The organism is Providencia sp. PROV122, assembly GCF_028482365.1.
In the GTDB taxonomy this organism is placed as follows: Bacteria; Pseudomonadota; Gammaproteobacteria; order Enterobacterales; family Enterobacteriaceae; genus Providencia; species Providencia stuartii.
On sequence record NZ_JAMPQI010000014.1, the window covers coordinates 57672 to 152585 of the forward strand.

The window sequence follows — 94914 nt, forward strand, 5'->3', positions numbered from 1 at the left end:
TAAGAAACCTTGGTCTTATGGCTGCTCAACGTGCCGGTGAAGCGAAGAAAATCGCATTAAAATACGCATTAGGATTATAAATTTCATCCTAAATAACCTAAGTTGCGGATAGAAATTGCATTAATGCCCAAGTTGCGATTAGAAAGTTTGACGAGAACCTCAATAATCGCAAGAACTTGGGCAATGATTAATGTTGAAAAAATACACACCGACTCAAAGTCGTATGGATGATTACAGCGCAGATGATATGCGCTGTAATGACTTGAGCGGTAACCAACTTATTTGCAGTTAACAAATACGCTGTTTATTTTTTGCTAATATCCACCGGTTTTGGTTGGTCAGCTACAACATCAAAATTTTCTTCAGTAATAATTGAATCAATGCTTTCGCCTTTTGCGGCAAACGCATTGGCTAATTTTTCAGTATCTAACTCTTTTTCCCAACGAGCAACGACGATACAAGCACAAGCATTACCCACTAAGTTAGTTAGTGCACGACACTCAGACATGAAACGGTCGATACCTAGAATCAAAGCCATGCCTGCAACAGGAATGCTTGGCACCACCATTAGAGTCGCTGCCAAGGTAATAAAGCCAGCGCCTGTCACACCTGCTGCACCTTTAGAACTGATCATTGCAACCAGTAACAGTGAGATTTGTTCCCAAATAGTCAGATCAATATTTGTCGCTTGAGCAATAAATAGTGCGGCCATGGTCATGTAGATGTTGGTTCCATCAAGGTTAAATGAGTAACCTGTTGGGATAACCAAGCCAACTACGGATTTTTCACATCCAGCATGTTCCATTTTTCTCATTAAGCTAGGCAATGCGGCTTCAGATGATGAGGTACCTAATACTAGCCATAGTTCATCTTTAATGTATTTGATCAGTTGAATGATCGAAAAGCCATTATATTTAGCGACAGCACCAAGCACTATCAGAACGAACAGTAATGATGTGATATAGAAGGTCATAATCAGCATCATTAAGTTGCCGATTGAAGAAATACCGTACTTACCTATAGTAAATGCCATGGCTCCGAATGCACCAATAGGAGCAAGTTTCATCAGCATGGCAACCATCTTAAAGACAGGCTCTGAGAAGTTTTGCAGTAATTTAACGATAGGCTCGCCATGCTTACCCGTTGCAGCAAGAGCCAAACCAAAAATGACGGCAATAAACAGTACTTGCAGAATATTACCGTTAACGAGCGGGCTAATAACGGTATCAGGAATGATATTCATTAAAAAGCCAACAATAGAGGATTCATGGGCTTTTTCTACATATCCTGCCACTTTACTGCTATCGAGTGTTGCTGGGTCAATGTTAAGCCCCGCACCGGGACGAATGATATTCGCGACAATTAGGCCGATAATCAGTGCGATAGTCGAGAAAGTGATGAAATAAAGCATCGCTTTCCCTGCAACGCTACCAACCGCCTTCATATTGCTCATACCGGCTATACCAGTAACAACGGTTAAGAAAATAACAGGTGCGATGATCATCTTAACAATTTTAATGAAAGCATCACCGAGTGGTTTTAAGGATTCTCCAATATCAGGGAAAAAGTGACCAAGTGCGATACCAAATAAAATGGCAACAATAACTTGGACATAAAGGATCTTATAGAGTGGTTGTTTTATAATGTTTTGCATAAATCTTCTCTGTAAAATATTGCATCACTGCAAATTATAATTATTAGGATTTGAGAACGTTTTTATTTTGGGAATGATAGGTTGGATGAAATTTGAGTCATGGCAGAAGGCAGAGTGCTCCTGACGCCATTAACCGAGTCTAACCAAAATTCACGCGGAGATTATCACTATTATTAGTTACGATAAAATGATTAAAGTCACATATTCGATAATGAAGTTATCTAAAGGTAAATAAAATTAACTAAGTGTTACTTTTCGAAGCTAAATGATAAGTGTAGATAACTATTCGAAAGTCAAAAATAGAGAAGTAAGATGAGATGATACAAAGAGGTCAAACAGGGAGTAGCAAGCATCCAGAGCAGGCGTAGCCTAATCTTGAGATACTTTTCTGTACTGATAAGCGGAAAAGAGAAAAGATATCCATTTAGGCCATTCGGCTCGTTATTCTTTGTAGTTATTAGTTATAACAAAAAGTTCAATTCACTGAATAAAGCCATCGTCTATAAGGTCATCATAAACATAGCTTATCCAGTGAATTGAATACGTGATTATAGCAGCTCAACAATACCTTTTTGACCGTCGACTTTAACACGCTGACCATTTTTAAGCGTATTCATCACACGACGGATACCCATAACCGCCGGTAATCCTAATTCGCGAGCGGTTACTGCGCCGTGAGAAAGCGGGCCACCACTTTCGGTGATAACGCCACTTGCTCGATAAAAAAGTGCTGTCCATGCAGGATTGGTGGTACGAGCAACCAAAATCGCGCCTTGAGGGAATTGGGCAAAATCTTCAGGCCCATGAACTAAAAAGACTTCACCTTCAACGGTGCCTGCGCTGCCAGCTAACCCTTTTAGGGATGACCCATCGTCTTCGGTTTCTTCTGATATTTCGCCATAAACCCATTGCGGTGTTGTACTTCTAGCCTGTTCATAGCCTGCTTTGTTGCTGCTTATATGTTGGCGTAATTCGCTAAATGCTTGAGTAGTTTCAGCGTTAATAGCGTCTGCTAACTGCTGTTCTTTCGCAAAATAGATATCCGAGGCTTGATCAATGACACCGCGGATCACCAAGCGCTCACCTAGGGCATGTAAGCCCCGGCGCATAGGTAAAGCCAGGCGAGTGGTTTGGTAATGCTCTAAATCATCTAATGCAGTGTATACCCGCGCCAACCTAATTAACTCTTGCATAAAATAACGCAACTCTTCTGGCGTTTGCGAGATGATCTCAAATTCGGTTTTTGACTGAGCAATTTTTTTACTTAACGCATCGCTGGTTTGTCCATCATTTTCTAAATCCGCCATTGCGCTTATTTGTGTAAGAACAATATGAGGGGCATCTAGCCATGTAGGGTGGTAGGCATCAAAGTCCATTTCACGATGACCATGGTTAGTTAAAAATGCGGTAAATTCAGTGAAAAAGTCGGGATGCGCTTGCTTCAATGTATCCATAATTGAACCTGCATCGATAGCTTTTAATAGCGCAAATAATTTCGCATCATGGCGAACAAGGCGTGATAAGCTCCATAATTCGTTATTCACTTGCCCTGTTTTGGTCTCTGACATTGCAATTAGACTATCAAGTGTCTTATGAGCTAACTGTTCATCCCCTTGATAAAGCATTTTCAGTAAGGCGATTAAGGCTGCGTATAATGAGCGTTGAGTAAGTGAAATCGCAATGTTCGGTAAAAAGTAATCAGAGCCTAATTTATTGATCCTTTGTATGTAATCCCACAGTTCACTCAATTTTTTCTCTTGGAGAGGCTCTTGGTTAAGGGCGCCAATTCCAATCAAATATCGGTCGAGGTCTCGCATCCAAGTAATAGGTAGCTCTTGTACCCATGCAAATTTACGGGCAATTTCAGGCAATGAAGATAAGAGAGTGGGTAAATCATTCATCATTGATGTAGGAAGACGGTTATGGTAAAGCGCAACGGCGTTTTGGTTACCATAAATATAATAATCTTTCATCGTGAACCATTTACCATTAAAGGAAGGTAGCCCCATTAAATTTAAACTGTAGTTCAAAGAGGCATGGAAACCCGCCTCACACATATCCCATGTCAAAGGTGTGATTGGATTAGGGAAACGTTCTGCCGACTCGTCGCGTGTCCAAATTGGGGCAATTTGAGTCACATTACGTGATTGTAATAACCATAATTGTTGGTCATGAAATGCCCACTCAATATCTTGAGGGAACTGAAAATATTGCTCTGCACGAATGGCGAGCTCGGCGACTGCTTGGCACTGTTCAGAAGTTAGTGTTGTTTGATTTTTGGCTGGGCTCACTAAAGGGAGTATGTCCGTTCCCTTATCGGTCATAACAATTGCACGCTGCTTCTCGGCGATTTCTTGGTGAACGACTTGCAAGGAATCGCGATCAACTTGGTATTCATCAATAGGCTCTTCACCACCAACAACGGTTTCTCCTAATCCAAAGGCAGCGTTAATCAGTACAGATGATAAATTACCCCGTACAGGATCAATTGAGAAGGCAACCCCGGCGGCTTCATTTTCACGTACGTCTACCATACGCTGTAATACAACCGCCATCGCGGCATGTTGATGGGGTAACTGTAAATGTTGTCGATAAAGCATGACATGGGTATGCCAAAGGGAAGCATAGCATTGGCGGATCGCATCATGAAGCGACGGGAGATCGCGTACGCCTAAAATAGTATCGTGTTGGCCTGCAAATGCGGCTCCTGGCATATCCTCTAGTGTCCCTGAAGAGCGCACAGCCAGAGGAACATGAGTTAATTGACTATCATGTAAGCGGGTTGATAACAGGGTGGTCAGGCTATCAGGCAATGGCGCCGAGAGTATGAGTTGTCGGATAGATTCGCTGGCATTTTGTTCATTGTCAGGGTGTTGAGCAAGGAGTGAACTAATTTGTCCAAATAAAGGGGAAATGAATTGCTTGTAGGCTTCGCAAGAGAGGATTAAGCCGTCAGGAACAGGGAGGGCTTGGATTGTTTTTGCCAAACTAGCCCCTTTACCACCACTGATAGCAATATCTGCCGCTTGAGTATCATTTAGACTATAGATGAGTTCCATTTTCCACCTTCTTTTTCTTAAATAGGAAATGCAGTACAAGTAATGCCAACAAAGCACCAACAATGACGTCGATACCGTAGTGGTAGTGAAGATAAACCGTTGCAACAATGAGACCTGCTGCTAAAGGGGTTAGGCACCATGCGATTTTTCGGTAGCCTGTTTTGAATAAAAAACCAACGATATACAGGGTGATCCCTGTGTGTAAGCTTGGGAAAACATCCATTCCAGTGATCCCTTTTTCCACCATACCCGTCAGAAAAAGGGTCATTGCACCATTGTGGACAGGGTAAGTAAATAATGTTGGGAAAGCACCGTATGGCCCGACAGCAGGCAAAATGAAATAGCCAATAAATCCAAAAAAATACATCAACATTAAGCCCAAAAAGTAATGCTCAGAGGTGTTTTTTTTGCGTTGTAAAAAGAAAAATAGAGCACTACCAATAACTAAAAAGTAAAAGCTGAAATAACAAAAAGCAATTAACTCACTGAACCATGGGGCTTGAAGAGCGATCATATGCTCTGGAAGGCTTTTATTAAGCCAAAGATAACAGTCTATGGTGTATAAGAGATGATCCGCGCTCCATGAATAAAAATGAATTCGAATGGCTTTAAACAGTGGGAAGATGGACCAGCAAGCGATAAGTTGTAATAAACCTACCCAATAGAAACGCGGGGATTGCCATTTGGGAAGTTTGCTACAGGCGACTAATAGGATCCAAAAGATGCCGCCAGTGAGTACCGATGGCCAAAGAGTCTCTGTCAGATCTGAGCCAAAAACCCCAATGCACCCTAAAAGCCAGATAATAAATAATTGAATGGCAAATAGCCGATTAAATAAATGTAGATAGTGTGTTTTTAGCATGGAGCAGAGCCTTTGTATTGAATAATTTTATAACCAATAAAGGCACTGATAAAACTCGGAATAAGTACCGTAGGCCAGATGAAGGTAAAACAAGCAAGTAAGGGTAACCAAACTAAACTGGCTAATCCTCCTCCTAATATTTTAAAAAAAGTGATGGTGTTACGTGCATCGGCATAAGTCGCTGCAAACCGAGAGGCCAGTAAAATAGGAATAAAGATAAACATTAAAAAGAAGCCAAGCCAACGCCAAGTTGTACTGTGAGTTGAGGGGCGAGCGTCGGGAAGTAATTGGGGTGTTGGGTTGTGTTGGTAACGTAAAAATGCCTCTGCATAGGAATCGCCTTGCATGAAAGCGTGGCTAGCATACTGTTCAGCGTGTTTAAAGGTTTCTTCATCAGGGCAATTAACGGAAACATCATCCAGAGATTGTGAGATTTGAGTATGGATGCGTTTTTCCCATTCGCGATCGGACTCTTCATTTTCTTGGGCAGTAATCTGGATTGGTTTGCCAACATAGATTTCGGCATGACTCGCAAAGCGGTCGGGCATGGCATAAAACAGCCCTAATGGCACGATATTAAATTCAATCTGTTGAGAGAGTAAAGTGCGAATGATCCGTGCTGCACCACGTTGATAAGGCAATGGTCGGTGGCCCCATTCACTACTTCCCTCTGGGAAGAGAAACAGTGAGCCTCCTGCTTTGAGATGCTCAACACCCGCATCAACCGGGTTTTCGAAGCTGCTTGCACTGATCCCTAAACGTTCTTTATCTTTTTTGCGTACGACGGGAATACCCGTGAAATAAAGGCGCATGATAAAGCTATTGAGCAGTTGGATGGATGCGAGTGCTTGCCCCAGTGGAGAGACTTTTAAGGTTAAATAGCCATCAAAGGCACTGTTGCGATGACTACACAAAAAGAGAGTTGGTTTATTAGTTTGCTGTAGTGGCACATGACCGACAAGGGAACAATTTGGGTAGTATATGCGACGAATAGTTGATGAAACTATGCGGTAATAAAGGGGCAATGGCTTCCCTGCAAGAACTAAAGGTACTTCTTTATTTTGACCCATGAGACTTTTTTACCTTTGTGTATACCTGAAAAACACACATAAAATTCGAATAATCAATCTTGCCAGTGTCACATTAAATTGCGACATCATAAGTGTTTAGCTGTTTATCATTATGTATGTTTATCTACGGATAAAGTTATATATGAGCTCACTTAATACATATTTGAGATAAGTCCGAACGGAAAGCCATCTTAATCAGCACGCTTTTTGATTTAATGTCGCAATATCAAAAGCGAGCGTGCGTAAATTAGGAATATGTCCAACTAATCCTCGGTGAGTGCGAGCTTGATTAATAAACACATAATTTTCACCTAATGGCGGTGTTTCTGTTTCACATAAAATGGGGTGCTCCCATCCTTTAAGTAAACCATCGATCGGAAGGTGGTCATCGCCTTTGGTGAGCGCCTGTTCAACTAAATTAGGGTAGTGCTTTTGTATCGCTTTTGCGTTCAAAAATAGTTGCCCTTGGTCATAGACGGCGCATTTGACTGTTTGATGGTTATCACTCAAAAACCAGGTTTGAGAAACTGACTGTTCGGCGGCATGGCGTACAGACACACATTGACTAAAGGCTTTTGCACTCATTAGGTTATTTGCTAGCTCTTCACGTAGGTGTTCCGTGGAGGCAGAGATATTGGCTGTGGGTGAGCGATAAGGGCCGAGAGAGAAGCTTTTCCAGCATTCTTCATCATAAATATCAAATTCTTCGACTAGATTACCTTTTTTATCTATGACTTGAGGAGAGCTAGGGAGCAGCTGGTAGGCACTAGGGCAACTGGCAATATCATCAGCAGAAAACCCATGAAAGAGTTTCCCTGCTGGGTAATACCCCGATTGAATCAAGGCTAAAGATTGAAATGTTCCAACCCAAGGAGGACCAAAAGCATACCATTTAGCAATACTGTCGCGATTTTTTTGTGTTGCCGATTGTTGTAGATAGTAGCGGATCGCACAGTTTGATGATGAATGAGCAATCAGTAATATTTTTTGCTGCTCCCCATAACGTTGTTTTACTTGATGGATTTTGGCGTCAAGTTGAGCGGCTAAATGGCGGTGATCTGCACGCCAATCATATGCAAGGAAAAATAGGTCAATACCATCGCGATAGCCTAATGCTTTTTCTAAGAGCTGCTTTAACGGTGCGGTGATTAAATTCTCGATTAAACCAGGAATAACTGAGAAGCTGTGTAGTTGTTGGACACCAATATGAGCAGCGGAGTCCGTATATTGATAATGATTCTGTCGAATTAAGCTACGATAGTCTCCCCAAATTAAGGTTTTTTTTTGCCTATCGTATAACTGACTTCCTAAAATACCTGGTAGGTAAATAATGGGCAAATTCAGTGTATGGTTAATTAATCCAGCATGACGCAGTTGTTTTGCAATGGCTGCTATCTTAATCGCGTAATAAGCCCGATTTAACGGCATAATTCACATCTCTTATTGAAAACATGAAAATGAGAAAAGTGCTAATTAGAATGAGAGTAAAATAAAAGTTAATTGCACTTTTCCAGATTGTAATATTCGTTTTTCTCTTCTACTTGTTCGTTTACCTATGCGCGAAACTGGATTGGTATCACTAAGAAGTTGTAGAGCTGCTCGGGCATACCGTTCGAGCAATTTGAAATATCTTTTATAATATACTTTTTTCAGGTGTGATAGATATTTTGTGTCATTTCAGTAAACACATTAAAAAGGAATGATGCATGGCACAATCTTTCATTTTCGGTAAAATCCTAAAAGTATTTTAAGAGGATAGTATTTTGACTTCATTGATTAAATAACGCAATGACGCCACATTATCTGCGGAACCTGTCGAACAACAAGCCTAGTGAAGCTCATATGGGGAATGTTGGAGTAAAGACCTCATGTGACATAAGGCTGCTTTCGAATCTCAACAAGTGAGAAAGCACCAAACTAAGATATTGAATAAAATTGACTACGAGCACACTTCTTTTATTTTCAGCACAAGCCATTCAAATAGTTACTGAAAAATTGAGAATACTGATCGGCTCTTTTTTATCTTTAATGTATTACTGTGAAATATTGTCAAATGTAATACCGTAAATGTTAATCTTCTTTGTTATTAAAAAATAGGAGTGTGAAGGATAGTGTTAAGCTCATTGTTTTTTTACTCGTAAAAAAGAGCTATGATAATTACTTGGAAGTAAAAAACTAATAATATGCAGAGGGATTATGAAAAAGAAAATATTAGTTTCGATATTAAGCCTTTTATTAATATCAGTTACGGGGTGTAATGATTCTAATGAAAGCTCAAATACCACTCCATCTCAGAAAAATAAAGCAGAACAATCTGAGTCAAAACAGAAAAACACTAACTTCAATGAAGCTAAATTGGCCCAAAAGATTGAAAAAGGTAATTTATGGACATATGCCATTGAGGAGGAATTTGGCAATATAATAAGGAAAAAAACATCAGTGATATCAGGTGGTTTAAATCCTAATATTTTAAATAATACAAAAAGTGTATTAGATTCATTCAGTTCTGATAAAAATATGACACTTAACCTTCCGGCTTTTAAAGCAATTGATAACAAAACGGATCTAAAAAATAGGGCAGAAATAAGTGGAAGCTTACTGTCATTGGACATTACTTTTTCAATGCATTTCAATAATTCAGAACTAAATAATATCAAAGAAGCATTTGATTATATGGCGACGCTTTCCCCAGAGATCCCTGAATTAGACGCTGCAGGTATTGCTTATGGTAAAAGTTATGTTGATTTATATGAAAAAATGATAAAATTAGGTGATTATGCCATTATCAAAAAAACATATCGTTTAGATGATTATGCGCAAATGCAAGTGTTATACGACGATGCTAAAAAAGCCTACATCAAACTTATTGATGAAAAAGAAAAATTAGAAAATGCATATGAAAATTATTATCAAGATATGCATGTTGAAGAGCTTAAATTAGTGAAGGAAAAAGGCTTAATTATTCGTTTTCAAATTATGAACTCATTGGATCTACTGTCTAATACTATTGAGTCAATGGAGCCAGAGAAAATTGATTTGAAAGTACTTTCTGATGAAATTGCTAAAATTGAAGCTGAGTCAGTCGAGTTAGAAAAATTATTCGGCAATGAAGTGTTACTCAATAAAGAAAACATAAAAAGCTCAGATTATGCAGTTAAAGAATATTTAAGAAAATATCAACAAATTGTTATCGAATTAAAAGTGTTAGAGAAAAAAGCTAAGGAAGGCAAGAATGTGTCGAATGATATTGATACGATTTTTATAAACTATGAATCCTTGATAAAGGATTATAATTCATTAATAACAAAATAATAAATTTTTAATAGAAATGTTAATTGGGCTAACTCAGTTTTGAGCTAGCCCAACGAACTAAGTATTAATATCATCAGTGTTAATTCTTAACGGAAAATTATTAAGATAAATCAAAGATCGTGAGATATCACGGGAGAAACAATTTTGTAATGAGTCAATGATTTCTCATTAAAACGTGTCAATAATGCTACCTTGTTATTACCTGATAGGTATGCGGATAAAATATAGATATTTTTGTTTTCTGCGAAAAATGCTGACATACCAAAGGGAATGGCTACAGGGTTTTGCTGTTAGATGATTTCTCTCTGGTGTTTGATATACAGCAAAAGGCGTTAGAGTAAGTCAAAACTATTGTACCTGATAGTCTGGTGAATCAATGGCTCCCTAGTTAGCTTAGCTAGCCAATAAGCGCTGAGGGCTATCAAACAAAATTAAGCATCTTTTTGCTCTAAGAATAAGCGACTCAGCCGCGACTATCCGCGTGCGCCAAAGCAGTGGCAACAGAAGCCACAAGAAACGCTTTATACGCCCCATCCTATATAAAGTGAAAGAAGACGTCGGCGATGTGAAGAAGGCTGCTTAAATTGCTCTCGTTTCAAATTTAAAAGATAAGCAGCTCTACCTCTATGAAAGTGGAATGGTAATTTATGGCTTTCTGTGGTGATTAAACGGCAAATTCTCGGGGTAAGCGATCTCCTTATTGCTCGTGTCGATGGGCTAATGGGCTTTCTTGAAGCATCAAATAGCCTCTATCCTCAAGCAAAGCACTATGCCGCTTAAAACACTACGATGTGTTTATGGTAGGTTTGAAACCTGTTTATTGAGCTAGATGAACAGGAGAATAAATCAGGCAATAAGATTTGGTTACAGGGATGACACTGTAATGGATACACTGTCTGATTATTTTTGTTTCTCTGAAAATATCTCAAGGTCATCTATACGATAGGTGCTGTTCATTGTTTTGCCGCTGACGAACACTAAGTGGGTATACGGAACGAAAATAGTATCTGAAATGGCTGTACATTGGTCTACTTAAGGCTCAGAAAAATAGATGATGCAAACCTGTAACTGAGCTTGAGTGATAAATGAAGTTGTCTCTTTTGAGAAAGTATAAGGGATAGCCCAAAGGTATATTAGGTGAAAATTTTACTTTGAAGTGGAGTAGGGGGGAGATGGCTGGGGTACCAGGATTCGAACCTGGGAATGCCAGGATCAAAACCTGGTGCCTTACCGCTTGGCGATACCCCAATATATCAGATTTTTTATCCCTAGTTAGGGATGGTGCGGGAGGCGAGACTTGAACTCGCACACCTTGCGGCGCCAGAACCTAAATCTGGTGCGTCTACCAATTTCGCCACTCCCGCAAAACATGGTGGCTATGACGGGATTCGAACCTGTGACCCCAACATTATGAGTGTTGTGCTCTAACCAGCTGAGCTACATAGCCATGTCATACAGTAAAACTGCTTTTTTAACTTCACTGCATGGGATTCAAGACAACCTACGAAGAGGAGAATATGGCTGGGGTACCAGGATTCGAACCTGGGAATGCCAGGATCAAAACCTGGTGCCTTACCGCTTGGCGATACCCCATCCGAGGATGTCTTCTAAATTCGTTAATTTAAGATGGCTGGGGTACCAGGATTCGAACCTGGGAATGCCAGGATCAAAACCTGGTGCCTTACCGCTTGGCGATACCCCAATCTTAAATTCAATAACCGAGAAGGAAATGGTGCGGGAGGCGAGACTTGAACTCGCACACCTCGCGGCGCCAGAACCTAAATCTGGTGCGTCTACCAATTTCGCCACTCCCGCAAACATGGTGGCTATGACGGGATTCGAACCTGTGACCCCAACATTATGAGTGTTGTGCTCTAACCAGCTGAGCTACATAGCCATCTTTTTTGCATTACCTTCATCGGCGTTGCGGGGCGCATTATGCTAATTACAGCTAAGACAGTCAACTGCTTTTTTCACTATTTTTGTGAAAATGCGTCCGTTTGTTTGATGAATAATCATTTTGTCGATAAAGACAGCAAAAAACAAGTCATTCATCGAAAAAACTGTGACATGTCACGTGAGAGTAATTGTATCCATCTTAATATGTTGGGATGCCAAACTAACAGTGAAATGGTGATCCAAAAGATCTATCAACGCACGATTTGCCTGTTTTTGGCGTTAAGGAAAAAGAATCTAATCCAGAGCAAAAACCAGAAATGGAGCAACAGTTTCTGGTTTTTGCTGGTGGGATTGTGAGATCAGTTATCAAGGAGTTTTTGGAGCAATTCCCCATTGAGCATAGCGCGTTTTGTTAAGGCGAAGGCGCCGATTGCCGAGGTATGCACTAATTGTGAGGTAACTACCGGTAAGTTTTCACGGAACTCTTTGAGTGTTTGGGTATCGATACAACTTTGGATAGCTGGCAGTAGGACTTGCTCGGCTTCCGTAATATCACCTGCAATAACCACCTTTTCAGGGTTAAACAGGTTGATTGCGATAGCAATGGCTTTACCGATTTGGCGGCCGACATGCTGTATCACCTCTGTCGCCAGAGGGTCATTTTTATTTGCAGCTTGGCAGATATGCTGTATAGAGCAACGTTCTAGTGTGAGTGAGCTAGTAAAACCTTGTTCTAGGCGCTGTTGAACACGGTTTTCAATAGCTTGATTTGAGGCGATAGTTTCGAGGCAACCAAAATTACCGCAATGGCACAAATCACCTAGAGGGTCCACTTGGATATGACCGATTTCACCGAGGTTACCACGGTGATTTAGTAAGATTTCATTATCAATGACCAGTCCGGCACCTGCACCGCGGTGGATCCGAACAAGTAGTGAATCTTTGCAATCTTTTGTGGCTCCAAAGTAGCTTTCTGCTAAGGCAAGGCTACGGATGTCGTGCCCAACATAGCAGGTAATTTTGAAATGAGACTGCAAATTATCAATAAGGTGCCAGTTATCCACTTTAATGTGTGGCATATAGTGAACAATGCCGCTGTGTGGGCTAACGAGGCCGGGTAAAATGACTGAGATGGCTATAAGCTCTTTAAGACGGCGTTGATTGAGCGCAATAAAGTCTTCTATCGCTTCAATCAGTTTTTGCTCTACCGCTTGCTGAGAAGGCGCTGAGATTGGATAGTGGGCATCGACAAGTAGCTTGCCGCTTAAATCATAAAGGGCGATAGTGGCATCATAACGACCTAAGCGCACACCTATCGTATGAAAGTTTTTATGCTCTGATACGATAGATATGGCACGTCGCCCCCCTGTAGAGGCTTGCTGGTCGACTTCTTTAATGAGGCCGCGCTCAAGTAGCTGACGAGTAATTTTAGTGACACTTGCGGGGGCAAGTTGGCTCTGCTCTGCAATTTGGATGCGAGATATAGGACCATGTTGGTCAATGAGGCTATATACCACGGCACCGTTGAGTTGTTTTACCAGATCAATATTACCAATTTGCTTTAGCGAGTGACTATGGTTCATCAGCTATATACTCATTTTTTGTAGACTTCCTCTCCGTTGACATAGGTTGAAAGGATTTGGAAGTCGTGGTTAAACGCAGTTAAGTTCGCAACTTTACCCGGCGCGATAGACCCTAAGTGGGATTCGACGCCAATCGCTCTAGCGGGGTAAAGTGTTGCCATTCTTAATGTTTCATCTAATGCGATACCGACATGTTCTACCGTATTTTTAACTGCTTCAATCATGGTTAGTGACGATCCACTGAGGGTTCCGTTCTCATCAACACATAATCCATTCCGGTAGTATATGGTTTTGCCTGCAAAGATAAAATGATCCATTTCACCAGTTTGAGGATCAATACCAGCAGGCGCGGTAGCGTCCGTAACTAAAACTAATTTATCACCTTTCAACCGTTTACTGTTACGAATATTTGCCCATTGTACATGAAGACCATCTGCGATAATGCCAGCGTACACTTCTGGAGTATCATAAATTGCCCCTACTAAACCAGGTCCGCGACCTGAAATATATGGCATGGCATTAAAGAGATGGGTTGAGAAACGGATACCCGCTTTAAAGCCGAGGCGCGCTTCTTCGTAAGTTGAATTTGAATGGCCCGCAGAAACGATAATGCCAGCATTGGTCAATTGGCGAATATAAGACTCACCCACGATTTCCGGTGCTAAGGTGACCTTGGTAATCGCATCTGCATGAGCGGCTAAATAATCAATCATTTGCGCAGAAGGCTGACGAATGAATTCAGGATTATGCGTGCCTTTTTTCACGATGTTGATGTAAGGGCCTTCTAAGTGTAGGCCGAGCGCTTGATGACGATGTGTTTTTAAGTACTCCGTCATCACTTCTACACCATGCTTCATCAGTTCATCGGAACAGGTAATTAAGGTTGGTAGAAAACTTGTGCACCCAGAACGCTCATTGGCTTTTTGCATTATCTCCAGATGCTTCAATGTCACATTTTCTTTGTTATCATTGAATTGGACGCCACCACAGCCATTGACTTGTAAATCAATAAAGCCGGGAGAAAGAATAGCACCTTGTAAATCGTGCTGCTCGATATCAGAGGGAAGTTCATCTAATGGGCAGATATCTTTAATAAGAGCACCATCTATGATGACAGCATGGTTATCTAATCTTTCATGACCTGTATAAATAATACAATGGGTTAATGCGTACATGGTATTTGGCTCCTGACTTCTGGAGAGATAAAACATCGGGTCACCGACCTGCTTCCACAGGTCGGGTGATCGAATGATTATGAGTTAAATTTTTCGATAATGTCAGATTCTAGCTGAGTAAAATATTTGAGTGTTTTTACTTTTAGCTCAAGCGTTGCGGGTTCATCACAGACGATCAATGCTTTTTGGTGCATTTGCACACAACTGATAGTCCATAAATGATTGACTGAACCTTCAACCGCAGCTTGAACGGCGTTGGCTTTGTTGGCACCCGTTGCCAATACCATCAGCTCTTCCGCATCCATTAATGTTGCGACACCTACAGTAAGGGCAAACTTCGGTACTTGATTGACATCATTATCAAAGAAACGTGAGTTAGCGATGCGCGTCTCGGGGGTTAATGTTTTGATACGAGTACGAGAGCGTAATGATGAGCCGGGTTCATTAAAGGCAATATGACCATCATTACCGACACCACCCATAAATAGATTAATTTTGCCATAAGACTTAATTTTATCTTCGTAGCGTTGGCATTCAGCATCCACATCCGATGCGTTACCATTTAGCAAATTGATATTTTCTTTTTGAATATCAATATGGTTAAAGAAGTTTTCATGCATAAAAGTATGGTAACTTTGCGGATGATCTTCTGGGATACCCACATATTCGTCCATGTTGAACGTTACAACATGTTTAAAGCTCACTTTGCCTGCTTGATACAACGCGATAAGCGCTTTGTATGTCGCAAGCGGAGTTCCACCGGTCGGCAAACCTAAAACAAAAGGGCGCTCGGCTGTTGGGTTAAAAGCGTTGATTTTATCTGCAATATATTGTGCAGACCAAATCCCAACGTCGTGAGCAGTTTTTAGTGGGAGAAGCCTCATGATACTTTACCTCTAGTAACAGTCTGTTAATTCTATGAAATCTGAAAGATCGCCATACTCTTTATGGCTTAAGTTACATGACATTTGTTGCAAATCAGCGATTGTACTCAATCGCCAGCATGTAACTTTGCTATTTTGAGTTGCTATGCCCCTGACTTTTTATTAACTAACTATAGGAAATTTCAGGGAGTATCGATTCTCTATTAGCTATACAGCTAAATCCAGTAGATAAGTTATTTTTAATCATAAAATAAGTTTTCAATAATAGCCACTAATTTAGGTGGATAATGAAAATTATCATTGACATTTATCACAAATCGAACCTATTTATTTTGTATCGCGAAAAAATTCATCTAGACTATGAAATTGCTACACTCAGACACCTAAATTATTATTATGGTGTATGTACAATAAGATCCTGTGAATGGGGCAATAATAGGGCTTTAAAGGGGGAGTTCGTGAATATTCTTAGCTACTTACAGCGGATCGGCAGGGCATTGATGGTGCCTGTGGCTGTACTGCCAGCCGCCGCAATCCTTATGGGGATTGGATATTGGATTGACCCAGATGGGTGGGGCGCCAATAGTGCAATCGCAGCGTTACTTATTAAATCAGGCGCAGCTATTATTGATAATATGTCTGTGCTGTTTGCCATTGGTATTGCCTATGGTATGTCGAAAGATAAAGATGGTGCAGCGGCGCTGACAGGGTTTGTGGGGTTCTTAGTGGTGACAACGCTGTGTTCACCAGCTTCTTACTCCATGATTATGAATGTTCCGCTTGAAAACGTTCCTGCTGCCTTCAATAAGATTAATAACCAGTTTGTGGGTATTCTGGTCGGTGTGCTCTCGGCTGAGCTGTATAACCGTTATAGCGGGGTGGAATTACCTAAAGCGTTATCATTCTTTAGTGGACGTCGTCTGGTTCCAATCCTGACTTCTTTCTTAATGATTATCCTTGCTTTCATTCTAATGTACGTATGGCCAGTCGTTTATAATGCATTAGTCTCATTCGGTGAAAGTATCAAAGATTTAGGTTCAGTGGGCGCAGGTATCTATGCCTTCTTTAACCGTTTATTAATCCCAGTTGGTCTGCACCATGCCTTGAACTCTGTATTCTGGTTTGACGTTGCAGGTATTAACGATATTCCTAACTTCCTCGGTGGCGCGAAGTCAATTGAAGAAGGTTTAGCGACGCCAGGCATCACAGGACGTTATCAAGCTGGTTTCTTCCCTATTATGATGTTTGGTCTACCAGGCGCTGCTTTGGCTATCTACCATTGCGCTCGTCCTGAAAATAAAGCCAAAGTTGCAGGTATTATGCTTGCGGGTGCTTTTGCTGCCTTCTTTACAGGTATTACAGAGCCACTTGAATTCTCATTCATGTTTGTGGCGCCTGTACTGTATGTGATCCACGCCTTATTAACCGGTATTTCTATCTATATCTCTGCCACAATGGAGTGGATCTCAGGATTCGGCTTTAGTGCAGGTTTAGTGGATATGTTACTGCAATCACGTAACCCTCTTGCGCTGCAATGGTGGATGTTGATTGTTCAAGGTCTCGTTTTCTTCTGTATTTACTATGTTGTTTTCCGTTTTATGATCACCAAGTTCAAACTGTTAACGCCAGGTCGCGAAGTGAGTGCAGGTGATGAAACAATTGACGGTTATGATGAAAACTTGAGCTCAGCTGATAGCACAGATAGTGATATTCAGAAAGAAGCCCGTCAATATGTCGCAGCTGTCGGCGGAAGTGACAATATTACAGGTATCGACGCATGTATTACTCGTCTTCGCTTGAATGTGAAAGATTCCAGTATTGTTAATGATGCGATGGCTAAACGCCTTGGTGCCTCAGGGGTTATTCGTTTGAATAAACAAAGCGTGCAAGTCATTGTAGGTACACGTGCTGAACTGGTCGCATCGGCGATGAAAGAAGTGATTGCGAAAGGCCCAATTGCAGCTTCTGCTTCAGCAACAGAAACTGAAAAAGCCAAGATAGCCGAGCCTGTGAAAACAAAAGGTGAAACAATTCTTTCACTGGTAGCACCTGTCAGTGGTGAAGTGTACTCCCTTGATGATGTGCCAGATGAAGCTTTTTCTAGTCGTATCGTTGGCGATGGTATTGCCATTAAACCAACCAGTGATGAGGTGCTTGCACCAGCATCAGGAACCGTCGTGAAAATTTTCGAAACTAACCATGCGTTCTGTTTAGAAACAGAAAATGGTGTTGAGTTAATTGTTCACATGGGTATCGATACTGTTGCTCTAAAAGGTGAAGGTTGTGCGCGTTTAGTGGAAGAAGGTAGTGAAGTGAAAGCCGGTACACCAATTCTGAAGTTGGATATCGCTTTCCTAGAAGCTAACGCTAAATCGATGATCAGCCCTGTTATTATCAGCAATATCGATGATTTTGCTGGTGTTGAAATTTTAGCTAACGGAAATGTGACCGCGGGTGAAACCGTGATCTACAACGTGCTAAAATAGTGGTTTGCTAATCAGTTATTGACAGAGTCAAAGGGAGGCGTAAGCCTCCCTTTTTTATTTATATACTCAGGGCTATATAAGGGCTGCCACTATACTTCGTCGTTGCCTTACTGAAGGGGCGATACTCACCTCACCGCGCAAAGTTGCTATTATGCGTATGCGATTTCGGATTTAAAGAAAAGTTTTGATTACAGTATCGCAATAAACACAGAAGAATCGATAACAGAAGCATTGAGCTATTTTTCAATGCTCCATGCAAAACATCATCGCAAAGTGGCCTTATGGTCATTAATTCAAGATAAAATCACTAAGTTATGGATAATTAACAACTAATTTATCTATAACAATAAAGTATAGCCGAAACCATACTGCAAATTGGCGGCTTGATTTGGCATAAGAATAATATCCCAACTATTCTTATGCTCTTCACGTGACAATGAGACTACTCATGACAGTCAGCATCGCAGTGACAAACCGGAAAGAAACATTTTTCACACATAAAATAGGTATCAACCATTAAATTCCCTTACATTACCTTTCTAATTGATAACATACAACACAGCCTTGAATACGCCAGCATGGCTTCTTAAGTCCGTCTTCACTCCAGATTATTTCATTCTGTTACCTTACAATACATTTTATGTCTAGTTCAGCTAGTTAATAATGCTCACTATGCGTATTTGTGGTTACATAAGAGAAATTGATAAAAATAATTGCTGACTTAATCCTTAATTCCTATAATTTTAGCACTATATTTAGGATATGGACGTTTAGATTCAAGCGGTCCATCAATTGCATTCATCATTTGATGGGCCACGGGTTATTTTTAAGTGCCATTTTTTATTAATTTGGATTGATTTGTCAGGACAGTATTAGCGTATTTTAACCTTATGAGCCTTGGGTGACGGCTAAGGGCGGTAGCGTATCAAAACATCAGAAATGCTTTACTTTCCAAATTTGAGTGAATACATCACCTCGCCGCCGAATTGTTTCGGGAAAATGAATCATAATGCCAATTGCCTTTGCTTAAATAAAAGGCTCATCGAATGAAAATTTACCGCCCATTATGGAATGAAGGCGCATTGCTCTCTCCGCAACAATTTCAACAGCAAGCGCAATGGGAGGCTTTCACTAACCAAGGTGTTTCCAGTTTATTCTCTCCCTTTAACTGGGGAGTGGAAAAAGTTGAATTGGATGAGTTACTTTTGTCGTCAGGTCGTTTACAAGTTCATCAACTAAGGGCATGGCTGCCGGATGGGGCGTTAATAGATACCCAAGTCAGTGATATCACTCCAGAGCCCCGAGAGTTAAATTCCGCCGCGTTATCTCAAACTGACAGCATTGTGCTGGTGCTGGTGCTGGCCTTGCCACTCCTTCAACAAGGGAGCATCAATGTTCAGAAAAAAGGGGGCTTTTCTGAACGTTCCCTTCGTTATCAGGAAGAGTGGGTGAATGTGCCGGATGTGTTTGGTCAGGATGATGAATCCATGGCAGTTGCCCGTTTTAATATTGCTGTCCGTTTTCAGCATGAAAATAATGATGCGTGGCAAACGTGTCCTATTGCACGCCTAACTCGTGATGGTCAAGGTGGCTGGGCAATAGATAGAACATTTATTCCCCTCCATGACGCAATTTTCAGCAAGCCGAGAATTATAAGAGCGATTAGCCTTGCTGAATCGCCAAATACGCTCCCGTTGCCAACGACTGATGTCCATGCGCCGTGAGAGCAATGAACGTTTAGCTGATTTTGCCGTCGCTGATGTTTCCTTATTTTGGTTGTTAAACGCCTTAAACTCCCATGCTAATGTTCTCATGAATTATGAAAGCTATCCACAGCGCCACCCTGAAATCATTTGGGCTGAATTGACCCGTTTGGCGGGGAGTTTATTAACCTTTTCGTTAGAGCATGATCTCGCGACCATTCCTGCCTATGTCCATGACGACCTCGAAAATACGTTTCCACCGTTGTTTGACTTGCTCAGTACCAATACTTATGTGACACTACGATTAAGACGTGAAATAAACGCAAGTGATATAGATCGGGACTATTATATTGACGCCCAAGCCATCTGTGAGGACTGGTTGGAAAATATAAATGTAAAATATATCGAAGTGTCAAATGATAAAGCAAAGCTAAAGCTTATTTTAGGTGAAAAAAACTGTAGCTCACTATATTTCATTACTTTATCGAAAGATTTAAATGGCTGGAAAATTGACTCAGTAGAATCTTTTTAAAAGAAAATTTATATAAATAAAGTGGTGAGTTAAATGGTCGATTTAGAAAAATCAATAATCTTATTAAATAGTGAAGCGGATAGAGTCGCATCTGAAAATTTAAGAAGATTCAAAAGTGGATAAAAGTCGAAACGGACAAACAACAGCAAAAATACTATTTTTTACCCGAGCATTTAGGGTATTTTCCAAAACAGATTGATATCAGTGACACAGATAAAGATAAAATCGGCTCACTGATAAAGCGTGTTGAAGAAATTCAAGCCGATGAAACAAAACAAGCGGAATACCAAAATATTACCCAACATGCGCTTTTTCTGTCGCGTTATGATTTAGAGAAAATAGGCTTTAGGGCCTTAACCAGTGAAACAAAAACGTTTGATTATTTAAACGGGTACATTCAACCCAAAGCCACTTATATCAGTGCGATATTTGATACTATTTTGGCTGAAGCTAAAGTGTCACCACGCCCTGAAAAAGGGATTATTGCCCATAATTATCAACGTTTAATTAATAAAATCAAAGGCAGTGCAACGGAGCACTACAATCCAGAAGAATACCGTCGCGCTTTCCATAACCCCATGTTTTCCCATATCGTGAATAAAACTATTGTCAAACACCCTAGTGATTGGTATTACAAAAAAACGATAGTGTATGGCAAAATTTTCTAAACATGCTGAGTGAAGAGGCTCCCTTATGGCGTTCTTACAGCGAAGAGTTTCTCGATAGTATGGTTTGGATGCAGGATGTGACTAACGAAAAAATTGGTCCTGAAGTGTGGCATATGCATCCGCTGGTGTTTTTGGATTCATTCCATAGTAAAAAGTATGATTTTTCAACTAAAGAAGGCACGATCCATGCAATTATTAGTGAGTGTAAAAATCAGGGAATTTCTTTAAACACACAAATAGCATACATTTTAGCAACTGTAAAAAGAGAGACGGGGGATGCATTTCAGCCTGTACGAGAAGGAAATTACGGAGGAAGAACGGTTAGTGATGAATATAGAAAGAAAAAATTCAGGTATTACCCATATTATGGTAGAGGTTATGTACAGATAACATGGAAATACAATTATGAGAAATACTCACAAAAACTAAATGTCGACATGGTTAATGAACCAGATTTAGCATTAAATCCAGAGTATTCATTGTTTATTTTAATTGATGGTTTTAAATATGGTGAATTTACAGGTAAGAAAATAACCGATTATATTAATGAGTCTAAAACTGATTTTTATAATGCAAGAAAGTGTATCAATGGATTAGATCAAGCAGATCAAATAAAAGGCTTTGCAGAGGATTACTTGGAAAAACTAAATAATGGCTTATTAGCATGAAAAAAAATTATTTTATATGTCTCCTTCTATTTATACAATTTTCTGTACATGGGCAAGAAATTCGTTGTGGCTGGTTAGATAATCCTACACCAGGAAATCTTTGGCTTATCGATCGTGATGCTGAGTGGAGTATATCTCAGCAAGGAGGGCGTGAATCGGAAGGAATTGAAAAAATTATTGATAATTCTATTGACCCTTCAGAAATAATTTACACTAACGGTAACTATGGTGTCAGGTGTGCCTGTTTATCTGTAGAGGTTGATAATAAATCAAAAACAATTATAAAGATATACTCTTTTGATCTGCTTAAAATCAAACAATGCCGTGATGATAAAAAAATACAACATTTTATCAATTAAACTTAATGGTGATTATGCTTTGATATTACTGACTTAGTAGAAAACTAAGTGATAATAGTCATGAAATTTAAAAAAATGTTTCTTATGATGTTGCTGCCTTTAAGTGCTTTCTCAAATAATAAAATATTCTTTCAATGTGCAACTGAAAATGGCTCAATTAACTTGGCGTTAGTTGGTGAAAATTTAAAGTTAACAATGAAAAATAACGATTCTATTTTTATTGAGCAGTCTTCTAAATTATTGGAGAGTAAGGGCTTCTCATATAATTATTATTCTAGGTATAATACTGAGTATTACAGGGTTACTTACTCAAATAACAATATGGGTTACGCAATATATAAAAATTACGAAGATGGCCAATATAATAGCGGGTTACAAGTGACAGACTTGAGTGTTAATAAAGAATATAATTTTGATTGCAATAAAATAAAGGTCGATAAATTAGATGAATTATTCAACATTCTTGATTGTGATAAAGAAAGCGCGTTAGGCTGTATGCATTAACTCATTTATTTTGAAGGGGAACGATAAATCGAATTATTATAACCAGAGAACTAACATGAACAATGTAATTGCGCTACCATTAAAATTTTTACTAATAAAATTTATCCAAATCCTTTTTATATTAAATTTCCACTACAAGCATTTGCCAGTAATCATAATGTTGAAACAAAGCAACTTCAATCAAAGAATGCAACATTTTCATCCTATTGCCGACAGTTAGACGAAGGAAAGGAATATGACGGTACTTTAGAATATACCTATTATTTTCCTAGCCAAACCCTATCACAAGCTTATAACACATTAATAAACCTCGATGATTATCGACATGCTAGACTTAAAAATAAATTGCCCACTAAAAATCTAAGCTATCTAAATCGAGAGTAAAACGAAAGGCGATGAAACCTTTGATTATCAATGGATGACTGATAAGAGAGTTAAAATAGTTGCGGAAAAAGAGATGGAGTCATCAACCTATTTATTTGAAGAAATGAAGATACAAACGCACTTATTACTTATTGAAGAAACGGGCTATTAACCAGCTGAAATCTTAAAGGACTAAAACCATGCAACAAATTATTCGTAAAGGCGATAAAACCACCCACGGTGGCACCGTGCTGACAGGCTTTGATACCATGAAATTCGGGGGCATTGGGGTGGCACGTAAAGGCGATCAGGTTTCTTGCCCAAAAAAAGACACGGTCCGACCACCATCATTGAAGGTAATCCTAACTACCTCGATAACGGTATCCCTGTCGCTTTTCAGGGGCATAAATGCGGTTGTGGCTGTACCTTAATCAGCTCCTTTTCGCCCGCCAAGGTAGGCTGACATGCCTGTTTGGCTCAATACCATTCCGCCTGCTGCCGCAAAAGTGCCACGTCCCAATACGCGTCGCTGGTTAGTGGTGTTATTGATTATCTTGTTTATGGGGTTTGCGCTGACTTTATGGTTTTGGACAAAAGACAGAACGGGGTTTATTTTTTGATGGAGCTGGGCGAGTAAGGGTTTTCACTGAATGAAAAAGCAAATATTTATTATTTAGCTCAATATGAAATTATTGATTTAACTAACAAGCATATTGCAATAAAATTAAATATAGGAGAAAAACATGACATGGATTCAACAAAATCACGAAAGGCTACTGAGGTTCAAGTTGTATTTATTTGCATTTTTAATTGGGCTATCTGTTTTGTTTGCATCAAAGTCAAGTGCAAATGATGCATTAGATAATAAAGAGGTCGCTTTAGTTACTCATAATTGGCAAAACAGGCCCATTTCATGGTTTAGTTTAAATAACATTATGGGGGGGAATGCACCCGCTTATAAATACAATCCCTATGCCTATGGTTCAGGTGCAATGACATGCTGCGGAATAATAAAAGGAAAAATAGCTGTAATAAAGTGGCGATTAGGTGTCAAAGGTTCACAATATGACGCAGGAATGCGTTCTGAAAATTATCAAATTAAGGTACCATTACCTGAGCGTAAAGAAGGGGACGATACATTACATGTTCATTTTTTACCAGAAAATACAATTAAACTAGAATGGAATAATAAAAACTCATCTTCATATAACCCTTTTAGCTCAAGTAAAGAAATTGAGGGTACACATAATGAATAATGATAAACGAGCTAGTACTGATTCGATCATTGCAGCAACAAACAAAGCAAAGCAAGCACAAGAATGTAAATTGGGGAATTGTTCACGGACTTTACATATAGGCTTATTTTTTGATGGTGTTGGCCGGAACTTAGAAAAAGATAAATAAGATGAAAAATTGAGCAATATAGCAAAACTATATGCAATATATAAAAATAATGATTTCAATACAGAAACCGATACCTATAGTAGAATTTATATTTCCGGTCTAGGGACTCCTTATCAAGCTCTAGCGGGTAAAAAAGCCAGTCAAGTCGCATCGGAAATCTATAGTGATTTTAAAGATGAGGTATTGGATGAAATTATCAGTGCTGAGATTGATGCGTTTAAAGATATTGGCATTGATTCTTTATTTGGGGAAGGTGGTGTTAAAGATATTGAAGAATTATTGTCTCCCAAAGGTCAAATGAAATTGATGGGAGAGACTCTTATCGATTATACAGCCAAAATAAGCAAAAAAGGCATTGAGGAACACCTTTTTTAAGAGATAACGAGTTTATTGCTTATAATTTTGTGACTGGTGTTGAAACGCGGATTAATGATTTAAAAGAAGTCATTAAACAGGCTTACCAAGCAGCGAAAGAGACGGGAGACATTCCACTTCATCGCATATCAGTTTCTGTGTTTGGCTTTGATATGGGCGCGACACTAGCCCGATACTTTATCGGTGTGTTAGTTAACCAAATTTGCCAAAAAAATTATGATACCGGTCTCTATTTTTACGGGGGCGTTCACGGTGGTGCTTGGGTTGACATTCCTTTTGTGGGACTATTCGATTGCTCTTGTGACACGCCTGAAAGTGAGGATAACGGATTAGATTATGGATTAAATATACTAACACTTCCGGCAAAAAGTAATAAGGTAACGGAAGTTGCTATTGACTCATTAATTACTATGGTTGCAGGGCGTAAATATATTGACCATATGACACCGCTGCCTACAATAGTTAAAAAGTCTTTACATTTGGTAGCTGCCCATGAAAAACGCAAATGGCGTTGTCTCTATTTAACGGGCAGAAGTGGGGAACATCATCAGGAAGAGCTATTACCCGGTTGCAGTGAGGATATCGGCGGGGGATTAAGAAATAATGAACAAAAGCCCAATGAAGAACTCGCTAAAGTCGCCTTAAATAAAATGCATTTAGCCGCATTTCATGCTGGAGTTCCATTTCCTGAACTCGATGCATTGCGCGAAATGGATTTTGATACGTGGCTTTATTTCCAAGATGAACAAAAGGTGGAAGGAAAAAAGGCAACAGAGTGGGTAGATTATTATCAATCAGGCATTCCATTAAAAAAATTGACATTTACGGCCTTGAATGCTCACCTCGACAGTTATTTTGCGTGGTTAGGTCAGAAGCATTATGAATATAAAAATGAGCTACGAAAATTAGAGGAGCAAGAGAAAGCCGAATTATTATCCGCAGGTTCACATCAAGGTGGTTTTAATATTTCAGCTAAGTCTAGACAAGCTGCGTTCGGTGCTTCTGAAAAAATGGCGTTATTGAAGAAAGATTGGGGGTGGTTATCTGAAGTAGCAAAAATGGCATGGCAAGTCAAAACACGAAAGCTTAGCCCTGTTCCACCTGAAATTTTTGATAAAATATACTGGCCCGCTAAACGTCGGGCACAATACTATATCGACTGTGGCACGGCGGGATATGATAATATGCCATTTCCGATATCATATGTTCCTGTTTCAAATGAGCTCTATAGTTGGTTTGTCCACGATATACAGCGCGCAGAGGGAATAAATTATCACTATTTTTATATTCGTTTAATGGAACCACTCTCTGGGGATTTTCCGCCAGATGAACCTGAAGTAAATACACCTCCAGAGCCACCACTGTATGTTGGTAATGATTTTATATTCACTGGGTGGCCTAAATTTTAAAATTTCACACTCAATCAATATTATAAGGAAGTTATGACTGAAGGAAAAATAGGTACCGCATTTTTATATACTAAAAGAAAGTCACTTTCATTTTTTTGTTATTATATTTTAACTGCAATTTTATTGACATTATCAATTAAGGTGGTTAATTCTTTATTTGTAAGCGCTAATTATCGATACACTCATGAGGCCCTATCAAAAAGTATTGACTTGGATTTGGGGTTTTCTATTTCATTTGCCTATGGTTTGGTTATTCTGATCATTTATGGTCTCGCTTATTGTACTTTTTCATTACTGGAAATCCAGCGATTGCGCAGTATTGGCTATCGGTATCCTATCGCTATCTGTTTCATTATGTTCTTACTGAATAGAGTATCTAATTACTTTTATACACTAGTTGGATTAAATTGGATTTCGATTGTTATCGGTGTTATTTCATTCATTTATTTTATTGTATTGATTTTTCTTTCAGAAAAGGAAATGTATATAAACCAGAAAACCAATGTAACGAAGCCATAGTGTGAATAGTGTGAGTCTGAATCTAAAACCATTGAGGATTTTGGACTCACATAAAAACATTTAGAAGTATTCAAATTATTGTGAATTCTCAATTTTTGTAAATATCACAGTCAAATTTATTTCCTTTTAATGAATTAAGCGTATTCGCTACATTTGCCTGAATAAAATATTGTCCTGATATTCCGAGGTTACGCTTTACGCCAATTCCTTCTTGATAAATATATCCCAACCGCGAATAAGCTTGTGAAGTGACTTGCTTGGCATACGCAACAGGCGGCATATCGTTCAGTGAACTATGTGGGCGAACATGGTTGTAGTGTTCACGCCATAGCTCGATTTCGTATCTGGCTTCGTCTAAAGTTCTGAACCCATGAGGGTTCAGACATTTATTTCTGAATTCACCATTCAGGCTTTCCACAAAGGCGTTTTGCGTGGGGTTTTCTGGCTGGATAAAGCCCAATGTTATACCGGTTTCCTTGCTCCAAAAAAACATCGCTTTGCTGGTAAATTCGGTCCCATTATCGCAGGTAACCTTGTTGGGTTTGCTTCGTTCTTCCATCAATTGGTCCAAGGATCTGGCGACCTGCCTGCCACTGATGGCCACAGAGACTAATTGACCGACCATTTCCCGCGAATAATCATCCACGACATTCAGTACCCGAAAGCACCGACCATTGCTGAGTTGGTCTGAAACAAAGGCCATAGACCAACGTTAATTGGGAGCCGTTGGTACTTCCATGGGCTGCTTTGACTGGGTTAGCTTCTTGCGCTTCTTCGTCCTGACCTGCAAGCCTTCCTCGATGTAGAGGCGATATGTACGTTTACGGTTCTGGACTCGGCCTTCACCTCTGAGCAAACCATGCAGCATCAGATACCCATAGCGGGGATCTGGTATCCGCCATAATGTGCCATCGACAGCCATCAAAGTTAATCCGTTCCAGTGTGATAATGGCAGTTTATCAAGCCAGAGCTGGCTTGTTTTTTCAAATACTTTGCGAACGGCATCTTCCCCTAACCGTTGCCGAGCCTGAACAACGGCACTTGGTGCAACGTAAGGTCGGTTGCTCGGTAAAACAATATCGAGATGAAAAACGAGTTGAGCCATGAAAAGAGAACGAAAAAGAGACATTCGTCAATGAGTTCAGCGGAAAGGAGGTCAGAAAGGGCTGTAAATTCTTTTGGCGAGAAAGCCAGAACAGTCTCGAAAGCTTGGCTAAGTAACATAAAAAATCTGTAATCTTCGGATGATTACGTATTTTTGCAGAACTGTAGGATCATTCAATCTATTATTTAGTTCTTAACTGATCAACATTAAGGCGTAAGCCTCCCTTTTTTATTCCCTTAAATTTGGCGAAATTTCAAAACACATTGTCCGTTATGCGTAAGTTAATCACGGCTCTTCACAATAAGATAACAACGTTATCTTGAATGGAGATGTATTGGTGACTCTACTACTTTGTCTTTTTGGTTTTATTTCTGGGATCACGACGGCACTTTTTGGTTTCGGTGGGGGCTTTATTACGGTTCCTCTACTCTATGCACTCATTACCTTGGTGTGGGGGCCAGAGAGCGAAGCAAGTGCAGTTGCGATGCAAATTGCCGTCGCAACTTCAACCTGCGTGATGATTTTCTCTGCCTCACTATCAAGTAGGGCGCATTATCGGAAAGGTCATTTAAATTGGAACATTATTCGCCCGTTTATTATTCCTATCTCTTTAGGCGGTATTTTGGGGGCTTTTATTGCGCTCTCTGTTGATAGTGAATGGATCCGTTGGCTCTTTATTGGCTATCTTGTTATTACGATTTTAGATTGCCTGATAAGACCCGGGTTTATGAAAACACACACTGAGGGCATAACGCCTTCAGGCGGCGATGTTTTTGCTGATATACCTATTGGTTTAGTCATAGGGGCGGTTGCTGCATTTCTCGGTGTGGGGGGGAGTGTGATGACGGTGCCACTAATGCGACGTCGTGGGGCGACGATGATCCAAGCTGCTGCGTTTGCGAACCCACTAACATTACCGATGGCGATAACAGGAACGTTGACCTACTTTTATTTTGCGTTAACGGAACATGTTCAATTAGGTGCTGGCTTTATTGGGATGGTTTATATCAAGGGGGCATTAATTCTGATTGTGACATCATGGCTAGGAATTCGTTTTGCCAGTTTATTGATGCCATACTTGAGCGATAAGCGCCATGCTCAAAGTTATCCACTGCTCCTTCTTATTGTGTTAAGTGTTATGCTATTAACCTAATGTATTGCTTTAATATCATTGTTTCAGGTGCGAAATACAGGGCAATATGTGTTTAATCAATACATAGTTGATCAAACGGTTGTTTCTTGACAGATTATGGTAGAATATATTTTGCTATTACGCGCTTTTGGCATTGAGGAATGATGACAATGAATGAGGCAGAGACTCGCCCAACAAATTTTATCCGTCAGATCATTGATGAAGATCTGGCGAGCGGGAAACACACTTCGGTGCATACACGTTTCCCACCTGAACCGAATGGCTATTTACACATTGGTCATGCAAAATCAATTTGCCTGAATTTTGGTATAGCGCAGGATTATCAGGGTCAGTGTAACTTACGTTTTGACGACACCAACCCAGTCAAAGAAGATGTTGAATATGTCAACTCGATTCAAGAAGACGTTCAGTGGCTAGGTTTCCAATGGAGCGGTAAGGTTCACTACTCTTCTGATTATTTCGATATTCTATATCAATACGCTATTGAGCTTATCAACAAAGGCTTAGCGTATGTGGATGAACTGAGCCCAGAGCAAATTCGTGAATATCGTGGCACTCTAAAAGAGCCGGGTAAAAATAGCCCTTATCGTGACCGTAGTATTGAAGAGAACTTAGCGCTATTTGAAAAAATGCGTGCGGGTGGCTTTGAAGAAGGTAAAGCTTGCTTACGTGCAAAAATCGATATGGCATCACCTTTTATCGTTATGCGTGATCCCGTTTTGTATCGTATTAAATTTGCAGAGCACCACCAGTCAGGTAATAAATGGTGTATTTACCCAATGTATGACTTCACGCATTGTATTTCCGATGCATTAGAAGGCATTACACATTCACTGTGTACATTGGAATTCCAAGACAACCGCCGTTTATATGATTGGGTGCTTGATAACATCACGATTGACTGCCATCCACGTCAATATGAGTTTTCACGCTTAAACCTTGAATATACGGTCATGTCTAAGCGTAAGTTGAACCAATTAGTGACAGATAAATTAGTTGATGGTTGGGATGACCCGCGTATGCCGACAATTTCGGGTTTGCGTCGCCGTGGTTACACCGCTGCATCTATTCGCGAATTCTGTCAGCGTATTGGCGTGACTAAGCAAGACAATAACGTGGAAATGGCGTCGCTGGAATCATGTATTCGTGATGATCTTAACGAAAACGCGCCGCGTGCGATGGCGGTGATCGATCCTGTACGCCTAGTCATTGAAAATATGCCAGAAGGCGAAGAGATCTTGACCGCACCTAACCATCCAAATAAACCTGAGATGGGAACTCGTGAAGTGCCGTTTAGCAACGAGTTATATATTGATCGCGCAGATTTTCGCGAAGAGGCTAACCGTCAATACAAACGTTTAGTGTTAGGTAAAGAAGTTCGCCTACGTAATGCTTATATTATTAAAGCAGAGCGCGTGGAAAAAGATGCAGAAGGGAACATCACAACGATTTACTGCACCTATGATCCACAAACCCTAAATAAAGACCCTGCCGATGGTCGTAAGGTGAAAGGCGTTATTCATTGGGTTAGCGCAGCGCACGCACTACCTGCTGAAATTCGTTTATATGACCGTTTATTCACCGTACCAAACCCAGCGGCGGAAGAAGATTTCTTATCGGTCATTAACCCAGAATCATTGGTTATTCGACACGGGTTTGTTGAGCCGAGCTTGCGTGAAGCTGCAACAGATAAGCCATATCAGTTTGAACGAGAAGGCTATTTCTGTGCAGATAACCGTTTAAGCAGCGCAGATAAACTGGTGTTTAACCGTACGGTAGGCTTGCGCGATACTTGGGCGAAGATAGAGAAACAATAATTGCCCCCTTGTGTGTGTCGAGTCTATAGGGTTTTCCTATGGCTCGATGCACACGTTAGGTATAATAAAAAAGCTTCAGGGCTATATTCAGCCACTGAAGCTTTTTTTATGGGAGAATAGCCGATATCACCAAGACTAAGGCTTTTGGGTATCCACTTTTTCTTTTAGTAATTGATGTAAATATTGATTCGCGGAAGTGACTTTCCCTTCGCTGTCTTTGACCTGATACTCTTCACCTGTGATAGAGGATTTGGACGCGACGTTATCAATAAATTGTTCAGTGGTGCTCAAGCGTTTGTGTGTTTTGCTTAACTTTAAGCGTAGATGAGACTCCGCATCGGTTGCACTGTGCTCAGAGCCATTACGGGTAAAGGTTAAATTCTGCTGTTTACCTAGTTCGGTTAACAGTGCTTCTGTGCGCGTGCGTTCTTCAGGGCTTAGTGCCAGTGCTTGTGTGGCCACAAACAGACCTAATAATAAAACGAAGACAGTAGAAAAACGGCGGACTAGATAAGTCATGTTTGATTGCAAAATTTGCTCTCCTTAATTTGATATAAGGAAGATTATAGCGAGTCACTTTACAGCAGCTAGAGGAAATAATCTGAGAATAAGAGGTTATGGCATAAATCGGTAGCCAATCCCCGTTTCCGTTAATAAATGAATAGGGCGAGCGGGATCATTTTCCAGTTTTTGGCGTAAATGCCCCATATAAATACGTAAGTAATGATTATGTTCAACATAATTAGGCCCCCAAACTTGTAACAATAGGTGGCGTTGCGTTAGAACTTTGCCACTGTTTGCTACGAGTTCACTGAGCAAGCGAAACTCAATAGGGGTGAGATGTAACTCTTCATTTTGTTTGGTGACGAGACGATTGATAAAATCAATTGTGACATCACCAAATTGGAATATTGCGTTTTCTTGAGTGACTTTACCGAAGCGACGTAAAGCGACTCTGACCCTTGCAAGTAATTCGCTAACACCAAAAGGTTTAGTCAGGTAATCATCTGCTCCGGCATCTAATGCCGCGACTTTCTGTGACTCCTCTTCGCGAGCGGAGAGAACGATGATCGGGATACTACTCCATTGGCGCAGATCACGGATCAGATCTAAGCCATCACCATCCGGTAAGCCAAGATCCAGTATTAACAGATCAGGTTGGCGAGTTCCCGCTTCAATTAACCCCCGATGACGGTTTTCCGCCTCAAAAACTTTCCAGCCTTCCCCCTCCAAAGCTAATCGGACAAAGCGACGGATCTCTTTTTCATCTTCAATGATCAGTATTTGATGGGGATTCACAATAATTATCTAGCTCTTCAATATCTGGAAGTTGTTTAAAAGGTAGAACAAAGTGGAAGCTAGCTCCACCTTTTTTATTATTTTCGGCCCAAATGTTGCCATCATGCAATTGAATAATGGCTCGACAAATTGCTAACCCAAGGCCTACACCGGGAATAGCCGACTCTTTTTGGGCGCGAGAAAATTTATCGAAAATGATTTTTTCCTGCCCATCAGGGATAGCGTTGCTCGCATCCCAAACTTCAATATGTACTTGATTATCCTCTATTTGAGCACAAATTCCCATCGGGGTATCTTTATCACTGTATTTAGTCGCATTCTCCAGTAAGTTAATTAATACGCGCTCGATTAAATTGCCATCGCAATAGAGCAATAAGTTGGCAGGAATATCAATAGATAGAGGGTGGCTATGCAAGGTGTAATCAAGGGTTCTAACCGCACTGCCTGTGATCTCTTGCAGTGATTGCCACTCAAAATTAGGTTGAATACTGCCGGATTGCAGCCGTGCCATATCTAATAAATTGTTAACTAAACGTGAGGTGCTCAGTATCTGCTGGCGCATTTGATTCACTTGCTCAGTATAAGGAGAATTTTCAGCGCTCAGATTCAAGGTCAAAATTTCCGCCTGACCAAACAGCACCGTCAAGGGGGTTTTAAGATCATGAGATAATGCGGCTAATAACGAATTTCGTAACTGCTCACGCTCAATATCTAATTTTGCACTTTCCGCTTGCTTTGACAATTGCAAACGCGCTAAAGCGCTAGCAATCAGCCCTGTAAAAGTTTGCAACATGCGCTGCTGTTCAGGGATCAGCAACTGACGGAGATTGTTGGGTTCAATGGCGAGTACAGCCAGTGTTTGATCGGCGGTTGTAATGGGTTGTAATTGATAAGGTACACTTGGGAGGGTATCTGTCCCCGCACCAGCAGGTTGCCGCTTCTCGAAACTCCATTTAGCAATAGCCTGATCAATTTGCATAGGGCTATGACCTTCACATAACAAAGGGGAGAGCTGATTGTTTTCATCTGGTAACAATAAACAGGTTTTTGCTTGAAAGGCATTATTGATAAAGTGATAGCCAGTTTTACCAATATCTTGCTCTGTGAGTGCTCGGCTTAATTCTTTTGTCATTTCATATAGATGACGAGTTCGTTGCTCACGGTAGCGCGCGATCCTCGCTTGATATCGCATACCCGCAGTTAGATTCCCGACCACGACACCAACAATTAGCATGACGGTAAAGGTGACCAAGTACTGCATATCCATAATGGCGAGTGAAAAATGGGGTTGTACAAAAAAGAGGTCAAAGCTAATTACATTGATTAGCGCAGCAAAGATGGATGGGCGACGCCCATAAAAAAGCGCGACTAATACAACACCCAGTAAATACAGCGTAACAAGGTTGGCTTTATCGAGGGCCAGCAAAAAAGTACGTGAAAACAGGGTAATCACCGTACAGATAGCGATAGCCACTAAAAACCCATTAACATCACTCCGCCATTTTTCAGAAAAAGGCTTACGTTCAGGCTCCTTAACCCAATCATTTCTCTCCTCGAGTGCAACAATAACTAAATCAAGATCTGGGCCTAATGCGCCTAAACGTTCAGCAAAGTTTGTATGAGTACCAAAGTCTAGCCAGCGGCGACGCTTCGTGCGCCGACCTACCAATATTTTGCCTAGATTGTGTTCGCGCGCATAGCGTAAAACCGCTTTTTCTTCGTAAGGATCGGATAACGTTGCTGTCTCGGCTCCCAAGTCCTGAGCCAAGCGGAGCGCTTTAAGGATAGCCCTACGGTGCCCTTCAGGAAGGCGATGTAACTTTGGTGTTTCGACATAAATGGCGTGCCAAACAGAGCCTAGTTTTGCCGCTAACCTTGCTGCCGCTCGCACCAGTTTTTCGTTGCCATTATGGTGACCAATACATAACAGTAAACCATCTCGAGTATGCCAAACAGGAACGTGCCCTTTACCATCGCGAAACTCTCGCATTTGGTCATCGACTCGGTCGGCAGTACGGCGTAAAGCCAACTCTCTAAGGGCTATCAAATTACCTTTACGGAAAAAATGTTCGATCGCACGCTCGGCTTGTGCGGGGATATAGACCTTACCTTCTTTTAGGCGCTGGCGGAGATCGTCTGGGGGAAGGTCGACTAAAACGATTTCATCGGCGGCATCGAATATGTGATCGGGAACCGTTTCACGTACGTGGATCCCTGTAATGCTACCCACAATATCATTCAAACTTTCAATATGTTGCACATTGATAGTCGTTAAAACATCAATACCCGCATCAAGAAGCTCTTCAACGTCTTGCCACCGTTTCGGATGGCGGCTACCTGCTGGGTTACTAAATGCCAACTCATCCATCAAAATGATAGCAGGGTGCCTTGCAATAGCAGCATCAATATCAAAAGCACTCATACGACGGCCTCGATGGTTTAAGCGGCGCGGCGGTAACTGAGATAAACCATCAAGGAGCGCGGCGGTTTCTTCCCTTTCATGGGTTTCGACGACCCCCACTAAGACATCTAGGCCTTGCGCCCGCAGGCGCTGTGCCTCCTGTAGCATCGCATAAGTTTTTCCGACGCCTGCACAGGCGCCGAAAAATATTTTGAGTTTGCCACGACCACTTTCATTGGCTTTTGCCAGCAATTCATCTGGATTTGGACGTACAGGATCTTGATTGTCCATAACTAACCTCAGTAAGTAGGGAGATTGGCCTGCTGCTTAAACTCATCCAATGCCACGTTCAGTTGCAACACGTTCACAACGGGTTCCCCCATAAAGGCAAGGAGTGGCTTTTCTGTTTGTGCCGCTATCAATGATTCTACTGCTTTTAGTGGGATCTGTCTGTTCTTTGCGATACGCGGTGCTTGATAGAGTGCTGCCGCAACAGAAATTTGTGGATCTAAGCCACTGGCAGAGGCGGTGAGTAGATCGACAGGGATAGCTTGTCCCGCATCTGGATTTTGCATCCTCAACTGTTGACTACGCTGTGCGAAATCTTCGTTTAAAAGTGGGTTACTTATTGCAAGATTACTCCCACTTGAGGCTAACGCATTGTAAGGATAATCAGCAGTCGCTGAAGGTCGGCCGAAAAAATAGCGGTCAGATTGGTAATTTTGACCAATCAAAGTAGATCCAATAACACGCTCTTCTTGCTGGATGAGTGAACCTTGGGCTTGCCAAGGAAATAGAACATTCGCGAGCCCAGTAACCAATAGAGGATAAGCGACACCCGTTATAATCGCCAATAAAATTAATACCACAATGGATGAACGGATCGTGTTCATAATTGATTCCTTATAAACCAAAGAGGCTAATGACCATGTCAATAAGTTTGATGCCAACAAAAGGAACGATCAGACCGCCAAGGCCGTAAATACCAAGGTTGCGTTGTAATAACGATTGTGAGCTCATAGGGCGATAATTGACCCCTTTTAATGCCAATGGGATCAGAAACACAATGATCAAGGCATTAAAGATCACCGCCGATAATAATGCGGAAGCTGGTGAATGGAGCTGCATGACGTTGAGGGCATTAAGTTGTGGCCAAGTTACCGCAAAGGCGGCTGGAATAATGGCAAAATATTTGGCAATGTCGTTTGCAATACTAAATGTGGTGAGCGATCCCCGAGTCATCAACATCTGTTTGCCTATGTGCACCACTTCAATCAGTTTGGTTGGGTTTGAATCTAAATCCACCATGTTACCCGCTTCTTTCGCGGCCTGTGTACCAGAGTTCATGGCAACGGCGACATCGGCTTGGGCAAGGGCAGGGGCATCATTGGTGCCGTCGCCTGTCATGGCAACCAAACGGCCTTCCGATTGATATTGTCGAATTAATGCTAATTTGGCTTCTGGCGTCGCTTCTGCTAAGAAATCATCAACACCCGCTTCTGCAGCGATAGCGGCTGCCGTTAGGTGGTTATCCCCAGTGATCATTACCGTTTTGATCCCCATGCTACGCATTTGAGCAAAACGCTCTTTGATGCCACCTTTTACAATATCTTTTAAGGCGACGACACCAAGAACAGTTTGGTTATCTACGACGACCAATGGAGTTCCCCCTTGATGAGCAACTTGTTCGACTAACTTGTCTGCTTCGAGTGGGAATTTACCATGATTAGCTTCAACATAACGGCGAATGGCATCGGCTGAACCTTTGCGGATCATCCTGTCACCAACATTGACGCCGCTCATACGGGTCATTGCCGAAAAAGGAACAAAAGTGGCATTTAAGGCGTGAATATCTCTTTCACGTAAATTAAATTTTTGTTTCGCGAGTACTACAATGCTGCGACCTTCAGGTGTTTCATCGGCTAACGATGAGAGTTGAGCTGCGTCAGCTAATTGTTGTTCAGTGACACCTGATAACGGTAAAAAGGCAGAGGCTTGGCGATTACCTAATGTGATTGTGCCTGTTTTATCCAGTAATAGCACATCAACATCCCCAGCAGCTTCAACCGCACGTCCGCTGGTGGCGATGACATTCGCACCTAGCATGCGGCTCATCCCTGCAACACCAATAGAGGAGAGTAATCCACCAATGGTGGTTGGGATCAAACAAATTAATAGCGCAATCAGCACTAAAATAGAAACTGCATTGCCAGCACCTGCATATTCTGCTGCAAAGAGAGTAAAAGGATACAGGGTTGCGCAGGCGAGCAAGAAAATAATGGTAAGCGCGGTCAATAGAATAGTCAGTGCGATTTCATTAGGTGTTTTGCGACGTTGCGCTCCCTCAACCATTGAGATCATTCGGTCAAGAAAAGTTTCACCGGGATTAACGGTACACTCAACGATCAGCCAGTCTGACAATACACGGGTGCCCCCCGTCACTGAGGAGAAATCCCCACCAGATTCACGGATCACGGGTGCTGATTCCCCCGTAATTGCACTTTCATCGACGGAGGCACCGCCTTCAAGCACTTCACCGTCACAAGGGATGGTTTCACCCGCACGGATCAAAACGATATCACCTTTGCGTAGCTGGTCTGAATTGACGGTTTCTTGCGGGGCATCCAAGCTAGGGTTAGCAAGACGTACCGCACTGCTGAGTTTCTTAACCCCTTTGAGACTAGCCGCTTGTGCTTTGCTGCGCCCTTCTGCGAGCGCTTCAGCAAAATTAGCAAATAAGACAGTAAACCATAACCATAAGGTTATCATGCCACTAAACCAAGCATCCCCAGTACTATAATGGGTGAGCATCGCTAGCCATAACAGCGTGGTAATAAGACTACCGATATAGACCACAAACATGACGGGGTTTCGCCATTGAGCTTGCGGTGTACATTTTTTTATCGCATCAATAATCGATTGACGAACGAGTTTACGGTCAAAAAGCTGAGTTTTTTTACTGTTCATTTTATTTCCCTCATTATGCTGCTAACCCAATTTGCAAATGTTCTGCTATCGGACCCAGCGCAAGTGCGGGCACGAAAGTTAGAGCACCGATGAGTAAAATGGTTAAAATTAATAAGCCAATAAAAACAGGCCCATACGTCGGTAAACTGGCGGTACTTGCCATTTGAGGTTTTTTCATTGCTAATGAACCCGCGATAGCAAGAACAGGGAAGATGACACCAAAGCGGCCTAAGAACATGGTGATTGCCAGTGCAACATTGTAGAACGGTGTGTTTGCACTAAGCCCTGCAAAAGCACTTCCGTTGTTGTTGGCAGCAGAAGAGAAAGCGTATAGCACTTCACTAAAACCATGAGCACCAGGGTTAAAAATGGCAGCGCGGCCCACATCTGTCATTAAAGCGAGTGTAGTACCGCAAAGTACTAATGTCGGTGTAACTAAAATAGCAATAGCCACCATTTTCATTTCTCTCACTTCAATTTTTTTACCCAAATATTCGGGAGTACGGCCAATCATTAAACCGGCAATAAATACGGCAAGTAAAACAAAGAGCAACATGCCATACAGACCGGAGCCGACGCCCCCAAATACCACTTCACCAATCTGCATTAGCCACATTGGCACCATACCGCCTAACGCAGTAAAAGAGTCATGCATGGCATTGACGGCACCGCATGACGCTGCGGTAGTCACAACGGCGTATAATGCTGAGCCAAGGATCCCAAATCGGCTCTCTTTTCCTTCCATATTGATTGAGCTATTTGCCGCAAAATCAGCTAAAAAAGGGTTGCCAACATACTCGGCATAAATCACCGTTGTAGCCGCGATGACAAAAATAATCGCCATGACCCATAACAGGGCATTTCCTTGTTTGTTATCTCCCACGGAGCGACCAAAGGCAAAACATAAGGCTGTTGGGATCAAAAAGATCGCTAACATCTGTACGAAGTTAGTCAACGCCGTTGGATTCTCAAAGGGATGAGAAGAGTTTGCGGCGAAAAATCCGCCTCCATTTGTGCCCAAGAGTTTTATCGCTTCTTGAGATGCCACAGGCCCCATTGGAATGAGTTGAGCTGAACTATCTAGATTATTGCTTAAGACATAAGGCGAGAAATTCTGGATCACACCTTGGCTAACAAAAAAGAGCGCAAAAATAACTGCTAACGGTAAGAGTAAATAGAGCGTAATACGCGTGAGATCCACCCAAGCATTACCCAGCGTCTTACTGCTGTGGCGTGCAAAAGCACGGATCAGAGCGAACACGACTGCGATGCCTGTTGCTGCGGATAAGAAGTTTTGTACGGTTAATCCAGCCATTTGGCTCAGGTAACTTAAGCTGCTTTCACCACTGTAAGATTGCCAGTTGGTATTGGTTACAAAACTAATTGCAGTATTAAAAGCGAGATCCCAATTCATCCCTTGAAATTTTTGTGGGTTAAGAGGGAGGTTGCCTTGAAATAGCAGCAGAATAAAAAGTAACGCAAAGCCCAATGCGTTAAACAGCAAAATGGCGAATGCGTAACGTGACCAATTCATCTCTGCCATTTCTCGACCTGGCTGTTTTAGCCCACTGAAACGCCAAATGATCGTCTCAGTTTTGGCGATAAAGTGTGGCATATCGCCTTCTATTAATCGGGCAATAAATAGTCCGAGTGGTTTCGCGAGTACAAATAGCACCAGTAAAAAACTGGCAATAAGTAGTAATGCACTTGTGGCCATCTTAGAAATCCTCCGCGTTAAGCAGGGCATAAATGAGATAAACCAGCAGTAAAACAACGAAAACTGCCCCAATAATGGAAAGTAATGACACAGTCGTTTCTCCTTATTATTTCCATAGGAGTAGGGTAAGGATTACGTTGTAAAGAAGCTGATAAAAAGTCAGTTAGGGGTGTAAAAAAAGTATAAAAATCGGCAGTGTGACGCTTTGTTAATCGATGTTGTTAATTTATTGTGATCGTTTTGTTGTTTTTATTCATTTTGCTGTTAATTATTGTAATAAACCTACATTTTTTCTCAAAATTGACGATTTTTTTATCTTTTAAGTGGTCAGATCAGTAGTAAAATTACCAATAGAAGAGTATTATTAAGGCAGTTAATTTATCTTTCATACTATCTGTACGATTTTGGTCACTCTTGAATGGGTACTATGTGTAAGTTAGGGGCAAACTAAAATCGGCAAATAATGTGGCTACTGACAGGAGGATATCGATGTCCGCATATCACGAATATTCCCGGAATCAGGTGCTTTTACGCCGCACAGCAGCGTTAACCGCTGGCATACTTGCATTTCCGGTTATGGTTTTTCATCCACAACGCGCAAAGTTTTATAGCTACCTTTATAAAGTGTGGGCTAAAACAAGTGATAAGCCCGTTTGGCTTGAGCGCTCAGAAATGACCATGAATACTCATCGCTAATTGGCGATCCCGCTCCCCGCAACACTAGGTTGTGGGGGGAATATTAATTTCAAATGCTAGATTATTTAACCTGATCTATCTCCACCATTCCCTCTTTTTCTATGCCGATGAGGCGCTCATTAGCGCATAACTTTTCCTTTTTCATGGACCAAAGTATAATGCCGATTATGAAGCGACGGCGCGCCTTTAAATTTCAATTAAGACTCAATAGTCAGTAATGGCATGACATAGCGCACTTTGCAGGGCTTGTTGCTTTTTTCAACCACGCCTCCTTAGCGCTCCAAAATGAAAACCATGAGGCAGGAAAAACGATATCCTGTATACAAAAATGGCTTCATGGCTGATCCTCACGACCATTATGAATATAGTAGGGATCTTACCCTTTAGGGCGGGGAGGATGTCAAAAGCTAGACACTCTAGATAGCTTGTCACAAAACCAACCATTTTTGCTAGAACAGGCAAAACCGATGCAGTAAAAGGACAATATTATGCGTAACTTAGCGTTGGAAGAACTTATTAATAATGAGCTGAAAGTCAGCGAATTCCAAGACTATGCGCCGAACGGTTTACAAGTCGAAGGGCGTTCACATGTACAAAAAATTGTAACGGGAGTCACTGCCTGCCAAGCATTACTTGATAAAGCCGTTGAAATGAATGCGGATGCTGTCATTGTTCATCATGGTTACTTTTGGAAAAATGAACCCGTTGTGATCAAAGGGATGAAAAGAAAGCGTCTAAAAACGCTCCTCGAAAACGATATTAACTTATATGGCTATCATTTGCCTTTAGACGCACATCCTCACTTAGGAAATAATACCCAGTTGGCGCATATCATGGGGGTTAAAATTGATGGTCATATTGAGCCATTAATGCCATTTGGTTACTTTGATCAGCCGATTACGCCTGCTGAATTAACAGAACGACTGGAAACGCATCTTGGGCGTAAAGCACTCCATTGTGGTGATACGGGGAAACAAGAAATTCGCCAAATTGCATGGTGCACAGGGGGGGGACAAGGCTTTATTTTGCAAGCCGCGGAATTTGGTGTAGATGCTTTTGTAACAGGGGAAGTATCTGAGCAGACGATCCACATTGCAAGAGAAATGGGGATCCATTTTTACTCAGCGGGGCATCATGCGACTGAGCGTTATGGGATCAAAGCACTTACTCAGTGGCTGGTAGATAACCACGGGCTAGATGCGGTATTCATTGATATTGATAATCCTGCTTAAGTGTTATTTAAAATAAACATGTGCAGCCCAATCAATATTGGCGCTGCACATAGACAGTGAGTTGAATTTACTGTGTGCGATAGCGAAGGGATGATAGGCTGAGAATAATGCTGCCTATTACCAAAACCCCACCTAAATGTTGGCTCCAGCCTGCCACCATCAAACCTACCGCAAGTCCTATATAATAAAATAGCCCTAAAATGGCACCAGCAGTGCCTTTATTGTCGGAATAGCGGCTAAGTGCATGAGCTAGAATATTAGGGATTGCAATACCATAGCCAATGACGACCCCTATTACAGGCGCGATAAACCACACTGAATGCATTAGGATAAAAACTAGGCAACCACTTATTAGTGAAACAAAGCTTGATAGCTTAACTAATTTTTCTGGTGACCAATTTTTACCCAATAAATGGCGATTTAACGTCGAACCAATTCCTACACCTAACGCTAATAAGATCCCAGTTAGCCCAAATTGTTGTTGAGATAGCCCTAATTGTTCAAAATGAAAGGGCGCCAGTTGGTAATAACTGAATAAATTAATGTTGAAAAATGCTATCAATATCACATTTCTGACAATTTCTTTATCCCTAATCATGGTGAATAAAGTGGTTAAAAATGGGCTGTGTATCACATTTGCTGGTCGAGTTTCTGGAAGTCGATAACAAGACCACAACAATAACCCAATAGCTAAAACCGCTAAGCCAATAAAAACGGCTTGATAACCGCCACTACTGACTAATAATGAACCTGCTAACATACCCATTGCTGGGCTAATAGCTAGAGCGATCCCCATAATAGAGAATACTTTAGATAATTCATGGCCTTGATAACAATCACGCATGGCTGTTTGGGTGCCAATAGAGCCTACAGCTGCACCAAAAGCGGATAACATGCGCATAAGCAATAATAAATAAAAATGCGTTACAAATAAGGCTCCAATCGAGGCAACTCCATACAATAAAAGCCCTGCAAGTATTGTTGGACGGCGGCCTAGTGTGTCACACATTCTTCCCCAAAATACGACGCCGAATGCAAATGCAAAGAAATAGAGTGAAAGCGTCTGTGAAGCTTGTTCTGCATTAACATGGAAAGCGATAGCAATCCCCGTTAATGCTGGGCTGTATATGGTTTCAACGATTTGTGGAAACATCATTAAGGCAACAGCCAGCCATAATGAAAGAGGGCGTTTCATATTAATAATCCTATATCTGTCACTGATGGCGAGCAGTTTAGTTGTATTTTTACTGTCTTATTACAATAATAAAGACAATAAACATCAAAAATAGGACATGTTATGGCATGGCTTAATCAGCAAGATAAGTTTGAGACACATTGGTATCAAGCTCCGATATTAGGGATTGCAGCGGAGATGGGGCAACACGACTCAGGCTTTCATGCTCACGATATGGGGCAATTACTGTTTACGCAGCAAGGTTGTATCCGTATTTCATTGGAAAACCGCTTATCATTACTTCCTCCTGGCAGAGTGGCTTGGATCCCCGCACAGGTTGTTCATCGTGCGCAAATGCGGGCGTCTGTTGGCTATCGCTCCGTTTATCTAAGCCAACAGTTTGCTCAGCAAATAGGTAGTGAAGTCATGGTGTTAACGGTAACACCGCTATTAAGAGAGCTTCTTGAACGTATTGCTATTGCACCTTTTGATAGCCAGTGGCAAACAGGGCGGTTAGCCAATTTATTACCTGTGTTTATCGATGAATTGCAAAATGCGAGTAAAGAGCCGATGTTTATCGCTATACCGCAAGATCGCAGACTGAAACATGTCAATATGGAGCAGCTTCCTCCACCATTAGTCGCGCTGGCCCAAACCGTTGGAGCAAGTGAAAAAACGATTACACGTATTTTTTTGCGTGAAACAGGCATGAGTTATCAGGTTTGGCGCCAACAATGGCGTTTTATAAAGGCTGTAGAGCTTCTTGCTCAAGGGAAGCCCTACCATTTTATCACTCAAGAATTAGGGCTAACGAGTGATAGCGCATTTATTAGTTTTTTTAAAAAAATGAGTGGTGTTACACCAAAAGAATACCAATCAACTAGCTAAATCATGCGATAGAAAAGCCCCGATTTTCGGGGCTTTGGTATGTAGGGAATCGAATCGTTTTAGTGAGAATATTATTTTTTTGATAGGTTAGAGTTAAACTCACGTTTCCCGTAGCCAGTATATAGCTGGCGAGGACGTGCGATTTTCAGACCATCATCATGCATTTCGTTCCAGTGTGCAATCCAGCCGATAGTCCGTGCAATAGCAAAGATCACGGTGAACATAGATGATGGAATACCCATTGCTTTCAGGATGATACCTGAATAGAAGTCAACGTTAGGATACAGTTTTTTCTCAATGAAGTATGGGTCGTTTAGTGCAATACGCTCCAGTTCCATCGCCACTTCGAGTAGGCTATCGTTCAGGCCAAGCTCATTTAGAACTTCATGGCAGGTTTCACGCATAACAGTCGCGCGTGGGTCATGGTTTTTATAAACACGGTGACCAAAGCCCATCAGACGGAAAGAGTCATTTTTATCTTTCGCACGCTCAATAAATGCTGGAATGTGTTCAACAGTTTGAATCTCTTCCAACATACGTAGACAAGCTTCGTTAGCACCACCATGAGCAGGTCCCCATAGCGAAGCGATACCCGCAGCAATACATGCAAATGGGTTTGCACCGGAAGAGCCAGCAGTACGTACGGTTGACGTTGAAGCGTTTTGTTCGTGGTCGGCGTGTAGGATTAAAATACGATCCATTGCGCGCTCAAGCACTGGGTTAACCACATACTCTTCACATGGTGTAGAGAACATCATGTACAAGAAATTACCTGCATAAGACAGGTCATTACGAGGGTAGACGAAAGGTTGACCGATGGAGTACTTGTAGCACATCGCCGCAACCGTTGGCATCTTAGACAGCAGACGATACGCAGTGATTTCACGGTGGCGAGGGTTGTTAACATCCAGCGCATCGTGATAGAAGGCTGCTAGCGCACCTGTCACACCACACAATACTGCCATAGGGTGTGAGTCGCGGCGGAAGCCTGTAAGCATACGGGTAATTTGCTCATGGATCATGGTATGGCGAGTTACCGTATTCTTAAAGGTATTGTATTGTTCTTGCGTTGGCGCTTCGCCGTATAACAGGATGTAGCAAACCTCTAAGTAAGAGGCTTCGGTTGCCAATTGGTCAATTGGAAAACCGCGGTGCAGCAGAATGCCTTTATCACCATCAATGTAAGTGATTTTTGATTCACATGAAGCAGTAGAGGTAAATCCAGGGTCGTAGGTGAAATACCCTTTTGAACCTAAAGTTCGGACATCGATAACGTCTTGACCGAGAGTTGGGGTTAGAATGTCTAGTTCAATTGTACTTGCACTCTCAGTCGTTAGCTTAGCTTTGTTATCAGCCATTTACGGTCTCCTTAGCGCTTGATAATCAACACCCAACAACCAGAACTCAGCGTTATACTGCGTCTTTACACATTGTTCTACCGGTGTGTTGTGGAAATCAGCTAGCTATCACATTAAATCCTGAAATCTGACTACCGATGACAATGTCTTTTAGGTTGTTTACGAGTGTGTAGATGTTATGTTCTTTTTGTTGTTTTCCCTACAATATCATTATTTTTAGTAAGGGAAACTAGTTTCATAACTTTTCAGTTTTCTTTCACGCCGATTGAGATATTGGCGACGTTCAGATAATTCTACCAGCCATATATGTAAGATAAATGTTGAATCATTGTCAAATAAGATAAGCACATTTATATAAAATGTTTAAATCGTGATCCCTCTCACTGTTCGGGCTAAATGTCACCAAACATTTTGTGTGGGAATTGTAATAGCAATGTGAAGACTTTATACTGGCAGCAGGTCTCCGGATTACCCTGATGTAGGAGTTCCAGCGTAATCAGTATGCAACTCTACTTGAACATGATGGACTAACGTTTAGCTTAAGTTGCATTTTGTACCCCTGTCGCTGTCCATTTCCGCCCCAGGTCCGGAGGAAGGAAAATAATAAAGAGCTGTGTGGGCAAAATTGTGAAAAAACAAAGACCTGTCAATCTTGATCTGCAGACGATCCACTTCCCGATCACTGCAATCTCTTCGATCTTGCACCGTGTCTCTGGCGTCATTACTTTCATCGCAGTTGGTATTCTGCTTTGGTTGTTAGGGACATCTCTCTCCTCTCCAGAAGGCTTTCAATACGTATCCGAAATAATGACCGGCTTTTTTGCTAAGTTCATTCTTTGGGGAATTCTAACAGCATTGGCTTACCACATTTGTGGTGGTATTCGTCATATGCTGATGGACTTCGGCTGGGTTGATGAAACACTAGCCGCAGGTAACTCATCTGCAAAAATCACGTTTGTTATTACTGTCGTTCTGGCAATTCTGGCGGGGATATTAGTATGGTAAGTAATGCTTCAGCTTTAGGCCGCACTGGTATTCAGGACTGGCTGTTAATCCGTGGTTCAGCGATCGTTATCGTACTCTACGTACTGTATCTTGTTGGCTTTATTGCCATCAACGATATCACTTATGAAACATGGCGTGGTTTCTTCGCATCTTCTGTGACGAAAGTATTTACTATCCTCACATTGTTCTCGATTTTAGTGCATGCCTGGATTGGTTTATGGCAGGTGCTCACTGACTATGTTAAGCCATTGGCACTACGTTTAGTGTTGCAGCTTGTTATTGTTGTTGCGCTGCTGGCTTACTTAATTTACGGAACAATTGTGGTGTGGGGTGCATAAATGAATCTGCCAATAAGAGAATTTGACGCTATCGTTATCGGTGCAGGTGGCGCAGGTATGCGCGCTGCATTGCAAATTTCGCAACTTGGCTTATCTTGCGCCTTGTTGTCAAAAGTTTTTCCAACCCGTTCTCATACGGTATCAGCGCAAGGTGGTATCACTGTTGCACTAGGTAACACTCACCCAGATAACTGGGAGTGGCACATGTATGACACCGTAAAAGGGTCTGACTATATCGGTGACCAAGATGCCATCGAATACATGTGTAAAACGGGTCCAGAAGCGATTCTTGAATTAGAACATATGGGCTTACCATTCTCTCGTTTGGACGACGGTCGTATTTATCAGCGTCCATTCGGTGGTCAGTCTAAAAACTTCGGTGGTGAGCAAGCGGCTCGTACCGCTGCTGCTGCTGACCGTACTGGTCATGCTCTGTTGCATACGTTGTATCAACAAAACCTGAAAAACCACACCACTATTTTTTCTGAGTGGTATGCCCTTGATTTAGTTAAAAACCAAGATGGCGATATCGTTGGTTGTACGGCAATTTGTATGGAAACTGGCGAGCTAGTTTACTTCAAAGCTAAAGCAACGATCCTTGCAACAGGTGGTGCAGGCCGCATCTATCAATCCACAACAAACGCTCACATCAATACGGGTGACGGTGTTGGTATGGCTGCCCGTGCGGGTGTGCCACTACAAGATATGGAAATGTGGCAATTCCACCCAACAGGTATCGCAGGTGCAGGGGTTCTGGTAACAGAAGGCTGCCGTGGTGAAGGTGGATACCTATTGAATAAAGACGGCGAGCGTTTCATGGAGCGTTATGCGCCTAACGCGAAAGACCTTGCTGGTCGTGACGTTGTTGCTCGTTCAATTATGATTGAAATCCGTGAAGGTCGTGGCTGTGATGGCCCTTGGGGACCTCACGCGAAATTGAAATTGGACCACTTGGGTAAAGAAGTTCTGGAATCACGCCTACCGGGTATTCTTGAGTTATCTCGTACCTTTGCTCACGTTGACCCAATCAAAGAGCCAATCCCAGTTATCCCAACGTGTCACTATATGATGGGCGGTATCCCAACTAAGGTTACAGGTCAAGCGATTCGTTATAACGAAAAAGGCGAGGATGAAGTCATTCCAGGTCTGTTCGCTGTGGGTGAAATTGCGTGTGTATCTGTACACGGTGCTAACCGCCTTGGTGGTAACTCATTGCTCGACTTAGTGGTATTTGGTCGTTCTGCGGGTCTACACCTGAAAGAGTCACTGATGGAGCAAGGTTCAATGCGTGAAGCATCTGAATCTGACATTGATGCTGCAATGGCTCGCTTTAACCGCTGGGAAAATGCACGTACGGGTGAAGATCCTGTTGAAATCCGTAAAGCGCTGCAAACCTGCATGCAACATAACTTCTCGGTATTCCGTGAAGGTGATGCAATGGCGAAAGGTTTAGAAGAGCTGAAAGTCATCCGCGAGCGTTTGAAAAATGCACGTCTTGATGACACATCGACCGAGTTCAACACTCAACGTATTGAATGTTTAGAGCTGGATAACTTGATGGAAACAGCTTATGCAACAGCACAAGCTGCAAACTTCCGTACTGAAAGTCGCGGAGCGCATAGCCGTTTCGACTATCCAGATCGTGATGACGTTAATTGGCTGTGTCACTCATTGTATTTACCGCAATCTGAAACGATGACGCGTCGTGAAGTGAACATGCAACCTAAGTTGCGTGAACCCTTCCCGCCGAAAGTACGTACTTATTAATGCGTGGTGTTAATCCAGTTGCGGAGAAATGAACTATGAAACTTGAATTTTCGATTTATCGCTATAATCCGGACGTAGATAACGCGCCACGTATGCAAGATTACACGCTCGAAGTGCCTGAAGGGCGTGACATGATGTTGCTGGATGCGTTGATCCAACTGAAAGAGAAAGATCCAACATTGTCATTCCGTCGTTCTTGCCGTGAAGGTGTATGTGGCTCTGACGGCGTTAACATGAATGGTAAAAATGGTCTGGCTTGTATCACACCCCTGTCTGCGTTGACTCGTAGCGGAAAGAAAATTGTGATCCGTCCATTACCAGGTCTGCCTGTTATTCGTGACCTGATTATCGACATGAGCCAGTTCTATACTCAATACGAAAAAATTCGTCCGTATCTTATTAATGATAATAAGAACCCACCGGCGCGTGAGAATTTACAGTCACCGGCACAGCGTGAAAAACTCGATGGATTATATGAGTGTATTTTGTGTGCATGTTGCTCAACTTCTTGCCCATCGTTCTGGTGGAACCCGGACAAATTTATTGGTCCAGCAGGTCTTTTAGCTGCATACAGGTTCCTAATTGATAGTAGAGATACTGAAACAGATGCTCGATTAGATGATCTGAACGACGCTTTTAGTGTTTTCCGCTGTCATAGCATCATGAATTGTGTCAATGTATGTCCTAAAGGACTAAATCCAACGAAAGCTATCGGGCATATTAAATCTATGTTACTAAAACATAGTGCATAAAACCGATTTAACCTGCGGTACGAAAGTACCGTAGGTTATTAAATAGTAAAAAGTAAAAGCAAAAAAGTGAAAGTAATAAGCCAAACTGCAAATGATGAAGACGCGAGCAAACTCGAGGAACCTTTAAAAACTGCAGTCAGTTTTTAAAGGTTCCTTAAAAGGGGAGCCCGGAGTGATAAAGGGAAACCCAAAGTGAGAACATGCATAAAGCACGTCCAGAAGAACCTTTATCGAGGCCGCTTAAACGCGGCAATTAGTTAACCACGGCGAAAACTAAAGCTGTAAAAGCTTAAGGGATCACAATGCAGAACGGCGTAATGAAGGACTGGCTGGATTCGAGCTTTCTGGCAGGCGCGAACCAGACTTACATAGAACAACTCTATGAAGATTATCTAACTGACCCCAATTCTGTTGATGCTGGCTGGAGAGAAATCTTCCAGCAACTGCCTGGAGCAGGCACCAACGCTGAGCAATTCCACTCACAAGCACGCGAATATTTCCGTCGCTTAGCAAAAGACTCGACTCGTTATCATACCTCTGTTAGCGATCCTGCAATCGACGCAAAACAAGTAAAAGTTTTGCAGTTGATTAACGCATTCCGCTTCCGCGGGCATCAAAATGCAAATCTTGACCCATTAGGTTTATGGAAACGTGAATCTGTTCCCGATTTAGATCCAGCATTCCATAATCTAACGAAAGAAGATTTCGACGAAACATTCAATGTGGGTTCTTTTGCGATTGGCAAAGAGACCATGAAACTTAGCGACCTGTATGATGCACTGAAACGTATTTATTGCGGTTCTATTGGTGCTGAATACATGCATATCACAAATACTGAGGAAAAACGCTGGATCCAGCAACGCCTCGAGTCTGTGAATGTCGCTGAGCAATTTACGAAAGAAGAAAAACGTCGCTTCTTAGCTGAATTAACAGCAGCAGAAGGGCTAGAGCGTTATTTAGGCGCTAAATTCCCAGGTGCAAAACGTTTCTCATTGGAAGGTGGTGATTCACTGATCCCAATGCTGAAAGATTTGATTCACCATGCGGGTAAACAAGATACGCGTGAAGTTGTACTAGGTATGGCTCACCGTGGTCGCCTTAACGTTCTTATCAACATTTTAGGTAAAAAACCGGCTGAACTATTCGATGAGTTCGCAGGTAAACACAAAGACCACTCAAGTGCTGGTGACGTTAAATATCACCAAGGCTTCTCTTCTGATTTCCAAACCGAAGGCTCACGTGTTCACTTAGCATTGGCATTTAACCCATCTCACCTTGAGATAGTTAGCCCAGTTGTTATTGGCTCTGTCCGTGCTCGTCGTGACCGTCTTGATGAAGGCCGTAGCAATATGGTGCTACCAATCACCATCCATGGTGACTCTGCGGTAGCAGGCCAAGGCGTTGTTCAAGAAACACTGAACATGTCTCAAGCGCGTGGTTATGAAGTTGGTGGTACTGTACGTATCGTCATTAACAACCAAATCGGTTTCACAACGTCTAACCCGAAAGATACTCGTTCAACAGAGTATTGTACTGACATCGCGAAGATGGTCCAAGCACCTATCTTCCACGTGAACGCTGATGATCCAGAAGCGGTAGCATTTGTCACTCGCTTAGCACTAGATTTCCGTAATACCTTTAAACGTGATGTGATGATTGACCTCGTTTGTTATCGTCGTCATGGTCATAACGAAGCTGATGAGCCAAATGCAACTCAGCCAATTATGTATCAAAAAATCAAAAAACATCCGACCCCACGTAAAATCTATGCTGACCGTCTAATTGAAAGTGGTGTTGTGACTGCTGATGAAGTCACTGAGATGGTTAATTTGTACCGTGACGCGCTAGATAGAGGCGACTGTGTCGTTGAAGAGTGGCGTGAAATGGGGCTACATTCTTATACATGGGAACCGTACCTGAACCATGAATGGAATGAAGAATACAAATCCACATTTGATTTAAAACGCTTGCAAGAGCTTGCGGTTAAAACCAGTACTATCCCTGCTGAAGTTGTCACTCAGTCTCGTGTTGAGAAAATTTACTCTGACCGTGCTGAAATGGCAAAAGGCGAAAAACCTCTTGATTGGGGCGCAGCAGAAACATTGGCATATGCAACCTTGGTTGATGAGGGTATTCCTGTTCGTCTATCTGGTGAAGATGCTGGCCGTGGTACGTTCTTCCACCGTCATGCTGTTGTTCATAATCAAACGAACGGTTCAGTATATGTACCGCTGCAAAATATCCATAACGGGCAAGGCGTGTTTAATGTTTGGGACTCAGTTCTGACAGAAAACGCGGTGTTGGCATTCGAATATGGCTACGCGACGACAGAACCACGCGCTCTGACGATTTGGGAAGCTCAATTTGGTGACTTCGCAAACTGTGCGCAAGTGGTTATCGACCAATTTATTAGCTCAGGTGAGCAAAAATGGGGTCGTATGTGTGGCTTGGTAATGCTTTTACCACACGGTTATGAAGGCCAAGGCCCAGAGCACTCCTCTGCACGTTTAGAGCGTTATCTGCAACTGTGCGCAGACCAAAACATGCAAGTGTGTGTGCCGTCAACGCCTGCTCAGGTTTATCACATGTTACGCCGTCAGGCACTACGCGATATGCGTCGTCCTCTGATTGTGATGTCACCTAAATCACTGCTGCGTCATCCATTAGCGGTATCAAGCATGGAAGAGCTGGCGAATGGTAAATTCCTGCCAGTAATCGGTGAAATAGATGAAATCAATCCGAAAAACGTGAAACGCGTCATTCTGTGTTCAGGTAAAGTTTATTACGATCTGTTAGAACAGCGTCGTAAGAATGAACAAACAGATGTTGCTATCGTGCGTATTGAGCAGCTATATCCGTTCCCACACGAAGATATTCAGCAAGCGCTGGCGCAATATGCGCATGTTAAGGATTTCGTATGGTGTCAAGAAGAGCCATTGAACCAAGGCGCTTGGTATTGCAGCCAACACAACTTCCGTGAAGCTATCCCAGCAGGGGCGACTTTACGTTATGCAGGTCGTGCTGCTTCTTCATCTCCAGCAGTTGGTTATACGTCCGTTCACCAAGAGCAGCAACAAGCTCTGGTTAATGACGCGTTGAACATTGAATAATTAAAGGATAGAAAATGAGTAGTGTAGAAATTCTTGTTCCAGATCTTCCTGAATCCGTTGCTGATGCTACGGTTGCCACATGGCATAAAAAACCAGGTGATAGCGTTGAACGTGACGAAGTGCTGGTTGAAATCGAAACGGATAAAGTTGTACTAGAAGTTCCTGCAAGTGAAGCGGGTGTACTAGAAGCTATCGTTGAAGACGAAGGTGCAACAGTGTTATCTAAACAACTGTTAGGCCGTATTCGTTTGGGTGATAGCACTGGCATGCCAGCGGATGTGAAACCTGCTCAAGAAGCTGCACCTGCACAACGTCAAACGGCGAGCTTGGAAGAAGAGAGCAATGATGCACTGTCTCCAGCGATCCGTCGCTTAGTTGCAGAGCATGATCTTAACCCAGCAGATATTAAAGGCACGGGTGTTGGTGGTCGTCTGACTCGCGAAGATGTTGAAAAACATTTAGCAGCGAACAAATCAGCGCCTGCTGCTAAAGCACAAGCACCTGCTGCTCCACAAGCGCCACTGGCACATCGTAGCGAAAAACGTGTACCAATGACACGTCTGCGTAAACGTATTGCTGAGCGTCTGTTGGAAGCGAAAAACAGCACTGCGATGTTAACAACCTTTAACGAAGTTAACATGCAGCCAATCAAAGATCTGCGTAAGCAATATGGTGAAGCGTTCGAAAAACGTCACGGTGTGCGTTTAGGCTTTATGTCTTTCTACATTAAAGCAGCGGTCGAAGCACTGAAACGTTATCCAGAAGTGAATGCTTCTATTGACGGTACAGATGTGGTTTACCACAACTATTTCGACATCAGTATTGCGGTATCGACACCTCGTGGTCTGGTAACACCAGTATTGCGTGACGTTGATGCGATGAGCATGGCTGATATCGAGAAGACAATTAAAGAACTGGCTGTTAAAGGTCGCGACGGTAAATTAACGGTTGAAGACTTAACTGGTGGTAACTTCACTATCACTAATGGCGGCGTATTTGGTTCTCTCATGTCCACACCTATCATTAACCCACCACAAAGTGCAATCTTAGGCATGCATGCTATTAAAGATCGCCCTATGGCGGTTAACGGTAAGGTCGAAATTCTTCCAATGATGTACCTTGCATTATCTTATGACCACCGCCTAATTGATGGTAAAGAGTCAGTTGGCTTCTTAGTGGCTATCAAAGATATGCTGGAAGATCCAACTCGTTTACTGCTGGACGTATAGCAACATAACAGGGCAGGGGCATACCTGTCCGGTCTGAAGTAACCGATGCAACCGGCTCCCGCCGGTTGCTAAATCAGTAACAATTGCAGGAGGCGAATAAACGCCTCTTCAGACTCAATTATGGATAGAACATCATGAATTTACACGAGTATCAGGCAAAACAGCTTTTTACACGCTACGGTTTGCCAGCACCAACGGGTTATGCCTGCTCATCAGCAGATGAAGCTGTAGAAGCGGCTAAAAAAATCGGAAACGGCCCATGGGTTGTTAAATGCCAAGTTCACGCAGGTGGACGTGGTAAAGCTGGCGGCGTTAAAGTCACAAGCAATATCAACGATATCAAAGAATTTGCTGAAAAATGGTTAGGTAAAAACCTTGTTACTTACCAAACAGATGCAAATGGTCAGCCTGTTAACCAAATCCTTGTTGAACATGCGACAGATATTGCTAAAGAGCTGTATTTGGGTGCAGTAGTTGACCGTGGCACACGTCGTGTTGTGTTTATGGCTTCTACCGAAGGTGGTGTTGAGATTGAGAAAGTTGCTGAAGAAACGCCAGAACTGATCCACAAAGCAGTTATCGACCCATTAACAGGTCCTATGCCTTTCCAAGGCCGTGAATTAGCATTTAAATTAGGCTTAACGGGTAAACAAGTTAGCCAATTCGCTAAGATCTTCATGGGCCTAGCGACTATGTTCTTAGAGCGTGACCTTGCTCTAATCGAAGTCAACCCATTAGTTATCAATACTGAAGGCGACCTAGTTTGTTTGGATGGTAAATTAGGTGTTGATAGCAACGCACTATATCGCCAAGCAGAAATGCGTGAAATGCATGACCCATCTCAAGAAGATGCGCGCGAAGCACAAGCTGCACAGTGGGAACTGAACTATGTTGCACTTGATGGCAACATCGGTTGTATGGTTAACGGTGCAGGTCTTGCAATGGGAACCATGGATATCGTTAAACTGCACGGCGGTGCACCAGCTAACTTCTTAGACGTTGGTGGTGGCGCAACTAAAGAACGCGTAACTGAAGCATTTAAAATTATCCTTTCAGATAAGAGCGTTAAAGCTGTTTTCGTTAACATTTTTGGTGGTATCGTTCGCTGTGACCTGATTGCAGACGGCATCATTGGTGCAGTAGAAGAAGTTGGCGTGAATGTACCAGTAGTGGTTCGTTTAGAAGGTAACAATGCAGAGTTAGGTGCGAAGAAACTGGCTGATAGCGGTCTGAATATTATCGCAGCAAACAGCCTGACGGATGCAGCTAAGAAAGCAGTAGCAGCGGCGGAGGCCAAATAATGTCTATTTTAATCGATAAAAACACCAAAGTAATTTGCCAAGGTTTCACTGGCGGTCAAGGTACTTTCCACTCCGAACAAGCGATTGCTTACGGTACTAAAATGGTTGGTGGTGTGACTCCGGGTAAAGGTGGCACAACTCACTTAGGCCTACCTGTATTTAATACTGTTCGTGAAGCTGTAGAAGCGACAGGCGCAACCGCTTCTGTTATCTATGTTCCAGCACCATTTTGTAAAGATTCTATCTTAGAAGCAATTGATGCAGGCATTAAACTGATTATCACTATTACTGAAGGTATCCCAACGCTGGATATGCTGACTGTGAAAGTGAAATTAGATGAAGCTGGCGTACGCATGATCGGTCCAAACTGCCCAGGTGTTATCACGCCGGGTGAATGTAAAATTGGTATCCAACCAGGTCATATCCATATGCCAGGTAAAGTCGGTATCGTTTCACGTTCAGGTACGCTGACTTATGAAGCGGTAAAACAAACGACAGATGCAGGTCTTGGCCAATCAACTTGTGTTGGTATCGGTGGTGACCCAATCCCAGGTTCAAACTTCATTGACATCCTGAAGATGTTCCAAGAAGACCCACAAACCGAAGCAATCGTCATGATCGGTGAAATCGGTGGTAACGCAGAAGAAGAAGCGGCTGCTTACATCAAAGAGCACGTAACTAAGCCAGTTGTTGGTTACATTGCAGGTGTAACAGCGCCTAAAGGTAAGCGTATGGGCCACGCTGGTGCGATTATCGCTGGCGGTAAAGGTACAGCTGACGAGAAATTTGCTGCATTAGAAGCTGCGGGCGTGAAAACAGTACGTAGCTTGGCAGACATTGGCGATGCTGTGAAATCAATGTTGGCAAAATAAGCTCTCGCTTAGCATAAACATTTAAAACAGTGAGGCTCGTATTCCAAAAGAATACGGGCCTTTTTTGTTGTGCGTGGAGCACTAAATACAGAGGGATAACACAGGTGCTGTTATCGATAAATTAGCGGATTATCGCAGTGTGGATACGTGAGATGGAGTGTCGTACTCTTTTTAGCGGCCTAGTTTTTTTAGATTTAATTGTACTATGCAACTACCCTTTAACGGGTTCCAATTATCGCCGTTTGACGGTTATTTATACTGCTTAAATGTTGTACTCTAGTCTTAAATTGGGTGTTTTTCACTCAATGTGATTAAATATACTACTAAAGTGCCATTTTTAATAACGGATGCTTAGTCTTAATTAATAAATCTAAAATAGTCAAATAAGCAGAGATTATTTAGTAATTAATAAAATTCATAATAAAAACCAAATAGGCTAATATTATAAATTAAATTATCTTTTTATGAAGTTTTAAATAAAAAGTTAATTTTTTAGGCTCTCTTTTAGAAAATTAAGAATATTTGTACTATTATCAATAACAGACAATTAACATTTAAATAACCATTAATTGATGATAAGGATAATCGCTTAACAATAATCAAAAAAGTTGACGCAAATCAATTCATTAGTACTAGCATTATTTTTATAATTTGCTTAAATTGGTGTGCGATCAAATACTCATTTTTCTATTATAGGGTATAATTATTGATATATATTCAGAATTCAAATCTGAATCACGCAAAAGAAGTTTATTGTATGTGAAGATAAGCGTACTATTATTATAGTGTCGTTAGAGTTTTTGATTTTGTTAATTATTTGTTGTTTTGAGGCATTTTTTGCTGGTAGTTAAGAGGCTTTCTTTAATTGTATTGGAAGCTGGGTTGCCGCAAGTCGGTGTCTTCCTGCTAGGAGCAAGGAGTCAAGATGTTTGATATTGTCGAACTGTCAAGATTACAGTTTGCCTTAACTGCGATGTATCACTTCCTGTTCGTACCACTAACGCTTGGTATGGCGTTTTTGCTTGCGATCATGGAAACGGTATATGTGCTGTCTGGTAAGCAAATTTATAAAGATATGACTAAATTCTGGGGCAAGTTATTTGGTATTAACTTTGCTCTAGGTGTTGCCACTGGTTTGACTATGGAGTTCCAATTCGGGACTAACTGGTCTTACTATGCCCACTATGTTGGAGATATCTTCGGTGCACCACTGGCAATCGAAGGTTTGATGGCATTCTTCCTTGAATCAACGTTTGTTGGTTTGTTCTTCTTTGGTTGGGATCGCTTAAGCAAAACTCAACACCTTGCGGTGACTTGGTTAGTTGCTTTAGGTTCTAACTTCTCTGCGCTGTGGATCCTCGTTGCGAACGGTTGGATGCAAAACCCTATCGCTGCAGACTTTAACTTCGAAACAATGCGTATGGAAATGGTCAGCTTCTCTGAGCTGGTCCTGAACCCTGTTGCACAAGTTAAATTCGTTCACACAGTTGCTGCTGGTTATTGTACTGGTGCGATGTTTGTTCTGGGTATCAGCTCTTACTATATGCTTAAGGGCCGTGACCTTGCGTTTGCTAAACGTTCATTTGCAATCGCTGCAAGCTTCGGTATTGCCGCTGTACTATCTGTTATCGTTCTTGGTGATGAATCAGGCTACGAAATGGGTGACGTGCAGAAGACCAAGTTAGCCGCGGTAGAAGCTGAGTGGGAAACGCATGCTCCACCTGCAGCGTTTAACCTGATCGCTTGGCCTGACACCGAAAAAATGGAAAACAAATTTGCAATTGAAATTCCATGGGTGATGGGTCTTATCACAACGCGTTCACTGGATACACCAGTTCTAGGTCTGAAAGATCTGATGAAGCAACACGAAGTTCGTATTCGTAACGGTATGATTGCATACGGTGAGTTACAACAACTTCTTGCGGGTAATAAAGACCCTGAGTTGCGTAAATCTTTCGAAGCGAACAAGAAAGATTTAGGTTATGGTCTTCTGCTGAAACAATACGCACCAAATATTGTTGATGCAACAGAAGCACAGATCCAAAAAGCGGTTAAAGATAGTATCCCGAATGTAGGTCCATTGTTCTGGGCATTCCGTATCATGGTTGGCGTAGGCTTCCTGCTGCTGATTATCATCGGTCTATCCTTCCTGTCAGTGGTACGCAACCGTATTGGTCAAAACAAATGGTTACTACGTACCGCATTGTTCGGTATTCCATTACCGTGGATTGCGATTGAATCAGGCTGGTTCGTTGCAGAATATGGTCGTCAGCCGTGGGCTATCGGTGAGGTTCTCCCTGTTTCCGTTGCACACTCAAACTTGACAACCCATGATCTGATTTTCTCTCTAGCTCTGATCTGTGGTCTGTATACACTGTTCTTAATTGCTGAATTGTTCCTGATGTTCAAATTCGCTCGTAAAGGGCCAAGCAGCCTGAAAACTGGCCGCTACCACTTTGAACAGAAAAACAACTCTGCACAAGACGTTCAGTAAACAGGAGTCCACTTATGTTTGATTATGAAGTTCTTCGATTTGTGTGGTGGATTCTAATCGGCGTTCTGCTGATTGGCTTCGCTGTCACGGATGGCTTTGACATGGGCGTCGGCTTCTTATTACCAATTCTAGGTAAAACAGATACTGATCGCCGTATCATGATTAACTCAGTTGCGCCGCACTGGGATGGTAACCAAGTTTGGTTGATCACCGCAGGTGGTGCGATGTTTGCAGCATGGCCACAAGTGTATGCTGCGGCATTCTCAGGTTTCTATGTCGCGATGATTTTAGTGCTTGCAGCACTGTTCTTCCGCCCAGTCGGTTTTGACTACCGTTCTAAGTTGGAGAATCCAAAATGGCGCAACATGTGGGACTGGGGTCTATTTATCGGTGGTTTCGTTCCACCATTAGTTATCGGTGTTGCGTTTGGTAACCTGCTTTTAGGTGTTCCATTCCAAATCGATAGCCAACAATATCTGACTTATACAGGTAACTTGTTCGGCCTACTGAACCCATATGGTCTGTTAGCTGGTGTTGTTAGCTTAATGATGATTGTGACTCAAGGTGCAACATACTTACAAATGCGTACGACTGGTGAACTACACCTACGTGTTCGTAAAGCAACTTATGTAACAGCATTATTAACTCTGCTGGCTTTCGCAGGTGCAGGTGCTTGGTTGGTTATGGGTATCGATGGCTACGTTGTGACTTCAACTATCGATACATTAAGCGTATCTAACCCACTGAACAAAACTGTCGAAGTTGCTTCAGGTGCGTGGTTGACTAATTTCAACAACTATCCTGTGCTGTGGGCATTACCTGCTCTAGGTGTGGTATTGCCACTGTTGACTATGCTGTTTAGTAAAGCAGACAAAAATGCGTTAGCGTTTGTGAGTTCATCTCTCACTATCGCTTGTATCATTTTAACTTGTGGTGTTGCAATGTTCCCATTCATCATGCCATCAAACATCATGCCAAATGCAAGTTTGACCATGTGGGATGCAACATCTAGCCTGTTTACTCTGCAAGTTATGACGGTTGTTGCGATTATTTTTGTTCCAATTGTATTGGCTTACACTGCGTGGTGTTACTACAAAATGTTTGGCCGTTTGGACAAAAACTTCATCGAAGGCAACAAGCATTCACTGTATTAAGGAGCATAACATATGTGGTATTTTGCCTGGATTCTTGGCACGCTGTTAGCTTGTAGTTTTGCAGTGATTGCAGCTCTAGCTTTAGAGCATGCGGAAGATAAAGCTGCTGCTAAAGATGGCGAGTAATAAATAATGCTGGTGGATAAAAGCTATCAGCTATTGGATAAGGGTCCGGTACGGATCCTTATCCTTATATTAGCGTTAGGGATTGCTGGGAGTGTCATGTGGGATCCAACCCAATTTGCGGCTAAAACCAGCTCATTTCTTATCTGGCAAGGGTTATTACTTATTTGGGCAACCTGTAGTGGCATGATTTTTGGTGTCGGATTTCGACCTAATAAATTGATTTGGCGACTACTTTTCCATCCTTTACCTGCCATCATTATCCTTATCTGGGGCTTGGTTAAAGTCTTCAGCTAATCTAATTGTCAATTATGGGTCTGCGGATCCATAATTTTTTTTTGATAACTTTACCCCTAGGTCATTCCAAAGCGCCACCGTCTTGAGTATAGTGGCACCGTTAATTAATTTAACCTAGGATGGAGTGATTGTTATGTTATTTCGTTGGCCTGTTCGCGTCTATTATGAAGATACGGATGCGGGCGGTGTGGTTTATCATGCACGTTATCTCGCTTTTTTTGAACGGGCTAGGACCGAGATGCTACGGGATAAAGGTATCAATCAACAAAGTTTACTGGCTGAGAATATCGGGTTTGTTGTCAGGAGTATGACAACGGACTTTGTCAGAGCGGCTCGGCTGGACGATTTATTGGAAATTGAGACACAAATCATTGAGATGAAGCGTGCCTCTTTAACCTTTCAACAAAGGTTAATTGATTCACAAGGTAACCTGCTTTGCGGGGCTACGGCCCTGATTGCTTGTGTGGACACATCAAAAATGAAGCCGACAGCGCTTCCTAAGTCTATTGTCGCGGAGTTTAAACAGTGACTGACATGAATATCGTGGATTTATTCCTAAAAGCGAGCCTATTGGTTCAGATCATTATGTTCGTTTTGATTGGTTTCTCTATTGCTTCTTGGGCCATCATTATTCAGAGAACAAAAATTTTAAATGCGGCAGCTCGAGAAGCGGAAGCGTTTGAAGATAAGTTTTGGTCTGGTATTGAGTTATCTCGCTTATACAAAGAAAGTCAGGCTCGCCGTGACTCGCTAAGTGGAGCAGAACAAATTTTCCATGCAGGTTTCAAAGAGTTTGTTCGTTTACACCAAGCGAATATTCATGCACCGGATGCTGTTGTCACCGGGGCATCTCGTGCTATGCGCATTTCGATGAACCGTGAGCTTGAATCCGTAGAAGCGCATATCCCATTTTTAGGGACGGTTGGTTCTATTAGCCCTTATATTGGTCTTTTTGGTACGGTATGGGGAATTATGCATGCCTTTATTGCATTAGGTGCGGTTAAACAAGCAACACTACAAATGGTAGCGCCGGGTATCGCTGAAGCGTTGATTGCAACAGCAATTGGTTTGTTTGCAGCAATCCCAGCGGTAATGGCATATAACCGATTAAATCAGCGAGTCAATAAGCTAGAACAGAGCTACGATAACTTTATGGAAGAGTTTCTGGCTATCTTACATCGCCAAGCATTCTCTGCTGATAAGAAATAATATGGGGAGATAAGCGAATGGCGCGCAATAGTCGCAGACGTGAGCTAAAATCCGAAATCAACATTGTTCCATTGCTGGATGTTTTGTTGGTACTGTTGCTAATTTTTATGGCGACAGCACCGATTATTTCACAAAGCGTGGAGGTTGATCTGCCGGATGCCGCTGAAAGCCAGACCGTATCATCAAGCGATAATCCACCGATTATTTTAGAGGTTGCGGGAGTTGGTCAATACAATATGTTAATTGATGGTGAGCGCTTAGAGCTACTACCACCAGAACAGATTGCGGCTGAAGCGAAAGCTCAGCTAGATAAAAATCCAAAGGCGATTTTCCTTATCGGTGGTGCAAAAGAAGTGCCCTATGATGAAGTGATTAAGGCATTGAATATTTTGCATCAAGCTGGGATCAAATCGGTCGGTTTAATGACTCAACCCATGTAATTGAGTGAGTAATGATTCTTTTTTTGGAAACCAATTGTGGGAAAGACAAAAGAGAAAAAAGATAATTTAAGGCTTTCTCTTCTAACGTCGCTTGCGTTGCACGTTTTATTGATAGGCCTAATTATAATTGGTTCCTTAGTTTCCGTTGTCAAACTTGGCGGCGGAGGGGAGGAGGGGACTGTCATCGATGCGGTGATGGTCGATCCCGGCGCGGTTGTTCAGCAATATAACCAAATGCAACAACAAGAAAATAGCGCTAAACAAGCAGCTAAAGAGCGTAAAGAGAAAGAGCGTAAACAAGAAGCTGAGCTAAGGGAAAAGCAAGAGCAGGAACAAAAACGTCTGCAACAGCTTGAGCAAGAGCGTATTCAAAGTGAACGAGAAGCGCAGGAGCGGCAAAAACAAGTTGAGCAGCAACAAAAACAAGCAGCTGAAGCGGCAAGAAAAGCGAAGGAAGAGCAAAAAATAGCGGAAGAAGCGGCGGCAAAAGCCAAAGCAGAAAAAGAACGCTTGATTAAAGAACAAGCTGCCGCGAAGGAAAAAGCAGAGGCCGAAGCGAAAAAAGAAGCTGAAGCGATAAAAGCGAAAGCAGCGGCTGATGCTAAGGCGAAAGCGGAAAAAGAGGCGAAAGAGAAAGCGGAGAAAGAAGCGAAAGCTAAAGCAGCTAAAGAAGCTAAGGCCAAAGCCGATAAGGAAGCAAAAGCCAAAGCAGCTAAAGAGAAAGCAGAGGCTGCAAAAAATTCCGCTGAGATTGATAATCTACTCGGTGATTTGACCTCTACAGGGCCAAGTCGTGAAGGTGGAGCGGCTTCCGCAGGCCAAGGTGGCGGTAAACGTTCTGGGGCATCCAATGCAGACGTTGAAAATTATGCAAGTAAAATAAAAGCCGCGATTCAGAGTAAGTTTTATGATTCAGATACTTACCGTGGACGTACGTGTGAACTTAAGTTACAAATTGCACCTGATGGCTTATTAGTAAGTATTACCCCTAAAAATAATGCTTCTAATGACCCAGCACTGTGTAGTGCAGCAATCAGAGCTGCAAACCTTGCAACGTTACCACGCCCACCGGCGGATGTGTATGAAGCATTTAAAAAACAAGGAAGTACAGTTGTATTTAGCCCAAAATAAGATAAGTCGGAGCTGTCTGTATTGAATTTATGTCTGCTATAGCATAAATAGTTCTTACAATATCTAGTTTTGTTAGTATACCTTTGTTAAAATTCAGCGAATTATTGTGGCAGTGAATACCACAGTAAGGGAGATAAGGATGAAGCAGGCTTTTAAAGTAGTTCTCGGGTTCCTCATGTTATGGGCAACAGTTGCTCAGGCTGAAATCCGTATTGAGATCACGGAAGGTGTTAATAGTGCTCAGCCAATAGGGGTTGTTCCTTTTAAATGGTCTGGCTCAGGTACACCTCCACAAGAAATCGGGCAAATTGTTGGTGCTGATTTACGCAATAGTGGCAAATTTAACCCTATTGAGCCTAGTCGTATGCCTCAACAACCTGCGACCGCTTCTGAAGTAGTTCCTGAGGCTTGGACAGCATTGGGGATTAATGCCGTTGTTGTCGGTCAAATCCAACCCGCGGCTGATGGCAGCTATGTGGTTAGCTACCAATTAGTTGATGTTGCTGGTAGCCCAGGCACGGTCTTATCTCAAAACCAGTATAAGGTCACTAAAGAGTGGTTACGTTATGCCGCCCATACCGCAAGCGATGAAGTTTTTGAAAAGCTGACTGGTATTCGTGGTGCATTCCGTACACGTATCGCCTATGTTGTGACTAATAAAGGCGGTCAATACCCTTATGAATTACGTGTTTCTGATTACGATGGCTATAACCAATTTACGGTTCATCGTTCTCCGGAACCTTTGATGTCGCCAACTTGGTCACCTGATGGTGAGCGTTTGGCGTATGTTACGTTTGAAAGTGGCAGTTCAGCACTGGTGATTCAGACGCTATCAACTGGCGCCGTTCGTCAGGTTGCATCATTCCCTCGTCATAATGGTGCTCCAGCGTTTTCTCCAGATGGGACTAAACTGGCTTTTGCTTTGTCAAAAACAGGTAGCTTAAATCTTTATATTATGGATTTAGCGAGCGGCCAAATTCGTCAAGTGACTGATGGTCGTAGTAATAATACAGAGCCAAGCTGGATGCCAGATAGTCAAACATTGGTCTATACATCTGACCAAGCGGGTCGTCCGCAAATTTACAAGATTAATATTAATGGCGGTAGCCCTGAACGTGTGACCTGGGAAGGTACACAAAATCAGGACGCTGATGTTAGCCCGGATGGATCTTTCATTGTAATGGTCAGCTCCGGCGGTGGTCAGCAGCATATCGCCAAACAGGATCTGGCGACGGGTAACGTTGAATATTTAACGAAAACGTTTCTAGATGAAACGCCGAGTATCGCACCTAACGGCACTATGGTTATTTATAGCTCCTCTCAAGGCTTGGGGACTATATTGCAGCTAGTTTCGACCGACGGGCGTTTCAAAGCGCGTCTTCCGGCAACCGATGGACAGGTTAAATTTCCTGCTTGGTCGCCGTATCTGTGATGCATAATAATAATGTGTGGCAAACTATTAAGGATCAAAACGATGCAACTGAATAAAGTGCTTAAAGGGCTGATGATCGCATTACCAATCATGGCTGTCGCAGCTTGTAGCTCTAACAAAAACAATGACCAAAATGGCGCGGATTCTTCAATGAACCAAACTAACAGCGGTCTGTCTGCGGAAGAGCTGGCACGTCAGCAAATGCAAGAACTGCAAAATAACAATATCGTTTACTTCGGTTTCGATAAATACAACGTATCTCCAGAATACGCTGATATGTTAGATGCTCATGCAGCTTTCCTACGTAACAACCCATCTGTTAAAGTTGTTGTTGAAGGTCATGCGGATGAGCGTGGTACTCCTGAGTACAACATCGCACTGGGTGAACGTCGTGCTAATGCAGTTAAAATGTACCTGCAAAGCAAAGGCGTAGCGGGTGATCAAGTTTCTCTGGTTTCTTACGGTAAAGAAAAACCAGCTGTGTTAGGTCACACAGAAGCTGATTACGCTAAAAACCGTCGTGCAGTTATTGCATACTAATCGATAAGCGAAATTATCTCTTATGAACAGTAACTTCAGACATTTATTTGTAGGTCTGTCGTTATTGGTTGGCGTAGCGGCCCCTTGGGCCGCTATTGCCCAAGCGCCAATCATTAATGTCGGATCCGGTTCATCCGGTGATCGTCTTACTCAGCTTGAGACGGCAGTTAACTCTCAAGGCCAGATCTTATATCAAATCCAGCAACAGATTGCTGACAACCAACGCGATATCGATACATTGCGTGGTCAGATTCAGGAAAATCAATATAAACTGAATCAAATTGTTGAGCGCCAAAAAGATTTGTATATGCAATTAGGTCAGGTGAGTGGCGGTACTACAGAATCATCAAATTCATCGGCAGCAGCGGACTCCTCCACTTCAGCACCTGCACCAGAAGCTTCTGGTGGTGGCGAAAAGGAAGATTATAATGCTGCAGTTGCGCTTGCGATGAAAAGCAAATCTAAAGCGCAAATCGATGAGGCCATCGGTGCATTACAAAGCTTTATTAAAAGCTATCCCAAATCCAGCTATCAATCTAATGCTAACTATTGGTTAGGGCAACTTAACTATAATAAAGGTAGCAAAGATGATGCGGCATTCTACTTTGCAACTGTTGTGAAAGAATATCCTAAATCCCAAAAAAGCAGTGAGGCTCTGTATAAAGTCGGCCTGATCATGCAAGACAAAGGGCAGAAGGATAAAGCAAAAGCGGTTTATCAACAGGTGCTGAAACAGTATCCGAATAGCGCTGGTGCTAAACTTGCAGAGAAAAAGCTTAGCTCACTTTAATGATTAACCCCGAAGAAGTAATTACCGAATATTTCGGGGTTAACCGTATGATAAGTGTGCATTCAATCGTTTTTTTCAAAAAAATCATTGCACCATCGTCAGAAATGAGTAATATAAGCCGCCGTTGACGCAAGAATAAGTTGTTAAGTTTAATGGGTCGTTAGCTCAGTCGGTAGAGCAGTTGACTTTTAATCAATTGGTCGCAGGTTCGAATCCTGCACGACCCACCATTAACAGCCTCTATTTCGTTAATGTGCTTTAAGATGTGTGAGTTAATTTAGTCGGTAGAACAAGAGCTCATTGAACGCTTGTTCGTATTAGGCCTCAAACACAATGAGTCACCCTGCACGACCGCCATCTTAAAATAGAAAAATCAGTTATATCAGATGGGTCGTTAGCTCAGTCGGTAGAGCAGTTGACTTTTAATCAATTGGTCGCAGGTTCGAATCCTGCACGACCCACCATCTTAAGATAACAAAATCCAGTCATATTAGATGGGTCGTTAGCTCAGTCGGTAGAGCAGTTGACTTTTAATCAATTGGTCGCAGGTTCGAATCCTGCACGACCCACCATCTATAGAAATGCCATTATCTTCAAATCCTTCCATTTTCTAGCTTAGTTAAATTGTGTTATTCAATCTAAAAGCCCATCAAGCAAAATAGCGCTATATTGGCCACAATGGCTCGTATGTGTCGATGATTTCCAGAAATGCGCCTGTATCCTCTCCTAATCGATTAATTATACCAGTATTAGGGTAAGGGGCGGCATTGGGAATGGACACGTGTAGACGCCGATTTTCAAACCTCTTCGTATGAGTAAGTCGATATTTAGTCGCGATCTTGTGGCTATCATCACCTAACTCTTGAGCAAAAACCATTCAGCCTGAGTTATTGTGTGGGTATTGACTTCTTTTTTTGAGAACTTACGCAAGGTATTACTGACCTACTTGGACTAGTCTAAATAAAACATCAATAACTGATCACCTTGTAAAATATAAATTATTTTATCTATGGCAAAGACTAGGAAAGGACTAGCGGATGAAAAAACTATTAGCAGTATTCTGCGCAGGGGCTTTTGTTTCAACCAGTGTATTTGCGGCGATCCCTCCCGGCAATGATGTGACAACTAAACCCGATCTTTATTATTTAAAAAACTCACAGGCTATTGATAGTTTAGCGTTATTGCCGCCACCACCTGAAGTGGGCAGTATCTTATTTTTAAACGACCAAGCGATGTATGAAAAAGGCCGTTTATTGCGAAATACTGAGCGTGGAGAACAAGCCGCTAAGGATGCTGATCTGGCTGCGGGCGGTGTTGCGAACGCATTTTCTGAAGCTTTTGGTTATCCCATTACCGAAAAGGATGCGCCTGAAATTCATAAATTGCTGACGAATATGATTGAAGATGCGGGGGATTTAGCAACTCGCTCAGCCAAAGAGAAATACATGCGCATTCGTCCATTTGCGTTCTACGGTGTTGCTACCTGTAACACGAAAGATCAGGACAAATTATCTAAGAATGGCTCTTATCCTTCTGGACACACCGCAATTGGCTGGGCATCTGCACTCGTATTGTCAGAAATTAACCCAGAAAACCAAGATAAAATTTTAAAACGTGGTTATGAACTTGGCCAAAGCCGAGTCATCTGTGGTTACCATTGGCAAAGTGATGTTGATGCAGCTCGTATCGTTGCATCGGGTGCGGTAGCAACTTTACACTCCAACCCTGAATTCCAAAAACAGTTACAAAAAGCCAAAGACGAATTTGCTAAACTGAAAAAATAGCTTTACTTAAAAACGATACCGCCCCATCAGTAACAACGAGAGGGGCGGTTTTTTATTGTGTTTTATATGGTAAAATCGCGTCAGATCCCTTCAGGCAATAAACTGTTATCTTGCAACATGCCAACTACCAGTGTTTGCATGCGCTGGCCAAGAGTGTGGTCGATGGTATAATTGAGCTGCTGGGCGACTTCCACCGTGATTTCATCAAAGCATTTCATCAACAGATGTAAGCTGTATGCAGCTTGTTGCGCATTACGGTAATCAAACAAGGTTTCCATTGCTTGGATAATGTGCTCTGGCATCCATTGTTGATATGCTCTGCCGTGATACCAAACATCTTGCTGCCCTTTACTTTTGTTTGAGACATAGCACTCTAACATCGTCAGTAGGGCATTTTTCATATCAACGTCTCTTGACCAAGCGCTCCAGAGTTCATTACGCGAAAGGGCAATCGCAACTTGATGTGATTCATACCAAAATTCGTTCACAATAAACGTGAATTTGTTTTGACTGAGTTGCTTAGGCGGAAGTTGTACCTGATCACTGTCGGGAAGGTTATCTGTGATACCGCTTTTATCGAGTAAAATGGTGTAGCCACGGGCATAAGTATTATCAAGCCCATATTGCTTCATCTTTTGCAATCGACTTGGCTCAGCAAAGGTAAAATCAACTTTTCTTCCTTGCTCGTAAATCGCTAAACAAGTCGGGCATTCAGGCTCATTTTCACCACCATTTGTAAGATGTAGAGCCACTAGAGGCTGACCAAATTGGTGTATCCATTGTTGGTCATGAAAAAGTGCTGTTACACCTGAACCGACTAATTCAATATCAATGTCTGAATAATGATCAATTTGTTGTTCTCTACCTCTTGAGCCTGTCAAAATGACGGCATCAATTCTAGGATCGAGCAAAGAAACGGAAATAATTTTATTGATTAAAGATGCAGGTGATTCCATAGCTAACCCATCGAATTTATTGATGTGGCTAAGATACCTGTAAAATGACTAAAATGCTAAAAAACTCGATAATTATCATGATTATTTAGTGAAATAGTGAGAAATCACGCCATCATCACCAAAAATCGAGAAGACTTCCTCAATGAATTGGGGTATCTTGTTTAGTATATAAAACAAAAATGTGGTTTTCGACCCATTTTATAGGCAATTTTAGATGTAAAATTGCATTATGCTAAACAGAGGCACAAGATGAGCGAGTTTATTGATTTTAACCAGTCGGTTTATCCGTTCCCTGCTAGACCTGCATTGCTAAGCTCAGAAGAGAAAGCATTTTATCGTGAGCGCATCAAAGCGTTATTGCTGGAAAAAAATGCGGTGATAGTTGCACATTATTATACCGATCCTGAAATCCAAGCATTGGCTGAGGAAACAGGTGGATGTGTTGCTGACTCTCTGGAAATGGCTCGTTTTGGCGCCCGTCATAGTGCATCAACCCTGCTAGTCGCGGGGGTACGTTTTATGGGGGAAACCGCAAAAATCTTAAGCCCTGAAAAAACCGTTTTAATGCCAACATTAGATGCCGAATGTTCACTTGATTTAGGCTGCCCAGAGGCGGATTTTGCGCGTTTTTGCGATCAGCACCCTGATCGTACAGTGGTGGTTTATGCGAATACCTCTGCGGCGGTGAAAGCACGAGCAGATTGGGTGGTGACATCCAGTATTGCGGTAGAATTAATCGAGCATCTTGATAGCCTAGGCGAGAAAATTATTTGGGCGCCTGACCGCCATCTTGGCCGTTATGTTCAACAACAAACAGGGGCTGATATTTTGTGTTGGCAGGGCGCTTGTATTGTTCATGATGAATTTAAAACCCAGTCTCTGAGCAAAATGAAAGCGCTGTATCCAGAAGCGGCGGTGCTGGTTCACCCTGAGTCTCCTCAAGCTGTTGTCGAGCTTGCTGATGCTGTCGGCTCGACAAGCCAATTAATCAAAGCGGCGCAAACGTTGCCTCATCCATCAATGATAGTCGCGACCGATAAAGGCATTTTTTATAAAATGCAGCAAGCGTGCCCTGATAAGTCTTTGTATATCGCGCCGACCGCGGGGGAAGGTGCGACATGCCGTACTTGTGCCCATTGCCCTTGGATGGCGATGAATGGTTTAAAAGCAATAGCACAAGCCTTAGAGAGTCACGGGGAGCAACATCAAATTTATGTGAGTGAAGCGCTACGTCAAAAAGCGATGTTACCTTTAAATAGAATGCTAGATTTTGCAGAGAGTCTAAAATAAAAGAGCACTATTGTTTATATCGAGGCCACGCGGAATCATAATGTGGCATGACATAGGGTTGAGAGAAGGATTTTGGGATGGATTTCTTTAGCACAAGTAATGTATTAGTGAATATTCCTCTATGGGATAGTGTGTATGAATTGTCATACATCGAAGCAGTAGGAACAGTGGCTGGTTTGTTATGTATTTTGCTAGCTAGTCTTGAAAAAACCATTAATTACTTGTTTGGTTTAATCAATGTGACGCTGTTTGGGGTGATTTTTTTTCAAATCCAACTGTATGCTAATTTACTTTTACAGGTATTTTTCTTTATCGCCAATATTTATGGTTGGTATGCGTGGAGCCGAGTGGATAACCAGCAACAAACGGAACTGAAAATTCGTTGGTTAAGCATGCCTAAGGCGACGATAACAGTGATCATCTCTTTATTTGTGATCATTTACCTAACATACAATATTGATTGGGTCTTTGGGGTATTGGCGGAATGGGCAATTAACATTTTGAATCTGTTTGGCGCTAACCTAACAATGCCTGTGTTAGAACCCGATGCATTTCCATTCTGGGATTCGACCATGACAGTATTATCTGTGGTTGCAATGATCCTGATGACGCGTAAGTACGTTGAAAATTGGCTTTTATGGGTGATCATCAACGTAATTAGTATTATCGTATTCTATAAGCAAGGGGTATATGCGATGTCATTAGAGTACCTCATTTTGCTAGGTATCGCGCTGAATGGTTCAAGGCTTTGGGTGAAATCGGCAAAACAAAACGGCTCTGTGCCCCTCTCATAAACCACAGTGACGAAAATTAACAATAAAACGGCTAAAGTAACATTATCGATGTTTTGCCGTTTTTATTGTTTTTTACTCTAAAATTCCCCCTAAATATGGGGCTATTGTGCTGTTTAATCGCCTTTAGCCTCATTTTATAATCTGAAAGCTTAAAACTAACTATTTCATACTAAGCTTGCCTGTTTACAGAAGGCGGCTGAACGGTTAGATTAAAATTTCGATACCTGTCGTCTTTCAAGTTGCAGCATTGTGAGTGGTAAGAGAATCTCTCTTCGCTTAAAAGTAAGTGTTTACCATCGGCCTGCTATTGGAATCCATAGGGTATGTAAATCATCTATATAAAAAAATAAACATTGGATTAACGGGTATGAATTATCAGAACGATGACGTCAGAATTAAACAAATAAAAGAATTATTGCCACCAATTGCGTTGTTGGAGAAGTTTCCAGCGACGGACAAAGCGGCGTTTACCGTTCATGAAGCACGTCTCGCCATCCATAATATACTGTCAGGCGAAGATGATCGCCTTGTGGTTGTGATTGGTCCTTGCTCTATTCATGATACTAAAGCTGCTCTGGAATATGCCGAGCGCCTTAATAAGTTACGAGAAGAACTCAAAGATTCGCTAGAAATTGTGATGCGTGTGTATTTTGAAAAACCGCGTACCACAGTAGGTTGGAAAGGGCTAATTAATGACCCTAATATGGACAATAGCTTTAATATCAATGAAGGGCTACGTATTGCCCGTGAACTATTGGTGAAAATTAATGACCAAGGCCTGCCGACCGCAGGTGAATTTCTCGATATGATCAGCCCTCAATATGTCGCTGACCTAATGAGCTGGGGGGCGATTGGTGCACGCACAACAGAATCGCAAGTACATCGTGAATTGGCTTCTGGTCTCTCTTGCCCAGTTGGCTTTAAAAATGGAACAGATGGCACGATTAAGATCGCTATTGATGCGATTAATTCAGCACGTTCACCGCATTGTTTCTTATCGGTCACCAAATGGGGGCATTCTGCAATCGTCAATACTAGCGGGAACCCAGATTGCCACATTATTTTACGTGGTGGTAAAGAGCCAAACTACAGTGCGGAACACGTTAAGGCGGTGCGCGAAGGGCTAGTGAATGCAGGTCTAACCCCCAGCATTATGATTGACTTTAGCCACGCAAACAGTAACAAGAAATTTGAAAGACAAATGATAGTTGCTGATGACGTCAGCGAGCAATTACGCCAAGGTGATCGCTCTATTACAGGTGTCATGATCGAAAGCCACCTTGTTGAAGGCAATCAAAGCCTAGAGTCAGGTGAGCCTCTGGTTTATGGGAAAAGCGTCACTGACGCATGTATCGGATGGGATGATACAGAAAAAGTATTGCGCCAATTGTCTGATGCGGTGATTGCTCGTCGCCAGAAGTAATCGATAGTATTTCATATAGGAAGCCAGAGTCTTGTTGCTCTGGCTTTTTTACGTTATTAGATAGGAGAGTCGTACTCTTTAGATTGGTAAACCGACAGGCAGCATACCACTCTCCTATTACTTATTATGAGATTAGAATCTCTAAAGCTATTGACCGATATGGTGTAGATAGCGATAGAGCAATCTAAACTTACTTTTTGGTTGTGTTGAGCTATTTTCGGATGAGTTCATGATGAACATAATCGCACTACCAAAAATAAAACGCCAAAATACCTTAAATCACGATCCGCTAAAAATACCTGTAAAAGGGGTTTTTGTGGCCTTTCTGCTCATGAATAAATAATGCAAGGAAAAATCAATATTTAAGATTTTTCTTGTCGAGCTATTCACTGTATTTACTCGTTATTATAGTTTGTTTATTTTTATTATCTTAGTTTTATATTTTTTGTTTTCAGTAAAAATGAACAAATCATTCAAAAAACTTCTCTTTCTTTAATAGTCGCTAAAGTAAATAATCCCTTTTCGATATTATAACTAAAGGGAAATATTAATGAGGAAGTTACAACTTGCATCGTTAACATTTGCATTAATCAGCACGATGGGAAGTGCTTTTGCGTCAACTAACCAAGAGGGATATTACGGTTCCGCACGACTTTCTAAAGTGTGGCAAAAAGCGGATAGTATGGATACGAGTCTCCGCCCAGGGATTGGCCAGTTTGTTTCTGGTGATGATAAAGATGATTTCTACAATGCTTCTCTTGCAGCGGGTTATCAGTATGGTAATGGCTGGCGTACCGAAGGGGAGTATAGTTTTAATAAAAAAGCGGAGTACACCAGTGGCTCAACCGCTTTTTCAACCAGCTTTAATCATCACAAAACGGAATCGCAGCGTTTAATGCTGAATGTTTATCGTGATTATGATATCTACCAAGGGATTTCAGTGTATGGCACCGTGGGATTGGGTGTTGCAAAAGTGAAATCATCGGGATGGCAAGGTAATGCCGCACGTCAATATGGTAGCAATACTGACACTAACTTAGCGTACTCGATTGGCGCTGGTGTAAGTTACGAGCCTATTGATAAATTAAATTTTGACTTGGGATATCGTTATATTGATTTAGGGAAAATCGAAAGCGGTATGAATCGTTTTGCCAATGCGCGTGGCATACAGGATGAGCAGATGAAAGCGCACCTTAAGTCACAAGAGCTTGTGTTAGGCGTTAGATATCTATTTTAATTTTTAACGTATTATTATTCATTGGAATATGTCATACAAAAAGGGTTGGCGATTAGCCAACCCTTTACTTTATTTAACTTTAATTATTTTGCTTTGCCTTGGTTGGCAACCGCTGCTTGTTTTGCAGCGATTTCATCTTGGTTGCCAAGATAGTAATGTTTGATTGGTTTCATGTTTTCATCAAACTCATAAACCAGTGGCACTGCTGTTGGGATATTGAGGTTAAGAATTTCTTCTTCGCCCATGTTATCCAAGTATTTTACCAGCGCACGCAGTGAGTTACCGTGAGCTGCAATAATCACTTTTTCACCCGCCGCAACACGTGGTTTGATCTCTTGTTCCCAGTAAGGCACAACACGCTCAATGGTTGTTGCTAAGCTTTCTGTTACTGGCAGTTCCTCGCTAGACAGTTTTGCATAGCGTGGATCGTGGCCTGGGAAACGTTCGTCATCTTTTGTTAGCTCAGGTGGCGTGATGGCAAAACCACGGCGCCAGAGTTTAACTTGCTCATCACCATATTTAGCCGCAGTTTCTGATTTATCTAGACCTTGCAGTGCACCATAGTGACGCTCATTTAGTTTCCAGCTCTTTTCAACAGGCAGCCATTGCTGATCAACCTGATCAAGGATGTTCCATAAGGTATGGATAGCACGTTTCAGAACTGAGGTATAGGCGAAATCAAAGACAAAGCCTTCATCTTTCAGCAGTTGGCCTGCATTTTTTGCTTCTTCACGGCCTTTGTCTGACAGCTCAACATCAGTCCAGCCAGTGAAACGGTTCTCTTTGTTCCACTCGCTCTCACCGTGTCTTACCAAAACCAGTTTAGTTACAGCCATAGCTTAAACTCCTATCAGTACATTCAAATTAAAATGAATCATTGCTGACTTACATTATAGGGATAGTCAATCCGAACGCTAGTCACAACTGATGTTTTACCCAAACCAAATCAAAAAAGTGATAGTCAGTCGGTTATTTGGATAAAAATCGTACCTTAATCAGCTTGTTTTTTATCCAGCAACCATTTTGACTGGGTAAGTAAAAAATAACAGATGCAATAGATTTAACCCGAAGTGAAACGATACAGCAAGCCATAATTTGCCACTCCACATCCATGCTAGTCCATAAATAATTCCTGCAAGGGTCGCAAAAAGGATCAGCAACGGGCCTCCCGCGAAATGCACAGCCCCAAACACTAAGGCACACACGACTAATGCAAGATAAGGGGAGCCAAACCATTGAGTGAGGCGCTGCTGGAGATAGCCACGAAATAATGCTTCTTCGGCTAATGAGACAAATAATAAATTGCAAATAATGAATGCAGGTAACCAAGTCGGCAAATGCCACTCAAAACCTAGTCCTCCCGCAATGGCAGCAACAACCAATAACATAGGAACGGCAATGATCAGTAACCACCATTGCCAAGGTTTTGCTGTTTTGGGGGCTTGAGCTGAAAATAGGCTGGGGAGACAAAATAACAAAACAAAAGGAACCAAGGCCTTATCAAAGTTAAAGTACATGGTAAATGGTCTGCTTTGCTCGCCAACAATCACGCTATCGAGGTATTTGAGGTTATGAAATCCTGGGAAAAAATGAATCAATAGGCCTACAGCGCAGATAACAAGCGTGACCTCGCTAATAACTTTGACCCAGACATGATATTGAAAGCGCCAACCTATCACGCCAATGACAGTAATAGCGACAAATAAGAGAATTGCTTGCCAACTTAGTACACCCGTAAATAGTGCTATTGTTGTCGCAAGTAAGAGTAAAAATGTGGCAATAAATCGATGCGTTGCAAGTGTTGTGAGTGAAGCCGCCAAAATAAACCAACTGGCCATACGTTGTTCCTAAAATCTATTCGAATTATTTAAAGCGGCACAGTGTAATTGTTTTCAGTTATTTTCCGAGGAAAAAGCACAGCTATTGGTCTGGAATGATAAAAAATTAATATAAATAAACAGGTTATATAGCTGAGTATTAAGTGTGCGAACTAATCATTAGATTAATTTAGGTCGATAATCGAACATTATCGACCCCAATGATGGCGCGGTTAGACCGTTTGTTGCTCGACAGTTTCTATGTCATAACGATATTTGCCGTTATCAGGAACAAACTTCAATCGATGGGTAATGCAAGTTGGCGCATCTTCTTGATGGTGAGTAACAAAAAGAAGCTGAGTCGTGCCTTGGCTGAGCATTACATCAATAAAACGTAGGACTAATAAACGGTTTAAACCATCTAGCCCTTGAAGTGGCTCATCTAAAATCAAAACAGCCGGATGTTTGACTAAGGCGCGTGCGATAAGCACAAGTCTTTGCTGACCCCATGATAAGCTATGGAAAGGTTGTTGTGCTGTTTGTGAGGGAAAACCGAGTAGGGCTAGCCACTCATAAGCCAGTTGAATTTGGCGATCAGAAGGTGTCTGATATAAACCAATTGAGTCGTGGAACCCAGAGATGATCACATTAATCACGCTAGTCGCGACGCGGTACTCTTGATGAATGCTGTTACTAACATAACCAATATGGCGTTTGATATCCCAAATCGTCTCACCTGTGCCTCTGCGACGACCAAATAGCGTTAAATCATTACTATAGCCTTGAGGATGATCTCCGGTAATTAGGCTTAATAGCGTGGATTTCCCTGCACCGTTTTCGCCGATAATTTGCCAATGCTCATTGGGATTAACCTGCCAGTTCAAACCATGCAAAATCGGTTTGTCGTTATAGCTGACCACGCCGTTTTTCAAAATAACCCGTGGAATATCGCTAGGAAGTGGGGCTTCAGCCGTTGGATCTTCCATTTCAGGGATAGTGAGATGTTTTAAGCTTTCGCTATGTTGAAGCTGGGTGATTAACGTGTTAGCAAGTACTGACTCACGGCTGCCTGATAAAGTCAGTTTGCAGTCGGCTAATACGCCCATATTGTCAATAAAGTCGGGTAACTCATCAAATCGGTTCAGGATCAATACAATTGTTAACCCTTTTTCAGATAAGCTGCTAAGTAACTCGCTCAGATTATTTCGTGAATAGACATCAAGGCCATCAAAAGGCTCATCAAGCACTAATAAATCAGGTTCCCCCATAAGGGTTTGGCAGAGTAAAACTTTGCGTGTTTCCCCTGTTGACAGATATTTAAAGCGTCTAGAAAGCAGATCGTGAATGCCAAATTTTGTGGCCAGTTCAAGACAGTATTCATTGTCTCGGTGGTGGAGTTGGATAATTTCAGCGGCGGTATATCCGGTATCGTCTTCATCTTCACTAAGCAGATCCGTGTTATTACGCTGCCACTCTTCATTAATCATGTTTTGCAGTTGTTCGAAAGAGAGGCGTACGGGAGATACAAAGCTATTTTCCACAATACCTGAGAGTGGTTTTAGTTCCCCTGATAACGCTTTTGCAAGTGATGACTTACCACTACCATTGGCCCCAATAAACGCCCAACTTTCATGCTGATTAATGGCTAATTCAGGAATATCCAGTGTTTGTGTGTCACTGAGCTTAAAGCTGCTGTGACGAAGGGTGATTGCTTTCATGCCACTTCCTTATTTTTGTCATTATTTTTGTCGTTATTTACCTGTCACCTCAACAAATAATCATGATTACAGATAAAGTCAATCATTCACTGGAGAAAGGCGCACAAAAAACAAGCTTGCACTTATCTATTGGTGAGGAAATGGCGTATTTAGATAAGTGCACGTGGTTAGCATAGTGTGGCAATAATCACTTGATCGGCATTAAATAGCGCTGTGACATTATCGTTGAGCTGCAATTGTTGGCTATCGACTTCTTGGTTACTGAGGGTAGAGCATAGGCTCTCACCACCTAATAGGGTCACGATCACTTCGCTGTTTTCTTGACCACGTTCAAGTGCGGTTATCTTCCCAGCGAGTTGATTGTCAAATTCACTATTTTTTATTGGTTGCTTCGTCAATTTTATCCAAGGTGCTTTAATCAGAGCGAGTACTTCCTTACCTTCAGTAAGGCGTAGACGGTTGGCACTCTGTTCTGTAAGAGCGGCATTAATGATGGTTTTATTGTCGGCCAATAACACTTGGACATGTTGTTGAACTTGGTGATGGTCACGAGCAATCAGAGTACCAAAAAACTGATTACGCGCGCTGGTTTGCAATGAAAAACGGGAAATCGCGGCTAGAAGACTATCAAGAGGTAATGTGTCTTCTTTGAGAACATCAAAGGCTTTTTGCTGAATTTGTGCCAGTAAGTCGTATAGCTGTAGCAGTCTTTCCCCATAGTGGGTCAATGTTGTGCCACCACCACCTTTACCGCCAGTGGCTCTATCCACTAAAATATCGTCAGCAAGCTGGTTCATTTCATTGATAGCATCCCAGGCACTTTTATAGCTGATCCCAGCCAATTTAGCACCTTGGCTAATAGAGCCTGTTGCTTTGATTTGCTTGAGCAATGAAATTCGGCGAGGGTCTGCAAATAAACTCCCTTGTAGCTTTAGTGTCAGTAAGATTTCTGCTTGCATAAATATAACCCTTCCTATCAGATTGAATATACTCAAGTTGTACTTTGTATTAGTGAGAGTATATAAATAAACTGTCATCGCGACGATTAATAAAAAAGCACGTTTAGTGTGTCGTTAGAAATAGAATTTGTCTACAATAGTGACAGCTATCCCGCTATTATATACGTTATTATTTAAATTCAGCTTTATTTTCCCTCGTCAGCGCATCAGTTGGCTGGTGGGCACAGTATCACTGAAGAGGCTTTAATGTTAGAAATTTTAAAAAGCATGGGCTTTGCCCTGTTGATGGTTCCCGTTGTGATGTTTTTGATTATGGGGCTAATTTACGGCCTCGGGGCTTTCTTTAATCTGCTATCTAAAGCTCACGTTCCGCACCATCATACAGAGAAGGAATAACCCTCCTCCCTATTTAAGTTCGCCTGTTTTTTAGTGGTATACTGAGAAACAGGCAACTCTATCTATTTGTCTTTGGTTGATACGCTTTTAAAGCAAGTCTCCCCTCACTTTTCTGCTTCTGGTATAAGTTTTGATGCAATTCATTGCGCTAGCACACTTTTCTGCACGCGATGACTTTAAGTTATCGTTATATCCTGTTATATATAGCGTGATAACTAATATTAGGGTGGACTGAAATGAAAAAAAATTTGATCACGTTGTTGGCGGGTGTCACGATAACACTTTCTATGGCAAGCCATACGGTTGCAGCAGAGAAAATAACTGTTTTTGCTGCCGCCTCTTTGACAAATGCGATGAATGAAATTTCTGAACAATATCAGAAAGAAAACAAAGTAGAAGTTGTCTCATCATATGCATCATCATCGACACTTGCTCGTCAAATTGAGCAAGGAGCGCCTGCAAATCTATTTATTTCTGCCGATCAGCAATGGATGAATTATGCTATTGATAAGCATTTGATGGTTGAAAACACGCGCTACACTTTATTAGGTAATGAGTTGGTATTGATCGCACCCAAAGATTCCAAAATTGAAAAGGTGGAGATCAAGAAACAAACGGATTGGAAAAAGCTGCTTGATGGCGGCCGTCTGGCGGTAGGCGATCCGGAGCATGTTCCTGTTGGGATTTATGCGAAAGAAGCATTGAGCTATTTAGGGGCATGGGATACGGTCAATCCGTTATTAGCACGTACCAATAATGTGCGTAGTGGTATGGCCTTGGTTGAACGCGATGAAGCGCCTTTAGGGATAGTGTATGGCTCCGATGCCGTTGCTAGCCAAAAAGTCAAAGTCGTTGGTATTTTTCCAGCAGACTCGCACAAACCCGTTGAATATCCAATGGCTATTGTGAAAGACCAAGATAATCAAGCAACTCGTGACTTTTATGAATATTTGAAAACGCCAGCCGCTTCAGAAGTATTCAAACGTTACGGTTTCACCCCACGTTAAGGGATTTTAGTATTGCAGATGTTAAGTGCTTATGAATGGGAAGCCATCTACCTGAGCTTAAAAGTTTCAAGTGTGGCAGTCATGTTTAGTTTGCCACTAGGTATTTTGGTTGCATGGGTATTGGTGCGTTGTCATTTCCCCGGCAAAACACTGCTGGATAGTATTATCCATCTACCATTGGTGTTACCGCCAGTGGTAGTGGGGTATTTATTATTGATCAGTATGGGACGCCGCGGTTTTATTGGGGAATGGCTGTATAGCTGGTTTGGGTTTAGCTTTACGTTTAGCTGGCGCGGTGCCGCATTGGCCTCCGCCGTGGTGGCTTTTCCATTGATGGTGCGGGCGATCCGTTTAGCGCTCGAAGCCGTTGATCGTAAACTTGAGCAAGCGGCTCGAACATTAGGCGCGACGCCATTACGTGTCTTTTTTACGATAACTATCCCATTATCACTGCCCGGTATTATTGTGGGAACGGTATTAGCATTTGCACGCTCATTAGGGGAGTTTGGGGCGACTATCACCTTTGTATCGAATATTCCCGGAGAAACACAAACCATCCCACTTGCGATGTATACCTTAATTGAAACACCGGGGGCGGAAGTGGATGCAGCCCGCTTGTGTGTGATTGCTATTATCTTGGCATTAATTTCACTATTAGTTTCAGAATGGCTGACCCGTTGGGGCAAAAAGCGATTGGGGGTAGCCTGATATGTTAGAGCTGGATTTTTCACAGCAGCTTGGTGAGTTAGCGCTTGAAGTGAATACCTCGCTACCGACAGAGAGCATTACTGCCATATTTGGGTTATCTGGAGCAGGGAAGACCTCATTAATTAATGTGATAGGGGGGCTAACCAAGCCTAATCGAGGGCGCATTGTGCTCAATGGACGGACGCTGGTCGATATCGAAAAAGGCATCTGCTTGCCGCCCGAAAAGCGCCATATTGGCTATGTCTTCCAAGATGCACGGCTATTTCCCCATTATCGAGTCAAGAATAATTTACGTTATGGTATGGCTCCCGAAATGAAAGGGCGCTTCGATGAAATTGTGACGTTGTTAGGCATTGAAAAACTTCTAAATCGTTTTCCTATTACATTATCAGGTGGGGAAAAACAGCGTGTCGCTATTGGCCGCGCACTGTTAACCGCACCTGAAATTTTATTGATGGATGAGCCATTAGCTTCTCTTGATTTACCGCGTAAACGTGAGCTACTACCGTATTTAGAAAAACTGTCTCAAGATGTCAAAATCCCTATTTTATATGTCAGCCATAGCTTAGATGAGATTTTACGCCTTGCCGATAAAGTGATTGTGATGGCACAAGGTAAAGTTAAAGCTTTTGGAGCATTAGAGGAGGTGTGGGCAAGCAGTGCATTGCGTCCTTGGCTCCAACAAGAGACATTAAGTAGCGTGTTAAATGTGATATGTCATGGTCACCACCCTGACTATGAGATGACTGCGGTGATTGTGGGCAGTCAAAAATTATGGATCCCGCGTATTGATACAGAAAGAGGCGGGCAGTTGCGTTTACGCATTGATGCCTCTGATGTGTCTTTAGTATTAGAAAAGCCACAGGTCAGCAGTATCCGTAATATTTTATCAGCAGAAGTGGTTGAATGGATTGAAGATGGCGAGCAGGTGGATGTGAAGCTTGATTTAGGCGAACAGCATTATTTATGGGCGCGTATCACACGTTGGGCGCGTGACGAATTGTCTATTCGCAAAGGTCGTCGAGTTTATGCACAGGTTAAAAGTGTTTCATTAAGCCGCCATTACACATCATAACAGTACGTTAGCTGATATCTAAAGTCATGCCGCTTGAGTGAACAGCATAAAGTGGCAAAATGAGTTAATTAGGGGGCTTATTATTGGCCCCCTAATAGATAAAATTACAATACGTATTTATGGATCACTTCAGCGATACCCGGTTGGGTGTTATCACGTGTAACCAGTTTTGCTTGTTGTTTGATTTCATCGACCGCTTGGCCCATAGCAACACCTAGTCCAGCCGTTGTTAACATGCTTAAATCGTTAAAGTTATCACCAAAAGCAACCACATCATTCATGGTCATACCCTGTGATTCAACCCACTGTTTTAGTCGTTGGCCTTTGCTGTTTCCTTTGCGGCCGACGTCGACTTGATCAGCCCATGACCATTCACATTCCAAGCCAAAATCATCTTCAATACCGCGAACAACCTCTTTGAGCTGATCGATATTTTCTGAACTGACGGCAAATTTCCAAATAGATTGATAATCATGTAAGACATCAGCATAGTTTTCGACAAACTGAATATTAGGACGTTGAGCCACTGGCAGGGTTTCTGCCCAACTTAGCGTCCTTTTGATCCCTTCTGTCGGTGCGTTGTATAGCATGGCATCATCAACATACATTAAATGTTGAATATCGGTGCCACGCAGCCTTTCAATCATTTGTGTTGCTGATTCGAGTGTCATAGGGTCTGAAGAAAGAACTTTTTTACCTAAATAATCATAAAGATAAGTACCATTGCAGCAAATTGCAGGGGTATCAAGGTTAAGCTCTTGGTAGAAAGGATGAATGGCAACATGATGGCGCCCTGTCACAATCAACACTTTAACGCCTTGGCGACGTGCTTCATTTAATGCAGCAAGCGATTCGGGCAAAATTTTCTTTTGAGGATCAAGCAGTGTTCCATCAAGATCGAGCGCAATAACGCGGTATGACATAAACGGCTCCACGTGATTTGAGGTTACATATGCCTTAATGAGTGGCCATATGATGGTTTTTGTCGTTGTCAGCTAAACAGAAAGGGATCTGTTAGCCTGATAATAATCCAGTGCTAAAATAATTTTATCATCTTAGCGGATATTGCAGATTAACTAAAGTGGCGCAGAATGAATCGAGTCAGGTTATTGGTAATCTGTTGTTTTAATCATTTTGAGATAATTTAGTGGCGCGATGTATTGAAAAGAGGGGGATTGCTTGTTATTCGCTAGTCTATCCTGAGATTAACCGTCATAATGGAAGAAGATATTTTTATCATGAATCATAAGGAGACAGGATGAATCAGGTTGTCTATATTGCTAGCCCCGAAAGCCATCAGATCCACGTTTGGTCTATGAACGAAGCCGGTGAACTGACGTTATTACAGACGGTGACAACACCAGGCCAAGTACAGCCAATGGTATTAAGCCATGATAAAAAGCACCTTTATATTGGTGTCCGACCCAATTTTCGAGTAATCACTTATCAAATTGAAGATAAGGGCACTCTCAGACTAAAAGCTGAGACGGCAATTCCAAGTACACCGGTACATTTATCATTAGATAACACTGGTAAGTATTTGTTTGTGCCGTCATACCATCAACATAATTTGGCTGTCTTACCTATCAACCAAGAAGGTGTACCACAAACCGCGATCCAAGTGATCGAAGGGCTACGAAACCCACACTCTTCACATGTTGATGCTGACAATCAACAATTATGGGTGCCGTGTTTGGGGGAAGATCATATTCGCTTATTTGATCTGCATGACGATGGTCATTTAACCGAAGCTTCTGCTGATCAAATCAGTTCAGCAAAAGGCGCAGGCCCTCGCCACCTTGCATTCCATCCACAGCACAAAGTTATTTATTGTGTTAATGAGTTGGATTCAACCATTAACGTTTACCATAAATTTACTCGCTATCGCCAAGTTCAGCATATTAACGTATACCCGGAAGGTCGTGAAAGCCAACGTTGGGCGGCAGATATTCATATCACGCCTGATGGACGTCATCTGTATGCGAGTGAGCGTTCAGATAGCTATATTAGCCATTTCCGAGTATCTGATGATGGCCGCGAGTTGACCCTAGAAGGGATTTATCCAACAGAAGCTCAGCCTAGGGGCTTTAACCTTGATGCAACAGGGCGCTTCTTGATTTCTAGCGGGCAAAAATCTGACAGTATTTCTGTTTCAGAAATTGACCCGATTACAGGTAAACTCACCCAAATTGGTCGCTACCCAGTGGGCAAAGGCCCAATGTGGGTGACGGTATTAGCGCGTTAATTGCTAAACTAAGATCTCCTCAAAGCACTGAGGGGATCTTTACCCCTCAATCACGTTTCTCATTGCACTTGTCACTTTACTCAGTTGTTCCGGTGAAATAATGTAAGGTGGCATAACATAAATCAGCCGACCAAATGGCCTTACCCAAACCCCTTGTTCAACAAACTTTTTTTGTAATTCAGCGGTATTGACTGGCTGCTGCATCTCAATCACGCCAATCGCCCCTAAAACGCGCACCTGCTTGACGCTTGCGTGGGAGGACAAAGGTGCTAATTCAGCTAAGAGCTGCTGCTCAATCTTGGCGACAGTATGCTGCCATGGGCTTTCAAGCAATAATTTTAGGCTTGCGTTGGCGACGGCGCACGCTAATGGGTTCCCCATAAAGGTTGGCCCATGCATGAAACAGCCCGCTTCGCCATTACTAATCGTTTCGGCAACATGACGCGTTGTTAAGGTGGCTGATAGTGTCATATATCCCCCCGTGAGGGCTTTGCCTAAGCACATAATATCCGGTGAAATAGCCGCATGGTCACAAGCAAATAATTGGCCTGTGCGCCCAAATCCTGTCGCGATTTCATCGGCTATCAGTAATATGCCATAGTGATCACAAAGCTCACGAACGCCTTTTAGGTACTCGGGGTGATAAATACGCATTCCACCCGCACCTTGTACGATAGGTTCGAGTATAATTGCTGCAATTTCGCGATGTTTTGCTGCAAGTTCCTGCTTAATTGGTAATAAATCATCACTGTTCCATTCATCATGAAAACCACATTGTGGAGCCTCAACAAAAATATGAGGAGGTAGATAACCTTTGTATAGGCCATGCATTGAATTATCAGGATCACATACTGCCATCGCACCAAAAGTATCCCCATGATAACCATGGCGTAAAGTTAAAATACGTTGGCGCTTTTCCCCTCTGGCCTGCCAATACTGGAGTGCCATCTTTAGTGACACTTCCACAGCCACCGATCCTGAATCGGCAAGAAAAATACACTCTAAAGGCGCTGGAGTGATCTCAACGAGTTGACGGCACAAATTCACTGCGGAAGGGTGAGTGATGCCACCAAACATGACATGAGACATTTTTTGTAGCTGCTCAGTAGCAGCTTGATTGAGAACGGGATGATTGTAGCCGTGGATCGCTGCCCACCAAGAAGACATTCCATCAACAAGTGTTTTTCCATCAGCCATAATCAACTCTGCGCCTTTAGCCTCAACGATGGGATAGGCGGGGATCGGGTGGCTCATCGAGGTGTAGGGATGCCAGATATGCTTGGCATCGAATGCAATATCAGAACTGTCCATTTTATTTTGTTGTCAACTTATTTAAATGAATTTGGTTGACATGATAACCACAATATTTAAACTGGCAACGACTTTTTATGATGGAGATCTGCCGTGAGCGAATTAAAAAAGTGGACAACTAAACAGGCTAATGAATTGTTCTCTATGCCTTTCTTTGAGCTTTTGTTCCAAGCTCAGCAAGTTCATCGACAGCATTTTGACCCACAGCAAGTACAGGTCAGCACTTTGCTTTCAATCAAAACAGGGGCATGTCCAGAAGATTGCAAATATTGTGCACAAAGTGCTCGTTATAAAACCGGATTAGAAACTGAACGTTTAATGGAAGTTCAGCAAGTTCTTGAATCTGCAAAAAAAGCGAAGCAAGCAGGCTCAACGCGTTTTTGTATGGGAGCCGCTTGGCGTAATCCTCGTGAGCGCGATATGCCTTATCTCGAAATGATGGTGCGAGAGGTGAAATCGCTAGGCATGGAAACCTGCATGACACTGGGAATGATTGACGATAGCCAAGCTCATCGCCTTGCCGAAGCGGGGCTTGATTACTACAACCATAATCTTGATACCTCCCCTGAATACTATGGCAACATCATTACCACCAGAACTTATCAAGACCGCTTAGACACATTGGATAATGTGCGGAATGCGGGTATCAAAGTGTGCTCTGGAGGGATTCTTGGTTTAGGGGAAAAAATTAGCGATCGAGCAGCGCTGTTGGTTCAACTTGCGAATTTACCTAAACCGCCAGAAAGTGTACCGATCAATATGCTGATGAAAATGGAAGGCACCCCGATGGCGGATAATGAAGATGTCGATCCTTTTGATTTCATTCGAACTATTGCAGTAGCACGTATTATGATGCCGACCTCTTACGTCCGTTTATCGGCGGGTCGCGAATATATGAACGAGCAAACCCAAGCACTCTGTTTTATGGCAGGCGCTAATTCCGTATTTTATGGTTGTAAGCTGTTAACCGCTCCTAATCCTAATGAAAATAAAGATATCTCCTTGTTTAAAAAATTGAATATTAACCCAGAGCGTATTGAAGTGAGCGAAGGGGATAATCAACAAGCGGCACAATTAGCGGAGTCTATTTTGACAGCCGATAATTCACAGTTCTATAACGCGGCTGTCTAATGAGTTGGCAAACATTTATTCAAGCGCAACTCGAGCAGCGTAAACAAAATGCGGCTTGGCGTAAAAGAACCTGTATTGATTACAGCACAGGTCGTGAGTTGCGAATTAACGGGGAAAATTACCTGAATTTTTCAGGAAATGATTACTTAGGGTTAAGCCATCACCCCAAGGTCGTCGAGGCTTGGCGGCAAGGCGCTGCATTATATGGCACCGGCAGTGGCGGTTCAGGGCACATTACTGGTTTTACTCGCGCCCATTATGATTTGGAAAACGCGCTATCTGCATGGTTGGGATATCCAAGGGCACTATTATTTATTTCAGGTTTTGCGGCGAATCAAGCGGTGATCACCGCTTTAATGGGGCAAGGGGATCGCATTTTAGCCGATAAACTTAGTCATGCTTCGATTTTAGAGGCATCAATGCTTTCAAAAGCTAATTTACGGCGATTTGCTCACAATAGCCCTGCATCATTACAAAAATTGCTCACCAGCACTTTAGATGCAAAAACACTCGTGATTAGTGAAGGGGTGTTTAGCATGGATGGTGACAGTGCGCCTTTAGCGGAATTAAAACAGCTCGCGGAACAACATCACGCTTGGTTAATGGTCGATGATGCCCATGGTATTGGCGTGAGAGGGCGAGAAGGGCGTGGTAGTTGTGATGTGCATGGTATTAAACCTGAATTACTGATTGTCACCTTCGGTAAAGCATTTGGTTTGAGTGGCGCTGCCGTTCTGTGTGATGAAGCAACCGCAGATTACTTTATTCAAGCGGCTCGCCACCTTATTTATAGTACCTCAATGCCACCAGCTCAGGCAGTTGCGCTATCAGCAGCGTTACAGCAGATCCGTACAGCCGATGATGCAAGGGAACGGCTTAATCAACATATTGAATATTTCAGAAAAAATAGTCAATTTAGTGATCTGCAATTAGCTGATTCACAGATGGCAATTCAACCCGTCATTGTGGGTGATAATGAGGTGAGCTTACAGCTTTCTGATTATTTACGACAAAAAGGGCTATGGGTACAAGCGATACGTCCACCGACTGTCCCACCAGACAGTGCACGGCTACGCATTACCTTGAGTGCAGCTCATCACCAACAAGATATCGATCAACTGTTGGAGGCGTTAAATGGTTTTACCATTAAGTGATGAAAAACAAAAAATCGCTTCGGCTTTTGGTAAAGCAGCAAAACGCTATGATTCGATAGCTTATTATCAACAAAATAGTGGTCATCAACTGCTGGATTTATTAGCTTCAGCACGGGTCAATTTACCGGCTAAAAAAGTGATTGATGTTGGCTGTGGCACTGGTTTTTTCAGCCAAATAATTAAAGCACAAGGGGCTGAAGTGACCGCATTAGATTTATCGTCCGGCATGTTGGAGGTTGCACGTCAAAAAAATGCGGCTGAACAGTATATCTGTGCGGATATGGAAGCACTGCCTTTTGCCGATCAAACTTTTAATGTGGTTTTTTCTAATTTGGCTATCCAATGGTGCTCTGACTTATCACTGGCCCTGACTGAACTACATCGAGTGACTAAAAATGGTGGGGTGATTGTATTTACCACGCTTGCTAAAGGCTCTCTATCGGAGCTATCGCAAGCTTGGGCTAGGTTAGATGGCTATTCGCATGTGAATGAATTTTTAAGTTTTGAACAGATAAGCGCGAGTTGCCAACCATGGCAGCATCAATTGCTGCTTCAGACCGATACACTACATTTTCCGGATTTAGCTCGATTATTGAATTCATTGAAAGGCATTGGCGCGACCCATCTCACCGCAGGACGGCGTGGTGGATTGATGACAAGGCAGCGATTACATCTACTTGAGAGCGCTTATCCCACGTCAGCAAACGGTCTTGAGCTCACTTATCAAACTGTATTTGGAATAATTTATCGTGACTAAAACTTATTTTGTGACCGGCACTGATACTGAGGTCGGTAAAACAGTAGTCAGTTGCGCATTACTGCAAGCGGCTAAACAATTGGGTTATCAAACCGCGGGGTATAAACCGGTTGCTTCAGGCAGCGAACAAACAGCACAAGGGCTACGTAACAGTGATGCACTTTTTTTACAAACAAACAGCACATTGCCGTTAACTTACCAAGAAGTGAATCCAATTGTATTCGAAGCGCCAACATCTCCACATATTATTAGCGAAAAAGTTGGGCTGCCAATTGATTTTTCAGTGATGACAAACGGATTAAAACATTTGCAGTCAAAAGCGCAGTGGGTGTTGGTTGAAGGTGCTGGCGGCTGGTATACGCCATTATCAGCACAACAAAGTTATGCTGATTGGGTGGTTGAGCAACAATTGCCAGTGATTATGGTGGTTGGCATCAAACTGGGTTGTATTAATCATGCCTTATTAACCGCACAAGCGATTAACCAAGCAGGGCTAAAATTGGTGGGGTGGGTGGCGAATGAAGTCGAACCGGCAGGAACCTATCAGGCCGAATATATAGAGACATTGCACCGTTCGATCAATGCGCCTTGCCTTGGTATCATTCCTCATCAAGATGCCGAACAATTTGCCGATGTAGGGCAGTATGTTGATGTGACAGCGATTTAATTTTTTAGTGGTTAATTGTCTATTTTATCAGAGAGCTTGTTTTTCAATATAAACACGCTCTCTGGTGTATTGAACGAAAACTCTTTTGTTGTACAACGGCTCAACGCTAAACGTAGCCCAGCGCCTATCTCTTCCGTTGAATTATCAAGCGATAAAATGACATGTCTTGATTCATCAAGTTCACGCCATCCTTCCCATTTTTCATGGCGACTTGGCTTAATTAGGGGCTTGTGTGTAAAGCCCCTATATTAAATTTTTATATTCTAAATAATTCAATATTCAGGTAGGTAATAAACGGAGATAGGTAGGGAGTATCGATAACTATCAGACTCGGCTAGCTGAGCGCATTCAATAATCTTATATCCTGAAGTAGATGCTATAACTTGAGCGTTGTTAAACAGCAAAAATATCCTTTAACACCGAATGATAAGGACGATGGCGTAGTCATGGTACATTGAGTGTAATGTTTGGTTATTTATGATCGGATAAGTGTGCCTATCTAGTGGATCTTACTAGATAATTTTTTATGTTCCTGTTTATTCTGTGTAAAAGACTATTTTGGATCGTTAATCCGTCATTTTTGTCAACTCGGATCCGTTAAAAAAGAGTAAATACTGTTTTTATGATAAATTCTGAGTAAAAATATTTTCACTGAATTGCCATTTTTTTGTCATGTATATGCGCTATGTGGTTTTTAGAGTGGAACGGAAACGCACTATCTGAAAGGGATTGCAGAGTTATCCACTATTTCTGTGGATAACCTTGTGAATTAGATCTAAAAAAACAACCGAATCCAAGGTGACAAGCGGCTTTGCCTTTATTTGATGTGATTTCAGACTTATAAATAATAATTTTAAAATACAATAAGTTAAATAAAATCAAGACATGGGTTGTTATTTGAGATAAGACTAGAAGTCGCATCAGCATAAAATATATAAATCACTTTAGGTCAAGAAAAATTTTTGGGGATAACCTTGTTTTAACCACAATAAAAAATTGCTGGAGAATTTTTAAACTCAGCACTTGAAGCTGGTTTTTTATCCAGTATCATAGGGGGGAGATCGGTTAAGAGGCGTGGGTAATGAGTAAAGTATTTAAATTGTATTCTGATTTTCAGCCTGGTGGGGATCAACCCGAGGCAATTCGTCAGCTTTCTGAAGGGTTAGAAGATGGACTTGCTCATCAAACCTTACTCGGGGTAACAGGTTCAGGTAAAACCTTTACGATTGCCAATGTCATCGCCAAAGAAAATCGCCCAACCATGTTAATGGCACACAATAAGACGTTGGCAGCACAATTGTACAGTGAAATGAAAGCCTTCTTCCCTGACAATGCCGTTGAATACTTTGTCTCTTATTATGATTATTATCAGCCAGAAGCCTATGTGCCTAGTTCAGATACCTTTATCGAAAAAGATGCGTCTGTTAACGAGCATATTGAGCAAATGCGTCTGTCAGCGACAAAAGCACTACTTGAACGGCGTGATGTGATAGTTGTGGCTTCTGTTTCGGCTATTTATGGTCTTGGTGATCCTGATAGCTATTTAAAAATGATGCTGCATTTGACCGATGGGATGATTATCGATCAGCGGGCTATTTTGCGGCGCTTAGCCGATCTGCAATATACACGTAACGACCAAGCTTTTACCCGAGGTACGTTCCGCGTACGGGGCGAGGTGATTGATATTTTCCCTGCAGAATCAGATGAATATGCGTTACGTGTCGAATTATTTGATGAAGAAGTGGAACGATTGTCTTTGTTCGACCCATTAACGGGGCAAATTCAGCATCGTGTTCCTCGCTTTACAGTTTATCCGAAAACCCACTATGTGACGCCGAGAGAGCGGATCTTAGAAGCGATGGAACAAATTAAGGTTGAACTGGCGGATAGGCGTAAGGTGCTCCTCGAAAATAATAAATTGCTAGAAGAACAACGTATCACCCAACGTACTCAATTTGATCTCGAAATGATGAATGAGCTGGGTTATTGCTCAGGTATTGAGAACTATTCACGTTATTTGTCTGGTCGCGCGCCAGGAGAGCCGCCACCGACGCTGTTTGATTACCTACCTGCTGATGGTTTATTGGTGGTGGATGAGTCGCACGTTACTATCCCGCAGATCGGAGCGATGTATAAAGGTGACCGCTCTCGTAAAGAAACACTGGTAGAGTATGGATTCCGTTTACCGTCTGCGCTTGATAATCGACCATTACGTTTTGAAGAGTTTGAGGCGCTTGCGCCACAAACTATCTATGTTTCCGCGACGCCGGGTAATTATGAAATAGAAAAATCAGGTTCAGAGGTGATAGAGCAGGTTGTGCGACCAACAGGCTTGCTAGATCCTGTGATTGAAGTGCGGCCTGTTGCCACTCAAGTTGATGATTTGCTTTCTGAAATTCGTATTCGTTCGCAGAAAAACGAGCGTGTGTTGGTGACAACGTTAACAAAACGAATGGCAGAAGATTTAACGGAATACCTTGAAGAGCATGGTGAACGGGTTCGTTACTTACACTCTGATATTGATACGGTAGAACGGGTTGAAATCATTCGTGACCTACGTTTAGGTGAGTTTGATGTGCTGGTGGGGATCAACTTGCTGAGAGAGGGGCTCGATATGCCAGAAGTGTCATTGGTGGCTATTCTCGATGCCGATAAAGAAGGCTTTTTACGCTCTGAACGTTCACTCATTCAGACAATTGGTCGTGCGGCGCGTAACCTTAATGGTAAAGCAATTTTATATGGCGATAGAATCACCAATTCAATGGAAAAGGCCATCAAAGAAACGGAACGCCGCCGTGCTAAGCAGATAGCCTTTAATGAGCAACACGGTATTGTGCCGCAAGGCCTGAACAAAAAAATTGGCGATATCTTGCAAATTGGTCACAAAGTGGGTGGCAAATCGAAAGGTCGCAATAAAGAGAGTGCCAAAATCGATAAACGTGAAGATATCCAATTATTATCAACAAAAGAGTTGGAGCAACGTATTTCGCAACTTGAAGCGCAGATGTATAAACACGCTCAGGATTTAGAGTTTGAAGCGGCGGCAAATGTAAGGGATCAATTGCAAGAGCTAAGGGAGCGTTTTATTGCTAATTCATGATGCTACAAAGGTTAACGGCTCTGTGAGTTTTTGCTGTTAACCTTTGGCGTGATTGGTGGTGATATCCCGTGGTGGTTTAAAACAAACGCACGGTTTCTTCGATAGCTTGCAAGAGTAGCTTACGGTCATGACGATAAGGAATATCATCGGCCTCTAACACCCGTTGGGTGACTAACCGCTCATGGCGAATAGGCGCGATATTCGTTCTAGGGCCAACAATCACGGCATCAATTTTTTTGCAGCCGATATGCTGCTCCATCATGGTTAACTTTTCTTGTAACGTGAGGCTAGCTGCGGATGTACTTAGCTCTTTACCTAGGTTACCGATATAGATCATCGGGGCTTTACATTCGCGCAAAGCATCCGTGATATCTTCCAACAGTAGCAGTGGCATCAGGCTGGTGAAGAAACTACCCGGACCAATTAAAATTAAATCCGCTTGATGAATTGCTTCAATCGCTTCTGCTGTGGCTTTTACGGTTGGGTAGAGTCGTAACTCTTTCGGTAATTCAATCAGAGCATCAACATTGACCTCGCCATACACTTCATTACCCATCTCATCAATCGCCATTAAGTCGACGGGAGATTCTGACATAGGAATGAGTTTGGCATCCACTTTGAGCATATTGCGGATCAAATTAATGGCATCAAGAGGGCGTACACTGAGGTGATCTAATGACTTTAGCATCAGATTACCTAAATTATGGCCTGAAAGTTCGCCGTTGCCACTAAAACGGTATTCAAACATCGCCGATGCGATTGATGGCTCAGTAATTAATTGATTGAGGCAGTTGCGCATATCTCCCCAAGCAATCCCACCTTCCGCTCGACGAATACGACCAGTAGAACCACCATTATCCGTCGTGGTGACAATTCCAGTTAATCGAGAGCCTAAAGAGGAAAGCGAAGACATTACGCGACCAAGCCCATGTCCGCCGCCAAGGGCGACAACATGCCTAAAATCAGTCAAACTACTATTCGGCATAGTGTTCCTATATCAGTTATTTTTTCAGCGCCAAGGCTATTATACAGTGTTATTGCCAGTTAAATGCAATTTAAAACGCGATTATCACGTCTATCACAAAACGGCGCTAATTTATCATAAAACACCGTTTGGGGGTCATTTACCGTCATCATTGACAGATAAAAATTGAAAATGATGGCAGTTTAAACAGCAATTATCTCATAGGGCTGTTTTTTACTATCCAAAAAAGATCAAAATTTGGGGCAAACCTAATCTAAGATTGCTCTTAATTAACGATTAAAAATAGGGGCTGGATGTTTTTTGTACATGCGCTTAATATTGGGTTTAATTGATGACATAATACAAATTAGAACATTAAATTTATACTGAATTAACAAACGCATAACTAAACCCTAAGTCGTTGTATAATATATTATATATCGAAATTCAAATTCGCTTTTTCCTTTCTTTTACGCTAAAATCCCCACATAAACTAAGTGAACAAAGTGAGCAATTTGATTGTTAACCTATGCTGGCTTTGTGGGCTTGTTGATAAATATCACTCCTAGCCTTTGTGTCTAAGTTCGCGATAACGAATATGATGCTTTGGCCGTGGCCTCTGAGCCACCAGGGTGCAAGATAGAAATGTCTGCATCTCCCGTATTTGGAAAGGTGTCATTATGCAGCAGCTTGTCGATCAATTTGCTCGGAAATTTTATTATCTCCGTTTATCTATTACAGATGTTTGCAACTTTCGTTGCACATACTGCCTTCCCGATGGTTATAAACCACGTGGTCGTCACGAATTCCTTTCACTGAGTGAAATTCAGCGCATTAGCCGTGCTTTCGCAGAATTGGGCACAGAAAAGGTACGCATCACAGGCGGCGAGCCGACCATGCGTAAAGATTTTACCGATATCATTGCCGCTATCCATGAAAATCAAGCGATCAAAAAAATTGCGGTGACGACAAATGGTTATCGTATGGCTCGTGATGTACAAAAATGGAAAGAGGCGGGACTCGGAGCGATTAATATCAGTGTTGATAGCCTAGACCCGCGTCAATTTGCGGCAATTACTGGGCAAGACAAGTTTTATCAAGTGATGCAAGGTATTGATGCTGCCTTTGAAGCGGGATTCGACAAGGTCAAAGTCAACGCAGTATTGATGAAAAACGTCAATGATATTGCTTTAAAATCCTTTTTAAATTGGATCAAACATCGTCCAATCCAACTCCGCTTTATCGAATTAATGGAAACGGGGGAAGGGAGTGACCTTTTTAATCGTTTCCATATTTCGGGAGAAACGATCCGCGACCGTCTTATTGAAGAGGGGTGGTACAGTGTGCCACGCTCTCGTAGCGATGGCCCCGCCCAAGTCTTTAGCCACCCTGATTACCAAGGGGAAATTGGTCTTATCATGCCTTATGAAAAAGATTTCTGCCAAAGTTGTAACCGACTACGCGTTTCTTCTTTGGGGAATCTTCATCTGTGTCTATTCGGTGAAAATGGTATCCCACTACGTGACTTGTTAAGTGACGATAATCAAAACGAAGCATTAAAAGCACGTATCCAAAGTGGTCTACAATTTAAGCGAGAGACGCACTTTTTACATATGGGCGACAGTGGCATCACCCCGAATTTATCCGTTATTGGCGGTTAATGAATTTTTGATTTTTCAGGAGAAAATATGTCCCAACTGACTCATATTAATGCGTCGGGTGAAGCGCATATGGTGGATGTTTCTGCAAAAGCTGAAACAGTCCGTGAAGCGAGAGCCGAAGCATTTGTCACGATGAATAAAGAGACCTTAGCGATGATTGTTGAGGGGAGCCATCATAAAGGCGATGTATTTGCGACCGCACGTATTGCTGGTATTCAAGCAGCGAAAAAAACATGGGAGCTGATCCCGTTATGTCATCCGTTGCTGCTAACAAAAGTTGAAGTGACGTTGCAAGCATTGCCGGAGCAAAACCAAGTCCGTATTGAGTCCTGCTGTCGATTGACAGGAAAAACAGGGGTTGAAATGGAAGCATTAACTGCCGCTTCAGTAGCTGCTTTAACCATTTATGATATGTGTAAAGCGGTGCAAAAAGATATGGTAATTGGGCCTGTTCGCTTATTAGAAAAAACAGGTGGCAAATCTGGTCATTTTAAGGTGGACGCATGATTACGGTACTTTTTTTTGCTCAAGTACGTGAATTGGTGGGAACAGCTCGTCTCGAATTATCAGAACATTACTCAAATGTTGAAGCATTGCGTCAAGCATTGGCACAACGTGGTGACCGGTGGGCTTTAGCTTTAGAAGATGGCAAGTTGTTAGCGGCAGTTAACCAATCTTTTGTAGCAACAGATCATCCATTGGAAGATGGCGACGAAGTGGCCTTTTTCCCACCGGTGACCGGGGGCTAAGATGGAAAATACGCATATTGCGGTACAAACAGAAAATTTTAGTGTAGGCGAGCAATATCAATGGCTTGCTGAATGTGATAGCGATGGCGCGGTCGTAACGTTTACAGGCAAAGTCCGAAATCATAATTTAGGCGATAGCGTTGCAGCATTAACGTTAGAACATTATCCCGGAATGACGGAGAAAGCGCTGGCCGCTATTGTGGTCGAAGCGCGTCAACGCTGGGCACTACAGCGAGTTAGTGTGATCCACCGAGTAGGTACTTTACAGCCGGGCGAAGAGATTGTTTTTGTGGGTGTGACCAGTGCTCATCGTGGCGCTGCTTTTCAAGCGGCTGAATTTATTATGGACTATTTAAAAACCAAAGCACCATTTTGGAAGAAAGAGACATTGCCTGATAATGAACGTTGGGTCGAGGCAAAAGAGAGCGATGAAGCTTCTGCAAACCGTTGGTGATCAGTAAATTTCATTTATATTTAAAATAATTTTTAGCGTATTTAGACGCCCGTCAGCAGCGGCATGGCATAAATTCTAATCAATGGTTTTAAGTTTGTTGAATGGTATTGTCAATAATTTATGATAAACTTTGTAGGAATTTGTCTGGCTACGGCACGTTGCTGTGGTCGTTTCTTACTAATGTATGAAGGGTAACCATCATGGATCGATTCGATCAACGTAATGATTCACTTGTCCAGCGCAGCAGTGCCGGCATTCAGACATTTATGTCACAGGTTTATGGCTGGATGACTGTTGGTCTGTTACTGACTGCTTTTGTTGCTTGGTCCACACTGAATAGTGGCTTATTTTATACCATAGCGACTAATAATGTTCTGTTTTTTGGTTTAATCATTGTTGAGTTTGGACTTGTACTTGGTTTGTCATTTTTACTGCCAAGAATGAGTGGTATGATGGCAACGGGCATGTTTATGCTCTACTCAGTACTTACAGGGCTAACAATTTCTGTGGTTTTAGCTGCTTATACAATGGAATCGGTAGCAGGAACATTTTTTATCACGGCGGCAATGTTTGGTGCACTAAGTGTTTATGGTTACACCACAAAGCGTAGCCTAAGTGGTATCGGTAACTTCCTGTTTATGGCGCTTATTGGCCTAATTATCGCTTCTATTGTCAATATTTTCATGAAAAGCTCAGCATTATACTGGGTGATCACCTATGCAGGTGTTCTGATTTTTGCAGGCCTGACCGCATATGATACTCAGAAACTGAAAGAGATGGGTGCACAAATTGACGTGGAAGATAAAGAAAGCATGCGTAAACTCGCTATCCTAGGTGCATTAAACCTGTATCTGGACTTTATCAACCTGTTCTTAATGCTGCTACGTATTTTCGGCGACCGCCGTTAATCATGTATAAATTGTGTATTTAAGATACACAATAGCTTTTAAAGAATATCAACCCTTGTCATGGTCAAACAGACAAGGGTTTTTTATTGTTTAGTAAAAAATATAATCGTGACTAATAGGTAATTGCTACGCTGTTTTCTGCCGAAAGAGGTAGTAAGCAAAGGTACTGGTAATGACTGATATCACGAGCAGTGGCCATAGGCTCGGCCAAATAACACTAAAATCAGCATCTTTTAAGTAAATCTGTTTGGTGATTTCAGTGAAATGGCGGATTGGATTGATCAAGGTAATTTCTTGCAACCAAATGGGCATATTCTCAACGGGAGAAATATAGCCTGAGAGCAAAATAGCGGGCATCACAAAAACAAAT

Annotated in this window: 84 protein-coding genes, 10 tRNA genes, 5 pseudogenes and 1 riboswitch (1 of these 100 cut by a window edge); of the genes and pseudogenes, 63 read left to right on the plus strand and 36 right to left on the minus strand. The window is 42.2% G+C overall.

Annotation, left to right across the window (positions count from 1 at the left end; all coding sequences use genetic code 11):
* Together ubiF and PSE69_RS11845 are read left to right on the plus strand one after the other, a co-directional pair.
* Window positions 1–80, plus strand: the final stretch of a protein-coding gene (ubiF, locus tag PSE69_RS11840) for a 3-demethoxyubiquinol 3-hydroxylase (protein WP_061064325.1). It extends 1108 nt beyond the left edge of the window; 80 of the gene's 1188 nt are visible here — the last part of the coding sequence; the start codon falls outside the window, past its left edge; its stop codon occupies window positions 78–80.
* Window positions 81–190: 110 nt separating this feature from the next.
* Window positions 191–292 carry a DUF3289 family protein gene (locus tag PSE69_RS11845; protein ID WP_219725107.1) on the plus strand — a complete coding sequence of 34 codons (102 nt, stop codon included), beginning with the start codon at window positions 191–193 and terminating at the stop codon, window positions 290–292.
* Between the two features lie 12 nt (window positions 293–304).
* On the opposite strand, the gene PSE69_RS11850 is transcribed toward PSE69_RS11845, so the two are convergent.
* The 5 genes from PSE69_RS11850 to PSE69_RS11870 form a co-directional block, all read right to left on the minus strand.
* On the minus strand, window positions 305–1654 hold the full coding sequence (locus PSE69_RS11850) for a dicarboxylate/amino acid:cation symporter (protein WP_004917663.1): 1350 nt from the start codon (window positions 1652–1654) through the stop codon (window positions 305–307).
* Between the two features lie 548 nt (window positions 1655–2202).
* Window positions 2203–4713 (minus strand): PEP/pyruvate-binding domain-containing protein, encoded by a 2511-nt coding sequence (locus PSE69_RS11855; protein WP_121874613.1) that lies wholly within the window; start codon window positions 4711–4713, stop codon window positions 2203–2205.
* Window positions 4697–5575: a phosphatase PAP2 family protein gene (locus tag PSE69_RS11860; RefSeq protein WP_121874612.1), complete on the minus strand. Its 879-nt coding sequence runs from the start codon at window positions 5573–5575 to the stop codon at window positions 4697–4699. The genes PSE69_RS11855 and PSE69_RS11860 overlap by 17 nt, the downstream gene beginning before the upstream one ends.
* On the minus strand, window positions 5569–6645 hold the full coding sequence (locus PSE69_RS11865; RefSeq protein WP_004917668.1) for a lysophospholipid acyltransferase family protein: 1077 nt from the start codon (window positions 6643–6645) through the stop codon (window positions 5569–5571). Before PSE69_RS11865 ends, PSE69_RS11860 begins: the two co-directional genes overlap by 7 nt.
* Window positions 6646–6840: 195 nt before the next feature.
* On the minus strand, window positions 6841–8073 hold the full coding sequence (locus PSE69_RS11870) for a lipase/acyltransferase domain-containing protein (RefSeq protein ID WP_072502904.1): 1233 nt from the start codon (window positions 8071–8073) through the stop codon (window positions 6841–6843).
* A 768-nt stretch (window positions 8074–8841) separates the two neighbouring features.
* Between PSE69_RS11870 and PSE69_RS11875 the strand changes: the two genes are divergently transcribed.
* On the plus strand, window positions 8842–9957 hold the full coding sequence (locus tag PSE69_RS11875; protein WP_004917671.1) for a DUF3829 domain-containing protein: 1116 nt from the start codon (window positions 8842–8844) through the stop codon (window positions 9955–9957).
* Window positions 9958–11130: 1173 nt separating this feature from the next.
* Here PSE69_RS11875 and PSE69_RS11880 read toward each other — a convergent pair.
* From PSE69_RS11880 to nagB, 10 genes are all read right to left on the minus strand, one after another.
* A tRNA-Gln gene (locus PSE69_RS11880) sits at window positions 11131–11205 on the minus strand.
* Between the two features lie 31 nt (window positions 11206–11236).
* Window positions 11237–11321: transfer RNA gene (locus PSE69_RS11885), tRNA-Leu, on the minus strand.
* A 6-nt stretch (window positions 11322–11327) separates the two neighbouring features.
* Window positions 11328–11404: transfer RNA gene (locus PSE69_RS11890), tRNA-Met, on the minus strand.
* A 71-nt stretch (window positions 11405–11475) separates the two neighbouring features.
* Window positions 11476–11550, minus strand: a tRNA-Gln gene (locus tag PSE69_RS11895).
* Window positions 11551–11584: 34 nt separating this feature from the next.
* Window positions 11585–11659, minus strand: a tRNA-Gln gene (locus PSE69_RS11900).
* Between the two features lie 28 nt (window positions 11660–11687).
* Window positions 11688–11772 (minus strand) — tRNA-Leu (locus PSE69_RS11905).
* Between the two features lie 5 nt (window positions 11773–11777).
* Window positions 11778–11854: transfer RNA gene (locus PSE69_RS11910), tRNA-Met, on the minus strand.
* 361 nt (window positions 11855–12215) lie between these two features.
* On the minus strand, window positions 12216–13439 hold the full coding sequence (gene nagC / locus PSE69_RS11915) for a DNA-binding transcriptional regulator NagC (protein ID WP_121874610.1): 1224 nt from the start codon (window positions 13437–13439) through the stop codon (window positions 12216–12218).
* 11 nt (window positions 13440–13450) lie between these two features.
* The gene (gene nagA / locus PSE69_RS11920; protein ID WP_036943497.1) at window positions 13451–14614 is read right to left on the minus strand and encodes an N-acetylglucosamine-6-phosphate deacetylase; all 1164 of its coding nucleotides are present in this window, start codon (window positions 14612–14614) and stop codon (window positions 13451–13453) included.
* A 77-nt stretch (window positions 14615–14691) separates the two neighbouring features.
* The gene (gene nagB / locus PSE69_RS11925) at window positions 14692–15498 is read right to left on the minus strand and encodes a glucosamine-6-phosphate deaminase (protein ID WP_004917685.1); all 807 of its coding nucleotides are present in this window, start codon (window positions 15496–15498) and stop codon (window positions 14692–14694) included.
* Window positions 15499–15956: 458 nt separating this feature from the next.
* Between nagB and nagE the strand changes: the two genes are divergently transcribed.
* The 13 genes and pseudogenes from nagE (at window position 15957) to PSE69_RS11995 (ending at window position 26488) form a co-directional block, all read left to right on the plus strand.
* Window positions 15957–17984 (plus strand): N-acetylglucosamine-specific PTS transporter subunit IIBC, encoded by a 2028-nt coding sequence (gene nagE / locus PSE69_RS11930; RefSeq protein WP_014657737.1) that lies wholly within the window; start codon window positions 15957–15959, stop codon window positions 17982–17984.
* Between the two features lie 1046 nt (window positions 17985–19030).
* Window positions 19031–19967: pseudogene (tssK, locus tag PSE69_RS11935) on the plus strand (type VI secretion system baseplate subunit TssK); the annotation flags it as partial.
* A 692-nt stretch (window positions 19968–20659) separates the two neighbouring features.
* Complete coding sequence (locus PSE69_RS11945) at window positions 20660–20887, plus strand: hypothetical protein (RefSeq protein WP_076914344.1); 228 nt, start codon at window positions 20660–20662, stop codon at window positions 20885–20887.
* Between the two features lie 2 nt (window positions 20888–20889).
* A complete protein-coding gene (locus PSE69_RS11950; protein WP_004917699.1) occupies window positions 20890–21555 on the plus strand; it encodes a glycoside hydrolase family 19 protein in 666 nt (221 codons plus the stop codon).
* The gene (locus PSE69_RS11955; protein ID WP_004917701.1) at window positions 21552–21914 is read left to right on the plus strand and encodes a DUF4087 domain-containing protein; all 363 of its coding nucleotides are present in this window, start codon (window positions 21552–21554) and stop codon (window positions 21912–21914) included. The genes PSE69_RS11950 and PSE69_RS11955 overlap by 4 nt, the downstream gene beginning before the upstream one ends.
* 60 nt (window positions 21915–21974) lie before the next feature.
* A complete protein-coding gene (locus PSE69_RS11960) occupies window positions 21975–22418 on the plus strand; it encodes a hypothetical protein (RefSeq protein ID WP_004917703.1) in 444 nt (147 codons plus the stop codon).
* Window positions 22419–22981: 563 nt separating this feature from the next.
* A pseudogene (locus PSE69_RS11965) lies at window positions 22982–23244 on the plus strand (PAAR domain-containing protein).
* Window position 23245: 1 nt separating this feature from the next.
* Window positions 23246–23401 (plus strand): hypothetical protein, encoded by a 156-nt coding sequence (locus PSE69_RS11970; protein ID WP_004917708.1) that lies wholly within the window; start codon window positions 23246–23248, stop codon window positions 23399–23401.
* Window positions 23402–23524: 123 nt separating this feature from the next.
* Window positions 23525–24037, plus strand: a complete 513-nt coding sequence (locus tag PSE69_RS11975) for a DUF3304 domain-containing protein (protein WP_014657746.1) — start codon at window positions 23525–23527, stop codon at window positions 24035–24037.
* On the plus strand, window positions 24030–24185 hold the full coding sequence (locus PSE69_RS11980; RefSeq protein ID WP_014657747.1) for a hypothetical protein: 156 nt from the start codon (window positions 24030–24032) through the stop codon (window positions 24183–24185). The genes PSE69_RS11975 and PSE69_RS11980 overlap by 8 nt, the downstream gene beginning before the upstream one ends.
* Before the next feature lie 9 nt (window positions 24186–24194).
* The gene (locus tag PSE69_RS11985; RefSeq protein WP_183124488.1) at window positions 24195–24560 is read left to right on the plus strand and encodes a hypothetical protein; all 366 of its coding nucleotides are present in this window, start codon (window positions 24195–24197) and stop codon (window positions 24558–24560) included.
* Between the two features lie 29 nt (window positions 24561–24589).
* Window positions 24590–25969, plus strand: a complete 1380-nt coding sequence (locus tag PSE69_RS11990; protein WP_121874609.1) for a DUF2235 domain-containing protein — start codon at window positions 24590–24592, stop codon at window positions 25967–25969.
* A 33-nt stretch (window positions 25970–26002) separates the two neighbouring features.
* Window positions 26003–26488, plus strand: a complete 486-nt coding sequence (locus PSE69_RS11995; protein ID WP_004917717.1) for a hypothetical protein — start codon at window positions 26003–26005, stop codon at window positions 26486–26488.
* A 250-nt stretch (window positions 26489–26738) separates the two neighbouring features.
* On the opposite strand, the pseudogene PSE69_RS12000 reads toward PSE69_RS11995, so the two are convergent.
* Both PSE69_RS12000 and PSE69_RS12005 read right to left on the minus strand, forming a co-directional pair.
* Window positions 26739–27374 (minus strand): annotated as a pseudogene (locus PSE69_RS12000) (IS3 family transposase); the annotation flags it as partial.
* 122 nt (window positions 27375–27496) lie between these two features.
* Window positions 27497–27712: pseudogene (locus tag PSE69_RS12005) on the minus strand (transposase domain-containing protein); the annotation flags it as partial.
* A gap of 218 nt (window positions 27713–27930) precedes the next feature.
* Here PSE69_RS12005 and PSE69_RS12010 point away from each other — a divergent pair.
* The gene (locus tag PSE69_RS12010) at window positions 27931–28746 is read left to right on the plus strand and encodes a sulfite exporter TauE/SafE family protein (RefSeq protein ID WP_121874608.1); all 816 of its coding nucleotides are present in this window, start codon (window positions 27931–27933) and stop codon (window positions 28744–28746) included.
* Window positions 28747–28895: 149 nt separating this feature from the next.
* A complete protein-coding gene (glnS, locus tag PSE69_RS12015; protein WP_014657755.1) occupies window positions 28896–30563 on the plus strand; it encodes a glutamine--tRNA ligase in 1668 nt (555 codons plus the stop codon).
* A 135-nt stretch (window positions 30564–30698) separates the two neighbouring features.
* Here the strand turns inward: glnS and PSE69_RS12020 are convergent, their stop codons facing one another.
* From PSE69_RS12020 to kdpF, 7 genes are all read right to left on the minus strand, one after another.
* Window positions 30699–31094 (minus strand): DUF5329 family protein, encoded by a 396-nt coding sequence (locus tag PSE69_RS12020; protein WP_223854703.1) that lies wholly within the window; start codon window positions 31092–31094, stop codon window positions 30699–30701.
* Between the two features lie 84 nt (window positions 31095–31178).
* The gene (kdpE, locus tag PSE69_RS12025) at window positions 31179–31862 is read right to left on the minus strand and encodes a two-component system response regulator KdpE (protein WP_004917729.1); all 684 of its coding nucleotides are present in this window, start codon (window positions 31860–31862) and stop codon (window positions 31179–31181) included.
* Window positions 31834–34554, minus strand: a complete 2721-nt coding sequence (gene kdpD, locus PSE69_RS12030) for a two-component system sensor histidine kinase KdpD (protein ID WP_036943513.1) — start codon at window positions 34552–34554, stop codon at window positions 31834–31836. Before kdpD ends, kdpE begins: the two co-directional genes overlap by 29 nt.
* 8 nt (window positions 34555–34562) lie before the next feature.
* Window positions 34563–35156, minus strand: a complete 594-nt coding sequence (kdpC, locus tag PSE69_RS12035) for a potassium-transporting ATPase subunit KdpC (protein WP_014657757.1) — start codon at window positions 35154–35156, stop codon at window positions 34563–34565.
* A gap of 10 nt (window positions 35157–35166) precedes the next feature.
* Window positions 35167–37230 (minus strand): potassium-transporting ATPase subunit KdpB, encoded by a 2064-nt coding sequence (gene kdpB / locus PSE69_RS12040; protein ID WP_004917733.1) that lies wholly within the window; start codon window positions 37228–37230, stop codon window positions 35167–35169.
* 13 nt (window positions 37231–37243) lie between these two features.
* Window positions 37244–38947 (minus strand): potassium-transporting ATPase subunit KdpA, encoded by a 1704-nt coding sequence (kdpA, locus tag PSE69_RS12045; protein WP_004917735.1) that lies wholly within the window; start codon window positions 38945–38947, stop codon window positions 37244–37246.
* Between the two features lies 1 nt (window position 38948).
* Complete coding sequence (gene kdpF, locus PSE69_RS19890) at window positions 38949–39038, minus strand: K(+)-transporting ATPase subunit F (protein WP_071243399.1); 90 nt, start codon at window positions 39036–39038, stop codon at window positions 38949–38951.
* Between the two features lie 398 nt (window positions 39039–39436).
* On the opposite strand from kdpF, the gene PSE69_RS12050 reads away from it, so the two are divergent.
* Window positions 39437–39643, plus strand: a complete 207-nt coding sequence (locus PSE69_RS12050; RefSeq protein WP_014657758.1) for a YbfA family protein — start codon at window positions 39437–39439, stop codon at window positions 39641–39643.
* Window positions 39644–40131: 488 nt separating this feature from the next.
* Window positions 40132–40875, plus strand: coding sequence for a type 2 GTP cyclohydrolase I (locus PSE69_RS12055; protein ID WP_004917742.1), 744 nt, complete (start codon window positions 40132–40134; stop codon window positions 40873–40875).
* A gap of 67 nt (window positions 40876–40942) precedes the next feature.
* Here PSE69_RS12055 and PSE69_RS12060 read toward each other — a convergent pair whose 3' ends face one another.
* Window positions 40943–42070, minus strand: coding sequence for a multidrug effflux MFS transporter (locus PSE69_RS12060; protein ID WP_014657759.1), 1128 nt, complete (start codon window positions 42068–42070; stop codon window positions 40943–40945).
* Window positions 42071–42172: 102 nt separating this feature from the next.
* On the opposite strand from PSE69_RS12060, the gene PSE69_RS12065 reads away from it, so the two are divergent.
* The gene (locus tag PSE69_RS12065) at window positions 42173–42937 is read left to right on the plus strand and encodes an AraC family transcriptional regulator (protein ID WP_004917746.1); all 765 of its coding nucleotides are present in this window, start codon (window positions 42173–42175) and stop codon (window positions 42935–42937) included.
* 71 nt (window positions 42938–43008) lie between these two features.
* Here the strand turns inward: PSE69_RS12065 and PSE69_RS12070 are convergent, their stop codons facing one another.
* Window positions 43009–44295 carry a citrate synthase gene (locus PSE69_RS12070; protein ID WP_004917748.1) on the minus strand — a complete coding sequence of 429 codons (1287 nt, stop codon included), beginning with the start codon at window positions 44293–44295 and terminating at the stop codon, window positions 43009–43011.
* 615 nt (window positions 44296–44910) lie between these two features.
* Here PSE69_RS12070 and sdhC point away from each other — a divergent pair.
* The 23 genes from sdhC to phoC all read left to right on the plus strand — a co-directional run bounded on the left by sdhC (window position 44911) and on the right by phoC (window position 66063).
* A complete protein-coding gene (gene sdhC, locus PSE69_RS12075) occupies window positions 44911–45300 on the plus strand; it encodes a succinate dehydrogenase cytochrome b556 subunit (protein ID WP_004917750.1) in 390 nt (129 codons plus the stop codon).
* Window positions 45294–45638 (plus strand): succinate dehydrogenase membrane anchor subunit, encoded by a 345-nt coding sequence (gene sdhD / locus PSE69_RS12080; RefSeq protein WP_004917752.1) that lies wholly within the window; start codon window positions 45294–45296, stop codon window positions 45636–45638. Before sdhC ends, sdhD begins: the two co-directional genes overlap by 7 nt.
* Complete coding sequence (sdhA, locus tag PSE69_RS12085; protein WP_004917753.1) at window positions 45639–47405, plus strand: succinate dehydrogenase flavoprotein subunit; 1767 nt, start codon at window positions 45639–45641, stop codon at window positions 47403–47405.
* Between the two features lie 35 nt (window positions 47406–47440).
* A complete protein-coding gene (locus PSE69_RS12090) occupies window positions 47441–48157 on the plus strand; it encodes a succinate dehydrogenase iron-sulfur subunit (RefSeq protein WP_004917754.1) in 717 nt (238 codons plus the stop codon).
* Between the two features lie 302 nt (window positions 48158–48459).
* Window positions 48460–51267 carry a 2-oxoglutarate dehydrogenase E1 component gene (gene sucA, locus PSE69_RS12095; RefSeq protein WP_004917756.1) on the plus strand — a complete coding sequence of 936 codons (2808 nt, stop codon included), beginning with the start codon at window positions 48460–48462 and terminating at the stop codon, window positions 51265–51267.
* Between the two features lie 14 nt (window positions 51268–51281).
* Entirely contained in the window at window positions 51282–52496 is a 1215-nt protein-coding gene (gene odhB / locus PSE69_RS12100) for a 2-oxoglutarate dehydrogenase complex dihydrolipoyllysine-residue succinyltransferase (protein ID WP_004917758.1), read from the plus strand.
* Window positions 52497–52630: 134 nt separating this feature from the next.
* Complete coding sequence (sucC, locus tag PSE69_RS12105; protein WP_004917759.1) at window positions 52631–53797, plus strand: ADP-forming succinate--CoA ligase subunit beta; 1167 nt, start codon at window positions 52631–52633, stop codon at window positions 53795–53797.
* Window positions 53797–54669 carry a succinate--CoA ligase subunit alpha gene (gene sucD, locus PSE69_RS12110; protein ID WP_004917763.1) on the plus strand — a complete coding sequence of 291 codons (873 nt, stop codon included), beginning with the start codon at window positions 53797–53799 and terminating at the stop codon, window positions 54667–54669. The genes sucC and sucD overlap by 1 nt, the downstream gene beginning before the upstream one ends.
* A gap of 925 nt (window positions 54670–55594) precedes the next feature.
* Complete coding sequence (cydA, locus tag PSE69_RS12115) at window positions 55595–57163, plus strand: cytochrome ubiquinol oxidase subunit I (protein ID WP_004917765.1); 1569 nt, start codon at window positions 55595–55597, stop codon at window positions 57161–57163.
* A 14-nt stretch (window positions 57164–57177) separates the two neighbouring features.
* A complete protein-coding gene (gene cydB / locus PSE69_RS12120) occupies window positions 57178–58317 on the plus strand; it encodes a cytochrome d ubiquinol oxidase subunit II (protein WP_004917768.1) in 1140 nt (379 codons plus the stop codon).
* Between the two features lie 12 nt (window positions 58318–58329).
* On the plus strand, window positions 58330–58443 hold the full coding sequence (gene cydX, locus PSE69_RS12125) for a cytochrome bd-I oxidase subunit CydX (RefSeq protein ID WP_008912071.1): 114 nt from the start codon (window positions 58330–58332) through the stop codon (window positions 58441–58443).
* 6 nt (window positions 58444–58449) lie between these two features.
* A complete protein-coding gene (gene ybgE / locus PSE69_RS12130) occupies window positions 58450–58737 on the plus strand; it encodes a cyd operon protein YbgE (RefSeq protein WP_004917770.1) in 288 nt (95 codons plus the stop codon).
* 133 nt (window positions 58738–58870) lie between these two features.
* Complete coding sequence (gene ybgC / locus PSE69_RS12135) at window positions 58871–59266, plus strand: tol-pal system-associated acyl-CoA thioesterase (protein ID WP_004917771.1); 396 nt, start codon at window positions 58871–58873, stop codon at window positions 59264–59266.
* Entirely contained in the window at window positions 59263–59946 is a 684-nt protein-coding gene (gene tolQ / locus PSE69_RS12140; RefSeq protein WP_004917773.1) for a Tol-Pal system protein TolQ, read from the plus strand. The genes ybgC and tolQ overlap by 4 nt, the downstream gene beginning before the upstream one ends.
* A gap of 17 nt (window positions 59947–59963) precedes the next feature.
* Window positions 59964–60386, plus strand: a complete 423-nt coding sequence (gene tolR, locus PSE69_RS12145) for a colicin uptake protein TolR (RefSeq protein ID WP_004917775.1) — start codon at window positions 59964–59966, stop codon at window positions 60384–60386.
* 36 nt (window positions 60387–60422) lie between these two features.
* Window positions 60423–61517: a cell envelope integrity protein TolA gene (tolA, locus tag PSE69_RS12150; protein ID WP_121874862.1), complete on the plus strand. Its 1095-nt coding sequence runs from the start codon at window positions 60423–60425 to the stop codon at window positions 61515–61517.
* Between the two features lie 139 nt (window positions 61518–61656).
* The gene (gene tolB / locus PSE69_RS12155; RefSeq protein WP_004917780.1) at window positions 61657–62949 is read left to right on the plus strand and encodes a Tol-Pal system beta propeller repeat protein TolB; all 1293 of its coding nucleotides are present in this window, start codon (window positions 61657–61659) and stop codon (window positions 62947–62949) included.
* A gap of 42 nt (window positions 62950–62991) precedes the next feature.
* On the plus strand, window positions 62992–63489 hold the full coding sequence (gene pal / locus PSE69_RS12160) for a peptidoglycan-associated lipoprotein Pal (RefSeq protein WP_014657760.1): 498 nt from the start codon (window positions 62992–62994) through the stop codon (window positions 63487–63489).
* A gap of 22 nt (window positions 63490–63511) precedes the next feature.
* Window positions 63512–64279, plus strand: a complete 768-nt coding sequence (gene cpoB / locus PSE69_RS12165; protein WP_004917784.1) for a cell division protein CpoB — start codon at window positions 63512–63514, stop codon at window positions 64277–64279.
* Window positions 64280–64433: 154 nt separating this feature from the next.
* Window positions 64434–64509: transfer RNA gene (locus PSE69_RS12170), tRNA-Lys, on the plus strand.
* A 158-nt stretch (window positions 64510–64667) separates the two neighbouring features.
* Window positions 64668–64743, plus strand: a tRNA-Lys gene (locus PSE69_RS12175).
* Between the two features lie 32 nt (window positions 64744–64775).
* Window positions 64776–64851, plus strand: a tRNA-Lys gene (locus PSE69_RS12180).
* Window positions 64852–65316: 465 nt separating this feature from the next.
* Window positions 65317–66063 (plus strand): acid phosphatase PhoC, encoded by a 747-nt coding sequence (gene phoC, locus PSE69_RS12185; protein ID WP_004917790.1) that lies wholly within the window; start codon window positions 65317–65319, stop codon window positions 66061–66063.
* Between the two features lie 80 nt (window positions 66064–66143).
* Here phoC and PSE69_RS12190 read toward each other — a convergent pair whose 3' ends face one another.
* A complete protein-coding gene (locus PSE69_RS12190) occupies window positions 66144–67019 on the minus strand; it encodes an aminoglycoside 6-adenylyltransferase (protein ID WP_004917792.1) in 876 nt (291 codons plus the stop codon).
* A 249-nt stretch (window positions 67020–67268) separates the two neighbouring features.
* Here PSE69_RS12190 and nadA point away from each other — a divergent pair, with 249 nt between their 5' ends.
* The 4 genes from nadA (at window position 67269) to PSE69_RS12210 (ending at window position 71763) form a co-directional block, all read left to right on the plus strand.
* Entirely contained in the window at window positions 67269–68309 is a 1041-nt protein-coding gene (nadA, locus tag PSE69_RS12195) for a quinolinate synthase NadA (protein ID WP_004917794.1), read from the plus strand.
* Between the two features lie 77 nt (window positions 68310–68386).
* A complete protein-coding gene (gene pnuC / locus PSE69_RS12200) occupies window positions 68387–69103 on the plus strand; it encodes a nicotinamide riboside transporter PnuC (RefSeq protein ID WP_053110329.1) in 717 nt (238 codons plus the stop codon).
* 367 nt (window positions 69104–69470) lie between these two features.
* Window positions 69471–70526 carry a 3-deoxy-7-phosphoheptulonate synthase AroG gene (aroG, locus tag PSE69_RS12205; protein ID WP_014657762.1) on the plus strand — a complete coding sequence of 352 codons (1056 nt, stop codon included), beginning with the start codon at window positions 69471–69473 and terminating at the stop codon, window positions 70524–70526.
* A gap of 550 nt (window positions 70527–71076) precedes the next feature.
* On the plus strand, window positions 71077–71763 hold the full coding sequence (locus PSE69_RS12210; RefSeq protein ID WP_004917800.1) for an outer membrane protein: 687 nt from the start codon (window positions 71077–71079) through the stop codon (window positions 71761–71763).
* An 83-nt stretch (window positions 71764–71846) separates the two neighbouring features.
* On the opposite strand, the gene gpmA is transcribed toward PSE69_RS12210, so the two are convergent.
* The 4 genes from gpmA to modE all read right to left on the minus strand — a co-directional run bounded on the left by gpmA (window position 71847) and on the right by modE (window position 76257).
* Entirely contained in the window at window positions 71847–72599 is a 753-nt protein-coding gene (gene gpmA / locus PSE69_RS12215; RefSeq protein WP_004917803.1) for a 2,3-diphosphoglycerate-dependent phosphoglycerate mutase, read from the minus strand.
* 171 nt (window positions 72600–72770) lie between these two features.
* Window positions 72771–73601 carry a CPBP family intramembrane glutamic endopeptidase gene (locus PSE69_RS12220; protein ID WP_014657763.1) on the minus strand — a complete coding sequence of 277 codons (831 nt, stop codon included), beginning with the start codon at window positions 73599–73601 and terminating at the stop codon, window positions 72771–72773.
* A 212-nt stretch (window positions 73602–73813) separates the two neighbouring features.
* Window positions 73814–75298, minus strand: coding sequence for a molybdate ABC transporter ATP-binding protein ModF (gene modF, locus PSE69_RS12225; protein ID WP_004917805.1), 1485 nt, complete (start codon window positions 75296–75298; stop codon window positions 73814–73816).
* Between the two features lie 167 nt (window positions 75299–75465).
* Window positions 75466–76257: a molybdenum-dependent transcriptional regulator gene (gene modE, locus PSE69_RS12230; RefSeq protein WP_014657765.1), complete on the minus strand. Its 792-nt coding sequence runs from the start codon at window positions 76255–76257 to the stop codon at window positions 75466–75468.
* 246 nt (window positions 76258–76503) lie between these two features.
* On the opposite strand from modE, the gene PSE69_RS12235 reads away from it, so the two are divergent.
* From PSE69_RS12235 to modC, 4 genes are all read left to right on the plus strand, one after another.
* Window positions 76504–76653: an AcrZ family multidrug efflux pump-associated protein gene (locus PSE69_RS12235; protein WP_014657766.1), complete on the plus strand. Its 150-nt coding sequence runs from the start codon at window positions 76504–76506 to the stop codon at window positions 76651–76653.
* Between the two features lie 236 nt (window positions 76654–76889).
* Window positions 76890–77660 carry a molybdate ABC transporter substrate-binding protein gene (modA, locus tag PSE69_RS12240; RefSeq protein ID WP_121874861.1) on the plus strand — a complete coding sequence of 257 codons (771 nt, stop codon included), beginning with the start codon at window positions 76890–76892 and terminating at the stop codon, window positions 77658–77660.
* Window positions 77661–77678: 18 nt separating this feature from the next.
* On the plus strand, window positions 77679–78368 hold the full coding sequence (gene modB, locus PSE69_RS12245; RefSeq protein WP_004917815.1) for a molybdate ABC transporter permease subunit: 690 nt from the start codon (window positions 77679–77681) through the stop codon (window positions 78366–78368).
* 1 nt (window position 78369) lies between these two features.
* Window positions 78370–79443: a molybdenum ABC transporter ATP-binding protein ModC gene (gene modC, locus PSE69_RS12250; RefSeq protein WP_004917817.1), complete on the plus strand. Its 1074-nt coding sequence runs from the start codon at window positions 78370–78372 to the stop codon at window positions 79441–79443.
* A gap of 104 nt (window positions 79444–79547) precedes the next feature.
* On the opposite strand, the gene PSE69_RS12255 is transcribed toward modC, so the two are convergent.
* Window positions 79548–80366: a pyridoxal phosphatase gene (locus PSE69_RS12255; RefSeq protein ID WP_004917819.1), complete on the minus strand. Its 819-nt coding sequence runs from the start codon at window positions 80364–80366 to the stop codon at window positions 79548–79550.
* Window positions 80367–80701: 335 nt separating this feature from the next.
* Between PSE69_RS12255 and pgl the strand changes: the two genes are divergently transcribed.
* Window positions 80702–81688 carry a 6-phosphogluconolactonase gene (pgl, locus tag PSE69_RS12260; protein ID WP_004917821.1) on the plus strand — a complete coding sequence of 329 codons (987 nt, stop codon included), beginning with the start codon at window positions 80702–80704 and terminating at the stop codon, window positions 81686–81688.
* A gap of 39 nt (window positions 81689–81727) precedes the next feature.
* Here pgl and bioA read toward each other — a convergent pair whose 3' ends face one another.
* On the minus strand, window positions 81728–82999 hold the full coding sequence (gene bioA, locus PSE69_RS12265; RefSeq protein WP_040132924.1) for an adenosylmethionine--8-amino-7-oxononanoate transaminase: 1272 nt from the start codon (window positions 82997–82999) through the stop codon (window positions 81728–81730).
* 93 nt (window positions 83000–83092) lie between these two features.
* On the opposite strand from bioA, the gene bioB reads away from it, so the two are divergent.
* The 4 genes from bioB to bioD are packed head-to-tail and all read left to right on the plus strand — an operon-like array spanning window position 83093 to window position 86708.
* Window positions 83093–84130 (plus strand): biotin synthase BioB, encoded by a 1038-nt coding sequence (gene bioB, locus PSE69_RS12270; RefSeq protein WP_121874860.1) that lies wholly within the window; start codon window positions 83093–83095, stop codon window positions 84128–84130.
* A complete protein-coding gene (gene bioF / locus PSE69_RS12275; RefSeq protein WP_121874859.1) occupies window positions 84130–85284 on the plus strand; it encodes an 8-amino-7-oxononanoate synthase in 1155 nt (384 codons plus the stop codon). The genes bioB and bioF overlap by 1 nt, the downstream gene beginning before the upstream one ends.
* Window positions 85265–86041, plus strand: coding sequence for a malonyl-ACP O-methyltransferase BioC (gene bioC, locus PSE69_RS12280; RefSeq protein WP_071881678.1), 777 nt, complete (start codon window positions 85265–85267; stop codon window positions 86039–86041). The genes bioF and bioC overlap by 20 nt, the downstream gene beginning before the upstream one ends.
* Window positions 86034–86708 carry a dethiobiotin synthase gene (gene bioD / locus PSE69_RS12285; RefSeq protein WP_036943531.1) on the plus strand — a complete coding sequence of 225 codons (675 nt, stop codon included), beginning with the start codon at window positions 86034–86036 and terminating at the stop codon, window positions 86706–86708. The genes bioC and bioD overlap by 8 nt, the downstream gene beginning before the upstream one ends.
* Before the next feature lie 92 nt (window positions 86709–86800).
* Here bioD and PSE69_RS19895 read toward each other — a convergent pair.
* Window positions 86801–86929: pseudogene (locus tag PSE69_RS19895) on the minus strand (contact-dependent growth inhibition system immunity protein); the annotation flags it as partial.
* An 860-nt stretch (window positions 86930–87789) separates the two neighbouring features.
* Between PSE69_RS19895 and uvrB the strand changes: the two are divergent.
* Window positions 87790–89808, plus strand: coding sequence for an excinuclease ABC subunit UvrB (uvrB, locus tag PSE69_RS12295; protein ID WP_004917833.1), 2019 nt, complete (start codon window positions 87790–87792; stop codon window positions 89806–89808).
* A 76-nt stretch (window positions 89809–89884) separates the two neighbouring features.
* Here the strand turns inward: uvrB and yvcK are convergent, their stop codons facing one another.
* Window positions 89885–90793 carry a uridine diphosphate-N-acetylglucosamine-binding protein YvcK gene (yvcK, locus tag PSE69_RS12300; RefSeq protein ID WP_004917836.1) on the minus strand — a complete coding sequence of 303 codons (909 nt, stop codon included), beginning with the start codon at window positions 90791–90793 and terminating at the stop codon, window positions 89885–89887.
* A gap of 529 nt (window positions 90794–91322) precedes the next feature.
* Window positions 91323–91463, plus strand: a riboswitch (molybdenum cofactor riboswitch).
* Between yvcK and moaA the strand changes: the two genes are divergently transcribed.
* From moaA to PSE69_RS12325, 5 genes are all read left to right on the plus strand, one after another.
* On the plus strand, window positions 91453–92433 hold the full coding sequence (gene moaA / locus PSE69_RS12305; RefSeq protein WP_121874858.1) for a GTP 3',8-cyclase MoaA: 981 nt from the start codon (window positions 91453–91455) through the stop codon (window positions 92431–92433). It overlaps the preceding riboswitch by 11 nt.
* 27 nt (window positions 92434–92460) lie before the next feature.
* Window positions 92461–92940: a cyclic pyranopterin monophosphate synthase MoaC gene (gene moaC, locus PSE69_RS12310; RefSeq protein WP_004917841.1), complete on the plus strand. Its 480-nt coding sequence runs from the start codon at window positions 92461–92463 to the stop codon at window positions 92938–92940.
* On the plus strand, window positions 92937–93182 hold the full coding sequence (gene moaD / locus PSE69_RS12315; protein ID WP_004917843.1) for a molybdopterin synthase sulfur carrier subunit: 246 nt from the start codon (window positions 92937–92939) through the stop codon (window positions 93180–93182). The genes moaC and moaD overlap by 4 nt, the downstream gene beginning before the upstream one ends.
* A gap of 1 nt (window position 93183) precedes the next feature.
* The gene (moaE, locus tag PSE69_RS12320; protein ID WP_004917845.1) at window positions 93184–93636 is read left to right on the plus strand and encodes a molybdopterin synthase catalytic subunit MoaE; all 453 of its coding nucleotides are present in this window, start codon (window positions 93184–93186) and stop codon (window positions 93634–93636) included.
* A gap of 200 nt (window positions 93637–93836) precedes the next feature.
* Window positions 93837–94544 (plus strand): Bax inhibitor-1/YccA family protein, encoded by a 708-nt coding sequence (locus PSE69_RS12325; RefSeq protein WP_004917846.1) that lies wholly within the window; start codon window positions 93837–93839, stop codon window positions 94542–94544.
* A gap of 126 nt (window positions 94545–94670) precedes the next feature.
* Here the strand turns inward: PSE69_RS12325 and PSE69_RS12330 are convergent.
* Window positions 94671–94914 (minus strand): ABC transporter permease (locus PSE69_RS12330; RefSeq protein ID WP_272675244.1); only part of this gene is annotated, 244 nt, incomplete at its 5' end.

What these genes read in the sequence shown, in the direction of transcription:
- PSE69_RS11845 (WP_219725107.1), top strand. Translation starts at nt 191, where the DNA reads ATGTTGAAAAAATACACACCGACTCAAAGTCGTATGGATGATTACAGC.
- PSE69_RS11850 (WP_004917663.1), bottom strand. Translation starts at nt 1,654, where the DNA reads ATGCAAAACATTATAAAACAACCACTCTATAAGATCCTTTATGTCCAA.
- PSE69_RS11855 (WP_121874613.1), bottom strand. Translation starts at nt 4,713, where the DNA reads ATGGAACTCATCTATAGTCTAAATGATACTCAAGCGGCAGATATTGCT.
- PSE69_RS11860 (WP_121874612.1), bottom strand. Translation starts at nt 5,575, where the DNA reads ATGCTAAAAACACACTATCTACATTTATTTAATCGGCTATTTGCCATT.
- PSE69_RS11865 (WP_004917668.1), bottom strand. Translation starts at nt 6,645, where the DNA reads ATGGGTCAAAATAAAGAAGTACCTTTAGTTCTTGCAGGGAAGCCATTG.
- PSE69_RS11870 (WP_072502904.1), bottom strand. Translation starts at nt 8,073, where the DNA reads ATGCCGTTAAATCGGGCTTATTACGCGATTAAGATAGCAGCCATTGCA.
- PSE69_RS11875 (WP_004917671.1), top strand. Translation starts at nt 8,842, where the DNA reads ATGAAAAAGAAAATATTAGTTTCGATATTAAGCCTTTTATTAATATCA.
- nagC (WP_121874610.1), bottom strand. Translation starts at nt 13,439, where the DNA reads ATGAACCATAGTCACTCGCTAAAGCAAATTGGTAATATTGATCTGGTA.
- nagA (WP_036943497.1), bottom strand. Translation starts at nt 14,614, where the DNA reads ATGTACGCATTAACCCATTGTATTATTTATACAGGTCATGAAAGATTA.
- nagB (WP_004917685.1), bottom strand. Translation starts at nt 15,498, where the DNA reads ATGAGGCTTCTCCCACTAAAAACTGCTCACGACGTTGGGATTTGGTCT.
- PSE69_RS11950 (WP_004917699.1), top strand. Translation starts at nt 20,890, where the DNA reads ATGCTGAGTGAAGAGGCTCCCTTATGGCGTTCTTACAGCGAAGAGTTT.
- PSE69_RS11955 (WP_004917701.1), top strand. Translation starts at nt 21,552, where the DNA reads ATGAAAAAAAATTATTTTATATGTCTCCTTCTATTTATACAATTTTCT.
- PSE69_RS11960 (WP_004917703.1), top strand. Translation starts at nt 21,975, where the DNA reads ATGAAATTTAAAAAAATGTTTCTTATGATGTTGCTGCCTTTAAGTGCT.
- PSE69_RS11970 (WP_004917708.1), top strand. Translation starts at nt 23,246, where the DNA reads ATGCCTGTTTGGCTCAATACCATTCCGCCTGCTGCCGCAAAAGTGCCA.
- PSE69_RS11975 (WP_014657746.1), top strand. Translation starts at nt 23,525, where the DNA reads ATGACATGGATTCAACAAAATCACGAAAGGCTACTGAGGTTCAAGTTG.
- PSE69_RS11980 (WP_014657747.1), top strand. Translation starts at nt 24,030, where the DNA reads ATGAATAATGATAAACGAGCTAGTACTGATTCGATCATTGCAGCAACA.
- PSE69_RS11995 (WP_004917717.1), top strand. Translation starts at nt 26,003, where the DNA reads ATGACTGAAGGAAAAATAGGTACCGCATTTTTATATACTAAAAGAAAG.
- glnS (WP_014657755.1), top strand. Translation starts at nt 28,896, where the DNA reads ATGAATGAGGCAGAGACTCGCCCAACAAATTTTATCCGTCAGATCATT.
- kdpD (WP_036943513.1), bottom strand. Translation starts at nt 34,554, where the DNA reads ATGGACAATCAAGATCCTGTACGTCCAAATCCAGATGAATTGCTGGCA.
- kdpC (WP_014657757.1), bottom strand. Translation starts at nt 35,156, where the DNA reads ATGAACACGATCCGTTCATCCATTGTGGTATTAATTTTATTGGCGATT.
- kdpB (WP_004917733.1), bottom strand. Translation starts at nt 37,230, where the DNA reads ATGAACAGTAAAAAAACTCAGCTTTTTGACCGTAAACTCGTTCGTCAA.
- kdpA (WP_004917735.1), bottom strand. Translation starts at nt 38,947, where the DNA reads ATGGCCACAAGTGCATTACTACTTATTGCCAGTTTTTTACTGGTGCTA.
- PSE69_RS12050 (WP_014657758.1), top strand. Translation starts at nt 39,437, where the DNA reads ATGTCCGCATATCACGAATATTCCCGGAATCAGGTGCTTTTACGCCGC.
- PSE69_RS12055 (WP_004917742.1), top strand. Translation starts at nt 40,132, where the DNA reads ATGCGTAACTTAGCGTTGGAAGAACTTATTAATAATGAGCTGAAAGTC.
- PSE69_RS12060 (WP_014657759.1), bottom strand. Translation starts at nt 42,070, where the DNA reads ATGAAACGCCCTCTTTCATTATGGCTGGCTGTTGCCTTAATGATGTTT.
- PSE69_RS12065 (WP_004917746.1), top strand. Translation starts at nt 42,173, where the DNA reads ATGGCATGGCTTAATCAGCAAGATAAGTTTGAGACACATTGGTATCAA.
- PSE69_RS12070 (WP_004917748.1), bottom strand. Translation starts at nt 44,295, where the DNA reads ATGGCTGATAACAAAGCTAAGCTAACGACTGAGAGTGCAAGTACAATT.
- sdhD (WP_004917752.1), top strand. Translation starts at nt 45,294, where the DNA reads ATGGTAAGTAATGCTTCAGCTTTAGGCCGCACTGGTATTCAGGACTGG.
- sdhA (WP_004917753.1), top strand. Translation starts at nt 45,639, where the DNA reads ATGAATCTGCCAATAAGAGAATTTGACGCTATCGTTATCGGTGCAGGT.
- PSE69_RS12090 (WP_004917754.1), top strand. Translation starts at nt 47,441, where the DNA reads ATGAAACTTGAATTTTCGATTTATCGCTATAATCCGGACGTAGATAAC.
- sucA (WP_004917756.1), top strand. Translation starts at nt 48,460, where the DNA reads ATGCAGAACGGCGTAATGAAGGACTGGCTGGATTCGAGCTTTCTGGCA.
- odhB (WP_004917758.1), top strand. Translation starts at nt 51,282, where the DNA reads ATGAGTAGTGTAGAAATTCTTGTTCCAGATCTTCCTGAATCCGTTGCT.
- sucC (WP_004917759.1), top strand. Translation starts at nt 52,631, where the DNA reads ATGAATTTACACGAGTATCAGGCAAAACAGCTTTTTACACGCTACGGT.
- sucD (WP_004917763.1), top strand. Translation starts at nt 53,797, where the DNA reads ATGTCTATTTTAATCGATAAAAACACCAAAGTAATTTGCCAAGGTTTC.
- cydA (WP_004917765.1), top strand. Translation starts at nt 55,595, where the DNA reads ATGTTTGATATTGTCGAACTGTCAAGATTACAGTTTGCCTTAACTGCG.
- cydB (WP_004917768.1), top strand. Translation starts at nt 57,178, where the DNA reads ATGTTTGATTATGAAGTTCTTCGATTTGTGTGGTGGATTCTAATCGGC.
- cydX (WP_008912071.1), top strand. Translation starts at nt 58,330, where the DNA reads ATGTGGTATTTTGCCTGGATTCTTGGCACGCTGTTAGCTTGTAGTTTT.
- ybgE (WP_004917770.1), top strand. Translation starts at nt 58,450, where the DNA reads ATGCTGGTGGATAAAAGCTATCAGCTATTGGATAAGGGTCCGGTACGG.
- ybgC (WP_004917771.1), top strand. Translation starts at nt 58,871, where the DNA reads ATGTTATTTCGTTGGCCTGTTCGCGTCTATTATGAAGATACGGATGCG.
- tolR (WP_004917775.1), top strand. Translation starts at nt 59,964, where the DNA reads ATGGCGCGCAATAGTCGCAGACGTGAGCTAAAATCCGAAATCAACATT.
- tolB (WP_004917780.1), top strand. Translation starts at nt 61,657, where the DNA reads ATGAAGCAGGCTTTTAAAGTAGTTCTCGGGTTCCTCATGTTATGGGCA.
- pal (WP_014657760.1), top strand. Translation starts at nt 62,992, where the DNA reads ATGCAACTGAATAAAGTGCTTAAAGGGCTGATGATCGCATTACCAATC.
- cpoB (WP_004917784.1), top strand. Translation starts at nt 63,512, where the DNA reads ATGAACAGTAACTTCAGACATTTATTTGTAGGTCTGTCGTTATTGGTT.
- phoC (WP_004917790.1), top strand. Translation starts at nt 65,317, where the DNA reads ATGAAAAAACTATTAGCAGTATTCTGCGCAGGGGCTTTTGTTTCAACC.
- PSE69_RS12190 (WP_004917792.1), bottom strand. Translation starts at nt 67,019, where the DNA reads ATGGAATCACCTGCATCTTTAATCAATAAAATTATTTCCGTTTCTTTG.
- nadA (WP_004917794.1), top strand. Translation starts at nt 67,269, where the DNA reads ATGAGCGAGTTTATTGATTTTAACCAGTCGGTTTATCCGTTCCCTGCT.
- pnuC (WP_053110329.1), top strand. Translation starts at nt 68,387, where the DNA reads ATGGATTTCTTTAGCACAAGTAATGTATTAGTGAATATTCCTCTATGG.
- aroG (WP_014657762.1), top strand. Translation starts at nt 69,471, where the DNA reads ATGAATTATCAGAACGATGACGTCAGAATTAAACAAATAAAAGAATTA.
- PSE69_RS12210 (WP_004917800.1), top strand. Translation starts at nt 71,077, where the DNA reads ATGAGGAAGTTACAACTTGCATCGTTAACATTTGCATTAATCAGCACG.
- gpmA (WP_004917803.1), bottom strand. Translation starts at nt 72,599, where the DNA reads ATGGCTGTAACTAAACTGGTTTTGGTAAGACACGGTGAGAGCGAGTGG.
- PSE69_RS12220 (WP_014657763.1), bottom strand. Translation starts at nt 73,601, where the DNA reads ATGGCCAGTTGGTTTATTTTGGCGGCTTCACTCACAACACTTGCAACG.
- modF (WP_004917805.1), bottom strand. Translation starts at nt 75,298, where the DNA reads ATGAAAGCAATCACCCTTCGTCACAGCAGCTTTAAGCTCAGTGACACA.
- modE (WP_014657765.1), bottom strand. Translation starts at nt 76,257, where the DNA reads ATGCAAGCAGAAATCTTACTGACACTAAAGCTACAAGGGAGTTTATTT.
- PSE69_RS12235 (WP_014657766.1), top strand. Translation starts at nt 76,504, where the DNA reads ATGTTAGAAATTTTAAAAAGCATGGGCTTTGCCCTGTTGATGGTTCCC.
- modA (WP_121874861.1), top strand. Translation starts at nt 76,890, where the DNA reads ATGAAAAAAAATTTGATCACGTTGTTGGCGGGTGTCACGATAACACTT.
- modB (WP_004917815.1), top strand. Translation starts at nt 77,679, where the DNA reads ATGTTAAGTGCTTATGAATGGGAAGCCATCTACCTGAGCTTAAAAGTT.
- modC (WP_004917817.1), top strand. Translation starts at nt 78,370, where the DNA reads ATGTTAGAGCTGGATTTTTCACAGCAGCTTGGTGAGTTAGCGCTTGAA.
- PSE69_RS12255 (WP_004917819.1), bottom strand. Translation starts at nt 80,366, where the DNA reads ATGTCATACCGCGTTATTGCGCTCGATCTTGATGGAACACTGCTTGAT.
- pgl (WP_004917821.1), top strand. Translation starts at nt 80,702, where the DNA reads ATGAATCAGGTTGTCTATATTGCTAGCCCCGAAAGCCATCAGATCCAC.
- bioA (WP_040132924.1), bottom strand. Translation starts at nt 82,999, where the DNA reads ATGGACAGTTCTGATATTGCATTCGATGCCAAGCATATCTGGCATCCC.
- bioF (WP_121874859.1), top strand. Translation starts at nt 84,130, where the DNA reads ATGAGTTGGCAAACATTTATTCAAGCGCAACTCGAGCAGCGTAAACAA.
- bioC (WP_071881678.1), top strand. Translation starts at nt 85,265, where the DNA reads ATGGTTTTACCATTAAGTGATGAAAAACAAAAAATCGCTTCGGCTTTT.
- uvrB (WP_004917833.1), top strand. Translation starts at nt 87,790, where the DNA reads ATGAGTAAAGTATTTAAATTGTATTCTGATTTTCAGCCTGGTGGGGAT.
- yvcK (WP_004917836.1), bottom strand. Translation starts at nt 90,793, where the DNA reads ATGCCGAATAGTAGTTTGACTGATTTTAGGCATGTTGTCGCCCTTGGC.
- moaA (WP_121874858.1), top strand. Translation starts at nt 91,453, where the DNA reads ATGCAGCAGCTTGTCGATCAATTTGCTCGGAAATTTTATTATCTCCGT.
- moaC (WP_004917841.1), top strand. Translation starts at nt 92,461, where the DNA reads ATGTCCCAACTGACTCATATTAATGCGTCGGGTGAAGCGCATATGGTG.
- moaD (WP_004917843.1), top strand. Translation starts at nt 92,937, where the DNA reads ATGATTACGGTACTTTTTTTTGCTCAAGTACGTGAATTGGTGGGAACA.
- moaE (WP_004917845.1), top strand. Translation starts at nt 93,184, where the DNA reads ATGGAAAATACGCATATTGCGGTACAAACAGAAAATTTTAGTGTAGGC.
- PSE69_RS12325 (WP_004917846.1), top strand. Translation starts at nt 93,837, where the DNA reads ATGGATCGATTCGATCAACGTAATGATTCACTTGTCCAGCGCAGCAGT.